At 71.7% G+C, this 112,034-nt stretch carries 105 protein-coding genes, 2 tRNA genes and 3 pseudogenes (1 of these 110 cut by a window edge); 58 read left to right on the top strand and 52 right to left on the bottom strand.

Annotation, left to right across the window (positions count from 1 at the left end; translation table 11 throughout):
- Window positions 1–122 precede the first annotated feature (122 nt).
- Both WBK31_RS02385 and WBK31_RS02380 read right to left on the bottom strand, forming a co-directional pair.
- Window positions 123–196, bottom strand: a tRNA-Arg gene (locus WBK31_RS02385).
- 54 nt (window positions 197–250) lie between these two features.
- A complete protein-coding gene (locus WBK31_RS02380) occupies window positions 251–1,024 on the bottom strand; it encodes a ZIP family metal transporter (protein WP_364058250.1) in 774 nt (257 codons plus the stop codon).
- A gap of 217 nt (window positions 1,025–1,241) precedes the next feature.
- Here WBK31_RS02380 and WBK31_RS02375 point away from each other — a divergent pair, with 217 nt between their 5' ends.
- Together WBK31_RS02375 and WBK31_RS02370 are read left to right on the top strand one after the other, a co-directional pair.
- Window positions 1,242–2,033, top strand: coding sequence for a phosphotransferase (locus tag WBK31_RS02375; protein ID WP_364058253.1), 792 nt, complete (start codon window positions 1,242–1,244; stop codon window positions 2,031–2,033).
- Window positions 2,017–2,955, top strand: a complete 939-nt coding sequence (locus WBK31_RS02370) for a cobalamin biosynthesis protein (RefSeq protein ID WP_364058256.1) — start codon at window positions 2,017–2,019, stop codon at window positions 2,953–2,955. The genes WBK31_RS02375 and WBK31_RS02370 overlap by 17 nt, the downstream gene beginning before the upstream one ends.
- Before the next feature lie 108 nt (window positions 2,956–3,063).
- On the opposite strand, the gene WBK31_RS02365 is transcribed toward WBK31_RS02370, so the two are convergent.
- The 4 genes from WBK31_RS02365 to WBK31_RS02350 form a co-directional block, all read right to left on the bottom strand.
- A complete protein-coding gene (locus tag WBK31_RS02365) occupies window positions 3,064–3,297 on the bottom strand; it encodes a hypothetical protein (RefSeq protein WP_364058258.1) in 234 nt (77 codons plus the stop codon).
- Window positions 3,298–3,388: 91 nt separating this feature from the next.
- Window positions 3,389–4,186 (bottom strand): exodeoxyribonuclease III, encoded by a 798-nt coding sequence (locus WBK31_RS02360; protein WP_378784867.1) that lies wholly within the window; start codon window positions 4,184–4,186, stop codon window positions 3,389–3,391.
- A 27-nt stretch (window positions 4,187–4,213) separates the two neighbouring features.
- Window positions 4,214–4,510, bottom strand: a complete 297-nt coding sequence (locus WBK31_RS02355; protein ID WP_364058264.1) for a hypothetical protein — start codon at window positions 4,508–4,510, stop codon at window positions 4,214–4,216.
- 112 nt (window positions 4,511–4,622) lie between these two features.
- The gene (locus WBK31_RS02350) at window positions 4,623–5,414 is read right to left on the bottom strand and encodes a hypothetical protein (protein WP_364058267.1); all 792 of its coding nucleotides are present in this window, start codon (window positions 5,412–5,414) and stop codon (window positions 4,623–4,625) included.
- Between the two features lie 189 nt (window positions 5,415–5,603).
- Here WBK31_RS02350 and WBK31_RS02345 point away from each other — a divergent pair, with 189 nt between their 5' ends.
- Window positions 5,604–6,332, top strand: a complete 729-nt coding sequence (locus WBK31_RS02345) for a BTAD domain-containing putative transcriptional regulator (RefSeq protein WP_364058270.1) — start codon at window positions 5,604–5,606, stop codon at window positions 6,330–6,332.
- A gap of 105 nt (window positions 6,333–6,437) precedes the next feature.
- Here the strand turns inward: WBK31_RS02345 and WBK31_RS02340 are convergent, their stop codons facing one another.
- The gene (locus WBK31_RS02340) at window positions 6,438–9,425 is read right to left on the bottom strand and encodes a BTAD domain-containing putative transcriptional regulator (protein ID WP_406674255.1); all 2,988 of its coding nucleotides are present in this window, start codon (window positions 9,423–9,425) and stop codon (window positions 6,438–6,440) included.
- Window positions 9,426–9,452: 27 nt separating this feature from the next.
- Window positions 9,453–10,088 carry a hypothetical protein gene (locus tag WBK31_RS02335; RefSeq protein WP_406675439.1) on the bottom strand — a complete coding sequence of 212 codons (636 nt, stop codon included), beginning with the start codon at window positions 10,086–10,088 and terminating at the stop codon, window positions 9,453–9,455.
- Between the two features lie 21 nt (window positions 10,089–10,109).
- Between WBK31_RS02335 and WBK31_RS02330 the strand changes: the two genes are divergently transcribed.
- Window positions 10,110–10,301 carry a hypothetical protein gene (locus WBK31_RS02330; protein ID WP_364059596.1) on the top strand — a complete coding sequence of 64 codons (192 nt, stop codon included), beginning with the start codon at window positions 10,110–10,112 and terminating at the stop codon, window positions 10,299–10,301.
- Here WBK31_RS02330 and WBK31_RS02325 read toward each other — a convergent pair.
- Window positions 10,277–11,836, bottom strand: a complete 1,560-nt coding sequence (locus tag WBK31_RS02325; protein ID WP_378784872.1) for an ABC transporter substrate-binding protein — start codon at window positions 11,834–11,836, stop codon at window positions 10,277–10,279. The genes WBK31_RS02330 and WBK31_RS02325 overlap by 25 nt on opposite strands.
- Window positions 11,837–12,034: 198 nt before the next feature.
- Here WBK31_RS02325 and WBK31_RS02320 point away from each other — a divergent pair, with 198 nt between their 5' ends.
- A complete protein-coding gene (locus tag WBK31_RS02320) occupies window positions 12,035–14,245 on the top strand; it encodes a nitrate- and nitrite sensing domain-containing protein (protein ID WP_406674254.1) in 2,211 nt (736 codons plus the stop codon).
- Window positions 14,246–14,274: 29 nt separating this feature from the next.
- Here the strand turns inward: WBK31_RS02320 and WBK31_RS02315 are convergent, their stop codons facing one another.
- From WBK31_RS02315 to WBK31_RS02285, 7 genes are read right to left on the bottom strand one after another with little or no spacing between them, the layout of a single operon-like run.
- Window positions 14,275–15,168: an ABC transporter ATP-binding protein gene (locus tag WBK31_RS02315; RefSeq protein WP_364058285.1), complete on the bottom strand. Its 894-nt coding sequence runs from the start codon at window positions 15,166–15,168 to the stop codon at window positions 14,275–14,277.
- Window positions 15,165–15,902 carry an ABC transporter ATP-binding protein gene (locus WBK31_RS02310; RefSeq protein ID WP_364058288.1) on the bottom strand — a complete coding sequence of 246 codons (738 nt, stop codon included), beginning with the start codon at window positions 15,900–15,902 and terminating at the stop codon, window positions 15,165–15,167. Before WBK31_RS02310 ends, WBK31_RS02315 begins: the two co-directional genes overlap by 4 nt.
- Window positions 15,899–16,771 (bottom strand): ABC transporter permease, encoded by an 873-nt coding sequence (locus tag WBK31_RS02305; RefSeq protein ID WP_364058291.1) that lies wholly within the window; start codon window positions 16,769–16,771, stop codon window positions 15,899–15,901. Before WBK31_RS02305 ends, WBK31_RS02310 begins: the two co-directional genes overlap by 4 nt.
- Window positions 16,768–17,784 carry an ABC transporter permease gene (locus tag WBK31_RS02300; protein ID WP_364058294.1) on the bottom strand — a complete coding sequence of 339 codons (1,017 nt, stop codon included), beginning with the start codon at window positions 17,782–17,784 and terminating at the stop codon, window positions 16,768–16,770. The genes WBK31_RS02305 and WBK31_RS02300 overlap by 4 nt, the downstream gene beginning before the upstream one ends.
- A 3-nt stretch (window positions 17,785–17,787) precedes the next feature.
- Window positions 17,788–19,389, bottom strand: a complete 1,602-nt coding sequence (locus tag WBK31_RS02295) for an ABC transporter substrate-binding protein (protein WP_364058297.1) — start codon at window positions 19,387–19,389, stop codon at window positions 17,788–17,790.
- 20 nt (window positions 19,390–19,409) lie between these two features.
- Complete coding sequence (locus WBK31_RS02290) at window positions 19,410–20,948, bottom strand: hydantoinase/oxoprolinase family protein (protein ID WP_364058300.1); 1,539 nt, start codon at window positions 20,946–20,948, stop codon at window positions 19,410–19,412.
- Window positions 20,941–22,011 (bottom strand): DUF917 domain-containing protein, encoded by a 1,071-nt coding sequence (locus tag WBK31_RS02285; RefSeq protein WP_378784879.1) that lies wholly within the window; start codon window positions 22,009–22,011, stop codon window positions 20,941–20,943. Before WBK31_RS02285 ends, WBK31_RS02290 begins: the two co-directional genes overlap by 8 nt.
- A 121-nt stretch (window positions 22,012–22,132) precedes the next feature.
- Here WBK31_RS02285 and WBK31_RS02280 point away from each other — a divergent pair, with 121 nt between their 5' ends.
- From WBK31_RS02280 to WBK31_RS02265, 4 genes are all read left to right on the top strand, one after another.
- Window positions 22,133–22,567 carry an RpiB/LacA/LacB family sugar-phosphate isomerase gene (locus WBK31_RS02280; RefSeq protein WP_364058306.1) on the top strand — a complete coding sequence of 145 codons (435 nt, stop codon included), beginning with the start codon at window positions 22,133–22,135 and terminating at the stop codon, window positions 22,565–22,567.
- 77 nt (window positions 22,568–22,644) lie between these two features.
- Window positions 22,645–22,812, top strand: coding sequence for a hypothetical protein (locus WBK31_RS02275; protein WP_406674253.1), 168 nt, complete (start codon window positions 22,645–22,647; stop codon window positions 22,810–22,812).
- 27 nt (window positions 22,813–22,839) lie between these two features.
- The gene (locus tag WBK31_RS02270) at window positions 22,840–25,236 is read left to right on the top strand and encodes a Tex family protein (RefSeq protein WP_364058312.1); all 2,397 of its coding nucleotides are present in this window, start codon (window positions 22,840–22,842) and stop codon (window positions 25,234–25,236) included.
- Window positions 25,237–26,359: 1,123 nt separating this feature from the next.
- Complete coding sequence (locus WBK31_RS02265) at window positions 26,360–27,139, top strand: hypothetical protein (RefSeq protein ID WP_364058315.1); 780 nt, start codon at window positions 26,360–26,362, stop codon at window positions 27,137–27,139.
- Between the two features lie 118 nt (window positions 27,140–27,257).
- Here the strand turns inward: WBK31_RS02265 and WBK31_RS02260 are convergent, their stop codons facing one another.
- The 3 genes from WBK31_RS02260 to WBK31_RS02250 all read right to left on the bottom strand — a co-directional run bounded on the left by WBK31_RS02260 (window position 27,258) and on the right by WBK31_RS02250 (window position 30,105).
- Window positions 27,258–28,307 (bottom strand): spore photoproduct lyase family protein, encoded by a 1,050-nt coding sequence (locus tag WBK31_RS02260; RefSeq protein WP_378784881.1) that lies wholly within the window; start codon window positions 28,305–28,307, stop codon window positions 27,258–27,260.
- A gap of 202 nt (window positions 28,308–28,509) precedes the next feature.
- Window positions 28,510–29,256, bottom strand: a complete 747-nt coding sequence (locus tag WBK31_RS02255; RefSeq protein ID WP_364058321.1) for a DNA-formamidopyrimidine glycosylase family protein — start codon at window positions 29,254–29,256, stop codon at window positions 28,510–28,512.
- A 132-nt stretch (window positions 29,257–29,388) separates the two neighbouring features.
- Window positions 29,389–30,105, bottom strand: coding sequence for a TetR/AcrR family transcriptional regulator (locus tag WBK31_RS02250; RefSeq protein ID WP_364059552.1), 717 nt, complete (start codon window positions 30,103–30,105; stop codon window positions 29,389–29,391).
- 102 nt (window positions 30,106–30,207) lie between these two features.
- Between WBK31_RS02250 and WBK31_RS02245 the strand changes: the two genes are divergently transcribed.
- Together WBK31_RS02245 and ilvD are read left to right on the top strand one after the other, a co-directional pair.
- Window positions 30,208–31,428 carry a saccharopine dehydrogenase family protein gene (locus WBK31_RS02245; RefSeq protein ID WP_406674252.1) on the top strand — a complete coding sequence of 407 codons (1,221 nt, stop codon included), beginning with the start codon at window positions 30,208–30,210 and terminating at the stop codon, window positions 31,426–31,428.
- 76 nt (window positions 31,429–31,504) lie between these two features.
- A complete protein-coding gene (gene ilvD, locus WBK31_RS02240) occupies window positions 31,505–33,154 on the top strand; it encodes a dihydroxy-acid dehydratase (RefSeq protein ID WP_364058327.1) in 1,650 nt (549 codons plus the stop codon).
- Between the two features lie 464 nt (window positions 33,155–33,618).
- On the opposite strand, the gene WBK31_RS02235 is transcribed toward ilvD, so the two are convergent.
- The 9 genes and pseudogenes from WBK31_RS02235 to WBK31_RS02195 all read right to left on the bottom strand — a co-directional run.
- On the bottom strand, window positions 33,619–34,005 hold the full coding sequence (locus WBK31_RS02235) for an STAS domain-containing protein (RefSeq protein WP_364058330.1): 387 nt from the start codon (window positions 34,003–34,005) through the stop codon (window positions 33,619–33,621).
- A gap of 41 nt (window positions 34,006–34,046) precedes the next feature.
- Window positions 34,047–35,024 (bottom strand): phosphotriesterase, encoded by a 978-nt coding sequence (locus WBK31_RS02230; protein WP_406674251.1) that lies wholly within the window; start codon window positions 35,022–35,024, stop codon window positions 34,047–34,049.
- Window positions 35,025–35,084: 60 nt separating this feature from the next.
- Window positions 35,085–36,485 carry a methionine--tRNA ligase gene (locus WBK31_RS02225; RefSeq protein ID WP_364058336.1) on the bottom strand — a complete coding sequence of 467 codons (1,401 nt, stop codon included), beginning with the start codon at window positions 36,483–36,485 and terminating at the stop codon, window positions 35,085–35,087.
- Window positions 36,486–36,670: 185 nt separating this feature from the next.
- Complete coding sequence (locus WBK31_RS02220; protein WP_364058339.1) at window positions 36,671–37,129, bottom strand: universal stress protein; 459 nt, start codon at window positions 37,127–37,129, stop codon at window positions 36,671–36,673.
- 105 nt (window positions 37,130–37,234) lie between these two features.
- Window positions 37,235–37,861: a DUF998 domain-containing protein gene (locus WBK31_RS02215; protein ID WP_364058342.1), complete on the bottom strand. Its 627-nt coding sequence runs from the start codon at window positions 37,859–37,861 to the stop codon at window positions 37,235–37,237.
- A gap of 184 nt (window positions 37,862–38,045) precedes the next feature.
- Window positions 38,046–38,969, bottom strand: a complete 924-nt coding sequence (locus WBK31_RS02210) for an anti-sigma factor RsbA family regulatory protein (protein WP_406675438.1) — start codon at window positions 38,967–38,969, stop codon at window positions 38,046–38,048.
- Window positions 38,970–39,192: 223 nt separating this feature from the next.
- Entirely contained in the window at window positions 39,193–40,287 is a 1,095-nt protein-coding gene (locus WBK31_RS02205) for an aromatic ring-hydroxylating dioxygenase subunit alpha (RefSeq protein WP_364058345.1), read from the bottom strand.
- Between the two features lie 80 nt (window positions 40,288–40,367).
- Entirely contained in the window at window positions 40,368–40,607 is a 240-nt protein-coding gene (locus WBK31_RS02200; protein ID WP_406674250.1) for a hypothetical protein, read from the bottom strand.
- Between the two features lie 362 nt (window positions 40,608–40,969).
- A pseudogene (locus tag WBK31_RS02195) lies at window positions 40,970–41,458 on the bottom strand (FAD-dependent oxidoreductase); the annotation flags it as partial.
- A 234-nt stretch (window positions 41,459–41,692) separates the two neighbouring features.
- Here WBK31_RS02195 and WBK31_RS02190 point away from each other — a divergent pair.
- Window positions 41,693–42,064, top strand: coding sequence for a hypothetical protein (locus WBK31_RS02190; protein WP_406675577.1), 372 nt, complete (start codon window positions 41,693–41,695; stop codon window positions 42,062–42,064).
- 294 nt (window positions 42,065–42,358) lie between these two features.
- Here WBK31_RS02190 and WBK31_RS02185 read toward each other — a convergent pair.
- Window positions 42,359–43,156, bottom strand: a pseudogene (locus WBK31_RS02185) (glycosyltransferase); the annotation flags it as partial.
- Here WBK31_RS02185 and WBK31_RS02180 point away from each other — a divergent pair.
- The 4 genes from WBK31_RS02180 to WBK31_RS02165 all read left to right on the top strand — a co-directional run bounded on the left by WBK31_RS02180 (window position 43,115) and on the right by WBK31_RS02165 (window position 48,747).
- Window positions 43,115–43,264 (top strand): hypothetical protein, encoded by a 150-nt coding sequence (locus WBK31_RS02180; protein WP_406675576.1) that lies wholly within the window; start codon window positions 43,115–43,117, stop codon window positions 43,262–43,264. The pseudogene WBK31_RS02185 and the gene WBK31_RS02180 sit on opposite strands and share 42 nt — an antisense overlap.
- 79 nt (window positions 43,265–43,343) lie before the next feature.
- Window positions 43,344–44,162, top strand: coding sequence for a PIG-L family deacetylase (locus tag WBK31_RS02175; RefSeq protein ID WP_364058357.1), 819 nt, complete (start codon window positions 43,344–43,346; stop codon window positions 44,160–44,162).
- Between the two features lie 49 nt (window positions 44,163–44,211).
- A complete protein-coding gene (locus WBK31_RS02170) occupies window positions 44,212–45,270 on the top strand; it encodes a lysylphosphatidylglycerol synthase domain-containing protein (RefSeq protein ID WP_364058360.1) in 1,059 nt (352 codons plus the stop codon).
- Window positions 45,271–45,351: 81 nt separating this feature from the next.
- Window positions 45,352–48,747 carry a BTAD domain-containing putative transcriptional regulator gene (locus tag WBK31_RS02165; RefSeq protein WP_406674249.1) on the top strand — a complete coding sequence of 1,132 codons (3,396 nt, stop codon included), beginning with the start codon at window positions 45,352–45,354 and terminating at the stop codon, window positions 48,745–48,747.
- Here WBK31_RS02165 and WBK31_RS02160 read toward each other — a convergent pair.
- Window positions 48,716–49,294, bottom strand: a complete 579-nt coding sequence (locus tag WBK31_RS02160; protein ID WP_364058367.1) for a hypothetical protein — start codon at window positions 49,292–49,294, stop codon at window positions 48,716–48,718. The two genes, WBK31_RS02165 and WBK31_RS02160, sit on opposite strands and share 32 nt — an antisense overlap.
- A 157-nt stretch (window positions 49,295–49,451) precedes the next feature.
- Here WBK31_RS02160 and WBK31_RS02155 point away from each other — a divergent pair, with 157 nt between their 5' ends.
- Window positions 49,452–50,000, top strand: coding sequence for a VTT domain-containing protein (locus WBK31_RS02155; RefSeq protein WP_364058374.1), 549 nt, complete (start codon window positions 49,452–49,454; stop codon window positions 49,998–50,000).
- 103 nt (window positions 50,001–50,103) lie between these two features.
- Here WBK31_RS02155 and WBK31_RS02150 read toward each other — a convergent pair whose 3' ends face one another.
- Entirely contained in the window at window positions 50,104–50,328 is a 225-nt protein-coding gene (locus WBK31_RS02150; protein WP_364058377.1) for a DUF1508 domain-containing protein, read from the bottom strand.
- Window positions 50,329–50,439: 111 nt separating this feature from the next.
- Here WBK31_RS02150 and WBK31_RS02145 point away from each other — a divergent pair, with 111 nt between their 5' ends.
- Window positions 50,440–51,339 (top strand): serine hydrolase, encoded by a 900-nt coding sequence (locus WBK31_RS02145; RefSeq protein WP_364058380.1) that lies wholly within the window; start codon window positions 50,440–50,442, stop codon window positions 51,337–51,339.
- A gap of 178 nt (window positions 51,340–51,517) precedes the next feature.
- On the opposite strand, the gene WBK31_RS02140 is transcribed toward WBK31_RS02145, so the two are convergent.
- Window positions 51,518–52,108, bottom strand: coding sequence for a hypothetical protein (locus WBK31_RS02140; protein ID WP_364058383.1), 591 nt, complete (start codon window positions 52,106–52,108; stop codon window positions 51,518–51,520).
- A gap of 195 nt (window positions 52,109–52,303) precedes the next feature.
- On the opposite strand from WBK31_RS02140, the gene WBK31_RS02135 reads away from it, so the two are divergent.
- A complete protein-coding gene (locus WBK31_RS02135) occupies window positions 52,304–52,597 on the top strand; it encodes a hypothetical protein (protein WP_364058386.1) in 294 nt (97 codons plus the stop codon).
- A 12-nt stretch (window positions 52,598–52,609) separates the two neighbouring features.
- On the opposite strand, the gene WBK31_RS02130 is transcribed toward WBK31_RS02135, so the two are convergent.
- Genes WBK31_RS02130 through WBK31_RS02120 form a run of 3 tightly spaced genes read right to left on the bottom strand, consistent with a single transcriptional unit; the run spans window position 52,610 to window position 54,490 of the window.
- Complete coding sequence (locus tag WBK31_RS02130) at window positions 52,610–52,852, bottom strand: DUF4235 domain-containing protein (protein ID WP_364058388.1); 243 nt, start codon at window positions 52,850–52,852, stop codon at window positions 52,610–52,612.
- A gap of 50 nt (window positions 52,853–52,902) precedes the next feature.
- Window positions 52,903–53,724 (bottom strand): RNA methyltransferase, encoded by an 822-nt coding sequence (locus WBK31_RS02125; protein WP_364058391.1) that lies wholly within the window; start codon window positions 53,722–53,724, stop codon window positions 52,903–52,905.
- Complete coding sequence (locus WBK31_RS02120; RefSeq protein WP_364058394.1) at window positions 53,717–54,490, bottom strand: DUF4184 family protein; 774 nt, start codon at window positions 54,488–54,490, stop codon at window positions 53,717–53,719. The genes WBK31_RS02125 and WBK31_RS02120 overlap by 8 nt, the downstream gene beginning before the upstream one ends.
- Before the next feature lie 139 nt (window positions 54,491–54,629).
- Between WBK31_RS02120 and WBK31_RS02115 the strand changes: the two genes are divergently transcribed.
- The 16 genes and pseudogenes from WBK31_RS02115 (at window position 54,630) to WBK31_RS02040 (ending at window position 69,963) form a co-directional block, all read left to right on the top strand.
- A complete protein-coding gene (locus tag WBK31_RS02115; RefSeq protein WP_364058397.1) occupies window positions 54,630–55,268 on the top strand; it encodes a cation transporter in 639 nt (212 codons plus the stop codon).
- Between the two features lie 253 nt (window positions 55,269–55,521).
- Window positions 55,522–55,839, top strand: a pseudogene (locus WBK31_RS02110) (substrate-binding domain-containing protein); the annotation flags it as partial.
- Between the two features lie 94 nt (window positions 55,840–55,933).
- Window positions 55,934–57,175 carry a substrate-binding domain-containing protein gene (locus tag WBK31_RS02105; RefSeq protein ID WP_378784892.1) on the top strand — a complete coding sequence of 414 codons (1,242 nt, stop codon included), beginning with the start codon at window positions 55,934–55,936 and terminating at the stop codon, window positions 57,173–57,175.
- A 112-nt stretch (window positions 57,176–57,287) separates the two neighbouring features.
- A complete protein-coding gene (locus tag WBK31_RS02100) occupies window positions 57,288–58,532 on the top strand; it encodes an RNA polymerase sigma factor (protein WP_406674248.1) in 1,245 nt (414 codons plus the stop codon).
- A gap of 74 nt (window positions 58,533–58,606) precedes the next feature.
- A complete protein-coding gene (locus WBK31_RS02095; RefSeq protein ID WP_406674247.1) occupies window positions 58,607–58,939 on the top strand; it encodes a hypothetical protein in 333 nt (110 codons plus the stop codon).
- Window positions 58,940–59,204: 265 nt separating this feature from the next.
- Window positions 59,205–59,576 carry a hypothetical protein gene (locus WBK31_RS02090; RefSeq protein WP_364058407.1) on the top strand — a complete coding sequence of 124 codons (372 nt, stop codon included), beginning with the start codon at window positions 59,205–59,207 and terminating at the stop codon, window positions 59,574–59,576.
- Window positions 59,573–60,703, top strand: a complete 1,131-nt coding sequence (locus tag WBK31_RS02085; protein ID WP_364058410.1) for a GNAT family N-acetyltransferase — start codon at window positions 59,573–59,575, stop codon at window positions 60,701–60,703. The genes WBK31_RS02090 and WBK31_RS02085 overlap by 4 nt, the downstream gene beginning before the upstream one ends.
- Window positions 60,704–60,853: 150 nt before the next feature.
- Complete coding sequence (locus WBK31_RS02080) at window positions 60,854–61,687, top strand: glycosyltransferase family 2 protein (protein WP_406674246.1); 834 nt, start codon at window positions 60,854–60,856, stop codon at window positions 61,685–61,687.
- 9 nt (window positions 61,688–61,696) lie between these two features.
- Window positions 61,697–62,698: a glycosyltransferase family 2 protein gene (locus WBK31_RS02075; protein WP_364058416.1), complete on the top strand. Its 1,002-nt coding sequence runs from the start codon at window positions 61,697–61,699 to the stop codon at window positions 62,696–62,698.
- Window positions 62,695–63,498 (top strand): polysaccharide deacetylase family protein, encoded by an 804-nt coding sequence (locus tag WBK31_RS02070; RefSeq protein WP_364058419.1) that lies wholly within the window; start codon window positions 62,695–62,697, stop codon window positions 63,496–63,498. The genes WBK31_RS02075 and WBK31_RS02070 overlap by 4 nt, the downstream gene beginning before the upstream one ends.
- Window positions 63,491–64,807 carry a lipopolysaccharide biosynthesis protein gene (locus WBK31_RS02065; RefSeq protein ID WP_406674245.1) on the top strand — a complete coding sequence of 439 codons (1,317 nt, stop codon included), beginning with the start codon at window positions 63,491–63,493 and terminating at the stop codon, window positions 64,805–64,807. Before WBK31_RS02070 ends, WBK31_RS02065 begins: the two co-directional genes overlap by 8 nt.
- Window positions 64,804–65,826, top strand: a complete 1,023-nt coding sequence (locus WBK31_RS02060; protein ID WP_406674244.1) for a hypothetical protein — start codon at window positions 64,804–64,806, stop codon at window positions 65,824–65,826. The genes WBK31_RS02065 and WBK31_RS02060 overlap by 4 nt, the downstream gene beginning before the upstream one ends.
- Window positions 65,784–67,817: a hypothetical protein gene (locus WBK31_RS02055; protein WP_406674243.1), complete on the top strand. Its 2,034-nt coding sequence runs from the start codon at window positions 65,784–65,786 to the stop codon at window positions 67,815–67,817. The genes WBK31_RS02060 and WBK31_RS02055 overlap by 43 nt, the downstream gene beginning before the upstream one ends.
- A gap of 106 nt (window positions 67,818–67,923) precedes the next feature.
- Window positions 67,924–68,820: an alpha/beta hydrolase gene (locus WBK31_RS02050; protein ID WP_364058428.1), complete on the top strand. Its 897-nt coding sequence runs from the start codon at window positions 67,924–67,926 to the stop codon at window positions 68,818–68,820.
- Window positions 68,813–69,742, top strand: a complete 930-nt coding sequence (locus tag WBK31_RS02045; protein WP_406674242.1) for an acyltransferase family protein — start codon at window positions 68,813–68,815, stop codon at window positions 69,740–69,742. Before WBK31_RS02050 ends, WBK31_RS02045 begins: the two co-directional genes overlap by 8 nt.
- Window positions 69,730–69,963 carry a hypothetical protein gene (locus tag WBK31_RS02040; RefSeq protein WP_406674241.1) on the top strand — a complete coding sequence of 78 codons (234 nt, stop codon included), beginning with the start codon at window positions 69,730–69,732 and terminating at the stop codon, window positions 69,961–69,963. Before WBK31_RS02045 ends, WBK31_RS02040 begins: the two co-directional genes overlap by 13 nt.
- A gap of 3 nt (window positions 69,964–69,966) precedes the next feature.
- On the opposite strand, the gene WBK31_RS02035 is transcribed toward WBK31_RS02040, so the two are convergent.
- The 3 genes from WBK31_RS02035 to WBK31_RS02025 all read right to left on the bottom strand — a co-directional run bounded on the left by WBK31_RS02035 (window position 69,967) and on the right by WBK31_RS02025 (window position 73,305).
- Window positions 69,967–71,355: a GH39 family glycosyl hydrolase gene (locus WBK31_RS02035; protein WP_364058434.1), complete on the bottom strand. Its 1,389-nt coding sequence runs from the start codon at window positions 71,353–71,355 to the stop codon at window positions 69,967–69,969.
- A 132-nt stretch (window positions 71,356–71,487) separates the two neighbouring features.
- Window positions 71,488–72,240: an SDR family oxidoreductase gene (locus tag WBK31_RS02030; protein WP_364058437.1), complete on the bottom strand. Its 753-nt coding sequence runs from the start codon at window positions 72,238–72,240 to the stop codon at window positions 71,488–71,490.
- Window positions 72,241–72,267: 27 nt separating this feature from the next.
- Entirely contained in the window at window positions 72,268–73,305 is a 1,038-nt protein-coding gene (locus tag WBK31_RS02025) for a phosphotransferase family protein (protein WP_364058440.1), read from the bottom strand.
- 298 nt (window positions 73,306–73,603) lie between these two features.
- Between WBK31_RS02025 and WBK31_RS02020 the strand changes: the two genes are divergently transcribed.
- Both WBK31_RS02020 and WBK31_RS02015 read left to right on the top strand, forming a co-directional pair.
- Window positions 73,604–74,545: a GNAT family N-acetyltransferase gene (locus WBK31_RS02020; RefSeq protein ID WP_364058443.1), complete on the top strand. Its 942-nt coding sequence runs from the start codon at window positions 73,604–73,606 to the stop codon at window positions 74,543–74,545.
- The gene (locus WBK31_RS02015; RefSeq protein WP_406674240.1) at window positions 74,542–75,666 is read left to right on the top strand and encodes a DegT/DnrJ/EryC1/StrS family aminotransferase; all 1,125 of its coding nucleotides are present in this window, start codon (window positions 74,542–74,544) and stop codon (window positions 75,664–75,666) included. The genes WBK31_RS02020 and WBK31_RS02015 overlap by 4 nt, the downstream gene beginning before the upstream one ends.
- Before the next feature lie 65 nt (window positions 75,667–75,731).
- On the opposite strand, the gene WBK31_RS02010 is transcribed toward WBK31_RS02015, so the two are convergent.
- Window positions 75,732–77,129: a PLP-dependent aminotransferase family protein gene (locus WBK31_RS02010; RefSeq protein ID WP_406674239.1), complete on the bottom strand. Its 1,398-nt coding sequence runs from the start codon at window positions 77,127–77,129 to the stop codon at window positions 75,732–75,734.
- Window positions 77,130–77,200: 71 nt separating this feature from the next.
- Between WBK31_RS02010 and WBK31_RS02005 the strand changes: the two genes are divergently transcribed.
- From WBK31_RS02005 to lat, 10 genes are all read left to right on the top strand, one after another.
- Window positions 77,201–77,839, top strand: coding sequence for a pyridoxamine 5'-phosphate oxidase family protein (locus WBK31_RS02005; protein ID WP_364058452.1), 639 nt, complete (start codon window positions 77,201–77,203; stop codon window positions 77,837–77,839).
- A gap of 86 nt (window positions 77,840–77,925) precedes the next feature.
- Window positions 77,926–80,568 (top strand): protein kinase domain-containing protein, encoded by a 2,643-nt coding sequence (locus WBK31_RS02000; RefSeq protein WP_406674238.1) that lies wholly within the window; start codon window positions 77,926–77,928, stop codon window positions 80,566–80,568.
- 128 nt (window positions 80,569–80,696) lie between these two features.
- On the top strand, window positions 80,697–82,346 hold the full coding sequence (locus tag WBK31_RS01995; RefSeq protein ID WP_406674237.1) for a protein kinase domain-containing protein: 1,650 nt from the start codon (window positions 80,697–80,699) through the stop codon (window positions 82,344–82,346).
- A gap of 110 nt (window positions 82,347–82,456) precedes the next feature.
- Window positions 82,457–83,953, top strand: a complete 1,497-nt coding sequence (locus WBK31_RS01990; RefSeq protein ID WP_364058461.1) for a hypothetical protein — start codon at window positions 82,457–82,459, stop codon at window positions 83,951–83,953.
- Between the two features lie 19 nt (window positions 83,954–83,972).
- Window positions 83,973–85,067, top strand: coding sequence for a DUF2510 domain-containing protein (locus tag WBK31_RS01985; protein WP_364058464.1), 1,095 nt, complete (start codon window positions 83,973–83,975; stop codon window positions 85,065–85,067).
- Window positions 85,068–85,136: 69 nt separating this feature from the next.
- Window positions 85,137–85,730 carry an oligoribonuclease gene (orn, locus tag WBK31_RS01980; protein ID WP_364058467.1) on the top strand — a complete coding sequence of 198 codons (594 nt, stop codon included), beginning with the start codon at window positions 85,137–85,139 and terminating at the stop codon, window positions 85,728–85,730.
- Between the two features lie 68 nt (window positions 85,731–85,798).
- Window positions 85,799–85,874, top strand: a tRNA-His gene (locus WBK31_RS01975).
- A 335-nt stretch (window positions 85,875–86,209) separates the two neighbouring features.
- Window positions 86,210–86,404: a LuxR C-terminal-related transcriptional regulator gene (locus tag WBK31_RS01970; RefSeq protein WP_378784907.1), complete on the top strand. Its 195-nt coding sequence runs from the start codon at window positions 86,210–86,212 to the stop codon at window positions 86,402–86,404.
- Window positions 86,405–86,962: 558 nt separating this feature from the next.
- Entirely contained in the window at window positions 86,963–87,505 is a 543-nt protein-coding gene (locus tag WBK31_RS01965; protein WP_364058470.1) for an HdeD family acid-resistance protein, read from the top strand.
- A gap of 58 nt (window positions 87,506–87,563) precedes the next feature.
- Window positions 87,564–88,832, top strand: a complete 1,269-nt coding sequence (gene lat / locus WBK31_RS01960) for an L-lysine 6-transaminase (protein ID WP_364058473.1) — start codon at window positions 87,564–87,566, stop codon at window positions 88,830–88,832.
- 109 nt (window positions 88,833–88,941) lie between these two features.
- Here the strand turns inward: lat and WBK31_RS01955 are convergent, their stop codons facing one another.
- The 3 genes from WBK31_RS01955 to WBK31_RS01945 all read right to left on the bottom strand — a co-directional run bounded on the left by WBK31_RS01955 (window position 88,942) and on the right by WBK31_RS01945 (window position 92,571).
- A complete protein-coding gene (locus tag WBK31_RS01955) occupies window positions 88,942–90,162 on the bottom strand; it encodes an NAD(P)/FAD-dependent oxidoreductase (protein WP_364058475.1) in 1,221 nt (406 codons plus the stop codon).
- Window positions 90,163–90,279: 117 nt separating this feature from the next.
- Window positions 90,280–90,927 (bottom strand): hemolysin III family protein, encoded by a 648-nt coding sequence (locus tag WBK31_RS01950; RefSeq protein WP_364058477.1) that lies wholly within the window; start codon window positions 90,925–90,927, stop codon window positions 90,280–90,282.
- Between the two features lie 111 nt (window positions 90,928–91,038).
- A complete protein-coding gene (locus tag WBK31_RS01945; protein ID WP_406674236.1) occupies window positions 91,039–92,571 on the bottom strand; it encodes a penicillin-binding transpeptidase domain-containing protein in 1,533 nt (510 codons plus the stop codon).
- 26 nt (window positions 92,572–92,597) lie between these two features.
- Between WBK31_RS01945 and WBK31_RS01940 the strand changes: the two genes are divergently transcribed.
- The 6 genes from WBK31_RS01940 to WBK31_RS01915 all read left to right on the top strand — a co-directional run bounded on the left by WBK31_RS01940 (window position 92,598) and on the right by WBK31_RS01915 (window position 97,409).
- Window positions 92,598–93,443 carry a fused MFS/spermidine synthase gene (locus WBK31_RS01940; protein ID WP_364058481.1) on the top strand — a complete coding sequence of 282 codons (846 nt, stop codon included), beginning with the start codon at window positions 92,598–92,600 and terminating at the stop codon, window positions 93,441–93,443.
- Window positions 93,444–93,532: 89 nt separating this feature from the next.
- Window positions 93,533–94,084: a hypothetical protein gene (locus WBK31_RS01935; RefSeq protein WP_406674235.1), complete on the top strand. Its 552-nt coding sequence runs from the start codon at window positions 93,533–93,535 to the stop codon at window positions 94,082–94,084.
- 298 nt (window positions 94,085–94,382) lie between these two features.
- Complete coding sequence (locus WBK31_RS01930) at window positions 94,383–95,333, top strand: SPFH domain-containing protein (protein ID WP_364058486.1); 951 nt, start codon at window positions 94,383–94,385, stop codon at window positions 95,331–95,333.
- A 3-nt stretch (window positions 95,334–95,336) separates the two neighbouring features.
- A complete protein-coding gene (locus WBK31_RS01925; RefSeq protein ID WP_364058489.1) occupies window positions 95,337–95,585 on the top strand; it encodes a hypothetical protein in 249 nt (82 codons plus the stop codon).
- Window positions 95,563–96,213 carry a GPP34 family phosphoprotein gene (locus tag WBK31_RS01920; protein WP_364058492.1) on the top strand — a complete coding sequence of 217 codons (651 nt, stop codon included), beginning with the start codon at window positions 95,563–95,565 and terminating at the stop codon, window positions 96,211–96,213. Before WBK31_RS01925 ends, WBK31_RS01920 begins: the two co-directional genes overlap by 23 nt.
- 35 nt (window positions 96,214–96,248) lie before the next feature.
- Window positions 96,249–97,409 carry a DUF418 domain-containing protein gene (locus WBK31_RS01915; protein ID WP_364058495.1) on the top strand — a complete coding sequence of 387 codons (1,161 nt, stop codon included), beginning with the start codon at window positions 96,249–96,251 and terminating at the stop codon, window positions 97,407–97,409.
- 10 nt (window positions 97,410–97,419) lie between these two features.
- Here the strand turns inward: WBK31_RS01915 and WBK31_RS01910 are convergent, their stop codons facing one another.
- Both WBK31_RS01910 and WBK31_RS01905 read right to left on the bottom strand, forming a co-directional pair.
- Window positions 97,420–98,100: a response regulator transcription factor gene (locus WBK31_RS01910; protein ID WP_364058498.1), complete on the bottom strand. Its 681-nt coding sequence runs from the start codon at window positions 98,098–98,100 to the stop codon at window positions 97,420–97,422.
- Window positions 98,093–99,844, bottom strand: a complete 1,752-nt coding sequence (locus WBK31_RS01905) for a sensor histidine kinase (protein WP_406674234.1) — start codon at window positions 99,842–99,844, stop codon at window positions 98,093–98,095. Before WBK31_RS01905 ends, WBK31_RS01910 begins: the two co-directional genes overlap by 8 nt.
- A 164-nt stretch (window positions 99,845–100,008) precedes the next feature.
- Between WBK31_RS01905 and WBK31_RS01900 the strand changes: the two genes are divergently transcribed.
- Complete coding sequence (locus WBK31_RS01900; RefSeq protein ID WP_406674233.1) at window positions 100,009–101,352, top strand: serine hydrolase; 1,344 nt, start codon at window positions 100,009–100,011, stop codon at window positions 101,350–101,352.
- A 187-nt stretch (window positions 101,353–101,539) separates the two neighbouring features.
- On the opposite strand, the gene WBK31_RS01895 is transcribed toward WBK31_RS01900, so the two are convergent.
- From WBK31_RS01895 to WBK31_RS01880, 4 genes are all read right to left on the bottom strand, one after another.
- A complete protein-coding gene (locus WBK31_RS01895; RefSeq protein ID WP_364058507.1) occupies window positions 101,540–102,103 on the bottom strand; it encodes a hypothetical protein in 564 nt (187 codons plus the stop codon).
- A 73-nt stretch (window positions 102,104–102,176) separates the two neighbouring features.
- A complete protein-coding gene (locus WBK31_RS01890; protein WP_364058510.1) occupies window positions 102,177–102,461 on the bottom strand; it encodes a 4a-hydroxytetrahydrobiopterin dehydratase in 285 nt (94 codons plus the stop codon).
- A 51-nt stretch (window positions 102,462–102,512) separates the two neighbouring features.
- Window positions 102,513–103,727 (bottom strand): aminotransferase class III-fold pyridoxal phosphate-dependent enzyme, encoded by a 1,215-nt coding sequence (locus WBK31_RS01885; RefSeq protein ID WP_378784915.1) that lies wholly within the window; start codon window positions 103,725–103,727, stop codon window positions 102,513–102,515.
- Between the two features lie 29 nt (window positions 103,728–103,756).
- Complete coding sequence (locus tag WBK31_RS01880) at window positions 103,757–104,689, bottom strand: carbohydrate kinase family protein (protein WP_364058516.1); 933 nt, start codon at window positions 104,687–104,689, stop codon at window positions 103,757–103,759.
- Window positions 104,690–104,735: 46 nt separating this feature from the next.
- Here WBK31_RS01880 and WBK31_RS01875 point away from each other — a divergent pair, with 46 nt between their 5' ends.
- Complete coding sequence (locus tag WBK31_RS01875; protein WP_364058519.1) at window positions 104,736–105,422, top strand: TetR/AcrR family transcriptional regulator; 687 nt, start codon at window positions 104,736–104,738, stop codon at window positions 105,420–105,422.
- A gap of 19 nt (window positions 105,423–105,441) precedes the next feature.
- Window positions 105,442–106,248 (top strand): class II aldolase/adducin family protein, encoded by an 807-nt coding sequence (locus tag WBK31_RS01870; RefSeq protein ID WP_406674232.1) that lies wholly within the window; start codon window positions 105,442–105,444, stop codon window positions 106,246–106,248.
- Here WBK31_RS01870 and WBK31_RS01865 read toward each other — a convergent pair.
- Window positions 106,245–107,813: a DUF885 domain-containing protein gene (locus WBK31_RS01865; protein WP_364058525.1), complete on the bottom strand. Its 1,569-nt coding sequence runs from the start codon at window positions 107,811–107,813 to the stop codon at window positions 106,245–106,247. The genes WBK31_RS01870 and WBK31_RS01865 overlap by 4 nt on opposite strands.
- A 22-nt stretch (window positions 107,814–107,835) precedes the next feature.
- Between WBK31_RS01865 and WBK31_RS01860 the strand changes: the two genes are divergently transcribed.
- Window positions 107,836–109,191, top strand: coding sequence for a DUF4032 domain-containing protein (locus WBK31_RS01860; RefSeq protein ID WP_364058528.1), 1,356 nt, complete (start codon window positions 107,836–107,838; stop codon window positions 109,189–109,191).
- Between the two features lie 192 nt (window positions 109,192–109,383).
- On the opposite strand, the gene WBK31_RS01855 is transcribed toward WBK31_RS01860, so the two are convergent.
- The gene (locus tag WBK31_RS01855) at window positions 109,384–110,001 is read right to left on the bottom strand and encodes an NAD(P)H-binding protein (protein WP_364058531.1); all 618 of its coding nucleotides are present in this window, start codon (window positions 109,999–110,001) and stop codon (window positions 109,384–109,386) included.
- A 54-nt stretch (window positions 110,002–110,055) separates the two neighbouring features.
- Between WBK31_RS01855 and WBK31_RS01850 the strand changes: the two genes are divergently transcribed.
- A complete protein-coding gene (locus WBK31_RS01850) occupies window positions 110,056–110,424 on the top strand; it encodes a helix-turn-helix domain-containing protein (RefSeq protein WP_364058534.1) in 369 nt (122 codons plus the stop codon).
- Window positions 110,425–110,576: 152 nt separating this feature from the next.
- On the opposite strand, the gene WBK31_RS01845 is transcribed toward WBK31_RS01850, so the two are convergent.
- Both WBK31_RS01845 and WBK31_RS01840 read right to left on the bottom strand, forming a co-directional pair.
- Window positions 110,577–111,422: an alpha/beta fold hydrolase gene (locus WBK31_RS01845; RefSeq protein WP_378784922.1), complete on the bottom strand. Its 846-nt coding sequence runs from the start codon at window positions 111,420–111,422 to the stop codon at window positions 110,577–110,579.
- Window positions 111,423–111,659: 237 nt separating this feature from the next.
- Window positions 111,660–112,034, bottom strand: partial view of a hypothetical protein gene (locus tag WBK31_RS01840; RefSeq protein WP_378784923.1) — the 3' portion only. It continues 225 nt past the right edge of the window; 375 of the gene's 600 nt are visible here — the last part of the coding sequence; the start codon falls outside the window, past its right edge — the gene reads right to left on this strand; the stop codon is at window positions 111,660–111,662.

Here is a 112,034-nt window from a genome sequence, read left to right as displayed (position 1 = left end):
AGACGGTCTTGCTGGTGCTCCCACCGGGCCGGCGCACCGGCGATCAGGACGCCGGCATCACTGAGCGAAACTTCTACAACGCGTCCGAATCCGCAAAACCGCAGGTCGGAACCTGGTCAAAGCGCGCCCTGCAGGATTCGAACCTGCGACCGTCGGATTAGAAGTCCGGTGCTCTATCCAGCTGAGCTAAGGGCGCTCCCGCCTTATTGTGCATGATCCGGCGACATGTCACGCACACGTTTTCCTCGTGTCAGTCTGTCAGGCCGATCACACCCCACATGAACAGCGTCCCGAGCACGGTGGCCGTGAGCGTCCAGCCGGTGGCGCGGCGGGGCGTGTGGGCCTCTGGGAGGATATCGGAGGTGGCGAGATAGAGGAGGAAACCGGCGAAAAGGCCGAGGTAGGCGCCGAGGATGCCGTCGGGGATGGCGAGGAGGATGGTGAGGGCGGCGCCGACGACGGGGGCGAGGGCGTCGAGGCCGAGGAGGGTGAGGGCGCGGCGGCGGGAGTTCCCGTACAGGGACGTGATCGTGTACGTGTTGAACCCGTCCGTGAAGTCGTGAGCGATGACGCCTATCGCCACCGCCACCGCCAAGGAGGCGTCGGTCTGGTACGCGGCGCCGATGGCGGCCCCGTCCAGGAGGCTGTGGACGACGAGGGTGGCGCCCGCGGTGAGCCCGACGCCGGGGCGGGAGCGGGTCCCGGCGTTGTGCGGCACGGGCGGGGCGTGGGCGTGGTGGTGGGTGGCGTAGTCGGACTCGTGGGTGGCGTGCATGCCGACCGACCGCTCGACGACGTGGATGGCGAGGAACGCGAGCGCCAGGGCGAGCATCGGCACGGGCACCCCGTGCACGTCGTACGCGTCCAGTGAGAGCGCCTCGGGGAGCAGGTCGAAGGCCACCACGCCGAGCATGACGCCGGCGGCGAATCCGAGTACGAGGTGGCGTTGCCTGCCGACCTGGTGAGCGACGATCCCGCCCAGCAGCGTCATGACGACGGCCGCCAGCGACAGGAGGATGGGCATGAGGACGCAGGGTAACGGGCCGGGGGCGGGTGAGGCCTGGTTCGGCATGTTACGGGCGAGCGTGGGACGAACCGGGCCTCACCGCACGCCGGGGAACGAGCCGCACCACGGCCGGACCGGGCCTCACCGTACGCGCGCACGAGACGGCCCAGGCATGGCGGCGGGGTTGGGAAAAGTCCGGGCGGGTGGCCTCGGTCCGGGTCTAAGCTGTCGTGGCATGGTCGCGACGCTCCTGCACGAGATTCCCCTGCAGGGCGGGGACGTGACAGACGGGGTGGTGCGCGTCGGAGACACCGTGCGCAGACCGGCCGGTACGTCGACGCCCGCCGTGCACGCCCTGCTCAGACACCTTGAGGCGGCCGGGTTCGACGGGGCTCCGAGGGTGCTGGGGTTCGACAGGTTCGGGCGCGAGATCCTCACCTTTCTCCCGGGCAGGACCGGGCTGCGGGTGGAGAGCGCGAGCGATGAGGCGCTGGCCGGGCTCGCGAGGTTGCTGCGGCGGTTTCATGATGCGACCGCCGGTTTCCCGCTCACGATGGACGGCTGGGAAGGGGGCTCGAATGACGACAAAGCCCCAGAAATCATCGGCCACTGCGATTTGACGCCAGAAAACGTCATTTTCCACCAGGACGACCCCTCCACCCCCTACGCCCTCATCGACTTCGACCTCGCCCGCCCCACCACCCGCCTTTTCGACATCGTCACCACCCTGCGCCACTGGGCACCCATCGCCGACCCGGTGGACCGCGCGCCGCTGCTGCGCGCCGTCGACGTCGGTGCCAGGCTCAGGCTGTTCTGCGACGCGTACGGCCTGCGGCCCCGCGACCGGCGGCGGCTGCTGGAGCTGGCCAGGCTGCGTTTCCACCGCTCGTACACCGTGATGCGCACCCGCGCCGCCGCCGGCGGCAACTGGGCGAAGATGTGGGCGAGCGGCGCGGGCGAGCGCATCCGGCGTGCCACGGCATGGCTGGATGTGCACGAAGATGAACTTCATGCGCGTTTGGTGTGATCCTCTCGGCCTCGCCCTCGGCGTGGCTCTCGACCGGCTGCTGGCCGATCCGCAAAGCCCCGCACATCCCGTCGCCGCGTTCGGGCGGGCCGCCGGGCGGTTGGAGGGCGTGCTGTACGCCGACGACCGGGCGCGCGGGGCCGTCCACGTCGCGGCGTGCGTCGGCGGGGCGGCGGCGCTCGGTGTGCTGGCCGTACGGATCGCACCGCATCGCGCCGTACGTACGGGATTGACCGCACTGGCCACCTGGGCGGTGCTCGGCGGCACCACGCTCGCCAGGGAGGGCGAGTACATGGCCGACGCGCTGGAGAGCGGCGACCTCGAAGGCGCCCGCGCCCGCCTTCCGCACCTGTGCGGGCGCGACCCACGGCATCTGGAGGCCGACGAGCTGGCGCGGGCCACGGTGGAGTCGCTGGCCGAGAACACCTCCGACGCCGTCGTGGCGCCGCTGTTCTGGGGCGCGGTCGCGGGGGTGCCGGGGCTGCTGGCGTACCGGGCGATCAACACGCTGGACGCCATGATCGGGCATCGTTCACCCCGGTACGAGCGGTTCGGCTGGGCGGCGGCCCGGCTCGACGACCTGGCCAACTTCGTGCCGGCGCGGCTCACCGGTGTGCTCACCGTGCTGACCGCGCCCGACCCCGGCGGCGCGCGGGCGATGCTGAGCCGGGACGGCCACCGCCACCCGAGCCCGAACGCGGGCCGCTGCGAGGCCGCGTTCGCCGGCGGGCTGGGGGTCACGCTGGGCGGCACGAACGTCTACGAGGGCAGGACCGAGGAGCGGCCGACGATGGGCGACGGGCCGAAGCCGCGGGTCGCGGACATCCGGCGGGCCGTCAAGCTCACCCGCGCGGTGGGCCTGGCCGCCGCGGGGGCGGCCGTGGTCACGGCCTGGGCGTTGCGCCGCCTCGCCCGGCCCTGAGCGGCCCGGGCGATCCGCCGCCTCACGACCCCGAGCGGCCTGGACGGTCCGCCGCCTCACGACCCCGAGCGGCCCGGGCGATCCGCCGCCTCACCCGGCTCTGAGCCGTCACATCGTGCGGTTGAGGTTGACGACCAGCCAGATCACGAAGACGACGAGAAGCGTCACGCCGATCATCGACTTCGTCGCGTTCTGCGCGACGGCTTTCCTGGCCGTGAGCTGCTTGGTGGTCTGCTTCAACGCCTGCCGCGACATGAGCATCGTCTGAAAACGGCGCCCGAGGCTGAACAGGGCGATGGCGACGAGGATGAACAGGATGATCCGGCCGTCTTGAGGTTCCACGGGCTTACCCCCTGTGGTTCAAGAAACTCTTGTGTCCCCCGAGACGTGTGAACGCAAAGACTACTCGCCCGGCCTCATTTCGCGACCGTGATTAATCCTCCAAATCCACCACGATAGGCGCGTGATCGGACGGCCCTTTCCCTTTGCGCGCCTCCCGATCCACGTACGCCGACCGCACCCGCCCCGCCACGTCGGCGCTGGCGTAGACGAGGTCGATCCGCATGCCCTTGTTCTGGTGGAACATCCCGGCCCGGTAGTCCCAGTACGTGTACGGGTGCGGCCCCTTCATCGGCGTCGGCACCACGTCGTGCAGCCCCAGCTCCCGCAGCTCGGCCAGGGCCTGGCGCTCCGGTGGCGTCACGTGGGTCGAGCCCACGAACAGGGCGGGGTCCCAGACGTCGGCGTCGGTCGGTGCGACGTTGTAGTCGCCGCAGGCGACCAGCGGCCCGGCGGGCAGCTCGGCGGCGAGCGCGTCCCCGAGCGCGGCGAACCAGGCCAGCTTGTACGCGTAGTGCGGCGAGTCGACGGCGCGGCCGTTGGGCGCGTACAGGGACCAGACCCGCAGCCCGCTACAGGTGGCGCCGATCGCGCGGGCCTCGGGGCGGGCGGCGCCGACCCCCTCGGACTCGGCGAAGCCCGGCTCGCCGGGGAAGCTCGGCGTCACGTCGTCCAGGCCGATCCTGGACAGCACGGCGACGCCGTTCCAGCGGCCGTCGCCGTGCGCGGCGGCGGCGTAGCCGAGCGCGCCCACCTCCGCCGCGGGGAACGCCTCGGCCGGGCACTTGGTCTCCTGGAGGCAGACGACGTCGGGCTCGACGGCGGCCAGCCAGTCGAGCAGGCGGGGCAGCCGTGCCTTGACCGAGTTCACGTTCCAGGTAGCCAGGCGCATTCTCCCAGCCTGCCACGCGATGCGGCCTCAGGACGGGAGCGCCTTGCGGATCTTCGCGGCGAGGGCCGCGGCCTCTTCGGGGGTGTGCTCGACGACGCCGTTCTCCGCCATGAGCGCGTGGTACTGCTGCCGCTCGTACGGCACGCCGGGCGGCAGGGCGGCGAAGCGGGCGAGGAACGCGATGTGCTCGTCGTCCTCGTAGATGATCTCCTCCGGCTGGCTGGGATCGCGGCTCACGATCCCGCAGATGAAGCACGGCCCTGTACGGGAGCGTCGCTGGTAGCTCTCCACGTCGAACGGCACGCGCTTGATCGGATCGGTCATCCGGCCCCCAGAGAGAATCGTGATCTTCGCTGCAGAAGCATCTCGCGGCGAGGACCGATCCGGAAGAGCCGGGCGGCGGCGCGTACCGCCCGGCGTCGTCACGCGGACGCGATCAGCGGCTGGTCCAGAGGGGCTTGTTGTCCTTGGAGTAGATGATGATCCGCCCGTCGTTGGACACCGCGAGCCACGCGCCGGGGTTGCCGGCGGTCTTGGTGGTCCACAGCGCCTTGTCGTTCTTGTCGACGACGACCCAGTTGCCCTCGCGCTGCATGATCGAGCGCGCGCCCGGGTGCCCGGCCGTGGGCGTGGTGAACAGCGGGCGCTGCCCGTCGTACAGCACGGCGTTGCCCTCGTCCTGCTGGATGAGCTTGTAGCGGCCGTTAGAGGACTGGACGGTCTCGCCGGGGCGCAGCACGTGCCCGGAGGGCAGCTTGCCGATGTACGCCTTCGACGACCACAGCGGCTTGTTGTCCTTGGAGTAGATCACAAGGTTGCCGCTCTCCTTGGGCAGCAGCAGGTACGCGCCGGGGTTGCCGGCGGTCGGCGTGGACCACAGCGGCTTGTTGCCGGCCCCGTAGATGACGAGGTTGCCCTCCTTCTGCATGGTGGTGCGGGCGCCGGGGTTGCCCGAGGTGGGCGAGGTCCACAGCGCCTTGGTGCCCTCGTAGAACACGAGGTTGCCCTGCACCTGCTGGACGAGCCTGAACCGGCCGGAGGTCAGCGACTGGCCGGGCAGCAGCCACTGGCCGGGCAGCAGCCGGTCCTTGGCGGCGGCCTGAACGGTGGCGGCGTTGGTGGCGGCGTTGGTGGCGGCGGCGCCCGGCTGCGCCATGACGGTGACGGCGACCGGCGCCGCGAGCAGGGCGCCCGCCATGGCGGCCATCGCGGCCTTCTTGGTGATCAACGTTCCTCTCTTCCTCTTCGGACGGAGAAGCTTTCAGACGGAAAGGTGAAGCCAAGAAGCTGACACAAGGCGTTGGCGTTCCGTTGGTGCGCGCCGTCCGCCCAGGTGAGCGCGGTTGCGCGATCCGGTACGAACCCCGCCTGAGCGGCGTTTAGCCGGGTTTTAGCGGCATGCCGCATGCTGTCCTGGATGGATCGCATGGAGTTTCGCCTGCTCGGGTCCATTGACGCAGGTGTCGGGGGACGCCGCCTGGATCTCGGGCCGCGTAAGCGTCGTTTCGTCCTGGCCGCGCTGCTGCTGGACCTCAATCGTCCGGTGCCGGTGGAGCGGCTGATCGACGCCGTGTGGGAGGGCGCTCCCCCGGCCAGTGCGCGGGTCACCGTGCAGGGACACGTCTATCGGCTGCGCCGCGCGCTCTTCGGCGCGCGGGTGGAGACCACGCCGTCCGGCTACGTGCTGCTGGCCGACCCTGACGAGGTGGACGCGCTGCGCTTCCGCGGCCTGATCGCCGCCGCGCAGGGGGCCGACGACGTCGAAGGGGCCGAGCTGCTGGAGGAGGCGCTCGGGCTGTGGCGGGGCCCGGCGTTCGGCGGGCCAGGGGGCGGTCAGGCGCTGGAGCTGGCGGCGATCGAGCTGGAGGAGGCGCGGCTCGCCGCCGTCGAGGAGCTGGCCCGTCGGCTGCTGCGGCTGGGCCGTCCGGAACGGGCGATCGCCCCGCTGCGCGCTGTCGTGGCCGCGGAGCCGCACCGGGAGCGGCTGGTGTCGCTGCTGATGACGGCGTTCTCCCGGGTGGGACGGCAGGCCGAGGCGCTGGAGCTGTACGACCGCACCCGCCGCTCGCTGGCCGACGAGCTGGGCGTGGACCCGGGCCCAGAGCTGCGCGACACGTTCGCCGCCCTCCTCAGCCCGCAGCCCTGAGCAGCACCGCCCTCCTCAGCCCGCGGCTCTGAGCAGCGCCGCCCCCTGAAGCAGCCCTGAGCAGCGCCGGCCCCTGAAGCAGCCTTGAGCGCCGCAGCCGCACGGTCACCCGAGCACGTCGGACGCGGCGCTCTCGTCGAGCCGGTGCCCGTACGCGCGATGCAGCTCCACGGCCCTGCGCGCGTCGCCGATCCGCTCGGGGCAGGCCCGCGCCAGCGCGGTCAGCGCCTGGCCTTCGAGCCGCCGCATCCCGTGCCGGACGGCCGCGTCGAGTGCCTCGCGGGCGTGCCCGGCGGCCTGCTCCGCCCGCCCGCCTTCGAGCAGCACCTCGGCCAGCCACAGGCGGGAGCGGGTCTCCAGGTAGGGGTGGGTGCGCTCGCGGTATTCGGCCAGTACCTCGGTGAGCAGCGCGACGCGCTCGTCCAGGCCGAGCGTGCGGTCCACGCGGGCGAGCGTGGCGCGGGCCTCGGCCAGCTCGCCGTTCAGGCCGCGCTCGCGGGCAGCGGTCACGGCCCGGCGGGCGAGTCCGGCGGCGCGCGCGGCGTCTCCCTTGAGGTGGTGCGCCATGGCGGCGCTGGCCAGCGTGCCGGAGACCTGCGCGCCGGGGGCGTGCTCCAGGGCCTGCTCGAAGAAGCGCACGGCGGCGTCGAGGTCGCCCAGCGCGAGGTGGACGTCGCCGAGCACGGAGTACGCCCGCGCCTCCCAGCCGGGCGGCTCCTCCAGCGACCGGCGCAGCGCGATCGAGCGGAGCTGGCGTTCCAGCGCCTCGCGCGGCTGGCCGGCCCACAGCAGCTTGATCGCGTAGTTCTCCAGCGTGGCGGCGAGCTTCAGCGACGGCTCAAGGCGCTCCCACAGCCGGATGACGCGCTCGTGGGCCTCCATGCTGGTGTGCAGGTCGCCGAGCCTGGCGCTGGCGGCGACGATGTTGGTCAGCGCCGCGAGCCTGCCGGTCTGCCAGCCGGCCTCGTCGTAAAGGCGGGCGGCCGCCTCGTAGTGGTGCACGGCCTGGCGGGGCTCGTTCTGCAGGTAGTGGGCGTTGGCCAGGGTGTGGTGCATGCCGGCCCGTCCGGCGACGTCGCCCGCGCGCTCGGCGGCGGCCAGGGCGCGGGCGGCCAGCTTGATGATCACGCCGGTGGGGTGGCCACCGTACATGAAGGCGCGCAGGACCTCGACCAGCCGCCACAGCGTGCGCCCGCGCGCCTGCTCGATCACCGCGAGCAGGTTGTCCTGCTCGGCCAGGAACCAGGCGCGGGCGGCGGCGACGCCGCCGAACTCCTCTGCGGCGGCGCACGGCGGCGGGTCGTCCGCGGCCAGCGGGAACAGCTCCATCGTGGGCGCGACCAGGCGCGCGGCGGCGCGTGCGGTGTGCAGGTAGTACGCGTGCAGGCCCGCGGGGTCGTCGGCGCCGTCGGCGCAGTGCTCGCGGGCGTAGAGCGCGACGAGGTCATGCAGCCGGTAGCGGCCGGGCGCGTGCTCCTCGACGAGGTGGGCGGAGGCGAGCCCGGCGAGCAGCCGGGTGGCGGTGGCCGGGTCGGTGCCGGCGAGCGCGGCGGCCGAGCGCGCGGTGAAGTCGCAGCCTGGTACCAGCCCGAAGCGCCGGAACAGCACCTGGGCGTCGGGCGGCAGCGCCGCGTACGAGCCGGCGAACGCGGCGGCGACCGTGGCCTGCGGGTCGCCTTCGACGGCGAGGGTGTTCAGGCGGTCGGCGTGCAGCTCCTCGATGTAGGAGCGCAGCCCGGCCCTGCCGAGCAGGTTGGCCCCGGCGATGGCCAGGGCGAGTGGCAGGTGGCCGCACAGGTCGGCCAGCTCGGCGGCGGCCTCGGGGTCGGCGGCGATCGGGCCGGAGCCCACGAGGTCGGCGAGCAGGTCGCGGGACTCCTCCGGGCTGAAGGTGCCGAGCCGTACGCTCTGGGCGCCCTGCAGGGCGAGGCCGCGCAGCGCGTCACGGCTGGTGACGATGACGCCGCAGGACGAGCCGCCGGGCAGCAGGGGGCGTACCTGCTCGGCGTCGGCGGCGTTGTCGAGCAGGAGCAGCACGCGGCGGGTGGCGAGCGTGGAGCGGTAGAGGCCGAGCTGGTCGGCCGCGCCGGTGGGCGCGGGCACGCCGAGCGCGCCGAGCAGGCGTGGCAGCACCCGCTCGGGCGGCAGCGGCTCGCCTCTGCCGTGGCCGCCGAGGTCCACGTGCAGCTGGCCGTCGGGGTAGTCGGGGGCGACCTGGTGCCCGACGTGCACGGCGAGCGCCGACTTGCCGACGCCCGCCGCACCGGTCACCACCGCGACCCGGCCGTCGCGCAGCAGCCCGCGCAGCCGCTCGGCCTCCTTGCGCCTGCCGACGAACCCGGCCACGTCGCGCGGGAGCTGGCGCGGCACGACGGGACGGTGGCCCTCGACGATGCGCTGATACAGGTCGCGCAGCCGGGGTCCCGGATCGACGCCGAGCTCGCCCGCCAGCAGCCGCTGCACCTCGTGGAACAGCTCAAGCGCCTCGGCGGGCCTGCCGTCGTGCCAGAGCGCGGTCATGGCCAGCGCGTGCGGCGTCTCCCGCAGCGGCTCCTCGTCGCGCAGCTCCTGCAGCAGGGCGGGCACCTCGCGGTGGCGGCCCAGCTCGATCAGCGCGGCGGCGTGCTCTTCGACGAGGTCCCAGCGCTCGCGTACGAGCGGCGCGCGCACGCGCTGCTCGACCCAGTCGGTGCCGACGCCCTGCAGCGGCCGGCCGCGCCACAGCTTGAGCGCCCGCTCCCAGGCGGCGACGGCGAGGTCGGGCCGGCCCGCCGCGCGGCCCTGCGCGGCCAGCCTGCGGAAGCGGGCGAGGTCGACCTCGTCATCGCGGGCGACCAGCGCGTAGCCGGCGTTGGTGGTGATGATGCGGTCGCCCAGCGCCTTGCGCAGCCGCGACACCTTGAGCTGGACGATGGTCTTCGCGGTCTTGGGCGGCTCGCCCTCCCACAGCGCCTCGATGAGCAGGCCGACCGGCACGTGCGAGCCGTGCCGCGCCGCCAGCACGCCGAGCACGCACTGCTGCTGCGCCCCCTCGACCGGCACCGGAGCCCCGCCGTCGCGCACCTCCACGGGGCCGAGCACGCGGATGTCCATCCCGACCGAGCATAACGGCCGGCCGAATCATCGCTGACGCGTGCGCTCGACCCCCACGGTGATCTCGTTGCCCAGCCGGCGGCCCAGCAACAGCTCCAGGTCGTCGCCGCTCCAGAACTTGCCGGGGTCGTACCAGTTGGGCCGCCGCCCGGCGGGCAGCAGCCCCATCTCCTCGTAGGTGACGGCCACCACCTCGGCGCAGTAGGCGCTCTCCAGGGCCTGCTGCCGGCGGCGGCGCCAGGCGCGGCCGGGCAGACGGCCCCTGGCCCAGCGGGCGGCCAGCCTGGCGGTGGAGGGGAACGGGGTGCCGTCGAGCCTGGCGACCGTGCGCAGGGCGGCGTCCTCCATCTCGGGGGTGGCCTCGGGGTCGAGCTGGCGCAGCCAGACGCGCTGGCCGTAGCGGTCGGCCCAGACGGTGACCGCGTCGCGCAGGTCGTGCAGCTGCACCCCGCGGTGGTGGCTGCCCGACCACAGGTCGAGCAGCGATTTGCCCAGCTCGGCGTGCCACATCATGGGCGGCAGGTCGTCGATGACGATGGCCATGCCCACGTGGTTGACCGGGCTGTTGGTCACGGTCTGGATGGCGCGGTCGGGGACGGAACGCCCGCGGAAGACCCACAGGTCGCTGGTCCGCGTCACGCCGACGGCCTCGTCGAGTGTCAGCACACGGCTAGCCTAGGCACCATGCGCTGGTGGAAGTGGCTGGGTCTGGCCGGAATCATGGGGGTCGCGGCCACCGGGGCGGTGATCGCGCGGGCCGAGCGGCGGCGCCGCGCGTACACGCCGGAGGAGATCAGGGCGCGGCTGCGCGAACGCGTGGAGCAGGCCCAGACGCAGGAGGCACAGGAGGCTCAGGCCGACGGCTTGAGGTCGTAGACGAAGACCACGTCGGGGTAGGCGGGGTTCTCGTCGTATCCCTGCACGCCGCCGACCAGGGCGCGGCGCGACTTGACCACCCACGGCACGGCGGCGGCGGCCCGTTGCTCGATCACCCTGTTCGTGGCGCGCTCGTAGACGCGCTGCGCCGCGAGCCGGTCGGTCACGGTCAGCTCGGGCACGGTGTCGAGCATCGCGTCGAGCTGCTGGTCGTTGAGGTACGACAGGTTGAACACGGGCGGGTCGGCGCTGTGGAAGACCTGCCCGAAGTAGGAGTAACCGTCGGCGTAGTCGGGCCACCAGTACATGACGAAGATGTCCTGCCCGCGTTTCTTGCCCAGCTCCCACTGCGCGTTCCAGTGCAGGCTGCGCGCCCGGAGGGTGATGTTGAGCGGGGCCAGCGCCCTGCGCAGCCGCGTGACCAGCACCTGCCAGTCGGCCTCGCCCTCGGCGTAGGTCATCGTCAGCCGCAGCGGCCGCCCGCCGGGACCGTCGCCGGCCTGCTGCAGCAGCCGGGTGGCGGTCTTCAGGTCCTGCTTCGGCGTCCGGTTCGGCACGTGGCCGAGCAGCCCTTCAGGGACGACGCCGCTGGCGGGCGCGACCGAGGTGCCGAGGGCCTTGATCAGGCCCTGGTAGGGGACGGCCTTCTGCACGGCCTTGCGCACCCTGATGTCCTTCAGCGGCCCCTGGGCGGTGTTGAACAGCATGAGCGCCGTGGTGAACGAGGGCCGGTCGGAGGTGCGCAGGCCGGGCGCGGCCTGAGCCCGCTGGAACAGCTCGGAGTCGAGCCGGTCGACGAAGCTCGCCTCGCCGCGCTGCAGCATCCGGTACGCCCGCTCGGGATCGGGCACGACGCGGAACTTGATCGTGTTGTAGTGGGGCCGCTCCCACCCGCCCCAGTAGCCGTCGTAGGCGGTGAGCGTGAGCTCGTCCTCCTTGCCCTTGTTCCACCGGCTGACCGTGTACGGCCCCGACCCGGCGTCCCTGCCCTGCTGGAACCACCTGGTCAGGTCGGGGGCCGCCTTGGTGTCGTAGATGTAGGCGGCGTAGCCGGCGGAGGCGACCAGGTCGAGCGGCACCGGATATTTCAGCGCGAACGTGACGGTGAGCGGCCCGTCGACCCGGATGGAGGAGACGGCGTCCCAGATGTAGCTCGCGCCGGTCCTGGCCTTCATCGTGCGCTCGATCGACGCCTTGACCGCCTGGGCGTCCATGGTCCTGCCGGTGTGGAAGGTGACGCCGGAGCGCAGCTGGAACGTCCAGGTGCGGCCGTCGGCCGACGAGCGCCACGAGGTCGCCAGGCGGGGCGCCGACTTCTTGGTGACGGGGTTCCAGTAGGTCAGCGTCTCGTAGACGTTCTGGAAGGCGATGATCTCGTTGCTGTAGGAGCGGCTCGGGTCCCACTCGGTGACGATGTCGGTGTTCTTGACATAGACGAACGGGGACTCCCCCGATGGGGCCCGCTGCGGCTCAGGAGGCGGCGAACACGCCGCGAGCATCATCAGTGCGACGGCCGCTGCGAGTCGACGGCGCAACGCATCTCCCTCTGGTGGCCTGGCGTACCGTAGGAACCTACTCCAAGATCAACCTGGAAGGCGCCACGGTGTCCGAAAGTGCCGAAAAATTGGGCATTCCGGTGATCGTATTGCTATCCTCGGGGCTTGTCCCGTCCGGGGTTGCCAGCAAGGGACCGACCGGAGTGAGGTGCGATGGGTCGTAGCCGAACGATCCGCATGAAGATCATCGGCCTCCTGTTGGTGCCGCTGGCGTCCATGGTGGTGTTGTGGGGGGTCATCACCGCCGTCACCGCTACCGAGAGCTTGGAGCTGCGTCAGTACAAGACAGTCTGGACGAACCTGCGCCTTCCCGCGTACAAACTGATCAACGAGATTCAGCGTGAACGTCTCGTCTCGGCCCAGCTCCTGAAGAACGCCGCGACCAAGACCACCCTGGCCACGCAGCGGACGCGTACGGACGCCGCCCGGGAGTCGTTCAAGCAGCTCTCCAGCAACTCCAAGGACAGATCGGAAGAGATCCGCAGACAGGTGGACGCGGTGAACACGGCTATCGACAGGCTCGACGCGATCCGGGGAGAGATCGACACGGGTCTGTCCGACCGTCTGCACACCGTGGAGTCGTACAACGCGATGATCGACACCCTGTTCGGTCTGCACCGGCGGGTCGCGCTGATCGACGACATCCCGATCTACGAGCAGTCGCGCGTGCTCATCGACATGGGCTACGCCAAGGAGCTGCTGACCAGGGAGCAGGCCATCGGGCTCGGCACGGTCGAGCCGGCCGAGCGGCGGCTGTTCACGCAGATCGCCGGCAACCGGCGTTTCCTGCTCGACCAGAGCCTGGGTGAGCTGGATCCGGAGCTGCGCGACCCGCAGGTCGCCCTCATCACCTCGCCCGCCTACCAGCGGATGCGGATGATGGAGGACCAGATCATCGCGGGCGGCACCGCGCGGAACTGGCTCGGCACCACGGAGGTGCTGGCCAGGGCGTTCCACGAGGCGCAGATGCGGGCCAGCACGACGCTCAACAAGCGCGCCGACCCCATCGCGGACCAGGTGCTGTGGCGGGCGCTCGCGCTGGCGGGCACCGCGCTGGTGCTGGTGATCGTGTCGATCGTGTTCTCGCTGCGGATGGGCAACCGGCTGTCGAGGGAGCTCGCCGCGCTGCGCCTGGCCGCGCTCGAGGTGGCCCAGGAGCGGCTGCCGCACGTGGTGGAGAAGCTGCGCAGGGGCGAGAAGGTCGAGATGCCGGAGCTGTCGGTGGCCAGCACCACGGTCGAGATCGACGACGTGGGGCAGGCGTTCTCCACCGTGCAGCAGACAGCGGTCGAGGCCGCGGTCGGGCAGGCGCAGCTCAGCGAGGGCGTCGGCCACGTCTTCCGCAACCTCGCGCGGCGCAGCCAGACGCTGCTGCACCGCCAGCGCATCCAGCTCGCGGACATGCAGCACCGCGCCACCGACCCCGATCAGCTCGACGACCTGTTCAAGCTGGACCACCTGACCACCCGCATGCGGCGGCACGCCGAGGGCCTGATCATCCTGTCGGGCGCCACGCCGGGCCGCGGCTGGAGCCGTCCCGTGCCGCTGCTGGACGTGGCGCGCGGCGCGGCGGCCGAGGTGGAGGACTACCAGCGCGTGGTCATCGAGCCGATGTCCGGCCACCGGCTGGCCGGGCCGGTCGTCGGGGACATGATCCATCTCATCGCCGAACTGATCGAGAACGCCACCGTCTACTCCCCCGCGCACACCTCGGTCGTGGTGCGCGGCGAGGCGACGGCCAGGGGCTTCGCCTTCGAGGTGGAGGACCGCGGGTTCGGGATGGAGCCAGAGGAGCTGGCCGAGTACAACGAGCGGCTGGCCAGCCCACCGGAGTTCGACCTGGCCGACAGCGACCGGCTCGGCCTCTTCGTCGTCTCCCGCCTGGCCGCCAGGCATGACATCCGCGTGACGTTGCGCGGTTCACCATATGGAGGGACCACCGCGATCGTGTTGATCCCGGAAGAGCACGTGGCCGAACCAGAGGCCGAGGCTCCCGAGCAGAGCCGGCCCGCCCGATGCGGGTGGTGCGAAGTGACTGAAGAGCGCTGGCTGGACGAGGAAGCGGGACCGATCGTCCCCGCCTACCTCCTGACCAGGGGCCGGACGGTGCCCGCGAGCGAGGCGATCGACCTCATGGGCATCATCATCACCGCCGGCGGCCTGACGCCGCCGCGCGGCCTCGACCCCGAACATCTGATCATTCTGCAGAAGTGCACGACCCCCACCCGGCTCGTCGACGTCGCCGCAGAGCTGAATCTGCCGATCGGCGTCGTCCGGGTGCTCGTCGGCGACCTGCACGCCCAGAAGCTCGTGCAGGTCGAGCTGCCGCCTCCCGCGCCGGACGCCAAGGTCCTGCTCGAGGTGATCAGCGGCCTGAAAGCGCTGTGACGGCCGCCTGAACCCCCTATCCGGGCTTTTCAGGCGGCCAGGACGTCCTCGGCCCGGTGACAGGCCACCTGGCGGCCTCCCAGATCCCTCAGCTCGGGCGCCCGCTCGCACTCCTTCACCGCCATCGGGCAGCGCAGCCTGAACGGGCAGCCCGTCGCCGCCGGCACCGCCTCCGTACGCCCCCTCGCCTGCGGGGGCTCTCCCCCCAGCTTCGGCACCGCGTCGCGCAGCGCCCTGGTGTACGGGTGTGCCGGGCTCGCCAGCAGCTCCGCGGTGGGCCCCGATTCGACCACGCGGCCCGCGAAGAGCACGTGCGAGGTCTTGCAGAGCCGCTCGACCACGGCCAGGTTGTGGGTGATGAGCAGGCGCTCGGTGTCCAGGGACGCCAGCAGGTCGAGGACCTTGGCCTGGACGGTGACGTCGAGCGCGCTGGTGGGCTCGTCGAGGATGAGCAGGCGGGGGCCGACGGCCAGGGCGCGGGCGATCACCACGCGCTGGCGCTGGCCGCCGGAGAGCTGGTGCGGGCGGCGGCCGGCCAGCTCGGGGGCGAGGCCGACCTGTTCGAGCAGCTCGGGTACGCGGTGGCGCTCGGCGCGCGGGAGCGCTTCGGCGATCGAGCGGCCGATGCGCATGCGGGGGTCGAGCGCCTCGGCCTGGAAGACCGGCTGGACGTCCTTCCGGAACGTCCGCATGTCCACTTTTTTCAGCGTTTGGTCGCCGTACCAGATATTTCCGGACATTGGGGTGAGGAGGCCGAGGAACGCGCGCGCCAGCGTCGTCTTGCCCGACCCGCTCTCCCCGATCAGCCCCACGCCGCCCTCGGTGATCTCCAGGCTGACGTCGTGGACGACCGGGCGGCGGGCGTACCCGAGCGTCACCCGCTCCGCTCTGAGCACGGGTCCTGTCACGGCAGCGCCTGTCATGGGAGGGCCTCCAGCAGCTCGCGGGTGTAGGCATGGGACGGCTCGGCCAGCACCCGGGCGGCCGGCCCCGACTCGACCACCGCGCCGTCCTTCATGACGAGCACCCGGTCGGCGATCGTCGAGACCAGCGCGAGGTCGTGGGAGACCAGCAGCAGCGCGAGGTCGCGCTCCTCGCGCAGCCGCCGCAGCACGCCGACCACCTCGGCCTGCACGGTCACGTCGAGCGCGCTGGTCGGCTCGTCGGCCAGGATCACCTCGGCCCCCAGGGCGATGGCCAGCGCGATGGCGAAGCGCTGCGCCTGGCCGCCGGAGACCTCGTGCGGGTAGCGGCGCAGGATCGCGGGGTCGAGCAGCACCTCCTCGACGGCCCGCGCCATGGCCTGCTCGGAGTCGTCGCGGCCGTGCAGCCGCAGCGCGCGGCGCATCAGCGTGCCGAGCCTGGTGGCGGGGCTGAGCGCGGCCTGGGGCGACTGCATGACCAGGGCCGCCCTGGCGCCCCGCAGTGCGCGCAGCTCGCGCGGAGATGCCGTCAGGACGTCCACGCCGCACACTCTGACCGTGCCCGAGACCTCGGCGTGCTCGGTGAGGCCGAGCAGCGTGAGCAGCGTCGTGGTCTTGCCCGACCCGCTCTCCCCCACGATCGCCACGCACTCGCCGGCGGCGACGTCCAGCTCGGGCACCGCGGCCACCGGCCGCCCGCCGTAGCTCACCCGCAGGTCGCGTACCTCGATCACCTGACCGCCCTCCGCGGGTCGAGCGCGTTGCGCAGCCCCTCGCCCAGCACGTTGAACGCGAACGCCGTCACCAGGATGGCCAGGCCGGGGAAGGTGACGACCCACCAGTCGGTGGTGAACAGCGCCTGGCCCTGCTGCACCATCAGTCCCCACTCCGCGGTCGGCTCCTGCGCGCCGAGCCCCAGGTACGACAGCGCCGCCGAGGTCAGGATCACCCCGCCCGCGTCCAGCGAGATCTGCACCAGGACCGGGGTGAGCGAGTTGGGCAGCACGTGGCGCAGCACGATCAGCGGGGCGGGCACGCCGAGGCAGCGGGCGGCGTCCACGTACGGCCTGGTCGCGATCGACGCGGCCACGGACGCCGACAGGCGCGTGTACCACGGCCACCAGGTCGCCGCGATGGCCAGGATGACGGTGTTCACGCTGGGCTGGAGCACCACCGCCAGCGCGAGCGAGAGCAGCAGCGCGGGAAAGGCGAGGAACACGTCCGTGATCCGCATGATCACGTCCCTGATCCAGCCGCCCGCGTAGCCGGCGACCACGCCGAGCGTGACGCCGACCGCCGCCGAGACGGCCAGCACCGCCACGGCGATGAACAGCGAGGTGCGGCCGCCGTACAGGATCCTGGTGAGCACGTCGCGGCCGACCTGGTCGGTGCCGAACCAGTGCGCGGCGCTCGGCTCGAGCAGGCTCTCCGTCGGGCGCGTCTCGTCCACCGGGTACGGCGCCAGCCACGGCGCGAGCACCGCGGCCAGCACGATGAGCACGATGAGCACGGCGCCGAACGCGGCGAAGCGGTCGGGGATGCGCGGCAGCGTGCGACGCAGCGGCTGCGTGTCCTGGACGCGCTCCGGTTCCGTGGTGCTCATCGGGTCCTCGTTCTGGGGTCGACGAAGCCCTGCAGGATGTCCACGACCAGGTTGGCCAGGACGTAGACCAGGGCGACGAGGAGGGTGACGCCCGCGATGGCCGGGGTGTCCAGCGACCTGATCGACTCGGCGGCGTAGCGGCCCAGACCCGGCCAGTTGAAGACGGCCTCGACGAGGAAGCCGTTGACGATCGCGTACGCGAAGACGAGCGCGATCAGCGACAGCACCGGGTTGAGCGCCGGCCGCAGGGCGAACTTGGTCAGTATGGACGTCTCGCCGAACCCGAGCGCCCGCTCCAGCCTGGCGTGGTCCTGCCCCGACTCCTCGATGAGCGCGGCCCTGGTCATCTGGGCGATGACGCCCGCCGGGTAGGCGGCCACGACCAGCGCGGGCAGCACGAGGTGATGGAGCGTGCTGGTGAGCATCGGCCAGTTGCCGGTGATGAGGGCGTCCACGGCCGTGATGTTCGTCCAGAGCGTGAGCGGGCTCGTGGTGTCGAGCGAGGTGTCGTACTCGCCGGCGACGGGGAACCAGCCGAGGTGGCTGCCGAAGACCGTCTGCAGGGCCAGCGCCAGCCAGAAGACCGGGACGGAGACCGCCAGCATGCTGCCCAGGCGTACCCCGACGTCCGGCGGCTTGCGCTTGTAGCGGGCGGCGAGCACGCCGAGCGGGATGCCGGCCGCGACGGCCAGCAGCAGCGCCGCGCCCACCAGCTCAAGCGAGGCGGGGAAGGCGAGATAGAGGTCGTCGAGCACCGGCTGCCTGGTGCGCAGGCTGGTCCCCCAGTCGCCGCTCAGCAGGTCACGCGCGTAGTTCAGCAGCTGCACCGGCAGCGGGTCGTCGAGCCCGAACCGCTCACGGGCCTCCGCGAGCTGCTCGGGCGTCGCCTTCGGCCCGGCGAACGCGACCGCGGGATCGCCGGGCACCATCCGCATCACGGCGAACGTGAGCACGACCACGCCGGCCACGACCAGGAGTGCCTGGCCGAGCCGGCGGGTCAGGTAGCGGAGCATGGCCTAGCGCTTGAGGTCGTAGAAGAAGACCACGTTCGGATAGGCGGGATTGTCGACGTATCCCTGCACGTCGGAGGTGAGCGCCCGCTGGTACGTCTGCACGTACGGCACGGCCACCGCCGCCTCCTCCTGGATGATCCTCCGCTGCAGCTCCTCGTAGGTGTCCATGGCGGCCGACTTGTCGGTGGCGGTCAGCTCGGGCAGCTTGTCGATGAGCCCGTCGATCTCGTCGTTCTTCAGGTACGACAGGTTGAACTGCGGCTTGTCGTTGCTCCTGAACACGTTGAGGAACCACGAGTAGGCGTCCGGATAGTCCGGATACCAGTACATGACGAAGATGTCCTGGCCGCGCTTCTTGCCGAGGTCCCACTGCGCGCTCCAGTTCATGGGCTTGGCCTGGAGCGTCACGTTGAGGTTCTTCAGCGCCGAGCTGAGCAGCGTGACCAGCAGCTTCTGGTCGTCGTCGCCGATGCCGTAGGTCAGGGTGAGCTTGAGCTCGGGGTTGTCGGGGCCGTACCCGGCCTCCGTCAGCAGCTGCTGCGCCTTGGCGAGGTCCTGCTTGGGCTGCATGTTCTCGGCGTGGCCGAGCAGGCCGGGCGGCACCAGGCCGCTCGCCCGGTGCCCGGAGCCCTCCAGCGCCGCCACGAGGCCGTCGTAGTCGATGGCGAGCTGCAGCGCCTGGCGGATCCTGACGTCCTTCAGCGGGCCCTCCGCGGTGTTGAACAGCACCAGCAGGTTCTGGAACGACTGGGCCTCCGACACCTGCACGCCCCGCGTCTCGCGCGCCTGGTCGAACAGCTGCGGGTTGAGCCGGTCGACGAAGTTCACCTCGCCGCGCTGCAGCAGCTGCCAGGCGGTGGTGACCTCGGGCGTGACGCGGAAGGTCACCTTCTTGTACTGCTCGGGCTTCCAGCCGCCCCAGTAGTCCTCGAACGCCTTGAGCGTGAGCTCGTTCTCCTTGCCCTTCTGCCAGGAGTCGACCGTGTACGGGCCGGTGCCGGCGGTCTTCTTGCCGTCGGTGTCCACCGCGTCCACGTCGTAGATCCAGGCGGCGTAGCCGGAGGCGGCGACGAGGTCGAGCGGGGCGGGGTACTTGAGGATGAACTCGACGGTGTTCGGGTCGGGCGTCTCGATCTTCTTGACCGGGTCCCAGATGTAGGCCGCGCCGCCCTTTTTGTCGATGTTGCGCTGGACGGCCTTCTTGACGGCCTCGGAGTCCATCGTGGCGCCCGAGTGGAACTTGACGCCCTGCCGCAGCGTGAACGTCCACTTCTTGCCGCCGTCCGACGACTCCCATGAGGTGGCGAGCAGCGGCCTTGCCTGCTTGGTCTTCGAGTCGTACCTGGTCAGGCCCTCGTAGATGTTGGACAGCGCGATGATCTCGTTGGAGTACGAGGTCGCCGGGTCCCAGTCGGTGACCACGTCGTGGTTGGGGGCGTAGACGAACGTGCTGTCGTTGACCTGCCCGCCGGCCGGGGCGCCGGTGCTCGCGCGGGGCTGGGGCGTGCCGCCGGCGCCGCGCACCTGGCCGCCCGCGCACGCCGACGCGGTCAGAGCCAGGACACCGGCCACCCCGGCGACGAACAGTCGCTTGTGCCAGCGCATGGGGGGATCCTTTCGCTATGTCACCGGGCGAGGGGTCCGGCTGCTTTGACGTGCACCCGCACGGCGGGCTCGGAGAGATAGCTCAGCGGCACCTCCAGGAGGTCCACGATCTCCACCGTGGAGGGGTCGGCCCCTGCCGCCACGGCCCGCGCCTGCGCTTCCTCTTTAGCGCTTTCGATGGCCTGTGCCCGGCTTTCTCCCGCAGGCAAGATCGTATCGACTCTGCCGCTCGCGAGCGCGATGGCCGCCCCCACCGCGTTGGCCACCTCGGCGTGCTCGGGCCTGATCACCCGGCTCGCCCCGGGAACCTCCTGAGGCAGCAGGAACGCCCCGCCGCCCACCGCGACCAGGGGGCGGTCGGTACGGCCGAGCGTCATCCTGTCCACGGCGTCGGCGACCATCTCGTCCGCTTTCGTGACCGCGTCGCGGAGCATCGTGCTCTCGTGAGCGCTTGGCAGGCGCTGCGGCCAGTCCTCGCCGCCTGGAGGCACCCGGCCGGCCGCGACGGCGGCGTCCGTCATCGTCGCGGTCGTCCCGCCGAACACCAGCGCCTCCGTGGCGATCCGGTAGCCGACCGAGCCGGGGCCGACGCCGCCGGGGCGCACCACGGTGCCGCCGCCGAGCGCGATGGCCAGGATGTCCGGCATGCGGAAGTTGGTGAGCACGCCGCCGATCTCCGTGGCCGCCGCCGACTCCCTCGGGAACCCGCCGGCCAGCACGCCCAGGTCGGTCGAGGTGCCGCCGACGTCCACCACGATCGCGTCCTGCACCCCCGACAGGTACGCCGCACCGCGCAGCGAGTTCGCCGGGCCCGAGCCGATCGTGGAGACCGGCAGGCGGGCGGCGTGCTCCAGGGTCATCAGCGTGCCGTCGTTCTGCGCCAGGTAGGGCCGTGCGCTCAGCCCGCGCTCGGCGAGAGCCGTGGTCAGGGCGTCGGTGACGTGGGCGGCGACGCCGTACAGCGCGGCGTTCAGCACGGTCGCGTTCTCGCGTTCGAGCAGGCCGAGCGAGCCGATCTCGTGGCTGACCGACACCGGCAGGCCGTACTCGGCGGCGACCAGCTCCGCCACCCGCCGCTCGTGCCCGTCGTCGGCGGGGCTGAAGACGCCGGTGACCGCCACGGCGTCGGCCTCCGCACCGTCCAGGAAGCGGCGCACCGCGTCCAGGTCGAGTGGGCCGATCTCGCGGCCGTCCACGTAATGGCCGCCGGGCACGATCGCCTCGCCGGCCGAGACGGTTGTGCGCAGGTCGTCCGGCCAGTCGGACAGCGGCGGCACCGCCGTGGTGGCCGGCGCGCCCAGCCGCAGCACCGCGACCCTGCCGAGCCCGCGCCGCTCCAGGATCGCGTTCGTGGCGTGCGTGGTGCCCAGCATGACGCGGGTCACCTGGGAACGGTCCTCGACCTGGGCGAGCACGGCGTCCAGCGCGGCGCGCAGGCCGCCGGTCACCTCCGGCGTGGTCGGCCGCTTGGCCTTGGCGATCACCCGGCCGCCCGCGTCAAGCACCACGGCGTCGGTGTTGGTGCCGCCGACGTCGATCCCGATGCGCAGGTCAGCCACGCGCCATCAGCTCCTCCACGGGGACGTAGTCCAGGTCGTATCCGAAGGCGCGCGGTCCCGCCGTCTCCAGGCCCTTGCCCGTACGCCAGAGGGGATCGCAGGGCCAGGCGAGCACGGTCACGCGCTGGCCGTACCTGAGGGCCTCGGTCTGGATCGCGGCGGCCGTCTCGGTGTCCACGACCGTGATGAGGTCAGGCACCATGGCGCGCACCCGGCCCTCCTCGATCGCGACCAGGTTCTCGTTCTGCAGCTCCACGCTCAGGCGGCGGCCGCGGTCGTCGCCGGTGCCCTCGATCGTGGCGGTGCCGCGTACGAACCCGCCCGTCGTGCGCCGCTCCACGTCGGTCAGCTTGCCGGTGATCAGCCGGACCGCGCCCAGGCTCTCGCGCAGCGCCTCCAGCGGGTCGGCGGCGCCCTGCGTGGCCCTGCCGACCTCCAAGGCCCTGGTCACCGAGCCCTCGATGACCGCGCCCCTGGCCGTGGCGGCGGTCAGCACGTAGTCGGCCATCAGCGCGTGCGAGCCCACGGCCACGCAGACGGCGCGCGCGATGCGCTCCGACCACAGGCCGTCGAGCGGGCGGATGGTGACGACGTTGCCCGCGACGTCCGACATGATCACCAGATCGGCGGGAAGCCCGGCCACGTACATCGAGACCATCTGGACCTCGGGGAAGGCCCGTCCCATGCCGTCGGCGTCGAGCAGCGGCACGCCGAGCTGCGCGGCCCAGGCGACCGGCGCGACGCCGTTCGCGCCGCCGATCTCCGACGACATGATCGCGCTCGGCGGGCGGCCGAAGATCCGCTCCACCTCCTCGGCGATGCGCTTCGGCTCGTCCTCGCCGTGGATCATCTCGTGGCTCACGGTCGGGGCGCCGATGCCGGACAGCGGCACCACGAGGGCGTCGTCGGGCAGGTCGCCCAGTTTCACCAGCGGGACCGGCCCGTACTCGCGGATGGCCCTCACCGCCGCCAGCGATCCCGTACGGACGTCTCCCCCGCCGCCGGTGCCGAGCACGGCACAGCCACGGGCGAGCGCCTGGATGTCATTCGCATCAATCCTCATTGGCGACTCAACCAACCACATGGGCGCATATTTCGCCAGTCCAGCGCGTTTCGCGCGGGTGAAAACGTTCACTCGGGACCGTTTCCGTTGGTAAGTGTGGGAGGCGAGGAGAGGAGGTCGCATGCGGATATCGGTGGCCGCCGACAGCAAGGACGGCGTGGCCGAACGGGTCGTGACGGAGCTGCGCAAGCGCGGGCACGACGTCGTCACCCACGGGGCGCTCAACGACGGCGAGCGCGACGACTGGGCGTGGGCCTGCGAGCTGACCGCCCGCGACGTCGCGGAGGGCCGCGCCGAGCAGGGCGTGGTGTGCTGCTGGACGGGCACGGGCGCGTCGATCGCGGCCAACAAGGTGCCCGGGGTGCGCGCCGCGCTGTGCGTGGACGCGTACACCGCCGACGGGGCGCGCAAGTGGAACGACGCCAACGTGCTCGCGCTGAGCCTGCGGCTGACCTCGGAGGTGGTGCTGGACGAGATCCTGGACGCCTGGTTCGAGGGGCGGCCGAGCGACGACCCGGCCGACCGCGCCAACATCGACCACGTGAACGAGATCTGACCCGCCGCTGAGCACCGGACCTCGCGACCCCGGCGGACGCCGGGAAATCGTCGGTCCCGGCCTTTAGGGTGCTGGGCATGACCCTCGTCCTGCACCGCGGCGGGCTCCCCCGGCACCCCCGCCGGACGACCACCGGAGAGTCGGCCGGCCTGGTCGTGGTGCCGTGCGGCGGCGCGGCGGAGGCGGTCGTCGTTCACCCTGCGCGCACTCTGGTCATGAAGGACGGCGTCGTCCTGCACAATTGACCGGCGGGACCATCGAAAGGCAGGCAAGTGCTCTCTATTCACCAGCGGATCGCCGCCGAGCTCGGCGTGCGCGAAGGCCAGGTGCAGGCGGCCGTCGAGTTGCTCGACGGCGGTGCGACCGTGCCGTTCATCGCGCGATACCGCAAAGAGGCCACCGGCGCTCTCGACGACGCTCAGCTGCGCACGCTGGAAGAGCGGCTGCGCTACCTGCGGGAGCTGGAGGAACGCAGGACGGCGATCCTGGAGTCCATCGAGTCCCAGGGCAAGCTCGACGACGAGCTGCGCGCCCAGATCATGGCCGCGGAGACCAAGGCCAGGCTCGAGGACATCTACCTGCCCTACAAGCCCAAGCGGCGCACCAAGGCGCAGATCGCCCGCGAGCTGGGCCTGGAGCCGCTGGCCGACCAGCTGCTCGCCGACCCCACGCTCGACCCGGTCGCCACCGCCGAGAGTTTCGTCACCGAGGGCGTCGCCGACGCCTCGGCGGCACTCGAAGGCGCGCGGGCCATCCTCATCGAGCGCTTCGCCGAAGACGCCGACCTCATCGGCGGCCTGCGCGAGCAGCTCTGGCAGCGCGGCCGGCTGGTGTCGAAGGTGCGCGAGGGCAAGGAGGAGGCGGGGGCCAAGTTCGCCGACTATTTCGACTTCGGCGAGCCGTTCACCAAGCTGCCCTCCCACCGCATCCTCGCCCTGTTCAGGGGCGAGAAGGAGGAGATCCTCTCCGTCACGCTCGAGCCCGACGACAGCCCCGACTACGAGATGCGCATCGCCGCCCGGTTCGGCATCTCCGACCAGGGCAGGCCGGCCGACAAGTGGCTGAATGAGACCGTGCGCTGGGCCTGGCGCACCCGCATCCTCGTCCACCTCGGCATCGACCTGCGCATGCGGCTGTGGCAGGCGGCGGAGGACGAGGCGGTGCGGGTCTTCGCCGCCAACCTGCGCGACCTGCTGCTCGCCGCACCGGCGGGCGCGCGGCCGACCATGGGCCTCGACCCGGGTCTGCGCACAGGCGTCAAGGTCGCCGTCGTCGACGGCACCGGCAAGGTCGTCGACACCGCCACCATCTACCCCCACGAGCCCAAGCGGCAGTGGGACGAGTCGCTCGCCGTGCTCGGCGCGCTGGCCCAGCGCCACAAGGTCGAGCTGATCGCCATCGGCAACGGCACCGCCTCCCGCGAGACCGACAAGCTCGCCGGCGAGCTGGTCAAGCACATGCCGTCGCTCACCAAGGTCGTCGTCTCCGAGGCCGGGGCGTCCGTCTACTCCGCCTCCCCCTACGCCTCGCAGGAGCTGCCCGACCTCGACGTGTCGCTGCGCGGCGCCGTCTCCATCGCCCGGCGGCTGCAGGACCCGCTGGCCGAGCTGGTCAAGATCGACCCCAAGTCCATCGGCGTCGGCCAATACCAGCACGACCTCGCCGAGTCCAAGCTGTCGCGCACGCTCGACGCCGTCGTCGAAGACTGCGTCAACGCGGTCGGCGTCGACGTCAACACCGCCTCGGCCCCGCTGCTCACCCGCGTGTCCGGCATCGGCGCCACGCTGGCCGAGAGCATCGTCCGCCACCGCGACGCCAACGGCCCGTTCCGCACGCGCGCCGCGCTCAAAAACGTGCCCAGGCTGGGCCCCAAGGCGTTCGAGCAGTGCGCGGGCTTCCTGCGCATCAGGGGCGGCGACGACCCGCTCGACGTCTCCGCCGTGCACCCCGAGTCCTACCCGGTCGTGCGCCGCATCCTGACCACCGCCAAGACCGACCTGAAGTCCTTGATCGGCAACACGGCGGTGCTGCGCTCCCTCGACCCGCGCGACTTCACCGACGACACCTTCGGCCTGCCGACCGTCACCGACATCCTGCGCGAGCTGGAGAAGCCCGGCCGTGACCCGCGGCCCGCGTTCAAGACCGCCACTTTCAAGGAGGGCGTCGAAAAGCTGTCCGACCTGTCGCCCGGCATGATCTTGGAGGGCGTGGTCACCAACGTGGCGGCGTTCGGGGCGTTCGTCGACATCGGCGTCCACCAGGACGGCCTCGTCCACGTGTCGGCCATGTCGCGCACGTTCGTCTCCGACCCGCGTGACGTGGTCAAGCCCGGCGACATCGTCCGCGTCAAGGTCCTCGGCGTCGACATCCCGCGCAAGCGGATCTCGCTGACGCTGCGCCTGGACGACGACATCACGACGGAGCAGGGCGCCGAGGGCTCCCGCCGCGGTGCGGGCCGTGGGGCGGGCCGCGCCGACGGGGGCCGTGACGGGGCCCGGGATGGCGGGCGCGGCGGCCGTGGTGACGGCGGCCGAGACGGGCGCGGCGGAGGCGGCCAGCGCGGCCGCGAGGGTGGCCGCGGCGGAGGCCGCCGCCAGGACCGCCCCGCCCCGACGGGCGCCATGGCCGAGGCCCTCAGAAAGGCCGGCCTCGGCGGCGACCTCCGCTGAAAACCGGTCCCCGGTTCCGGCCCGCCCCCGACGGGCCGGAACCGCACACGACCAACCCCATGGAGAGACCGCCCCAACCGGGGCGCCGCCGACACGGGACCTCCACCACCGACCCGCACCACCACCAGCCCGAAACCACACACCACCAACCCCACGAAAAACCGCACCGGCCGAGGGCCGCGCCGACACGGGACCTCCACCAGCCCGAAACCACACACCACCAACCCCACGAAAAACCGCACCGGCCGAGGGCCGCGCCGACACGGGACCTCCACCACCGGCCCGCCCCACCACCTGGCCGGGGAACCAGCACGGCCCACGCCTGCGAAGAGCCGATGGCCTTGAAGGCTCCTCCCCCTCCCCGGTGCCGCTGACGCGGGATTCGCCTTGCCCCCCCACACGACACTGCGGCCCGGCAGAGCCGTGCGAGGCTCCGGCACCGTCCCTCACGTCCAGGAGCCGGTGGGGCAGGGGGCCGGGGCTGGGGCGATACGGTGCAAGGGTGAGCACCTCTGCGTTCGACACGGCGATCACCCAGGCTCGCGACCTGCTCAGGTGGCGTTCACCGCTGCGGACCGAGCTCTGGGCGGCCAGGCTCACGGCCGAGCTCGAGGGCTCGGGCCAGGTGGAGGAGTTCCTGCGGCGGGCCACTGAGGACGGCGGGATGGAGGCCCGGCTCGCTTTGGCCGCCCTCGCCGCGGTCAACCGCCCCGCTACTGCGCCCGGTGTGACGCCCGCCCCTGCCCCCGGTGAGACACCCCTCCCTGCCCCCGGTGAAACACCCGCCCCTGCCGCCGGTGAAACACCCGGTGAGACACCCGCCCCTGCGCCGGGTGAAGGTTCCGCCCTTGCCCCGGGTGCAGATTCCGCCTCTGGTCCGGGTGAGCATTCCGCTCCTGGCTCGGTCGTCGGTGACGAGGGCGGAGCCGCGTCCCTGTCAGGCGGCGCATCCGAGGACTCGCCCCCTTCCGAAGGCGCAACCGAAGGTCCGGCCGCTCCGGGTGAGACGGCCGAGGGCACGGGCGCGGCAGGCGGCGGGCACGACGAGGCTGCGCCGGGGAGTGCGGACGAGCGGCCGGCGGAGGCGGACGGAGGAGCCGAGGGCGCCCGGGCTGCGGGGAGCGTGTACGCAGCAGCCGGGGACGGCGTGCTGGACAGCCTGGCCGGGTGGGTGCGGCGGATGGGGCGGGTACGCTGCGACGGCGGCTGGTACGGCAAGGCCGACCCCTACGGCGAGCAGGTCCTGGCGGTGCTGTCGTTCCGGTACGAGAACGGCAAGGAGCCGCACATCCTCGTCGTCGGCATCGACCAGCCGAGCGGCGGCCTGGCGGTGGACGCGCTGGTGGAGGAGGCGAAGTTCCTCGACGAGCTGGATCTGCGGCCGACGCCTCCCGAGAGCGTGGCGAAGCGTGTCCTTGACGCGTTCGAGCTGACCGACCGCGTTATGGGGGCTCGGGTCGCCGACACCTTGCCGGGGGTTCGGCCGTTCGCGATCACCCGGGCTCGTACCGTACTGGCCCGGACCTCTCACGACACCGGTCCGGCGGGCTCGCAACAGGAGCCATCCGCTGAGGCTCGGCTTGAGGGGCTGGACGTGTCGGGGCCTGGGGTGCGCGAGGCGTTCGACGTGCTGATGGAGTTCGTGGGCGAGCGGACGCTGTGGTGGAGCCCGGCGCGGGTGTCGCAGTTCCTGACGCAGTGGCTGCCACGGGAGGCCATCCTGTCGGAGGCGGCGATCGAGGCGATGCCCGAGGTGGTGCGGGCCTGGACGATGCGTCAGGGCGGCCATCCTGACGTGTTGCGGCAGATCGACCGCGATGCGCCGCGCCTGCCCGGCCTTATGGCGGACGACTCGCTGGCCTCGCTCAACAAGCGCCTGTCGATGGCCGCCAAGGACCGCTGATCGGCCACCCACCGCTCCCGGATCCGCCACTTCGGGCTGTTCATCCGGGCCGCGCCATCCGCTTCGTCGGTGCCGTTCAAGCGGTCTGTCCGCCGTACGGCGGGTGAGCGAGGCGGTCCTAGAAGGCGTAGCGGATGCGGCAGTACGGCAGGCGGGTGCCGATGAGGTCGGTGAGTGCGGCGACGTAGCGGCCCTTGTGGCCGGTGCGGTAGCGGACGTTCCAGCCGCCGGTCTGCGACCGCTTGGCCTGCTGCAGCTCCGGCCGCCACAGCACCTCTTCCGCCTTGGGGTGCCAGCCGAGGTTGACCTCGTGCAGCCGGTCGTTGTGGGTCAGGAAGATCACCTCGGCGGCGAGCTGCGCGCGGGCCTCGGGGCTGAGGGCGTCGTCGAGCTGGGCGAGCAGTTCGGCCCAGTCGTCGAGCCATCCGTCGCGTACGACGACGGGGCTGAAGTTGACGTGCACCTCGTAACCGGCGGCCACGAAGTCGTTGATGGCCTCCATTCTGGCGGCGACCGGCGAGGTGCGGATGTCGAGCAGCTTGGAGTCGGCCATCGGCATGAGGCTGAAGCGGATCCTGGTACCGCCGCGCGGGTCCCAATCGAGCAGGTCGCGGTTGACGTACTTGGTGGCGAAGCTGGCCTTGGCGTTGGGGAGGCGGCCGAACAGATCCACCAGGTCGCGTACGTTCTCGGAGATCGTGGCGTCGACCGAGCAGTCGGAGTTCTCGCCGATGTCGTAGACCCAGTCGCGCGGATCGACCTGGTCGGGCTCGGGTTTGACGCCCTGCCGCCCGGCGTGGCGTTCGAGGTAGCCGAGGATCTTGTCGATGTTGGCGAAGACGGTGATGGGGTTGCTGTAGCCCTTGCGGCGCGGCACGTAGCAGTAGGCGCAGGCCATCGCGCAGCCGTTGGCGGTGGACGGCGCGATGAAGTCGGACGAGCGGCCGTTGGGCCGGGCGGTGAGCGACTTCTTGATGCCGAGCACGAGCGACTCGGTCTTGATGCGGACCCAGCGGCTGACGTTGGTCTCGTCGCCGTACAGCTCGGGGATGCGGTGATGGCTTTCGACCTCGATCAGTTCGGCTCCGGGGAAGCGGGCGAGGATCTCCTGCCCGCGCGGTAGCTCGGCTGCGGCCGGTTCGAGGTAAATGCGCCGGATATCCAGCAAAGAGTTACTGATCGTGATTGCCATATCACGTCCAGGCTACCGGCCGGTCCCCGATGGACGGGCACGTGGCTCTCAGGTGTTCTGCCAGGTCACGGCAGGGATGTGAGAGCGGGCGGCGGCCACACGGGCGCGGCGGGCGGTCGCGGCCGACAAGGCACGGCGGGCGGTCGCGGCCGACAAGGCGCGGCGGGCGGTCGCGGTGCTAGGCGGGCTGGTCGGCGGGGCAGACGTAGGCGGTTCTGGAGGCGATCTGGCAGGTCGCCACGGAGGTGCCGCAGCGGCGGCAGTGCTCGCGCTTGTAGACCCAGCGCTCGTCGGGCGCGTCGGGATCGCTCACCACCTGCCCCGCATCGCGCCCCAGCACCATGTACGACCGCGCCGCCTCCCACAGCCGCCCGGCCGTGGCGGCGTCCACGTCGCGGGCGCCCGGATGCAGGCCGATGAGGAACAGCAGCTCGGCCCGCCAGGCGTTGCCGACGCCCGCCCACACCTTCTGGTCGAGCACGGCCGCCCCCACCGGCCCGCGGAACCCGGTCAGCCGCCGCACCGCCTCCTCCGGCGAGGCGTCGTCGCGCAGCGGGTCGGGGCCGAGCGAGGCGCGCAGCGCGTCCACGCCGTCCGGGTCGAGCTGCTCGCACAGGGAGGGAGCGATGAGGTCGTACGCGACGTCGTCCGTGGCCAGCCGCAGCCGGGTGCCCGCCTTGGGCGGGGTGGCGGGGTCGGCGTAGCGCAGGAAGATGCCGCGCATGCCGAGGTGCACGTGGACGGCGGGCGCGTCGTCGAAGTGGTAGAGCAGGTGCTTGCCCAGCGCCTCGACCGAGCGCAGCGCGCGACCGTCGTACGGCCTGGCGTCGAAGCGCCCCTGCGGCCCGGCCGCGCGCAGGACACGCCCGCCCAGGTCGGCGTGCTGCTCCCGCGCGTGGCGGTGGATCAGGTGTCCTTCCGGCATGCAGAGCCCCTACCCCGATGCCGCCCCGCCGCGCCGCACGAGCACGCCGCCGGAAGCGAGTACGCCGCCGGAAGCGGGCACGCAACCAGAGGCGGGGAAGCGGCCAGAGGCAGGCGAGCGGCCGGAAGCGGGCTAAGGCTCAGCGCTCGATGCGCGGGCGAGCTGGGCCTCGGCGCTGGCGAGCAGCATGTCGAGCGCGATCGGGTACGCGCTGTCGTTCATCCTCGCCACCAGCAGCGGCGCGGTGGCGGCGATGTGGGGGTGGGTCTCGGCGGGCAGCCGCGCGTACGTCTCCCGCCAGACCTCCTCGTCGGCCTCGCGGGCGGCAGGAGGCAGGGCGAGGGTGGCGGCGTCGAGGATGGAGAACGCCAGGCTCTGGTCGATGAAGGCGTGATAAATCCGGACAGCGTCCTCATCCGGAAAGCCCCCGTTCCGCAGGATCCCGAGGATCATCTCGTCACCCGCCACCTCGTTGGGCCGCCCGGTCACCCGGCTCGCGGTCAGCAGCGCCGCCTGGGGGTGCGCCAGGTACGAGTGGTGGATGCGCAGGCCCAGCTCGCGCAGGTCGGCCCGCCAGTCGCCGGTGGGCGCAAAGCCGCTCATGGCGTGCCCGAACAGCTCGTCGGCGATGGCGAGCACCAGGTCGTCCATGCCACGGAAGTACCGGTAGATGGTGCTCGCGTCAGCGCCGAGCGCCAGCCCGAGGCGGCGCGCGGTGAGCCCGGCGGCGCCGTGCTCGCGCAGCATGCGCAGCGCGGTCTCGACGATGAGCCCGTGCGTGAGCACCTGCCCCTGCTTGGTGGGACGCCGCCGTCGTCGCGCGCTCTCGGACACCACCCGCTTGGCCATCGCGGTCACGCTCCTTATGCCAACGCCATTGACGTTGTCCAGCGTACGGGCATTGGATAGCGACACAACCCCCAAAACACTGCTAAAAGGGGACTTATCGCCATGCGTATCCTTCTCGTGGGCGCCGGCGGTGTGGGCACCGCCATCACCCGGATCGCCGCCCGCCGCCCGTTCTTCGACCACATGGTGGTCGCCGACTACGACCTCCCCCGCGCCAAGGCCGCCGTCGCCGCGCTCGGCGACCGCGCCGGGAGGTTCACCCCGGTCAGGGTGGACGCCGCCGACACCCGCGCCGTCACCGCGCTGCTCACCGAGCACCGCTGCGACGTGCTGCTCAACGCCACCGACCCGCGTTACGTGCTGCCCCTGTTCGACGCCGCGCTCGCCGCCGGTGCCGATTACCTCGACATGGCCATGTCGATGTCCAAGCCGCACCCGGAGCGCCCGTACGAGGAGGTGGGCGTCAAGCTGGGCGACGAGCAGTTCGCCAGGGCGGCGGAGTGGGCCGAGCGCGGCAGGCTGGCGCTGGTGGGCATGGGGGTGGAGCCCGGCCTCGCCGACGTGTTCGCTCGTTACGCGGCCGATGAGCTGTTCGACGAGATCGAGGAGATCGGCGTCAGGGACGGCGGCAACCTGACCGTCGAGGGCTACGAGTTCGCGCCCTCGTTCTCGATCTGGACCACGATCGAGGAGTGCCTGAACCCGCCGCTGATCTATGAGAAGGACCGCGGCTGGTACACCACGGAGCCGTTCAGCGAGCCCGAGATCTTCGACTTCCCCGACGGGATCGGCCCCGTGGAGTGCGTGAACGTCGAGCACGAGGAGGTCGTGCTGGTGCCGCGGTGGATCCCGGCGCGGCGGGTGACGTTCAAGTACGGCCTGGGCGAGGAGTTCATCGGCGCGCTGAAGACGCTGCACGCGATCGGCGTGGACCGCACGGAGCCGGTGGCGGTGCGGACCGGCCGGGGCACGGTCGAGGTGTCGCCCCGCGACGTGGTCGCCGCCGTACTGCCCGACCCGGCCGAGCTGGGCGATCGCATGCACGGCAAGACCTGCGCGGGCACGTGGGTGAAGGGCGTCAAGGACGGGCGGCCCCGCGAGGTGTACCTGTACCACGTGGTGGACAACCAGTGGTCGATGCGCGAGTACGGCTCGCAGGCGGTCGTCTGGCAGACCGCGGTCAACCCGGTGATCGCCCTGGAGCTGCTGGCCGAGCGGGTCTGGAAGGGCACGGGCGTGCTGGGGCCCGAGGCGTTCGACGCGCGGCCGTTCCTGGATCTGCTGGTCGCGTACGGCTCACCGTGGGGCATGCGCGAGCAGTGAGGGGGTCGGAGGAGAGCACCCGAACAGGACGTTGGATCATAAAGGTGCCTCGACCCGTACCTGGGAGGAAGACCTCTTGAGCATCGCCGACGACCCCGATCGCGCACCTGCCCGCTCCCACCTGTACGCCATGGGCCTGTCGGAGGAGGAGATGCGCCGCCCTGTGGTCGGCATCGCCTCCACCTGGACCGGCACCATGCCCTGCAACCTGAACCACCGCGACCTCGCCGCCCACGTGGCCGAGGGCGTGCGGGCGGCGGGCGGGCTGCCCATGGAGTTCAACACGATCGCCGTCTCCGACAACCTCACCATGCACACCCCCGGCATGCGCACGTCGCTGATCAGCCGCGAGGTGATCGCCGACTCGATCGAGCTGATGGGCCGGGCGCACCAGTTCGACGCGCTGGTGGCCATCGTGGGCTGTGACAAGACCGTGCCGGCCGCGATCATGGCGCTGGCCCGGCTGGACGTGCCGTCAGTGGTCCTCTACAGCGGCAGCATGATGCCGGGCCGCTGGCGGGGCAAGGATGTGACGATCCAGGACATGTGGGAGGCGCTCGGCGAGCGCGAGGTGGGCCGCCTCGACCAGTCCGAGCTCGACGACCTGGCCAAGCACGCCTGCCCCGGCGCGGGCACCTGCGCCGCCCAGTACACCGCCAACACCATGGGCGCGGTCGCCGACTTCCTCGGCCTCGCGCCGTTCGGGGTGGGCGACATCCCGGCGGTGGCGGAGGAGAAGAACGCGGCGGCCCGCCGGATCGGCGAGATCGCCATGGACGCGCTGGCCCGCGACGCCCGCCCCTCGAAGGTGCTCACCGCCGACGCGCTGCACAACGCGATCGTCTCGGTGGCGGCCATGGGCGGCTCCACGAACGCGGTGCTGCACCTGCTGGCCATCGCCCGCGAGGCGGGGCTGCCGCTGGAGATCGACCGCATCGGCGAGGTCTGCCGCGAGGTGCCGATCATCACCGGGCTCAAGCCGAGCGGCGGCGACCACACGGCGCTCGACCTGTGGCGGGCGGGCGGCACGTCGCTGGTGGTGCGCCGGCTGCTGGAGGCCGGGCTGCTGCGCGAGAACGTCACGCTGGTGGACGGCCGCACGCTGGCCGAGGTGGCGGCATCCGCCGAGGAGACGCCGGGCCAGCAGGTGGTGGCGAGCGCGGACAAGCCGTTCAAGAAGCGCGGCGCGCTGGCCATCCTGCGCGGCTCGCTCGCGCCGGACGGGGCCGTGCTCAAGCTGGGCGGCAAGGACGACTTCCGGCACGAGGGCCCGGCCAAGGTGTTCGACTCGGAGAACGACTGCTACGTCGCCATCCAGGAGGGCCGCATCGTGCCTGGCGACGTCATCGTGGTCAGGTACGAGGGCCCGGCTGGCGGCCCGGGCATGCGCGAGATGCTGTCGATCACCGGGCCGCTGGTCGGCCGGGGGCTCGGCAACTCCGTGGCGCTGGTGACCGACGGCCGCTTCAGCGGCGTCTCGCACGGCCTGGTGATCGGGCACGTGGCGCCGGAGGCGTACCACGGCGGGCCCATCGCGCTGGTGCGCGACGGCGACACGGTGGTGATCGACAGCGCGGCCGGCACGCTCGACCTGCTGGTGCCCGAGGACGAGCTGGCCCGCCGCCGCGCCGAGTGGCGACGTCCCGAGCGTGAGGTCGAGCGCGGCGTGCTCGCGAAGTACGTCGCCACGGTCCACTCGGCCTCCGACGGCGCGGTCACCGTCTGAGCTCGGTCCGCCCGGCCTCCGACGGCGCGGTCACCGTCTGAGCTCAGGGTTCGATCGAAGGGGCACGCGGACGCCCCTGTGACCGGGCAGCGGCCGGGGACGGCTATGCTGCGCAGTGACGTTTCGCGTGCCCTCACCTGAATGGAGACCTGCTCGATGATGAAGGAATTCGCCGTCGAGGTCGTGATGTGGCTTGTCCCGGTCGTGGTGCTGATCGGCGTGGCGCTCCTCGTCACCACCTGAAAAACGGGCGAGTCCCTGAAAGACGCCTGAGGCGTCAGGCCCGGATGCGCGGCTTCCTCGATGCGACTCTGGGCCTGCCCGCCGCTCGGCGCGAACCTCGAAACGCCGCACTGTGCGCACCTGGAGAAGCCGCACTGCGCGCACCTGAGAACGCCGCTCTGCGGGACCTTCAGAACCGCTCGACCGGCCGCCCGGCCTGAGCCCTCAGGGCCCGGCAGGGGTCAGTCCGTGAACGGCGGCGAGTCCGCCGCTTCGCTGAGCTCGGCGATGGCCAGCTCGGCCGTGCTGCGGATGTCGAAGAACTTGTCCAGCGCCGTGATGGCGAACAGGTGCTTGCACCGGCCGTTGAGCCCCGACAGCAGCAGCCGCCCGCCGGAGGCGGTGACGGCTTTGTGCAGGTAGACCAGCACCGACAGGCCGGAGGAGTCACAGACGCTCACGGCCTGCATGTCGATGACGAGCAGCGGCGGCTGGGTGAGATCGAGGGCCTTGGTCACGCGGTCGCGGACCTCGGCGGCAGAACCGAAGTCGAAGTCCCCTGTCAACCGCGCGATGACGCAGGGTCCTTGGAGTCCGAGGCTTATCGACAAGGCCTGCTCCGAAGTCACCCAGTTCCACCTACCCGCGTCGCTCTCCCGATCCAACCACTCTATGAGAAGTAGCGCTTCGGGTTGAACACCAGCATCTGCTCAATCTGGTCGTCGGTCACACCAGAGTCCCGCAGTGCGGCCAAGACATCGTCGTGAATGTGATCGTAGCGCCAGTTCGGCGCCACCGCGTCGCGGGTCTCTTCCCATGAGCCGCCGAAATAGTCCATGAAGCAGGCCGTGTCGTGGCTGAGGACCATGCGGTCGGCGTAGCCGCGGGCGGCGAGCGCCGCGATCGTGGCCACGCGTTGCGCGGTCGGGTTGTACAGGTCGAGGCCGAAGCGGTCGATCCCGAGGGTGGCGCCGGTGTCGGCCAGGCGCATGAGGTAGTCGAGGTCGTTGCTGTCGCCGGCGTGCCCGACGACCACCTTGCTCAGGTCCACGCCCTCCTTGGCGAACAGGTCGAGCGCGAGCAGCCCGCTGCGGGCGCCCGCGTTGGTGTGCACGGTGATCGGCGCCCCCGTACGCAGGTGCGCCTGTGCCACGGCCCGGCAGATGCGCTCGACGCCGGGCGTGAGCCCCTTGGCCTCGACCACGCACTTGAGGAAGGCCGCCTTCACCCCGGTGCCGGCGATGCCCTCGGTGAGGTCGCGCACGAAGTCGTCGATCATGGGGTCGGGGCAGTCGATGAGCAGGCCGGGTCCACGGTGCTCGTACTGGTGCGGCACCTCGTCGTAGAAGTAGAGGCCCGTGGCGGCGATGATGTTGAGCTCCGGCACCTGATCGGCGACGCGCTTGACGCGCGGGATGTTCCTGCCGAGGCCCCACACGGTCGGGTCGGCGAGCGTGCGCACGCCTTTGGCCGCCAGCGCGCGCAGCTTGGCGACCGCGTCCGCCACCCGGGCCTCCTCGTCCCACCACGCTCCCTTGCCGTAGTTGTCCACGTGTTCTGCGGCGAGCACGAACACGTGCTCGTGCATCAGGGTCTGTCCGAGTGAATCGACGTCGACGGGGCCGCGAAGCGTCTCGACGGTGGGCACGGAGCACCTCCATACCGGTTGGTCGGCCGGCCGCCAACGTAAGCCCGGCGATGAAGATCGTCAAACCCCTCGGCGCGGGAACAGCGGGCGCGGCTTGGCCAGCCGGTCGCCGCCGACCGCCGCCGCCACCCGCCGCGCCGCCGTCGGCAGGAACGGCTCGAGCTGCACGGCCAGCTCCCGGCACGCGCCGACCAGCCGGCCCAGCGACACCTCCTGCGCGGCGCGCGGCTGCGCCCAGGGGCGGGCGCTCTCGACGTACCGGTTGGCCTCCTCGACGATGCGCCACACCTCAAGGGCCGCCCTGCGGAAGTCGAAGTCGGCGAGCGCCTCGTCGACCGAGACCTCGACCAGCGGCTCGTCCTGCGGCGGCACGTGGCCGTCGAGGAAGCGGTGCACCATGGTCGCGACCCTGCTGACCAGGTTGCCGAGGCCGTTGGCGAGGTCCTCGTCCGCTCTGGCGCGCAGCCGTTCCTCGGTGAAGTCCGCGTCGCCGACGCGCGGCACCTCGCGCAGCAGCCACCAGCGCACGGCGTCGGTCCCGTACGCCTCCACCAGCGCCACCGGATCGGCCCCGTTGCCCGCCGATTTGCTGATCTTCCGGCCGCCGGCCGTGATGTAGTCGTGCACGAAGATGGCGGTGGGCAGCGGCCGCCCCGCCGACAGCAGCATGGCCGGCCAGTAGACCGCGTGGAAGCGGATCACGCCTTTGCCCACGATGTGCACCTTGTCCTTCTCGTGCACCCACCACCGCTCGTACGCGCCGGGCTCGTCCAGCGCCGTCACGTAGTTGGCGAGGGCGTCCCACCAGACGTAGATGACCTGGCCGGGGTCGCCGGGCACGGGGATGCCCCAGCCGCGGGCGCGGGCGGCCGAGCGGGAGACGCTGATGTCGGCCAGCCCCGCCGAGACGAACGCGAGCACCTCGTTGCGCCGGGCTGCGGGCTCGATGCGCAGCCGGCCGCTGGTGATGAGGTCGAGCAGCGCGTCCTGGTAGCGGGAGAGCCGGAAGAACCAGTTCTGTTCCGACACCTTCTGCAGTGGCTCTGCGTGCCCGTCGGGACAGGGGCCCTCCTGGTAGAACTGCTCGCAGCCCACGCAGTAGAGCCCCTCGTAGTGCCGCCGGTAGAGGTCGTGCTCGGTGGCCCGCCAGATCTCCTCGACGCCCGCGCGGTGCGCGGGGTGCGCGCTGGTCCTGATGAAGGAGTCGAACGACACGTCGAGCGGCCCGCGCAGCGCCTCGAACGCGGCGGCGTTGCGATCGACCAGCTCGCGCACCGGCACGCCTTCCGCCTCGGCGGCCAGCACGTTCTTCAGCGAGTTGTCGTCGGTGCCGGTCTGGAACCGCACGGGCTCGCCGCGCCGCCTGTGGTGCCTGGCCAGCACGTCGGCCTGGACGAGCTCCAGCGCGTGCCCGAGGTGCGGGCGGGCGTTGACGTAGGGGATGGTGGTCGTGACGTACATCGGATGCCTCCGGAAAGCGGGGCCCCGGACACGACGAGAGGCCCCGGATAGCAGGGCCTCAACGTGGACGTGCCTATGGAAGCCCCCTAAGGGGCCATCATTCGGCGGCACGTCGTGATCATGTGGATAGCTTACGCCATGGGCGCGTCCGCTTTCACGCGTCTTTCCGGGGACCCGGGACGATTTCACGCGTCTTTCCGGGGACCCGGGACGACCAGCACGGGCCGGTGCGCGTGGTGCAGCACCCGGTCGGACGTGCTGCCGAGCAGCAGCGAGCGCACCCCGCCCAGCCCTCTGGTGCCGGTCACGATGAGGGAGGCGTCCAGTTCGTCCGCCACGTCCACGATGGTCGACCAGACCGCCACGGAGTCCACGTCGCATCTGGGGGTGGCCTCGAGCCCGGCCTCGCGGGCCAGCTCGGCCCCCTGCCTGGCCAGGTCGCTCATCGCCTCCCCGATCGCCTCGTCCTCGGCGCCCGACTGGTCGATCGTCACCATGAGACCGGCCGACGCCCTGGCCGAGGTCATCGCCAGCCGCTCCCACACGGTCAGCACCACGGCGTGCTCGCCGGGGAACATCCGCCCCGTGAACTGGATGGCGGCCTTGGCGTCGTCGGACCCGTCGTACGCGATCAGAATCGTCATCTCGTCAGCTCCTCGGGAGGTAGGTCAGGGCCTCCCTCTTTCCGGGAGCGCGGCGTTCACGCCTGCCGATTCGATCTTTCTACGCGAGCCGCCCCCGAGAGCTTTCTACGCGAGCTTCCCCGCGAGGGCCGGCACCCGGCGGGCCGACGGCTTGAGCATCGTCAGCCCGGCCAGCGCCAGCACCCCGAGCTCCGTGACGACCACGACGCGCTGGGTCAGCCCGGCGGGGATGTCGTCGTTGGACAGCGGGATGCCGAACATGCGCACCACGTACGGGACGACGACCAGGACCAGCGCGCCCACGGCGATCATGCTGAGCGCCCGCAGCGCCTTGGCGTAGCGGACCTTCGCCCTGGCCAGCAGCAGCCCGGCGAGCGGCATCATGACGAACGCGGCGAAAGCGGCGTAGCGGTGGATGCCGCCCGACAGCGACAGCGGCACGCCGGGCCGGTCGGTCGGGAACGCGCCCACCAGGAACATGCTCGCCGCCCACCCCAGCAGCAGGACGACGACCCAGCGGTTCGCCCCCGCCCGGCGCAGCGCCTCCGCGATCAGCAGGGCGCCCACGGTGAACAGGGTCAGCGACGTGGGCAGCAGCCAGCCGGCGGACTGCCACACGTACTCGCTGATCACGGCGTGCATCGGGTCGAGGTTCGAGCCGGCGTGCAGGGTGAGCATCGCGCCGCTGCCGGCGCCGATGGCCGCTAATCCGCTGACAAGCAATCCCTTCATGCCTCCAAGCTCGCGGAACGCGGGCTCGGCGAACATCGGAGATGGGCCCGAAACCGCCCTGAAGGATCCCTTAACACCTTGGGCTGACACGACTCTGGATGTGGGCTCTGACCTGCGGTTTCCCGACCCTGGGTAGGGTCATCCCCCTCAGGGTGCCGGGGGCGTCCCGACCCCTGTCGGGGGCTCAGGTGGTGAGGTCGAAGTAGGCGCGGACGGTGGTGGCGCCTGGGCGGGTGTGGATGCGGACGAGGTCGCTCAGCAGGTTGACGATCAGCAGGCCGCGCGAGCCCGCCTGGCGCGGATCGACCGGGCGGCGGCCCGCCAGCGGGTCGGTGATGTGGCCGCTGTCGCTGACCTCGCACACCAGCCGGCCGTCCGCCTGCCAGACGCGCAGCAGCCCGGAGCCGCCGCCGTGGTCGAGGCTGTTGGCGCCGAGCTCGGCCACGGTGAGCCGGATGTCGTCGAGCCGGTCGCCCGCGATCCCCCGCGCCGCGGCCTCGTCGGCGGCCAGGGCCCGCGCGGCGGACAGGTTGCCGCGGTCGAAGCGCAGCGAGACGCAGCTCTCGGGCTCGTCGAGCGGCCGGTTGTGGCCCTCGACGACCTGCTCGGGCGCGTAGCCGGCGCTGGCTCGCTCCCCGGAGGCGTCGCGCAGCACGGGGTGGGTGCGCGCGACCTCGCCGATGACCTCGTCGCCGAGCGCTTCCACGTCGTACGGGCACATGATCGTCGCCGGCCGCCCCGCGAACGCCAGGTTGATCAGCGCCTCGTGCTGCGCGCAGGCCGGATATTCGGCGGGCGTGCGGCCCGGCCAGACCGGCTCGCCGATGATCCGCACGTGGCGGCCGGGATGCGCGTCGGCGAAGCCGTGCAGCACGGCGGGGATGATGCGGCCGGGATTGCGGCCCGCCTCGGTCATGTCGAGCATGAGCACGTCGCGGGCGGCGGAGCCGAGCGCGTCCCGGATCAGCGCGAGACGCGCGCCGGGCACGGCCACCGCGACGGGGTCGCCGGCGGCCAGGCCCTCGGTCACGAAGGCCGTGGTGGCAGCCGCGTATTCCCGGTCACTTCGATACAGGAGTGCGGGATGGTGGAACGGGTCTGCCGGCATCAAGCCATCAGGCTACCGAAGGTTGGTGTCATCACCGCACTTCGTTGGGTACCTCATGGGTGTGAAGAGAGTTCAGATCGTTCAGCGCCCCCGTCCGGCGAACCGTCCCTTGCCCCTCGATCTCCGCACCCCTTCCGGCCGGAAACTCCCCTTCTGAAGCGAATTCATGCTCGGGACATGCCGGATTCGCGCATGCGCGCATGTACGGCGGGCTCACCGTGAGCTATCCGCGCAAGCGCCGGTTCACCCACTGATGGAAGAGCGAGATGTGGTGCTCGCTCGGCACGAGCACCCCGCCGTCGCGGTAGGCCCGTGACGACATGCCGGGCTGGGTGCGCTCGCACGCCTCGAAGTCCTGCTCGTTGACCCGGTGGAACAGCTCGACCGACAGTGAGACGTCGGCGCCGGACTCGATCACCTCGGGGTGGTAGAGCCAGTCGCACTCGACCACCGTCCGGTCCACGGCCAGCGGGAACATGCGGTGCAGGATCACGTGGTCGGGCACCAGGTTGATGAACACCTGCGGCTTGACGGTGATCGCGTAGTAGCGGCGGTCCTGCTCGGGCGTCACATCGGGCAGCTTGCCGAAGCCGGGGCTGCCGTCCACGGTGAACCCCTCGACCCGCTCGGCGAACTCGGCGCCGTGGCCGACGTAGTACTGCGCCGCGTAGCCGCCGGCGAACTCCGGGAGGACGGCGGTCAGCTCCGGGTGGATGGTGGCGCAGTGGTAGCACTCCATGAAGTTCTCGACGAGGAGCTTCCAGTTGGCCTTGACGTCGTAGACGATGCGGCGGCCGAGCGCGAGGTCCTCGACGTGGTAGTGCTCGATGGCGGCGGGGTCTCCGAGGCGTTCCGTGGCGGCGTGGGTGACGGTGTCCTCGAAGGAGGGCGGCTCGGCGGCCAGGCAGACCCAGGCGTATCCGAGCCATTCGCGCAGGTGGACGGGGATCATGCCGTACGCGACCCGGTCGATGTCCGGCATCTTGACCAGGTTGGGCGCGGCGGCGAGCCGGCCGTCCAGGTCGTAGGACCAGGCGTGGTAGGCGCACCTGATCGTCCTTTTGACCTCGCCGGCGTCCTCAAGGCATAAGCGCGCGCCGCGGTGCCGGCAGACGTTGAGGAAGGCGCGCAGGCGGTCGTCGCGGCCGCGTACCACGATGACGCTCTCGCGGCCGACCTGGACGGTCCTGAACGCGCCCGGCTTGGCCAGATCGGCGGATCTGACCGCGCAGAACCAGAGGCTCTCGAAGATCTTCTCCTGCTCCTCGGCGAACGCCTCGGGGTCGGTGTAGGCGCTTCCTGGAAGCGTGGGGATCAAACTCGACGTGGTGGTCAACCGGCACCCCTTGTTGCGTATTACGCACCGAGTTGCTCTATATGCGACATAGTCAGGCGGGCTCAGAGGGCTGTCAAGAGGTAGCTGCTGTAGCGGCGCAGCAACGCGGTGTAGACGCGCGTCATGAGCCCGTCGGGCAGCAGTCCGGCGATCGGCCGCTGCATGTCGGTGGCCTCGGTGGCGGCCAGCCTGGCGGGCCTGCGCACCACCTTCGACCTGGCCCGCTCGTACGCCCGCAGGTCCCCGATCGACCGGGTGAGCAGCCAGGCGTCCTCGAGCGCCTGATTGGCCCCCTGCGCCATGGTGGGCGGCATGGTGTGGGCCGCGTCGCCGGCCAGCGTGGCCGGCCCCTCCCCCACACGCTGGGGATCGGCTGGCGGTAATGCGGGAAGAAGCCGGCGTCCTCGATCGTCGCCAGCACGGCCGGCACCGGCTCGGCCCAGCCGCCGAACCGCTCCCGCAGCCGCCCGACCACATCCGGGTCATCGGCCCAGAACGGCCGCCCCGGCGCCGACCTGACGTCGAACCACCACAGCAGGCGGCCCCTGCCCGCCGGGATCAGTCCGCACAGCCCGTTCCGCCCGGCGATCATCACCGCCCTGCGCGACTCGGTCAGCGGGGTCGGCGCGGTGGTGAACCCCTGCCAGGTGACCCACGGGCTCAGCGTGGCCCTGTCGGCCCCCCACAGCGCCGCGCGCACCACGGAACGGCGGCCGTCGGCGCCCACCAGCACGTCACCGCGTACGGTCCGGCCGTCCGACAGGCGCACCTCGGCCCGCTCGGGCACCACGTGCTCGGCGCGCGCGCCGTACGTCACCGGCACGCCGTCGGACAGCAGCTCCACCAGCTCGCCGCGGGCGACGTGGACGACCGGGTGACCGAAGCGGCGCTCGGGCACGGTCAGGTCGAGGGTGAGCAGGCGCCGGCCGTCGGCGGCCCACGACTCCAGCGTCTCCAGGCGGCGGCCGACACCCGTCCAGTCGGCCTTCAGCTCCTCCAGGATGGCCGTGCTGCCGGGCCAGAGGGTGACGGACCCGCCGTCCGTGCGGGGCTCGGGCGACTCCTCGTACACCTCGACGTCGTGGCCCGCGCGCAGCAGGCCGCGTGCGGTGGCGAGCCCGGCGACGCCGGCCCCGATGACGATCACCTTCATCCCGACCCCCCGCTGCCGCGCTGGCGCTGTCTCACGGTCGACACCGGCACCTCACTCTCGGGGGTTCGGGGGCTGTGTCGTTGTTGCCGCTACCCCGTCGAGACGAGATCGTACGGGGCGGGCACCATGCCTTTACGCTCGCCTGATACGCGTGGTGTTAGTGGGGTGCAAGTGACAGTTAAGTGATCGCCCATATCGTGCTTTTCGTAAGTTGAACCAACGGAAGGCACATACATGACTCCCCCTCGTCGCATCGCCACTGTGGCCGCGACGCTCACTCTTGCCGCGATGACCACCGCTTGTGGCGTCCTCGGCCAGGCCGTCGACTGCAACGCCGTGGCCAGCGAGGCCCAGCAGATCGCCACCGAGTGGAGCAACGTGATCAGCTCCAACGCCACGGACCAGGAGGCGGTCGCCGCCGCTTCCAAGTCGGCGGCCGATAAGGCCAGGGAACTCGCCGGCAAGTACGACGGCGAGATCGCCGCCGCTCTGACCGACCTGGCCGACGGCTTCGCCTCGTTCGAGAGCGGCAACGTGACCTCCGCCTCGGGCTTCATGACCAAGCTGAACGGGTTCCAGAGCAAGATCACGTCTGCCTGCTCTTAAAGGGGAACGCGCGGTCGCCGTGACCACCTGTGGGGGACGGGTGAGACGGCGGCCGTGGCCGGCCCGGCCTGGGAGGGCCGGTGTGGCGCGGCAGGGGGCGAGCGCCACGCCGGCCCTGCCGGGAGCCGGCATCGCGAAGGGTCTACGCGGGGCGGGCGCGGCGGGCGGCGATGGCCTGCTCGTACGCGCGGTCGAAGCCGTCGAGCACGGCGTCCCACGAGCCGGCCGCAGGGGCGTCGCGCGATTGTGCGCGGCGATGGCGGCCCGCAGCTCGGGGTCCCGGCACAGCCGGGCGACCGCCCTGGCCAGATCGCCGAGCGAGCGGCCGAGCAGGCCCTCGACGCCGTCCTCGACGAAGTCGGCCACCCCGCTCTGCGCCCGCGCGACCACGGGGAGCCCGGCCGCGCGCGCTTCGAGCGCGGCGATGCCGAACGACTCGCGCGGCGCCGGCGCGACGAACACGTCGGCCGACTCCAGCACCTTGGCGATCTGCTCGCGGGTGTAGCGGCCCGGCAGCGAGACCCAGCCGGTCATGCCGTGGCGGGCCAGGAAGCGCTCCATCTGGCTCCTGGCCGGCCCGTCGCCGACGATCGTGGCCCGCATGGGGATGTGGGCCGGCACCTGCGCGCGGGCGGCCAGCAGCAGTTTCAGCAGGCGTACGGGCTGCTTGCGCGGGGCCAGGCGGCCGACCGCGACCAGATGCACACCTGTCCGGGGGTCGGGCGTCCCCGGGGGCGGCGCCCAGCCGGACAGGTCGAGGCCGTTGGAGACGACGCGGACCGGCACCAGGGGCCCCGCCACGGCGCGGATCGGGGCGGCGGCGGCGTTGCTGACGGTGGTGGCCACCAGCCGCCACCGCTGCCACCCGTACGCCAGCCGCAGCAGGCGGTAGAGCGCCCGCGTCAGCGGATCCCACATGCTGTGGACGGTCACCACGCACGGAACGCCGGCGCGGTGCGCGGCGCGCACGCCCATCCACGCGAACGGCGAGACCGCCCCCGCGTGGACGTGGACCACGTCGGGACGCGCCGAGGTGATGCGGCGCGTGAGATGACCCACTCCGAACGGGTGGACGGGCAGGTCGAACGGCATGGGAGCGACGATCCTGTGGACGCCGGGCAGCGGCTCCCCCTGGTCGCCGTGGCCACCGACACCTCGTGCCCGGCCTCCCGCTGCACGCGCACGAGATCGGCGACCTGAACCTCGATCCCCCCGAGTCGCGGCAGGTAACAGTCACTCACGTGAAAGATCCGCACCCCTCCCAGACTAATCTGGGCCTGTGCCTCCACGTACCGCTGTGTTCTTCCATGCCCACCCTGACGACGAGGCCCTGCTGACGGCGGGCACCATGGCGAAGCTCGCGGCCGAGGGACACCGCGTGGTGCTCGTGGTGGCCACCGCGGGCGAGCGCGGCCTGGCCGACATGGAGCCGGGTGAGGCGCTGGGCGAGACCAGGCTCAGGGAGCTGTACGAGTCGGCCGCGCTGCTGGGCTGCGCCCGCGTCGAGTGCCTCGGCTACGGCGACTCCGGCCTGAGCCCGCAGGGCGGCGTCGCCGACGAACGGCCCGACAACGCGTTCATCGACGCCGACACGGAAGAGGCCGCCAAGGCGCTGGCCGCCATCCTCCAGGAGGAGCGCGCCGACCTGCTCACCATCTACGACCCGGCGGGCGGCTACGGCCACCCCGACCACGTCCAGGTCCACCGGGTGGGCAGGCGGGCGGCGAAGATCGCGGGCACGAAGATCGTCCTGGAGGCGACGGTCAACCGCGACCCGCTGCTGCGGCTGCTGCGGCTGGCGGGGAAGTTCTACCGGTTCCCTCCCGAGTTCGACATACGCACGTTCGAGAGCGCGTACTCACCGGGCGAGGTCATCACCCACCGGGTCAACGTCCGCAGGTACGCCAAACAGAAACGCGCCTCCATGGCCGCGCACGCCTCGCAGGCCACCGGCGGCGACACCGACCGCACGCTCGCCGTCATGCTCAAGGTCCCCCGCCTGCTCTACCGCTACGTCTTCGGCACCGAGTGGTACGTCCGCCGCGACCTGCCGCCCGGCACTCGACTGCGTCATCCTTTCGACGGGTGGCCCACCTGATACTCATGGGGGACGCGCGGGGCCCGGCCTACCGGCAGACTGGACCCCGATGAAGAACAAGTGGCTCCAGATCAGCCTTTCCGTGCTCTCGCTCGGCCTGGCCGTGCTGCTCGTGGTCTACCTGCCGCAGATCGTGCGGACGCTGACCGGCAAGCCGGTCTCGTGGAGCGAGATCGGCGCGCAGTTCGCCGCGCTCGGCGGCGGCGAGATCGCGCTGATGACGGCGCTGTGGCTGCTGAGCCTGCTCTCCTACACGTTCGTGCTGACCAACTCGCTGCCCGGGCTCAACAACCTCCAGGGCCTGACGCTCAACGCGGCGGGCAGCGCGGTGAGCAACCTGCTGCCGTTCGGCGGGGCCGTGGGCGTGGCGCTGTCGTTCGCCATGACCAAGGGCTGGGGCTTCACCAGCCGCGCGTTCGTGGTGATGACGCTGGTCAGCGGCATCTGGAACACGTTGTTCAGGTTCATTCTGCCCGCCGTCGGCATCATCGCGCTGCTGGCCGCGGGCAAGGCGCCCAACCCCACCGTCGCCAACGCGGGCTGGACGGGCGCGATCTCCATCATCGCGCTCTGCCTCGTCGTGGCCGCCGCGCTCTACTGGGACCGCGCCGCGCAGGTGCTCGGCAGGGCGCTGGACGGCATCACCCGGCTGCTGCGGCTGAAGAAGGTGCACGCCTCCGAGGCGTTCCACCGGCTGCGCGCCGACACCGCCGGCGTCGTACGCACCCGGTGGCCGGGCCTCTCGCTCGGCATGATCTTCTTCCTCGGCTTCCAGTGGGCCATCATGGCGGCCTGCATGTCGGCCACCGGTGCCTGGCCCGGCCTCGCCGAGTCGATCGCCGTCTTCGCGCTGTCGCGGGTGCTGACCAGCGCCCTCATCACGCCGAGCGGCGCGGGGATCATGGAGAGCGGGGTGGCCGCGCTGCTCATCGCCTTCGGTGTGGCGGGCACTCCGGCCATCGCCACCGCACTGCTTTTCGGCTTCTGGACTTACACTATCGAGATCCCGTTCGGCGGTCTGGCACTCGGCGCCTGGGCACTGCTGCGCAGGCGGGGCGGCCGGAACGCCGACGCAGAGCCCCCGTCCGCGATCTCGAAGGCCACCTAGTGACAATCCCCATCCCAACGAGTGCTATTCGACCACGGCCCTTGTGCGTGATTCGCAGGCCCGCATAGCGTGGCGGCTGACATGGTGGCGTTCCGAGTTCTGGGGCCAGTCGAGGCGTACGCGCAAGACGACGAACTCGACCTCGGCGGGTTGCGACAGCGGGCCGTCCTGGCCCGCCTGCTCGTGGCCCGCGGTCAGGTCGTGCCCGTTGACACCCTTCTCTACGACTTGTGGGACGACGACGCGGCCAAGGGCGCGCAGTCGGGCCTGCAGGTCTACATCTCACGCCTGCGCAGGGTGCTGGAGCCGGGCCGTCCCCGCGGGGGGCCCAACCGGCTGCTGGTGACGGTCGCGTCCGGCTATGCCCTGCGCGTCGCCCCCGACCAGGTCGACGCGCTCAGGTTCGAGCAGCTCGTCCGCGCCGCGGGCGAGCACCTCGAAGAGGGCGACCCGCAGGCCGCGCGCAGCCGCCTGGAGAAGGCCCTCGGCATGTGGCGCGGCACCCCCTACTCCGACTTCGCCGACCAGGCGTGGGCCGAGGCCGAGGTCAACCGCCTGACCGAGCTGCGCCTGGTCTCGCGCGAGCGGCACGCCGACACGGGGCTGCGGCTCGGCCTGCACGCCGAGACCGTTCCAGACCTGGAGGCGCTGACCACCGAGCATCCGCTGCGCGAGGAGGGCTGGCGGCTGCTGGCGCTCGGTCTCTACCGCTGCGGCCGGCAGGGCGACGCGCTGGCCGCGCTGCGGCGCGCCCGCAACATCCTGGCCGACGAGCTGGGCATCGACCCCGGCCCCGCGCTGCGCAAGCTGGAGTCCGACATCCTGGCCCAGTCGCCCGAGCTGGACCTCGCGCTGCCCGCGCGCGCCGCCAGGCCCGCACCGCCGGTCACCGACACCTGGCCGCCGCGGCCCGCCGCCCACGTCGAGCCGCCGCCGCTGGAGCCCGAGCCGTTCGTCGGCCGCGACGCCGAGCTGTCCAGGCTCACCACGGCCGCCCAGCGCACCGGCAGGTTCCAGGTCGCGATCGTGACCGGCGTGGCCGGTGCCGGTAAGACGACGCTGCTGCGCCAGCTCGAAAGCAGGCTCGCCACCGACGGCTGGACCACCGCGTCCGGCGCCTGTCCCGACTCCAGCGCCACCCCGCCCGGCTGGGCGTGGGTGGAGATCCTGCGCACGCTCATCGAGCGGTTCGGCGCGGGCGAGTACGCGCAGCTCCTCGCGCCGCTGCTGGACGACACCGCGCCCGACCCCGACGAGGACGAGGCGTCGGGCGGGTTCCGGCTGCACCGCGCGGTGGGCGGCTACCTCGCCGGCGTGGCCCGGCGTGGCCCCGTGCTGCTGACCGTCGAAGACCTCCACTGGGCCGACGACCAGACGCTCGCGCTGCTGCGCGCACTGCCCAGCCTGCTCGCCACCAGCAGGGTGCTGCTGGTCGTGACCTGCAGGGAGGGCGAGCTGGACGACCGGCAGTCCGACGTGCTCGCCGCCCTGGCCAGGCTCGGCCCGGTGCGCGTGGGGCTGTCGGGGCTCGACCCGGCGGCGGTCGCCGAGCTGGTCAAGGCCACCTGCGTACGCGAGATCGACGAGGACGCCGTCGAGTCGATCGTCGAGCGCACCGGCGGCAACCCGTTCTTCGTCCGCGAGACCGTGCGCCTACTCGACGCCGAGGGCGCGGCCGACCGCGCCAGCGCCACCGAGGTGCTCTCGCAGGTGCCGTCCGGCGTGCGCGACGTGCTGCGGCGGCGCATCTCCCGGCTGCCCGCGGGCGCGCAGCAGATCCTGCTGCAGGCCGCCGTGATCGGCCGCGACGTCGACCTCGACGTGCTCATCGCGGTGGCCGGCGACGAGGACGCGGTCATCGAGGCCGTCGAGGCGGCGCTGCTGGCCGGCCTGGTGACCGAGCCCGGCCCCGGGCTGCTGCGCTTCGACCACGACCTCGTACGCGACACGATCTACTCCGACGCCTCCCGGCTGCGCCGCACCCGCCTGCACGCGGCGGTCGCGGCGGCGATCGAGCGGCACACGCCGTCCGACGTGGCGGCGCTCGCCCACCACTACTTCCTCGCCGACGCGGCCGACAAGGCGGTCCACTACTCGGGCCTCGCGGCCGAGCAGGCCGAGCGGCGCTTCGCCCACCGCGAGGCGGCCACGCTGTGGGAGCAGGCGATCGCCGCGTTCGACCGTTCCCGTGCCGACGAGCAGGGCGACCAGGCGCGCGAGCGCGCCAAGGAGCGGCTGCAGCTGATGCTGCGGCAGATCAGGGCGCTCGCGCTCTGCGGCGACATGCACGCCGCGCGGCTGCTGCGCCGCCAGGCCATGGACGCCGCGCTGCCGCTCGGCGACCTTGAGATCACCGCGAAGGTGGCGGCGTCGCTGGCCGTGCCGCACAAGGGCATGGCGCGCGACTTCACCCGTACGGCGTGGGAGATCGTCGACGTCACCGAGAAGGCGCTCATGGAGCTGCCGGAGGGCGAGCAGCGGCTGCGCGCGAGCCTGCTGACCACGCTGGCCCTGGAGCTGGAGGGCTCCTCCTCGCCCGAGCGGGGCAGGCAGGCCTCGCTGGAGGCGCTGGAGCTGGCCCGGCAGAGCGGCGACCCGGCGCTGATCGCGGCGGCGCTGAGCGGGCGGCTGCGGCAGTCGTACGACATCCCCGCCGTCGACTTGCGCGAGAGCATCGGGCGCGAGCTGCTCGAAGTGGCCCAGCGCTCGGGGCAGATGGCCACGCAGGCCCTCGCCCACCTGGTGCTGCTGGAGTGCGCGGCGGCCAGGGGTGAGTTCGCGGTGGCCGACGAGCACGCGGCGGCGGCCGACCAGCTCGCCAAGCAGTACGACCTGTCCGCGCCCGCCGCGGTCGTGGTCTGGTACTCCGGGCAGCGGCTGATGATCTCCGGCGACTACGAGGGCGCCGAGCGCGCCTACCGCGAGGCGGCCAGGATGACCGCGCGGGCCGGCATGCTGGAGGGCCGCCAGGACCTGCCGCTGATCACCACGTTCTGCCTGCACCTGGTCGCCGGGCGGGCGGCCGAGATGGTCGCGCCGCTGGCCGAGGCGCACCAGCGCGGCGCCAAGTGGACGCTCGACGCGTACGCGCTGGCGCTGGCCTCCGCCGGGCACCTCGACGACGCCAGGGCGGTGGCCGCGACCCGGCCGCCGGTGCGGCCCGACTTCCTCTACGAGCTGGCCATGACCTGGCGGGCGCTGGCCGGCATGCTGCTCGACGACCGCGAGCGCATGGTCGACTGCTACGACAAGCTCAAGCCGTTCGCCGACCGGGTGGCCGGCGCCGGCACCGGCGTGGTGGCGCTGTGGCCGGTGGCGCTGACCCTCGGCGACCTGGCCATCCGCCTGGGCCAGCCCGACGCGGCCCGGCAGCACTACGAGAAGGCGCTGGAGGTCGCCGAGCGGATCGGCGTGCAGCGCTGGGTCGAGGCGGCCAGGCAAGCGGTCAGCAGCTCACTCGGAAACGGCGGCTCTTGACGGTCTCGCCGCCCTCGGCCGTCAGCTCCACCCGGTACCACCCCGGGCTGCCGGACAGCTCCGCGCGCCACTCGACGGCCCGGCCGGCGGCGGCGAACCCGTCGTAGTGCGACAGGTACGTGCGCCAGGTTTCGGTGGCCGGGCTCCAGCGGGTCAGCTTCCAGCGGTAGATGACGGTGCCGTCGGGGTCGGGGTTGGCCAGGAACGTGCGGGCCACGTACGAGCGGGCGCAGCCGGGGCCGCCGGCCCGCACGGGGCTCACGGTGAGCACGCCGGGGATCGCCGCGGTCCGCCCGTTGAGCTGCCCGCCCGCCTGGCTCACGGCCGGGTCCGCGGCGGGAAGCGTGCTCGCGGCCGAGGGCGTGCTCGCGGCCGGGAGCACGGTCGCGGTCATCGCGGTCTTGGCCGGCTTGGCGGTGGACGGGGTCTCGGCGGTGCCGCAGGCGGAGAAGGCGACGTACGCGCCGGTGACGACGAGGGCCGCCGCGAAGAGCTTCGCGGCGTTCGAGGCTCCGCTGATCAGAACGTTCGCGCTTTTCACCGGCATCGTCACCACCCCTTCTCGCTCGCCTCTAGAGTGAGACGGGGTGCTTGAGCACCGGTTGTCGGTGAGTTGCACCCTTTGCGGGTGGCTTGCACCCCGGTCTGGCAGCGGGGGATAGCCTGAATTAAGGTAAGGCTGTCCTAAGGCTCTGGGAGGGGTGGTGGGCCCGTTCATGTGGCACGCGACGATGGCCGTCCCCGCCCCCACCGACTCGTCCTGGTTCAACCTGCCGTACTGGCTGGTCGGGGTCATCCTCATCGTGGCCCTGTTCGGCGCGTTCCAGGTGTACTACTGGGTCGGCCGCAAGCTCGGCGAGAGGCTGTACGAGTCGCGCGTCGGCGTCAAGATCGGCCGTGATCGCATCACCAGGATCGAGAGCGTGGTCGAGCGCTGGGGCGCGCTCGCCGTCTACGGCTGCTTCTGGGTGCCGATGCTGCGCCACACGCTGCCCTGGGTGGCCGGTGCGCTGCGCGTCTCCTACCCCTGGTACGTCGTGGCCAGCGCGCTCGGCTGCCTGACCTGGGCGCCCCTGTGGTGGTTCGGGCTCACCGCGCTCGTGTGGGGCTGGCTGGAGCTGGCCGCGCGCTCGCCGATCACGGCCGCCGTCGCGGCCGTGCTGGCCGTGGCGGCGGTGGCCTGGTTCACGGTACGCCGCCGCCGCAAGCGCCGCGCCGCCGCAGACCAGCCCCTGGTGCCCCAGGACTCGTAACCGGTCCCGTCTGCTCTGCCTCAGCCGCGCGGCCCGCCCCCACTCCATGGCCCCGGGCGACCCCCGCAGCCCCGGCCCGCGCATATTCGCCTGCCTCCTGGGCTCAGCCCTGGCCGGCCGGCTCGGTCTGGACGACGACCGGGGCGGGCGTGCTGTGATCCTCGATCACCGCCCCGGGCGCGTTCCTGCGCACGGTTTCGATACCGTTCACGCATGCCACTTTGGTGGGGTAACCCTCCCCCACCGCCAGCGTCTGCCCGTTGCCGGCGACGAGTGCGAACCGGTATCCGCCCTGCTCATCACCGCTGATGACGAACTTTCCCGCCATGGCCAACCGCCCCCCGCCATATCGGATCTATGAAGGATTTACCCCCATCTGAGCGCGACGCATGGCCCAGTTAGGCAAACGAACCCTTGATCTCCTGTCACCATGATTGGCATGCGTATTGGGGGTTTGATTAGCTCTGCGGCGGTCGCGCTGGTTGTCGGGTTCGCTACGCCGGTCGTCGGATTCAGCACGCCGGCGCAGGCCGCGAACGCTCCCGCCGTCAAGGCGAAAGAGGCGTACGTCGTCGACTCCGCAGGAACGGTCCACCTCGGCAAGCGAGAGACGAAGCGGGTGCCGGTCGCCAGCCTCGTGAAGATCATGACGGCGTACGTGGTGCTGCGCGAGGCCGACCTCAGCGACGTGGTCACGATCAGCGCCGCCGACGTCAAGTACGCCGCCAAGGGCGGCGCCGCCACCGCGGGCCTGCGCAAGGGCGAGCGCTTCACGGTCAGGGACCTGCTGTACGCGCTCCTGCTGCCCTCCGGCGCCGACGCCGCGAACGCCCTGGCCCGCCACTACGGGCCCGGCAAGGCGGCCTTCGTCGCCAAGATGAACCGCACCGCCCGCCAGCTCGGACTCAAGAACACCCGCTACACCAACGCCGACGGCATGCCCACGCCGTCGAACGGCGGCTACTCCACGGCCGCCGACCAGGCCAAGCTGGCGCAGTACGCGCTGCGGAGCAGCGTCTTCACGCAGGTGGTCGGCAGCAAGGTGCACAAGGTGTCCAAGACCCGCGTGCATCAGGCGCACACCTGGCGCAACACCAACAAGCTGCTGTCGCGGGCCGACGGCGTGCTGGGCGTCAAGACCGGGTTCACGAACGCGGCCGGCTACTGCCTGCTCTTCGCAGGTGAGCGCAACGGCGTGCAGATCGTGGGCGTGCTGCTCGGCGACCAGAACGAGCGCCGGTTCAGCACCGCGGAGAAGCTGCTCGACTACGCGGGCGAGCAGGCGGCCATGAACGACCGATCCCTCGGCTACGCAGGCGGCCGGGCAGTGCTCCGCTGACCGCCCATCCGGCTGCGCGGGCAGCAGGCGCCGCCCAGCCGACCACCTCTTCGGCCGCACGTGCGGCAGACGGCGCTCAGCCGACCACCCCTTCGGCCGCGCGTGCCGGGGACGGCGCTCAGCCGACCGGCGGAGCCGGCCTGCCAGGCCGCGCAGGCCCGCCGGCCGTGTGAGCCGGTCAGCCGAAGGTGATGGTGCCGTGGCCGGGGTAGGCGTGCAGGCCGCTCGCGGCGCAGCCGAGGATGGCCGTGGGCGGCGCGATGCCCCCACTGACCCGCTTCCCGGCCAGCCACCCCGTGCGGACGGTGCCGGTGAGCAGGGTGTCGGCCGGGTGCCTGGCCACCAGGCGGTCGGCCTTGATGCCCAGCTTCGAGGTTCCCGCGGGCCGTCCCGTGGCGCCGAACCAGGTGATCACCGCGGTGCCGCGCACCCGGCGGGCGGTGGCGCAGGACGCCTGGGCGGTGGCTTTGACGTTCACCCAGCCCGACCGCAGGAAGCGGGCCGAGCGGTCGGGCGAGGTGCACCCGGTGAACTCCAGGTAGCCGCGCGCGGAGATGCGCCGCGTCGTCAGGCCGACCCGGGGCGTGAACGTCAGCGGACGCTCGGACGGCGTGGACACGGCACAGGTCAGCGCATCCTTGCCCGACCTCTTCGGCGCCGCGGCGAGCCGCTCAGGAACGGCCCTCTGCGGACCGTCTGCGGCAAGCGGGTGGGGCGGGACCAGCAGCCCCGTCGCGGCGGTGAGCGTGATGATCCAAGCCCCGTTCATGGACCCTCCGGCAGGTGCGCGCGTGCGCACGTTCGGTGATCGGACCATGACAGTGTGCCGCATCGTCCGTGCCGTCCGCCCCCGTCCGGCGTCCCGGCGGCCCGACACGACACACCTGTACGTTTTCCGATGGATTCGGCCCGCCGTCCGTTCCCGAGTAGGGTGAGCCCCACACCCCTCCCAAAGGACATCCTGATGGCGGAATTCGTCGAGGTCCGCACTCTGATCGAGGGCCACGAGGCGGCGGCCGAGCTGGCGCACGGCATCCTGCTCTCCGGGCTCGCCACGTCGATCGACATCGCCGAGGTCTCGCACCCGTCCGCCGCCGACGCGACGGCCTGGCAGCTCACCCTCGTCACGACCGAGCAGCAGATGCCCGCGCTCGAGCGCCACGTGCGCCGCACCGGCGGAGACCGGCCCATCGACCGCGTGCCGATCGCCCACCACTTCGACGGCTACCCCGACTGGCTCACCGGCGACGGCCGATGATGCGGGCCCCGCTCAGTGCCGCCGCTGAGCGGCCTTCGCGCCCGCCCGCTGCACGGCGGCCCTGACCACGCTGAAGACGGCCCCCTGCACGGCGGCCGCGACCAGCACCTCCGCGAGCCCTCGCTCCAGGTCCTCGGCGTCGGGCGCCTCGTCCTGGCCCGAGACCAGCGTCCAGGCCCGCCTGAAGAGCGCGGCGGCCAGCACGCCGCTCAGCAGGCTCACCCCCAGCGATGCGGCTTTCTCGACGGGCTGCATTCCTGCTCCTTACGTTCACGTGGTGCATGCCCGTGCCCGAGGCCAGGTTCTTAAACGTCCCGCTGGTCAGCCCGCATGAGCCCGTGGCAGGCGATGGCGGCGGCGGCCACGACGTTGAGCGAGTCGACGCCGGCGGCCATGGCGTCGGGGCTCATCGGGATGCAGACCGCCTCGTCGGCCTCCTCCAGCCAGTGCGAGGACAGGCCGTCGCCCTCCGAGCCGAGCAGCAGGGCCACGCGGTCGGTGAGGCGGACGCGGTCGATGGGGGTGGCGCTCTGGTCGGGGGTCAGGGCGAGGGTGCGGTAGCCGGCCTCGCGGAGCCGGGCCAGGCCGTCGAACCAGTCGTCCATGCGGGCGTACGGGATGGAGAAGACCGCGCCCATCGAGACCTTGACCGCGCGCCGGTAGAGCGGGTCGGCGCAGCGGGGCGAGAGCAGGACACCGCCCACGCCGAGCGCGGCGGCGGAGCGGAAGATCGCGCCGACGTTGGAGTGGTCGACCAGGTCCTCGAGGACGAGCAGGCGGCGGGCCGGGCCCTTGAGCAGGGTGTCCATGGAGGGCAGGGGCAGGCGTTCCATGGAGGCGAGCGCGCCCCTGTGGACCTGGAAGCCCGCGATGCCGGACATGATCTCGTCGCTGACGACGTAGACGAGGGCGTCGCCGAGCACGTCTTCGAGCGGGGTCAGCCAGCGGCGGGTGGTCAGGACCGACCGGATGGGGTACCCGGCGCCGATGGCCCGCCTGATGACCTTCTCCCCCTCGGCGAGGAACAGGCCGCGCTCGGCCTCCAGGCTCTTGCGCAGCTCGACGTCGCGCAGCCGGGTGTAGTCGGACAGCCGGGGGTCGTCGATGTCGGTGACGTACTCAAGCACCTTCCGATACTGCCATGCGCCGCCTGACCTGCCAGACCAGCGCATGGCATGCGAGGACCGCGCAGAGGCCGATCACGGTGCCCACGCCGGTCTTGGTGATCAGGCTCGCGATGCCGAAGCGGGGGCTGGGCTCGTCGACGAGCGGCCAGAGCAGGGCGCCGGCCACGACGCCGAGCCCGGCCGCGGTCAGCACGGCGGCGCGGGCGCGCGAGGTCATGCGCAGCCGCTCGGGTACGGGCGCCGCCGGCATCCGGGACAGCCCCCGCCATGCCCACCACACGACCGCGGCGAGGCCGGCGGCGGACGAGACGTACTGGAGGAGGCGGAAGAGGGGGATCACCCCGAAGACGTTCACCGACAGCCAGGCGCCCCACTCGATGACGCCTCGGGAGTGGGTGAAGGAGTCCCATACGACGTGGGTGACGACTCCTGACACGGCCCCCGCGGCCATGGGGAGCGGGCGCAGGCGTTCGGGGGCGAGGAGCGCGGCCCGGCCGGCGAGCGCGGGTGGCAACAGCGCGATCAGCGGGTCGCGCAGCACGAGGTGGAAGAGCGGCAGCAGGACCAGGACGGCGAGCGGGTCGATGGTGACGATCCCCGGCCAGGAGTGCCAGACCCGGTATTCGGGCAGGAACGGCAGGAACAGCGGCAGGTCGGGCGCCATCGCGCCGAAGGCCAGCGCCCACGGGTCGAGCACGCGGCGGATCCGGGCCGACGGCCCGATCAGCGGCAGCACGGCTGCGATGTGGCTGGGCGTGAACGGCACCGGACCCTCCCCTTGATCGGGTTTCATTATGCGGGCGAAGCTTGATCGGGTTTTACCGCGATCATTCTTCGTCGCGCTTCGTAGTGGGTACGCTACTTATCGCTGTCGACGGCCGGATCAGCCGGGAGTTCGGGGGTTCATGGTGCCTGATCAGCGGATTCATGAGCATCCGGCCGCGTCAGCCGATTGGCTGCGGGCGGCGCGCGCCGCTCGTACGCTCTCGCTGATCACGCTGGTGTGGCTGGGCGTGGAGAGCGTGCTCGGCCTGGCCGCGGGCCTCACCGCGCACTCGGTCGCGCTGATCGGCTGGGGGCTGTCGGCCCTGGTGGAGGCGGCGGCCAGCCTGATCGTGGTGTGGCGGTTCACAGGCGCGCGTACGCTGTCGCCGCACGCGGAGAGCACGGCCCGCCGGGCGGTGGCGGTGAGCTTCTGGCTGCTCGCCCCCTATCTGATCGTGCACGTGGCCCACGACCTCGACGCGGGGCACCGTGCCGCGCCGAGCGCGCTGGGCATCGTGGTGACGGCGGTCAGCCTGGCCGGCATGCCGGTGCTGGGGCTGGCCAAGCGGCGGCTGGGCAGGCGGCTGGCGTCGGCGGCCACGTCAGGCGAGGGCACGCAGAACCTCATGTGCGCGGCCATGGCGGCCGGAGTGCTGGCCGGTCTGTACCTGAACACGCTGGGCCTGTGGTGGGTGGATCCCGCCGTGGCGGTGCTGCTGGCGGCCGTCGCCGCACGCGAGGGGCTACGCGCCTGGGCCGGTCACGCTTGCTGCCATTGACCGCACCGTACGTAATCGTCGCACCAAAGTGGTGTTTTCCCACAGAGACCACACCGAGTATCGTTCCCGGAGTATTGCGGAGCATCTCCCGCTAGGGTCTCCGAACGGTCTCTAGAACACCTAAGAGGACATCGTGGGGCGACACCGCACAGACGATCTCGACGGAGATTACAGAGCCGGCGAACCCCTCCCGCGCAAGCGACCGAGGAACAGCCGGGGCAAAGTGCTCGTACCGCTGGCCGGTGCCGTCGCGATGGCCGTCCTGCTGGGTGTCGCGGCGTACGTCATCATCACCCGCGACCATGACTGCACCGGCGGCAGGATGCCGCTGCGCGTGGTCGCGGCCCCCGACATCCAGCCCGCGCTCAACAAGATCGCCGGCCGGTACAACAAGGCGATGCACACGGTCGACGGCAAGTGCGTCGAGGTGACGGTCGCCAAGGAGGACTCCGCCAGGACCGCGAACAAGGTCGCGGCCGGCAAGGTCAACGCCGACCTGTGGGTGGCCGACTCCAGCCTGCTCATGGAGAGCATGCGCCAGGCTCCGGGCGGCGAGGCGCTGCCGCAGGTGGAGGGGTCGATCGCGACGTCGCCCGTGGTGCTGGCGGCGGCCAAGTCCGCGGCCTGGCAAGCTGACCGGCGCGCTCCAGCCGAGCTGGATCTCGGTGATCTCCGCGGCCAACGTGGCCAACGTGGACGGCCCCGGCAAGAAGGTCAGGGTGCTCGCCCTCGACCCGCAGAAGAACTCCGCGGGCCTCGCGGCCCTGCTCGCCGCGGCCGGCACGGCCAAGGAGGCCGGGCAGGACAAGGCGCTGGTGGGCGCGCTCAAGGAGCTGTCGGATCAGCTCGTGTCCGACTCGACGGCGCTGCTCGCCAGCCTGACCGTCAAGCCGGGCAGCAAGGTGCCCGTGGGCGTCACCTCCGAGCAGGCCATCTTCGCGCACAACAACAAGAAGCCCGAGTCGCCGGTCGTCGCCCTCTACCCGAAGGAGGGCACGCTCAGCCTCGACTACCCGGTGACGACCCTCGCCAAGGACCCGCAGGTGCTGAAGGCCGCCGCGGACTTCAAGCAGGAACTGTCGTCCGAGGCGTCCGGGAAGACGCTGCGCGACGCGGGCTTTCGCGGCGTGGACGGCAAGGCGGGCAAGGCGCTGACCGAGGCCGACGGCTTCGACGAGGACACGCCGGCCCCGCTCGACCCGCCGGACGGCCCCACCGTCGCGCGCGTGGTGCAGACCTGGACCCGGCTGAACCTCGGCACCCGCCTGCTCACGCTGCTCGACGTCTCCGGCACGATGGCGCTGCCCGTGCCCGGCACCGGCATGACCCGCATGCAGGCCATCAACAAGATCGCCACCGAGGGTCTCGCGCTGTTCCCGCCGGGCTCCGAGATGGGCCTGTGGACGTTCTCCACGCACATGGACGGCAAGGGCAAGGACTGGAAGGAGGTCGTCCCGCTCGGCCCGCTCACCGAGTCGGTCAACGGCACGCTGCGCAAGGAGATGCTGGTCAGGACGTTCGCCCAGCTCAAGGCCAAGGAGACGGGCGACACCGGGCTGAACGACACCGTCAAGGCGGCCTACACGCAGCTCACCAAGACCTACAAGCAGGACAAGGTCAACACCCTGCTCATCCTCACCGACGGCGCGGGCAACGACGACCCGGACGGCGGCGTCGAGAACGCCGAGCTGCTGCGGTTCCTCAAGCAGACCTACAACCCGAAGCGGCCGATCAGCATCCTGCTGATCGCCTTCGGCCCCGACGCCAAGAAGGGCAAGCGGCAGATGGAGGCGCTGGCCAAGGCGACGGGCGGCGAGGCGTACATCGCGGAGGACATCCTCCAGGTCCGCGACTTCTTCCTGCGGGGCATGGAACGCCGCCTCTGCACCCCGAATTGCGACGACTGATGGGAAACCCGCCCTCCATGCCCATTCGGTATGGGGGGCGAACCCGTACGAACCAGGCCGCGTCCTCCTTGCGCGTGGGGCTCCGAAGCCCGGTCCACCCGCGGGGAGGGGAATGTCCGTGCCTGGATGGCCGACCGTCGATCGCGCCGACGAGCAGGAACTGATCGAGGCGCTGCGGCGCGCGGACACCGAGGCTCCCGCCAGGCTCTACGACTTCTACGGCGAGCGGCTGCACGACTACGCCTACGCGCTGTCGGGCGATCGCGACCTGGCCGCCGACTCGGTGCACGACGCGCTGGTGACCGCGCACGGCTGCGCCGAGCGCCTGAAGGAGCCGGCCAAGCTGCGGGCCTGGCTGTACGCGCTGACCAGGTTCCAGGTGCGCGCCCGCCTTGCGCACCGCCCCGGCACCCCGCCCGCCGGGCGCCCGCTGCCCGACCCGGCCGAGCACGACGATCCCGAGCTGGCCGACCTGGTCCACGAGACGCTGGGCGAGCTGCGCAGGGGCGAGCGCGAGGTGCTGGAGCTGTCGCTGCGCCACGGCCTGACCCCGGCGGAGATCGGCGCGGTGCTCGGGCTGACCGGCCGGCAGTCGGCGGCCAGGCTGAGCCGGGCCCGCGACCATCTGGAGATCGCGGCCGCGGCCGTGGTGCTGGCCAGGACGGGACGGGCGCACTGCCCCGACCTGTCGGCCATGGTGGACTCGTGGGAGGGGCCGCTGACCCCGCTGCTGCGGCGGCGGCTGTCGGGGCACATCGGCGGGTGCGAGGTGTGCACCGAGCGGCGGCACCGGCAGGTCTCGGCGGCGCGGCTGCTCGACATGGTGCCGGTGGCGTACCCGGGACTCTCGCTGCGCCGCCGGGTGATCGACACGTGTGTCAGCCCAGAGCTGGACGAGACCCGCGAGCTGATCACCGACCGCGGCGACAGCTTCGACCGCAGCGGGTTCCCCGTGGCGCACGACGAGCGCCCGCGCCGCCACAGGTCGCGCCGCCTGGGTCCGCTCATGCTGGCCGGCGCCTGCCTGCTGGCCGCGACGGGCGCGGTGGTGGTGATCAACGGCTCGGACGCCGCCGAGGTGGGCACGCTCCGCTCCCGCCCGGCGCCGGCCACGACGCCGCCGCCCGCGGAACCCGCCGAGGAGCCGCAGTTCACCGAGGACACCCAAGACACCGAGGACACCGAGGACACCGGGGGACGGAGCCGGAAGAGGAGCCGAGCCCGTCCCCGTCGGCCGGCCGTACGCGCTCGGCCACCCCTCCCCCGGCCTCGCGCCCGGCCGCGGCGCGGCCCAGGAGCCGCCCCGCCGCCCGGCCGACCGCCACCCGTCGCAGGCCCGCGCCGGCCGCCAAGCTGATCGCAACCTGCCCGCGGTCGATCGCCGGCACGGGCGAGATCGGGCTGCGCGCACGCAACGCGGCGGTCTCCTGGGTGGCGACCGCCTCGCAGGGCCTGGAGGTGTCTCCGGAGAGCGGCTCGATCAGGGCGGGCACCACCGTGAAGGTCCGGGTGACGGCCGCGGATCCGTTCGAGCCGGGCACCGGCAGGATCGCCTTCACCTCGAACGCGGGCACCGCCACCTGCACGGTGTCGTGGCAGGGTGAGGAGATCCCGGAGCCGCCGACCGGCCTGCCGACGGAGGACGACGAGCCGTCAGCGGCGCCCACGTCCGGGGTGGCCACGTCGCCGGCGGACGCGTCCGGCTCCGCGCTGGAAGCGACGGATGCGGAGGCTCTGCGTAAAAGCGATGCAAACAGACAGTAGATCGCCCAAACCGAACGACAAATAGGTATATATCGGACCCTGGCTCGAAGATCCTAGGTCACATAGGGCATTCTGGTGTGCTTGGGGACCGCTTCGGGGCCGGCGATCACTTGACCGTGTGTTGAAGGTCACACGAATTTCTTGCGCCTGCCAGTAAACCGGCGCGCGTCGCCAAGCGTCGGCATTGACGTGTTGAGGCGCCGATTGATCCCATGAATTGCGATCGATCGGCGTTCTCACCAGCAAGGCAGGAGAAAGACAGGAGATGCTCAAGCAGCACCGCAGAGCGCTGGCCTGGCTGGTCGCGCTCGCCTGCATCGCAGGGGCGGTCATCGCGCTGTTCGATATCGAGACACCCCTGCGCCCGTTCCTGATCTCCTTGTTCCTTCTGGTCGTTCCAGGGGCGGCAGTGGTGGGACTGTTGCGCGATCGTGACCCCCTTGCCGCACTCTCCGTGGGAGCAGCCGCGAGCCTGGTGCTCAACGTGTTGCTCGCCGAGGCCATGCTGCTCTTCGACGCGTGGTCGCCCCGGGCCGGTGTCGCGACGGTCGCTGTGCTCGGCGGGTTCATGTACGTGCTTCGGGTGTTGTACCGGGGGAACCGCATGCAGACCGAACAGGGGGCCAGGGCAAGGTGAACATCCAGGTAGTCCGGCCCAGAGAACTCGGCGAGTCCGAGCGGGCGCGATGGCGCGAGCTGCAGAAGGCCGATCCGAGTCTGGACAACCCGTTCCTGTCGGTCGAATTCGCCGTGGCGATGGACCGTTTGCGCGACTACGTGAGGGTGGCGGTCATCTCCGACGGGGGGCGCATCGTCGGGTTCTTCCCGTACGAGCGGCACAGTTTCGGCATCGGCAAGCCGCTCGGCGGCTTCCTCACCACGTGCCACGGCCTGATCTCCGAGCCCGGGCTGAAGCTCGACGCCAAGGCTCTGCTTCGTGCCTGCAAGCTCAGCGTCTACGACTTCGACCACCTCGTGGCCGGCCAGCCGACGTTCGCTCCGTACGAGTCGGACGTCAGGCCCGCGCCCGTGATGGACTTCACCTCGGGCTTCGACGCCTGGCTCGAGCAGGTCAAGGCCAATTCCCCCAAGAACCTCAAGACCGTCAGGTACAAGGAACGCAAGCTCGGCAGGGAGCACGGCGAGCTGCGCCTGGAGTGGGCTTCGGCCGACCCCGAGGTGCTGCGCACCCTGCTGGCGTGGAAGTCCGACCAGTATCGGCGGACCGGCCGGGTGGACAGGTTCGCCCAGCCGTGGATCGTCGAGCTGACGGACATGATGCATGCCGAGAACTCAGCGGACTTCGCGGGCGTGCTGACCATGCTCTATGCGGGTGACGTGCCGGTGGCCGGGCATTTCGGCCTCCGTACGGCCACCACGCTCGTAGGGTGGTTCCCCGCTTACGACACCGAGTTCGGCCGCTACTCGCCCGGAATGGTGCACCATATGCGGATGGCCGAGGCCGCCGCGAAGGCGGGGCTGCACATGGTGGACATGGGCAAGGGCGGCAAGGAGTACAAGGACTGGCTCAAGAGCGGTGTCCTCTATGTCTCCGAGGGCCGCGTCTCGCGGCCGTCGGCGACGGCGGCGGTGCACTGGATGGGCCGAACTCCTTTCAACAAGGCCCGAACAATTGTCATGGATCGGCCGTCTCTCTATAGAGCGGCCGACCGTGTGCTCAAGGGCTTCGGTCGGGTGCGCACCTCGATGCAACATCAGGAGTCACCCAATGCGGTAAGTCAGGAACCAACGGGAGCACGTTAGACCGCTCCCGAGCAAGACCCGGCACAGCACCAACACCCTCACTCCACTGGACCGTCGAAAGCACCGTCCGCCGGTTTCGCCGTTGCCGCAGCACCCGGGAACGGTTCACAAGCCGGTGGGCGGTGCCGGTCCCGGAAGGAATCCCTCGCTATGAGTCCCGAGATAACCAAGCACAACGGCAAGGTCCATTCCGCACCGCTGCGGTCGATGCCGCCGCCTTCCGGCTTCACGCCGGTGACGCCCCACCTGGCCATCTCCCCGACCGTCAGCGTGGTCGTACCGGCGATGAACGAGGCGGAGAACCTCCCCCACGTCTTCGCCACCATCCCGCAGTGGGTGGACGAGATCGTGCTCGTGGACGGCAACTCCGTCGACGACACGGTGGCCGTGGCCAAGCGGCTGCGGCCGAACGTCAAGGTAGTGACGCAGAAGGGGAAGGGCAAGGGCGACGCCCTGGCCGCCGGCTTCGCCGCCTGCACCAGCGACATCATCGTGATGATCGACGCCGACGGCTCGACCGACGGCCGCGAGATCATCAACTTCGTGGGGGCGCTGGTGACCGGCGCCGACTTCGTCAAGGGCTCGCGTTACGCCGCCGGCGGCGGCAGCGACGACCTGACGCTGAACCGGCGTCTGGGCAACAAGATCCTCACGGGGATCGTCAACATCATGTACCGGACCCAGTACACCGACCTCTGCTATGGCTACAACGCGTTCTGGGCGCGTCATCTGGACGTGCTCGACCTCGACTGCGACGGCTTCGAGGTGGAGACCCTGATGAACGTGCGTGCCGCCAAGGCGGGGCTGAAGGTGCAGGAGGTGCCGAGCCACGAGCGCAACCGCATTCACGGCGAGAGCAACCTGCACGTCATCCGGGACGGCTTCCGCGTGCTCAAGACCATCCTGAAGGAGTGGCGCCGCCAGCCCACTCCGCCCCGACCCGAGCCCGCCACCACCCCGACCGCCGACCGAGGCGTCGCGTAAAGGATCTCTGTGAACACGTCTGTTGTCATCTGCGTCTACACCGAGGAGCGGTGGGAGGACATCAGGCAGGCAGTCGAGTCGGTCGAGAACCAGACGCGCCCGGCACACGAGCTGATCCTGGTGGTCGATCACAACCCCGACCTGCATCTCAAGCTCAAGCGCGAGTACCCGCAGGCGATCGTGGTCGAGAACACGCACGAGAAGGGGTTGTCCGGCGGCAAGAACACCGGAGTGGCCACGGCCAACGGAGAGATCGTCGCGTTCCTCGACGATGACGCCGTAGCCGACCCCGGGTGGCTGGAGGCTTTGGAGGAGGGCTTCCAGGAACCTGGTGTCGTGGGCGTGGGCGGCCGCACCGACCCCCTGTGGGCGTCGGGGCGGCGGCCCTCGTGGTTCCCGCACGAGTTCGACTGGACGGTCGGCTGCACCTACCGCGGCATGCCCACGGTCAGGGCGCCGATCCGCAACGTCATGGGCGGCAACGCCGCCTTCCTGCGCGACGCGGTCACCGAGGTGGGCGGCTTCCACAGCGGCATCGGCCGCAGCGTGCAGGGACGCAAGTCCCGCCCGCTGGGCTGCGAGGAGACCGAGTTCTGCATCAGGCTCTCGCAGCGCAAGCCGGGCTCGATCATGCTGTACGAGCCGCGCGCGGTGATCGGGCACAAGGTGTCCGAGCAGCGCGAGCGGTTCTCGTACTTCAGGTCCAGGTGTTACGCGGAAGGGCTGTCCAAGGCGCTGGTGACGCGCGAGGTCGGCACCCAGGACGGGCTGTCGAGCGAGCGGGCCCACGCCATGAAGACCCTGCCGCTCGGCGCGCTCCGCGGGGTCGGTGACGCCCTGCGGGGCGACCTGAGCGGGCTCGGCCGGGCCGCCGCCATCGTCATCGGGCTGGCCTGGACGACCTGGGGTTACGTCGTCGGCTCCGTACGGTTGAAGGTGGCCCAGAAGGGGGCGCAGAAAGGGACGCAGAAGGGGGCACAGGAGGGGGCGCAGGAGGGGGCACGGTCATGACCCGCGTACCGATCCTGATGTACCACTCGGTCACCGACACGCCCAACGCCGACACCAGACCGCACGCGGTGCGGCCGTCGGACCTGGAAGAGCAGCTGGCGTACCTGAAGGAGAGCGGCTTCACCCCGCTCACCCTGGGCGACCTGGTGGCCGCGCTGAACAAGAACAACGGCCGCTCGTTGCCCGACAAGCCGATCGTGGTGACGTTCGACGACGGGTACGCCGACTTCCACAGCCACGCGCTGCCGCTGCTCGAACGCTACAACTTCCCGGCCACGGTCTTCCTGACCAGCGGCTGGGTCGCCGACGCCGGCAAGGACGCCGCTGGCCGGCCCCTGGACAGGATGCTGTCCTGGGGCCAGGCCCGCGAGGCCGCGCAGACCGGCATCGAGATCGGCGGTCACAGCCACAGCCATCCGCAGCTCGACCAGCTCCGCATGGAGGACCTGCGTCAGGAGCTGCGCAAGAACAAGGGCCTGCTGGAGGAGAAGATCGGCACCCCTGTCGCCACCATGGCCTACCCGTACGGGTACTCCAGCGCCCGCGTGCGCCGTGAAGTGCGTAAAGCCGGATACTTCGCCGCTTGCGCCGTGAGCAACACGATCGCCGCAGATCGTCACGACATGCTCGCCATCCCCCGGTTGACGGTCGGCAAGCACACGACCATCAACATGTTCAAGCGCGCCGTCGAAGGCACCGCCGTACCTCTCATCTACCTGCGCGAACGCATCCTCACCAAGGGGTACGCGGTCGTCCGCAGGACGCGGTACGGGCTGCAGCGGGTGCGCGGAAATGTCTAGGGTCTGGGCGAGAGTCGTCACCGACCTGCGCAACCCGCTGTTCCGCCAGGGCTACGCGCTGATGGCCAACACGGTCATCACGGGCGTGCTCGGCATGGGCTACTGGCTGCTCGCGGCCCATTACTACACGCCGGAGGAGTTCGGCCGCGGGCAGGCCGTCATCACGGCGATGCGGCTGTTCGCCTCGCTGACGGCGCTGGGTTTCGTGGGGGCGCTCGCGCGCTTCCTGCCGATCGCCGGCCGCCGCACCGCCGAGCTGATCCTGCGCGGGTACGGCCTGGCCGCCGCCACCGGCGGGGTGGCCGCGCTCGGCTTCCTGCTGACGCTGCCGCTGTGGGGCAAGACGTACTCCGTGCTCGCCGGGTTCGGGCCCGGCCTGTTCTTCCTGGCGTCCGTGGTGGTGTGGGCGGTCTTCACGCTCCAGGACGTCGTGCTGACCGGGCTGCGCCGCGCGCCGTTCGTGCCGCTGAACAACCTGATCTTCGGCCTGGTCAAGATTGGCCTGCTGGTGGCGCTGGCCGGGGCGCTGCCCAGCGGCGGCATCTTCGTCTCGTGGGTCATCCCGACCGCGCTCGCGCTCATCCCGGTGCAGTGGCTGATCTTCGGCGTCGTCGTACGCCGGCACGTGCGCGAGTCCGACCCGGTGCGGGAGCCGCCCAGGCTGCGTGACGTCGGCCGCTTCCTGGCCGGCGACTTCCCCGGCACGCTGTCGATCCTGGCCATCGTCTACCTGGTGCCGGTGGTGATCGCCACTCAGGTCGGCGAGGCCACGTTCGGCCGCTTCTCGATGGCGCACACCCTGGCCAGCATGATCGAATTGCTGGCCATGAACATGGCGGTGTCGCTGACCGTCGAGGGCTCCTTCGACCGGGCCGCGCTGGCCGAGAACTGCCGCCGGGCGCTGCGGCGGGCGTTCATGATCGTGGTTCCGATCATCGCGGTCGCGGTGCTCGGAGCGCCGCTGATCCTGCGCATCTTCGGGTCGGAGTTCGCCGAGGAGGGCACGCTGCTGCTGCGGCTGATGGCGGTGGCGGTGCTGCCCAGGGTGCTGATCGAGGTCTATTTGAGCGCTTTGCGAGCGCAGAGCAAGGCGCGGGCGCTGGCGGCCGTGCAGATCGGGCTCGCCGTGCTGGTGCTCGTCTCCACGATGGCGCTCTTCCCGTACTTCGGGGTCAATGCGGTCGGGTATGGTCTGCTCTTCAGTGAGCTGCTCGTCGCAGTTGTGATCTTCGGAAATCTTCGCAAAATCCTCAGAGTGGACGAAACTGGTCGGTCGCCTGTCACCCAGGGGTCGTCCGGGGCCGCATGATGGTCAACGTGAGGCAACGGGACGGCGATGGCAAGACCACGGGGACCAACGACTCCCCGGACGTTCGTGGTGACAAGGAGGAGTCGGACGTGCCCTTCGATCCGGACGCTACCGGGGTCATCCCGAAGCTGACGTTCGAGCCTTCTGCCGAGGAGGGCTCGAAGGCGGCCGGGGAACCCCCGAAGAGCGGCGACGAGGGCGCGGCCGACGCGGAAGAGACCACGGCCATCCGCCTGCCGATTCCCCTCACGTCCGATGCCGAGCCAGGTGCCGAGGACGGGAAGGCCGCCGCCTCCGGTGCCTCCAGCGCGGACGAGGAGGTTGCGGGCACGCAACCCATGAAGATCGCCGCGGCGCCGAAGATCGCCGACGCGCCCGAGACGGCAGACGCCAAGACGCAGAAGGCACCCACCGGCCAGGCACCGGCCGGCGGCGGGGCCGCCGCAAGCGCGACCGCTCCGGGCAGCGCCGCCCCCGGCGCAGCCACCGCGAGCACGACCGCTCCGGGCACCGCCGCCCCCAGCGCAGCCACCGCGAGCACGACCGCTCCGGGCACCGCCGCCCCTGACGCAGCCGCCGCGAGTCCGGCTGCCTCGGGCGGCGCGGGCCACGCCACCAGCGCCGGTGGTGCGAGCCCCGCCCAAGCCGGGCCGACCGGAGCCGGAGGTGGCCCCGGGAGTGCGGCCGGAGCCGGTGGGGCGCGGAGTCTGGCGGAGCTCGTGCAGCCGATGACCGCTCCCGGGCAGGCGCCGGGTGGGGTGGCGGTGCAGAGTCCGCCGATGAGCCCGCCCATGGGTCAGCCGGGCCGGCCCTTCCAGCAGCAGGCCGCCCCCGCACAGCAAGGGCAGCGAAAGCCGAGCGGGCTCAAGGCCAGGATCGGTGCGCTGATCGCCAGTGCGCCCAAGTGGCTCCCCGTGGTGCTGGTCCTTGAGGGCCTGGTCATGTACATCCTGGCGCTCAAGGTTCCCCGGGCCCGATGCGCGGCGTGGACCCGGCCGACATCGACGGCCTCGGCCTGATCTCGGCCCTGCCGGCGACGGCGTTCATCGCCATCCTGATCATGATCGTGTCGTTCTTCGTCACGGTCTCCCAGAGCACGGACCGCAAGTTCCTGCTGCTGTTCCAGATCGCCGCGATCACGTTCGCCCTGCACGGGGCGGGCGCGCTGGTGGCGGAGCAGCCGCGCTTCCCGACGGCTTACATCCATGCCGGTTTCGTGGAGTTCATCGGCAGGACCGGCGATACGGCGATCAACATCGACGCCCGCATGGGCTGGCCGGGCTTCTTCGCGTTGTTCGCGTTCGTCACGAAGGCGGCGGGCATCAGCGACATGACGCCGATCCTGCAGTGGACGCCGCTGCTGTCGAACCTGCTCTACTTGCTGCCGTTCGTGCTCATCCTGCGCCAGGTGGTGGCGACGACGCGGGCCCGGTGGTTCGCGGCGCTGCTGTTCATCCTGGTGCAGTGGATCGGCCAGGACTACTTCTCGCCGCAGGGCTTCACGTTCGCGCTGTATCTGGCGTTCGTGGCGATCCTGCTGCGCTGGTTCGGCCGGGTGGAGCCGCGCACGAAGCCGATCCCGCCGAAGGGCCTGCGCAAGTGGATCGGCAAGCTGGACGCGATGACGCCGGGCGAGCTGGCCAACACCGGCACGTTCCGCGCCGACAAGCTGCTGATGCTGCTGATGCTCATCGCGCTGTTCCTGGCGTCGGTGGCCTCGCATCAGATCACGCCGTTCATGATGCTGGGCGTGCTGACGGCGTTCCTGCTGTTCAAGCGGACGACGCTGACGTGGGCGCTGCCGTTCTTCCTCGGCCTGATGGTGCTGGCCTGGATCAGCTACATGACGGTGGGCTTCTGGGCCAGCCAGATCGACACGATCTTCGGCGGCCTGGGCAACATCGTGCAGAACCTGCGCAGCAACACCGGCGACAGGATCGAGGGCACGGACCCCGCGCACGCGATCGTGCTGCAGGCCCGGCTGGGCATCCTCGCGGTCATCCTGGGCTGCGCGGCGGCGGGGTTGTTCCGCCGGCTGCGGCGCGGGGTGTTCGACCGCTCGGCGCTGATCCTGCTGTGCGTACCGGTGCTGGCGCTGGCGCTGCAGAGCTACGGCGGCGAGATCGGGCTGCGCATCTACATGTTCGCGCTGCCGGGCGCGTGCCTGCTGGCCGCGTACGCGTTCTTCCCGAACCTGCCGGCCGACAGCGCCGACGTGCGCGACGAGACGGTGCCGCTGCGCAAGCGCAACGTGCGCTTCAACCCGCAGCTCACCAGGAAGATCTCGCTGGTGCTCGCGGCCTGCTTCGCGGTGATGTTCGCGATGGCGTTCCTGGTGGCGAGGTACGGCAACGAGAAGTTCGAACGGGTCACCACCGGCGAGGTGGCGGCCCTGCACTACGTCTACGAACACGACAAGCCGAGCGCCCGCGTGATCTACCTGGTGCCGAAGGAGGGCCCCGAGGTCACGCCGTCGATGCCGTGGGGTGAGCGGGACATCGAGCGGGTGAGCTTCGCCGAGCAGGCGCTGGTGTTCAAGGACCCGACGCGGATCGACAAGGCGGTCGCGAAGCTGAAGAGCCAGCCGCGCAACTCGTACTTGATGGTGAGCCGCGCCCAGGTCAGCTACCTGCAGCTCAACGAGGGCTTCCCGGACGACTGGGGCGAGCGGTTCCGCGCCGCGCTGGACAAGTCGCCGGACATCAAGCGGGTGTTCGCCAACGAGGACGCGGCGCTGTACACCTGGAAGAAGTTCGTGCGCGGCACGGAGATCCCCGAACCGCTGCCGTACGAGGGCCGGGGCGACCCGACCTCCCCGTGGACGCCGGTGGGCATCGCCGCGCTGGCCGTGACGTGGGTGGCGCTGTTCAGCTACGAGATCATCCGGCTGAACGGCCCGAACCGGGCGCCGCGCGCCCGCAAGCGGCTGCTCTTCCTGGCGATACCGTCGTTCGTGATCGCGTTCGGCGTGATCATCGAGCGGTTCATCTACATCGCGGCGAACAACTGACGCGCGTCACCGGGGAGGGTGATCGGCGTAGTACTTCAGGGGTACGCGGCCGATCCCCTCCCCGGCGTGACGACGATGACGCAGGCCGCTCCGTAGCGTCGCAGGCATGCGTCTCCCCTTACCTCGCAGCCTGCTGAACCTGATCGTGGCGGCCTCCACGGCGGCTCTCGTGGCGGCTCCGCTGTCGGGCACGGAGATCCCGGCCCCCGCGCCCGTCAAGCCGCCTCCGGGGCTGTCAGAGGCCCGCTACGCCGCCGTACGGCAGGGCATCGTGGCGGCGGAGCGGATGGCGGCCGAGCACGGCCACCGGCGCCGCGCCGAGGCGCTGCGGGCGATGGCGGACCCGGCGCGCCGCTTCCTGTTCTTCGACGGCCGCGACGGCGGCCGGTCGGCGGAGGTCTTCGGCGACCTCGCCACGGCCGAGCGGGTCGCGGTGCTGGTGCCCGGCTCGGACACGAGCCTCGAACGCTACGACAAGCTGCTGTCCGGCGCGCTGGCCTTACAGGCGGAACTTGGCGAGCGGGCGGCGGTGGTGGCCTGGCTCGGCTACCGGACGCCCACCACGTACGACGCCGCGCTGCTGACCCCTGACCGGGCCGACGCGGCGGTCCCGGCACTGCGGGCCTTCGTGGACGAGCTGGGGCAGGCCAGGGTGACGCTGCTGTGCCACTCGTACGGCGCCGTCGTCTGCGGCCGGGCCGCGCCCGTGCTGCCGGAGGTGGCGAACATCGTCCTGTTCGGCGCCCCCGGCACCGGCACCGCCGCCCCGCTGCGCACCCAGGCCCGGGTGTGGGCGGCGAGGACCGCGGGCGACTGGATCTCCCTGGTGCCGCACGCCCAGTTCGGCCTGCCGTTCGTCACGCTGGGCCTCGGCCTGGACCCGGTCGCCCCCGAGGCGGGCGCGCGCGTCTTCCCGGCCGGGGACGGCGGCCACAGCGACTATCTGCGGCCCGGCGCCCCGGCGCTGCACACCATCGCGCGGATCGTCTCCGGCGATGCGTGACCGCGTTCAGACGGCGAGGGCCAGGCCGGCGGCGGGCGGACCTTCGGCGCTGCGCGAGCTGCTCGAACGGGTCGAGCGGGCCACCCCCGCAGGCCGTGACCGCGCCATCGACGGGCTGCGCGCCCTGGCCATCGCCGGCGTGGTGCTCGGTCACTGGCTGGTGACGGCGCTGGTCGCCGACAGCGGCACCCTGCGCGGGGCCAGCCCGTTGCGCGAGCTCCCGGCGTTCACCCCGGCGTCCTGGCTGTTCCAGACGCTGGCGGTGTTCTTCCTGGTGGGCGGGCTGGTCGCGGCACGCGGGCGGGCCCGCGCCGAGCAGGGGTTCCGGGCGTGGCTGCGCAGGCGGCTGGCCCGGCTGTTCGCGCCGGTCATGGCCGTGGCCGCGGTGTGGTCGGTGATCGCGGTGACCATGCTGGCGCGCGGGGTGGCGGTGGACACCGTGCTCGCGCTGGCCGCGCTGGTGTGGTCGCCGCTGTGGTTCCTGCTGGTGTTCGGGGCGCTGACGGCGCTGACCCCGGTGGCGGCGAGGATCGGCCCCGCGTGGCCGGTGGCGGTGGTGGCGCTGGTCGATCTGGTGCGCTTCTGGCTCGGCGGTCCCGGCTGGCTCGGCTGGGTGAACGTGATCGCGGGGTGGCTGGTGCCGTACTGCCTCGGAGCCTCGTGGGCGGGCGGCCTGCCGAGCCGGCGTACGGGGTGGGCGCTGCTGCTGGGCGGCGCCGCCGCCACGGCCGTGCTGGTGCTGTGGGCCGGTTACCCGGCCTCGATGGTGGGCGTGCCGGGCGCGGCGGTCTCGAACCTCGACCCTCCCACGCTGGCCGCCGTCACTTTCGGCCTGGCGCAGTGCGGGGCGGCGCGGCTGCTGGCCGGCCCTTGCGCCGGGCCCTGCGCCGCCCTCTGGCCTGGGCCGCCGTGGCCGTGGTGAACGTCCACGCGATCACGATCTTCCTCTGGCACCAGACCGCGATGATCGCCGTGACCGCCCTCGGCCTGCTGACCGGCGGCATCCTGCCGGGCCTGCACACCGCCCCTGACTCGGCGGCGTGGGTGGCGGCCCGGCTGGCCTGGCTGCCGGTGTTCGGGGCGGCACTGGTGGCGTGCTGCGCACTCGCCGGTGTCAAGAGACCCGGGAGAGCCGGGGGCTGAGGATCAGGCGCCGCCGCGTCCCGACCACTTGATCTCGTACGGCCGGAGCGTGACCTGCCGCCCGTCCACGGTGGCCGTGACGTCCTGGTCGCTGGTGTTGACCATGACGAGCTGCTGCTCCTGCCCGATCGCCCTGATCCTCGGGTCGGAGCTGCCGACCTCCTCGACGCGCACCCCGGCGGGGAACCATCGGGTGAAGCCGCTCAGCAGCCCCGCCATCGGCATCTCGCCGCCGACCTTGGGCCGCCACAGACAGCCGGGGCACTCGCCTTCGCCGTCCTGCTGCGGGTTCCAGTAGAGGGCGGTGGTGACGCCGCTCTTGACGAACTCCATCAGGGCGGCCGCCTGCACGGCCGTGCGCTTCTCCTCGCTCCAGCCGGAGTTCTCCGGCTCGACGTACCACTCGGCCCACCACACGGGCATGTCGCCGCTCTTCTGCCGCAGCCAGTTGGTGATCGCGCTGAACTTGCCGAGCGCGCCGAAGTCGTCGGGCACGTTGCCCTGGTCGGTGGTCATGGTGGCGCCGTCCACCACGATGAAGTCGGCGCCCTTCTTGTGCTCGATCCAGTATTCGATGGCGTCCAGCGCCCGCTGGTCGACGGTGCCCCAGGGCCCGCTCAGCTCCGACGCGCCGCCCGCCGCGGTGGTCCCGATCGACATGTAGGGGCCGCCGACCTTGATCTCCGGATCCACCCGCTTCAGGGCGTCGTAGACCTTGTTGTACATCTCGGTGTAGCCCTCGGCGTCCCACCGGTTGGTGTCGGCGTTCCAGAAGCCCTTGAACTCGTTCCACACCATGTAGTGCTTGACCGTCGGGTACTGCTCGGCCACCCGCGCGGCCAGCTTGGCGAAGTCGTCGAAGTGCTCCTTCTCGGGTGCGACCGTGTGGTTCTTGCTCCAGTCGGTACGCCCGGCCTGCCCGCCCTTCATCCAGTCGGGGGCGCAGCAGAGCGTGATGACCGGGATCGCTCGCGAGGACGCCATGAACGTCAGCCGCCGGTCGAGGTCGCGGAAGTTGAACTGCCCGGGGCTGGGCTCGGGGTTGCCCACGCCCCAGCCCATGATGTGCTGGTTCTGCAGCATCGGCACCCGGCCGAGCATGCCCCTGGCCTGGTCGGCGACGTGTTCGGGCTCGTTGTCCGCGCTGAACTGGGTGTGGGTGACGCCCCAGCGCGGCCAGTTGTCGAGCGCGGGCGGCGGCTCGAGCGTGGGAGCCGGCTGGGTGGGCATGGCGGTGGCGACCTCGCCGCCACTGAACTCGCCGCGGGCCTTGGTGCGGATGGAGGCGTAGATCATGATGCCTGCCACCAGCACCACCGCGAGCACGCCCGCCCCGAGCGCGAGCGGCCACGGCGATCGTCTGCGCGCGTGCCGGCCGTCGGTCGGAATCACTGAACGCTCCTCATCCTCGCAAGGTTGTAAAGCGGGAGAATCCTGAACCTACAAGGTCTGAAGACCGACGAGGGCCGGGTAGCGATACCCGGCCCTCTCAAAGTAGTGCGCCGACCCGTGCGGATCAGGTCATCACCCGACATTCGGCGGCCGCTGGCCGCTCGCGGGGCCCGGCACGCCCGCGTACCGGTACGGCACGGGCTGCCGGCCCGGCTGCACGACGAGGAGCGTGCCCGGGGTGTCGGTGTAGAAGGCGCTCTCAACGGCGGCGGCCACGTCGTCGGCGGTGAGCAGCGGGAAGCCGGCGTCGGCGAACACCTTGCGCGCCTCGGCCACGAGCGGCGTGTCGGTGAAGCCGGGGCAGACGGCGGCGATGCGGATGTTCTGTGCCGCGAGCGGCTCGGCCAGCGCCCGCACCAGGCCCACCACGGCGTGCTTGGTCATCGTGTAGACGGGGTCGGCGGAGTAGCCGACGAGCCCGGCGAGCGACGCGGTGGCCACGATGGCGCCGCCGCCGGAGCGGCGCAGCAGCGGCACGCTGGCCGCCACGCCGAACGCCACGCCGTCCACGTTGACCCCGACCACCTTGCGGTAGCGCGCGGCGTCGAAGTCCGCGAAGTCCACCCGGCCGGTGATGCCGGCGTTGAGGTGCACGAGGTCGAGCCGGCCGAAGCGGCGCTCGGCCAGCGCGACGGCCTCACGCGACGCCTCCTCCCGGCTGACGTCGGCGGCCAGCCAGGCGCCGTCCACCTCCTTGGCCACGCGCTCCACGCCCTGGGCGTCGACGTCGACGAGGACGCATCGGACGCCGCCCGACGCCAGGCGCCGCGCGACCGCGGCTCCGATGCCGCTCGCCGCTCCGGTGATCAGTGCAACAGTGCTCATGACGCTCCTTGCCGGACTTCGAGGCGGTCAGTGCTGGTCGAGCATGCGGTGCGCGCGGGCGATCAGCGTGGGCACGGCCGCACCGATGCGGTCGAATCCCTCACCCACGGTCTTACCCTGGCGGAAGCGGGCGTGGATACCCTCCACGATCACGGCGAGCTTGAAGTTGCCGAACGCCACGTAGAAGCCGAGGTCGGAGATCTCGCGTCCGGACACCTTGGCGTAGTGCGCGGCGAACTCGGCCGCGCTCAGGAAACCCGGCGCGGCCGTCACGTCTCCGGCCACCGGGATGCGCGCCCGCTCCTCGTCGTCCCTGTCGTACCAGTACGTCAGCGTGAGCCCCAGGTCGGCCAGCGGGTCGCCGAGCGTGGACATCTCCCAGTCGACCACCGCCGCGATCCGCAGGTCGTCGAGCCGCAGCAGGGTGTTGTCCAGCCGGTAGTCGCCGTGCACGAGCGTGCCGGGCGCCTCGGCGGGCAGCCGTTCGCGCAGCCGCTCGACCAGGCGGTAGTAGTCGGGCAGGTCGGCGGTCTTCGAGCGCTCCCACTGCTGGCACCAGCGGTCGAGCTGCCTGGCGAGGTAGCCCTCCGGCCGGCCGAAGTCGCCGAGCCCCACCTCGCGGTAGTCCACGGCGTGGATGGCGGCGAGCACCTCGGCCAGCCGCTCCGACAGCCGCCGCGCGCGCTCGGGCGACGGGTCGCCGAGCTCCTCGCGGGTGCGTACGGCGGCGCCCTCGACGTACCCCATGAGGTAGAACGGCGCGCCGATGACGTCCTCGTCGGCGCAGAACGCGACCGGCTCCGGCACCGGGACGGGCGTCGGCGCGAGCGCCGAGATGACCCGCCACTCGCGGCGCATGTCGTGAGCGGTCGGAAGCACGTGACCGAGCGGTGGCCTGCGCAGCACCAGCCGGCGGCCCTCGGCCTCGACCAGGTAGGTGAGGTTGGACTTCCCACCCGAGATCAGCGAGACGGCGCCGGGCTCACCGGCGTCGGGCACGTGTCGGCCCATCCAGGCGACCAGACGGGGGTGGTCGATGCCGGGCACGCTCCCAGATTCGGTCATGACCCCACATTAGAACGTCATTCGGTCCTGAGCGCTAGCTGGGAATCTTGTAACGTTCCGGACCTGCGGCGATGTCGGGGTGGCGAGATCCTTTACTCTGGGTATACACCCCTGGCCACAAGCTGGATAGCGAGTGCATGTCCGACAGTAGGAGCCCATGCGCGTCACCCTTGCTCTGCCTCGTGAACTGGGTCAGCCGGAAGTGAGCCGATGGCGTGCTCTGCAGGAAGCGGACGCCGCCTTCGACAACCCGTTCCTCTCCCCCGAATTCACGCTCACTGTGGGTGAGCTTCGGGATGTGGTCCGTGTCGCCGTCATCTACGACGGCCAGGAGATCGTGGGGTTCTTCCCGTTCGAACGACATCCGCTCGGCATCGGCAAACCGGTGGCGGCGGGCCTGACCGACGCCCAGGGCCTCGTGTACGCCAAGGACGTCGAGATCGACCCGCTGCGCCTGATCAGGGAGTGCGGCCTTTCCGTCTACGAGTTCGACCACCTGGTCTCCAGCCAGCCGCTGGTCAACGCGCGGGCCGAGCGGCATCCCTCGCCGATCATCGATCTGCGCGACGGCTGGGAGCCGTACACGGAGACGCTGCGCAAGAACTCCGGCAAGACGTACAAGTCGACTTTGGCCAAGTCGCGCAAGCTGCAACGCGAGGTGGGGCCGCTGCGCCACGAGTACGCCACCACCGACCTGGCGCCGCTGCGCACGCTGCTCGGCTGGAAGACCGACCAGTACCGCCGCACCGGGCGCACCGACAGGTTCGCGCACAAGTGGATCGTGGAGCTGGTCGAGCGGCTGCTGGCCACGCAGACCGAGAGCTTCGCCGGGGTGCTCGACATGGTCTATGTCGACGACCGGCCGATGGCCGGGCATTTCGGGGTGCGCACGCGTACGACGCTGGCCGGCTGGTTCCCCGCCTACGACCCGGCGTTCGCGAAGTTCTCGCCCGGCCTCATCCACCACCTGGCGATGGCCGAGCGGGCCGCCGCCGACGGCATCCAGATCATCGACATGGGCAGGGGCCAGAAGGAGTACAAGGACAAGCTCAAGAACGGCGAGCTGGAGGTCGCCGAGGGCCGGGTGGCCAAGGCCGGTGTGGCGGCGGGCGTCCACTGGCTGATGCGGGTGCCGGTGCGCAAGACCCGGGCGACCGTGCTGGCCAACCCGATACTGCTCAAAACCGCCGACAAAGCGTTGAAAACGTACGGGAGACTGCGTACTGTCCTACAAGGGTGAAACGCATCGCAGAGCGTACAGACCGTTACTGTCTGTCGCTTCCGTCCAACCGGCTGGGGCTTTATCTCGCACTCCGCCATTGGTGCGCGCCCGGCCAGCGGCTGCTGATGTCACCCATCTCGGCGGACGAGATCCTGTTCCTCGTGCTCGCGGCCGGCCTGCGCCCGGTGATCGCGCCGCTGTCGCCCCGTGACGGCAACATCGACGCCTCGCGGGCCGACCTCGCCTCGGTGGACGCCGTACTGACGACCAACCTGTACGGCCTGCCCGACGACGCGCCCGCCCTCGCCGGGAAGATCCTCATCGAGGACGTCGCCCACGCCATGGAGACCGACGTCGGGGGCCGCCCGGTCGGCACGTTCGGGCAGGCCGCGGTCTTCAGCCTGTCGAAGCACCCGGGCGCGGGCTCGGGCGGCGTGCTGGCCGTCGAGCACGAGTCCGATCTCAAGGCGCTCGCCCGCGCCCGCGACGCGCTGCTCACCCGCGGCTCCCTGCGCGCCGACCTGATGAGCGTGGCCACCTCCATGGCCCGCCAGGCGGCGCTCAGGCTCGATCTCGTACGCCCCGCGCTCATGCTCGCCCGCCGCCTCGGCATGGAGGAGCCACGCGAGGGATACCGCATCCCGCTGGCCGCCGCCGAGCTGAAACAGGCGCTCGAGCAGGTGCCGCTGCTGCCGCCCTTCGACCCGTGGGTCCGCGCCGACCAGCACGCCTACCGGATGCGCCGCGGCCCCGTGGTGCGCTGGTACCAGGCCAGGCGGCTGGAGAAGGTACGCCGTGAGCGTGCGCGCCGGGTGGCGGGCGTCGCACGCCTGGCCGAGCTGCCCACGGTCGCGCCCGCCGTGCTCGACGACCTGTCCAGGCCGCTGTTCCGGGTGCCGCTGCTGGTGGAGGATCGTGACGCGGCGATCGCCGAGCTGGAGCGGCACGGCGTGCCGACCGGCTACCTGTACGACCCGCCGTACGACGACTACGCCCCCGGCTTCGTCGATCCCTCGCCCGACCCGGGCCCGGCGCGCTGGTGGGCCCGCCACGTACTGCCCGTGGACCCGCTGTACGCGCACCGCTCCCTGCCCGTCCTGCGCCGGTTGCGGCCGCCCGCGCGCGGCCCGCACGACTGACCCGCTCGGCCGCCCGGACGCTAGCAGATCAGGCCGGCCGCGCGCGGCCCGTACGACTGACCCGCTCAGCCGCCGAGACCCTCGCGGATCAGGCCGGCCAGGATGCGGCAGCCGCGCCGCACGTCGGACAGCGACGCCGAGCCGTACCCGATGACCAGGCCGTGCACGCGCGGCTCGCCGTGGTGGTGCCGGGCGGTGGAGTCGAGCAGCACCCCGCGCCGCGCCGCCCGCTCGATCACCTCGGGCACCAGGCCGGGCGGCAGCTCGGCGACCACGTGCAGGCCGGCCGTGTCGCCGCGCAGGCGGCTGACCGGGCCGAGCAGCTCGACCACGGCGGCGCGGCGGCGCGCGTACTCCAGGCGCATCCTGCGCAGGTGGCGGTCGAGGTCACCGCGCTCGATCAGGGTCGCCACGGCCTGCTGCACGGGGCCGCTGGTGCGGTCGGCCACCGCCTCGCGCAGTGCGGCGACCTCGGCGAGCAGCTCCGGCGTGCCGACCAGCCAGCCGACGCCGACGTCGGGCGCGAGCGTCTTCGACAGCGTGCCGAGCAGCACCACGCGGGCCGGGTCGAGGCCGTACAGCGCGGGCAGCGGGGCCACGTCGTAGCGGAACTCGGCGTCGTAGTCGTCCTCCACGATCGTCGCGCCCGTGCTCCGTGCCCAGGCGAGCAGCCGTTCCCTGCGCGGGATCGGCAGCCGGCCGCCGAGCGGGTACTGGTGCGCCGGTGTGGTGTAGAGCAGGCGCAGGTCGCCGGGCAGGCCGTCGACGATCACGCCGTCCTCGTCCACCCGGCACGGGACCACCGCCGCGCCCCGGGAGGCGAAGATCGTCCGCGCGGTCGGGTAGCCGGGGTCCTCGACTCCCGCCTTCGTGCCGGGGCCGAGCAGGGCGCGGGCGACCAGGTCGAGCCCGTTGCCGGTGCCCCTGGTGACCAGGACGTTCTCCGGACCGGCGACCACGCCCCTGGCCCGCCTGAGGTGCTCGGCGAGCAGCTCGCGCAGGCGCGGCAGGCCGTACGGGTCCGGCGACGCGCCGGGCGGCAGGTCGGCGGCCCTGCGCCAGGCGCGCTTCCATGCCGCGTGGTCGTAGTCGCGCACCCAGGGCTCGCCCGCCCTGAGGTCGATCGCGCCGGGTGGCGGCTGCGGCGGGGCGGGCGCGCGGGGGCGCTCCCGCTTCGGTTCCTGCCGCGCGCTCGCGCCGCCGGGGGTGAGGTCGGCCACGAAGGTGCCGGAGCCGTGCCTGCCCTCCAGCCAGCCTTCGGCGTAGAGCTGCTGGTACGCCTCCGTCACCACCGTCCTGCTCACCCCGAGCTGCGCGGCCAGCGCCCGGGTGGACGGCAGCCGCTCCCCCGGGGCCAGCGCGCCGTCGAGCATGGCGCGGCGCAGCCGCCCGGCGAGCTGGGCGGTGAGCGGCTCGGCCGACTCGCGGGAGAGGGAGAGTGGCAGGTCAACGGGCGTGCGCATGAAAGTGGTCTCTGCGAAGGGGTCGATAGTGGCCCTACAGCGTAGGTCCACTTCGTCGTTACGGTCGAATCATGCTCTCCACCACAGCGCGTACCACGCTCGGACGCTCGAAGGAGCGCGGCAGCACCGACAGGAACGACCTGTACGAGGTACTCGACACCGGCATGATCTGCCATCTCGGCGTGATCGTGAACGGACATCCGATGGTGATCCCCACCGGCTACGGGCGCGCCGGTGAGACCCTCTACCTGCACGGCTCCACCGGGGCGACCTCGCTGCGCGCGGCCGACGGCAACGAGGTGTGCGTCACCGTCACCCACCTCGACGGCATCGTGCTGGCGCGCTCGATCTTCAACCACTCCGTCAACTACCGCTCGGCGATCATCTACGGGCGGGCGCGGCTGGTGGCGGATCACGACGAGCGCATGGAGGGCCTGCGCGTGCTGTCGGAGCGGCTGGCCCCCGGCCAGTGGGACTACGCCCGCCGCCCCTCGCGCAAGGAGCTGGCCGCCACGGCCGTGCTGGCGCTGTCGCTGGAGGAGGCGTCGGTGAAGATGCGCAGCGGCGGGCCGAAGGACGAGGAGGAGGACTACGAGCTGCCGGTCTGGGCCGGGGTGCTGCCGCTGGTCACGTCGTGGGGCGAGCCCGAGCCGGATCCGCTGCTCCCAGAAGGTATCGCCACGCCTGTTCACATCCTCCACCGGGAGTAGTTCCATAAATTCCGGAACCACCTGGAAAACCCGACTCCTTGATCACGCGTCTCATCAGGTGGGCCGGCTCCTGATGGGAGAGGCATATGGAGTGGAGCGCTCCGGGTTACACGGAGATCAGGCAGCTCGGGGCGGGTGCGAGCGGGCGCGTCGCGCTGGCGGTGCACGACGCCACCGGGGTCGAGGTCGCGATCAAATACCTGTCCGGCAAGCTGCTGCGCGATCCGGCCGCGCTGGCCAGGTTCCAGTCGGAGGCGCGGCTGCTCACCACGCTGCGCGACCCGCACATCGCCACGATGCTGGAGTACATCCAGGACGCCCGCGGCGCCGCCATCGTGATGGAGCTGGTCAACGGCGTCTCCCTGCGCGCCCTGCTGCGCGAGAACGGCACCACCGGGCCTGAGGCCGCGCTCGTCGTGCTGAAGGGCTCGCTGCTCGGGCTGGCCAGGGCGCACGCGATGGGGCTCGTGCACCGCGACTACAAGCCGGAGAACGTGATCGTCCGCGACGACGGGCTCAGCAAGCTCGTCGACTTCGGCATCGCGGTCCGGCAGGGCAGCGCCTCCCGTCCTGAGGGGACGCCGCCGTACATGGCGCCGGAGCTGTGGGAGGGGCGGCCCTCCTCGCCCGCCACCGACGTGTACGCCGCCACCGCCGTCTTCTTCGAATGCCTGACCGGGCACCGGCCCTACCGCTCGACCGAGCCGGTCGTCCTGGGCTACCAGCACCTCCACGCCCCCGTGCCGGTCCAGGACGCCCCCGAGCCGGTGCGCGGGCTGATCAGAGCCGGCCTGGCCAAGGACCCGGCGCTGCGGCCGGCGAGCGCGCTGGAGTTCGTGGCCGAGCTCGAGGCCACGGCGCGGGCGGCGTACGGGGAGGACTGGGAGGAACGCGGCAGGCGGCGGCTGGCCGCGCTCGTCGCCCTGCTCGCGCTGCTGCTGCCCAAGCCGCAGACGCCCGGCGCCGAGGTGACCACGTCGCTGGCCAGGACCGTCTTCCGCGGCATGCGGGCGAACGCGCGCAAGCTGGCGATGGGCGGGGCGGTCGCCGCCGCGGCGGCCGTGGCGGTGGTCGTGCTGATCAACCGGCCGACGCCGGTCGAGGAGGCGGCGGCGGTGGCCGCACCGCCGAGCGAGATCGCGGCGCCGCCCGCCGTACCCTCCGGGGCCGGGGAGACGCCTGAGGCCGCGTCGAGCCCCGAGCCCGACGAGCCCGAGCCGTCCGGCTCCGACATCACCGTGCCCGAGCCCGGCACGCGCTCCACCGCGCCCGAGCCCGAGTCTGGCACCCCATCCACTGTGCCCGAGTCCGGCACCCCATCCACCGTGCCCGAGTCCGGCACCCCATCCACCGTGCCCGAGTCCGCCACCGTATCCGCCGTGCCGGAGCCCGCACGCCCCGAGCCGTCCGGCGGGGAGCCGGAGGGCACGCCGCAGGCCGAGCCGCAGACCCCGCCGGGCACGCGCCCGTCGCAGCGGCCGCGCCCCGAGGAGAGCGCCACCGGCCCAGGCCCGGCCACCTTGCGCCCCGCCGAGCCGCGCACCACCACCCCGGCACCCGGCGGCGACAGGACACCGGACGCTCCCACCGACCGGCCCACGGCCACCGGTGATCCCGCGCCGCCCGCCACCTCCGTGCTCGGCCTGACGCTCGGCCGCATCACGGTGGGCTCCGACGGGGTGGCCCGCAGCACGCTCACCCTCCGGACGAGCGGCACGGGCCCCGTCACCGCCACCGCCGTCTGGTCGGCCTCGGGCGCGGACGGCCGGACCGAGCGCGTGCGCCTCAGCGGCGCCAGGTTCTACGCCCGCACGCTGGCCTGGCGGATGGGCGAGCAGCCGTGCGGCACGACCGTCTCGCTGGCCGCCACCACCTCGCCCGCCGCCTTCGGCGGCCCGAGGACGGCCAGGGTTTCCGTGCCGCCCTGCCCGGCCCGGGTGACCGCGCTGAACGTCTCGCTCGGCCTGCCCGCCGCGCCCGCCCGCACCGCCACGGCCCGGATCAAGGTCACGGCGAGCGGCAGGGGGGCGATCCCGGTGCGGGCCGGGTTCGCGGTGGACGGCGAGCCGGCCGGCACGCGTACCGCCCAGTTGTCCGGGCGTACCTCCTACAGCCGGGCCTTCACCCTCGCGCTGCGCTCGCGCCCGTGCGGCTCCACGCTGTCGGTGCAGGTGACCGCGGGCGGCAGGACGGCCACCGCACGCGCCTCGGTGCCCTGCCCCGCGCAGGTGCGGCGGGTCGCCATCGTGGAGGCGGGCGTGTACGGCGGCGTGCAGGCGCAGGTCCGCGTGACCACGGCGAGCACGCAGCCGGTGCGGCTGACGGTCAGGTTCGCCGCCGGGGCAAGCCGCGACTCGCGGACGGTCACCCTATCGGGCGGCACCTCCTACAGCCGGGCCTTCCGCTTCCCGGCCAGGATGCCCTGCGGCACCAGGTGGTCGATCACCGCTCTCACCGACCCGGCCGCGGCGGGCGGCGCCGACACCCGTACGGGCACCACCCCGGCCTGCCCGCGGGACGACGAGCCCGATCCTCAGGGCTCCCCCTCCCCGGCACGCCGGCGAAAATCCTCCGATCGTGAAGACCCCGTCCGAGGAGCCGCCTCCGGTGGCGAAGACCCCCGCGGAGCAGACCGCTTCCGAGGCGCCTCGTCCCAGGTGAACGGGCCTATGGGCGGCGGCGCGCGGCGCCGTCGCCCGCTGCGTGCGCGACGGCACGCACGGCGATAACCGCAGCACAATCCCTATGAATTTTCGTCACATGTCGTGATTTCGGTAGCGGAACAGTGCTCGCATCTGGTTAAGCTACGGACCTGTTGATGCAGGTGGGGGCCCAGAGACTCCAGAGGAGACCGCGAATGTACGGCGATGGGCCTTGGGGGGTCCCTGGATACACCGAGGTGCGCGAGCTCGGCTCGGGCGCCGGCGGCCGGGTGGTCCTCGCCAGGCGCGATTACGACGGCGTCGACGTGGCGATCAAGTACCTCAGCGACGAGCTGAGGTCGGATGTCTCGTTCGTCGCCAGGTTCCGGCATGAGGCGCGGCTGCTCGCGACGGTGCAGAGCGCGTACCACGCCAGGCTGTACGACTACGTCGAGACCGGCCAGGGCGCGGCGATCGTCATGGAGCTGATCGACGGCGTCTCGCTGCGCGAGCTGATCAGGGCCGAGGGCCCGACCGGGCCCGAGGCGGCGCTGGCCGTGCTCAAGAGCTCGCTGCGCGGCCTGGCGGCGGCGCACTCGATCGGCGTCGTGCACCGCGACTTCAAGCCCGAGAACGTCATGGTGCTGCGCGACGGCACCAGCAAGCTCGTCGACTTCGGCATCGCGGTCAGGGTCGGCGAGGAGGCGAACGCCGCGGGGACACCGCCGTACATGGCGCCCGAGCTGTGGTCGGGCGCGCCGGCCGGGCCCGCGACCGACATGTACGCCGCGACCGTCGCCTTCTACGAGTGCCTGACCGGGCACCGGCCCTTCATGGCCCAGGACATCGCCCCCCTGGTCCGCCAGCACCAGAGCACTGCACCGCCGCTCGAGCAGGTGCCCCAGCCGCTGCGCGGCCTCGTCGAGCGCGGCCTGGCCAAGCACGCGGCCGACCGGCCGCCGTCGGCGCAGGCGTACCTCGCGGCGCTGGAGGAGATCGCGGCGGTCTCGTACGGGCCCGACTGGGAGGAGCGCGGGCGGCACCGCCTGGCCGCGCTGGCCGACGCCCATGCGCCGGTCTACGCCGCCGCGCCCCAGGAGGATCCGGACGTCGAGTCGACCGTCTCGTTCGCGCAGACGCACTACCCCGAGCAGCGGCCCCAGCAGCAGAAGCCGCAGAAGCGCCTGCTCGGCAAGCTGCCCGTCAAGTTCGCGATCGCGGGTGCCGCGCTGGTGGCCGTGCTGGTGAGCGCCGTGGTGTTCATGATCAGCAGCCAGCCCGAGGCCGTGCTCCAGGCCCAGACCACCGAGGTCACGCCGACCTCGGCGGAGCCCGGCACGCCCGACCCGGTGGAGTCCGTACCGGAGGAGACGGACCTGCCGGAGGAGACGGACGAGCCGGTCGAGGAGGAGTCCCCCACGGTCTCGGAGACGCCGACGCCGACGCCCACCCCGGCGGTGACGAGGCGGCCGGTGCGGCCCACCGTACGGCCGGCCAGGACGCCGACGGCGACCCCGACAAGGACGCGGCAGCGGCGGCCGATCAGGACCAGGACGCCGGTCCACAGCCCCACCGCGACCCGCACGCAGGACGAGGAGCCGGATCCGGAGATCACCGGCGACGTCGACCCGCCCAGGGCCGACAAGCCCGACCCGACGCCCACGCGGCCGACCCAGCCCGCGCCGACGTTCACCCCGCCGCGCGAGCCTGACCCGCCCACCGAGCGGCCGACGCCGACCGGCGGGACGTCTCCCGAGTCGCCGCCGACCGGCGGGACGTCCCCCGAATCGCCGCCGACCGCCGGGACGTCCCCTGAATCGCCGCCTCCCGCCGAGACGCCGGCCAGGAGCGGCACCCCGCGCTGACGCAGATCGGGCTTCCCCCGTGACGGCGCGCGCGTCAACCGTCACACTTGCGGTGAAGGGCCGCAGGGCGGGACGGATGCGTGGAACGGCACCGGGGGGCACGAACGGCGATGAACAACCCTGGGAACGGTATCGCCGGGTTCCGATTCACCGAGCACACGTGGGTGACCGAGCTCGGCAACTGGATCGACGCCATCTCACCCGACGGCCGCAGGGCGGGGGCGCTGCTGTTCGACCCGAAGATCATCGGCCTGCCCGGGGTGCGCGACCGCGTGGTGCAGGCCGTCATGACCGACCAGCGGCTCGTGATGGCCGGGGTGAACGGGCTCATCCCCGTGGCCGACGTGGTGGCCGCGGGCGAACAGGTGTGGCTGCTCACCGCGCAGGCGGTCAGCCCCACGCTGGCCGACCTGCTCGCCGCCGGGCCCATCGACCCGAACGGGGCCGCGTCCCTGCTGATCGAGACCGCGCAGACACTGCAGGCGCTGCACGCGGCCGGGGTCACGCACGGCTCCGTGCACCCCGGCACGGTGGTGATCACCGCCGAGGGCGTGTCGCTGTTGTCGGAGCGCGGGCTGTCCGACGCGATCCGCGCCCGGATCTCCCCGCCCGAGCGGGACGCGGCCGGGTGGGCGTCGCTCGCCCGCGGACTCGCGGCCTCCCTCGGTCCCGGCGCGCCGGGACCTGCCGAGCTGTTCGAACGGGCCGCTGCCACCGCGACCACACTGGGCATCGGACCCGCCAGGGACCTGCTGGTCAACGAGCGGCGCACGCTGCCCGGCGGGCGGATCAGCAGGGACGGGCTGGCGCGGGCGGCGCGCGGGCGGTCGGCGTTCGCGCAGGCGTCGCCGCAGGCGGGCGCGCCCGTACCGGCGCCTCGTGACGAGGGCGACATCGTCACGCTGCTGCACGTGCCGGGACGGTCTCCGCAGCCGCCCGTCCACTTCGGCCCCGGGATCGGGGCCGCGCAGGCTCCGGGGAGCGGCGGCCAGGCTGTGGCTGCCGGTGCCGGCGCCGGTCCCGGTATGGGTTCCGGCCTGGCCTCCGGTACGGGTTCCGGTGCGGGCTCTGGCGCGGGTTCCGGTGCGGGCTCTGGTGTGGGCACGCGGGCGCAGCGGCCTGAGACGCCGGTGGAGCGCATCTGGCGGTCGGGCCGCGACGAGGCGTCCACCGTGCGCACCCAGCGCCGGGGGCGGGCCGCGCGGGCCAGGCGGTGGCGCACGATGGCGGCCGGCGCGGTCTTCGCGATCATCATGTCGGGGGCGGTGCTGGCCTGGCTCCGGCTGGGCAACGTACCCGACCTGGCCGTCAAGTCCGTGGACGTGACGGCGCCGAAGAAGACGCAGGGCTGCGACAGCTCCGTGCTCATCACGGGCACGGTCGTCACCAACGGGGCGCCGGGCGAGATCACGTACGAGTGGCTCAAGAACCTGGACGAAGAGGTCGTCACGGGCACGCTGCGCACCGAGTCGGACAGGACCTCGTACGAGCTGCCGCTGCGGTGGACGCTGCAGGGCAAGAGCAACGTCAAGGCCACGGCCACGCTGCGCATCCTCAGCCCCGGCCCGGTTCGCAGCGACAAGGCCAGCTTCACGTACAAGTGCTGATCTCACTAATCTGACGACCATGACCACGCAGACCCCCGCGGGCTGGTACCCGGACCCCTACGGAGAGCCGCAGCTTCGCTGGTGGGACGGCACCCAATGGACGGACGCCACGCACGCCCACGAGCCCGGTCCGGCCCAGCAGCCCTCCGGCCCCCAGTCGCCCGCGCAGCCTCCGACGCAGGGACAGTCCCAGACCGGCCCCGGGTGGACGGTGACGCCGGCCAATCCGACGATGCGGTTCGGCCAGCCCACGTACGGGCAGTCCGCCTACGGCGCGCCGGGGCAGCAGCAGCCGCCGGGCACCGCGCCGTGGGGCGGCGCGCCGCTGCCGGGCCCCGGCTACGGGCCGCCGCCCAAGCAGCGCAATCCGATGCCGTGGATCTTCGGCGGGCTCGCCGCCGTGGTGGTGCTCGCGCTGATCGTGGTCGCCGCCGTCTTCCTCATCAACCGCGACCCCTCCACACAGACCGCCGCGCCGACACCGAGGCCGACGACCGACTCGCGGCCGACCGAGGAGCCTCCGACCCAGGAACCGCCCACGCAGGAGCCGCCAGGGCAGGCCGAGTTCCCGCAGCCGTCCGACGGGCGCATCATCGACGCGCGCGCCGGCGTCTCGTTCGAGGTGCCCGACGGCTGGACGGTGCCGCAGTGGAATCACGTCAACAGCGGCAACCCGACGGAGCAGCAGTTCTCCGCGGCGGTACAGAAGACCTCACAGGAGAACTACCAGGGCGGGTCCGACTGGGTGGGCAACGTCTACACGGGCGTGCTCAACCAGCTCTACCCCTACAGCGGCGTCTCCGGCATGAGCGACACCGCCAAGGCCGTCTTCGTCCACTTCACGACCCAGTACTACTCGCCCGCCCACGAGAGCAAGGTCGTCTCCGACAAGGCCATGAAGATCGGCGACAAGCAGGCGTGGGTGCTGAAGTTCCAGCTCGACTTCACGAAGGTCGCCGAGGACAACGGCTACAAGTGGAAGAAGGAGAACGGCGCGATCGTGCTGATGGACCGGGGTACGGGCCAGAGCCCGGCCCTCATCTACGTCTCCGTCCCCGACAATCTCGGCACCGACGTGGTCGACGAGGTTCTCGACTCGCTCAGGCCCGCATGACCGGTGGCACTAGGCTGGTGCTTGTAACAAGCGGGCGGATTGCTCCGAGCCGCTGGGCGAGGAGAACGAATGAGTGACTTGCTGGTCTGGATCGACTGCGAGATGACCGGGCTCGACCTGAGCCGCGACGCGCTCGTCGAGGTGGCGTGCGTCATCACCGACAGCGAGCTGAACCAACTGGACGAGGGCGTCGACGTGGTCATCAAGCCGCCGCCGGAGTCACTGGAGCAGATGTCGGACGTCGTACGCGAGATGCACACGGCCTCGGGCCTGCTGCCCGAGCTGGCGGGCGGCGTGACGTTGTCCGAGGCGGAGTCGCTGGTGCTCGACTACATCCGCCGCCACGTGCCCGAGCCGAAGAAGGCTCCGCTGTGCGGCAACTCGATCGGCACCGACCGTACGTTCATCGCCCGCGACATGCCCGGGGTCGATGCGTATTTGCACTACCGGATGGTGGACGTCTCCTCCATCAAGGAACTGGTGCGCCGGTGGTACCCCCGGGTCTACTTCGCCGCGCCCGAAAAGCAGGGCGGACACCGTGCTCTGGCGGACATCACGGAGAGCATCAGGGAGCTGCGCTACTACCGCGCGGCGGTGTTCGTCGGCCAGCCGGGACCCGACTCGGCGACCGCCAGAGCACTCGCCGAGCGTGTCACGGGCTAAAGGAGTGGCGTAAAGACTCCCGAACACCGCTACACTTTTCCTGTGCCGCTTCACCGGGAGCGGCCGTGGTGGGTGTAGCTCAGTTGGCAGAGCGCCAGGTTGTGGTCCTGGATGTCGAGGGTTCAAGTCCCTTCACTCACCCCAGGCGGGCGAGGTTCCGACCACGCGGCCTGAGGCAGCGCCTCGGGTTGGCGTACGGGCCTCGCCCTTCTTCTTTTCCAGGCTTCCGGCTTCCCCGGCCCCTCGATGAGGTCCGCATCCGGCGGTTCGGTCGCTGTGATCCGCGTCTCACCTTCGCCGCTTCGCGCCAGGACGTGAAGAGCCCGGCCGATTTTTCCGGCAACACCCCCAAATCGTGACAATGCGGGTTATGCTCGCTGTCTACTGCCAACGCCGTGAGCACGGGGGTTATCGGCGATCTACCGTCCGCGCGCGCCCTCGGAGGCCGGATGAGAGTCGACGACGCAGCGTTTGAAAGCGTGTTCACGTCCCTGAGCAAACGCGAGGCCGAGGTCATGGACCTGATCGCGACGGGGCAGTCCAACGGGGAGATCGCCCAGAGGCTGTTCCTCAGCGAGAAAACGGTCAAGAACCACGTCAACCGCATCTACGCCAAACTCGGCGTCGACTCAAGGGTGTCGGCCATCGGGTTGTGGCTGTCCCGCAAGAAGTAACGCCGGACCTCACCCCTCCCCCGCCCTGCCCCGGGCAGGCGGGCGCGACCCCAAGGGGTCGCGCCCGGAACCCAGGACGGCCGCTCCCGCACGCCCTGAAGCAGGGACAGGCGGGATACGACCGCCCGGAACCGGCCCGTGCCCTCTACGCCCCGAAACAGACGACCACGCCCCGCTGTGGGAGGGGCGCACGCACCTCGCCCCGGCCAGGGTGAGCGCACACGCGCCTCTCTGCTTGCGGAGTGGCGAACGCACAGGCGCGCCCGTCCGTTTCCGGGGTGAGCGACCAGGCGCCCGCTCAGGTGCGGTGCGCCCCTCCCGCAGCGGGGCGTGGGTCACCTGCGGCCAGAGGCGCCGGGACACGCGCCGTCCCCTGCCGGAACGGGGCGAGCCGCGTGCCGCGCCTCCCGCCGGGCGCTCATCGGGGGCCGCAGAAGGAGGACGGGCGCACGGCCGCGCGTGCGGGGAAAGGCGCCCTCGGCGGGCGAACTGGGTGGGTCAGTGAGTTTTGACCGGTCACTGGTCTGTTTGCGGGCGTATGGCGGATAGCAGACCAGCATGGTGGATATCGCGCGGTCGTGGTGGCTGATTCTGGTGCGGGGGCTCGCGGCCGTCGTGTTCGGCATCCTGGCGCTCGCCTGGCCCGGCCTCACGCTGCTCGTCCTGGTCATCTTCTTCGGCGCGTACGCCCTCGTCGGCGGCATCTCCGAGCTGTTCGCCGGGTTCCGCCACGGCGCGCAGTCACGGGCGTGGCTGATCATCTCCGGGATCCTCAGCATCCTGGCGGGCATCATCGCGCTGGTCTGGCCCGGCATCACCTCGCTCGCCCTGCTGCTCATCATCGGCGTCTGGGCGATCGTGTCCGGCATCTCCGAGATCGTGGCCGGCATCCACCTGCGCAAGCAGATCGACAACGAGTGGCTGCTCATCATCGGCGGCGCCCTGTCCGTGATCTTCGGCGTGCTGCTGCTCGCCCGCCCGGGTCCGGGTCTGCTGAGCCTGGCGTGGCTGATCGGCGCCTTCGCCATCCTGTACGGCATCGCCATGATCGCCCTCTCATTCCGCGTGAAGAACTTCACTTCTGGCGCCCGAGTGCCGTAAATTTTGTTTACGTAGCGGCGTTCCTCAAGAGGAATGTCAGACCCGCTGTGGAGGCGCCATGGACGTACACACCCGCCTTGCCCGCCACCTGCTCGTCGACGGCTACCGTCTCGTGCTCGACCTGGAGCTCAGCCGCGGTTCCTGGCTGGTAGACGCCCGCGACGGACGCCGATATCTGGACTTCTACACGTTCTTCGCCTCGGCCCCGCTGGGCGTGAACCCCCCGTTCGACCCCGACTTCGCGCAGCTCCTCGGCCAGGTCGCGCGGAACAAGCCGGCGAACCCCGACATCTACACCGAGCACCTGGCCGACTTCGTCGACACCTTCACCCGCGTGCTGGGCGACCCCGCGCTGCCGCACCTGTTCTTCGTCGAGGGCGGCGCACTCGCCGTGGAGAACGCGCTCAAGACGGCCTTCGACTGGAAGAGCCGCCGCAACGAGGCCGCAGGGCGCTCTCGCGACCTCGGCACCAAGGTCATGCACCTGACCAAGGCGTTCCACGGCCGCAGCGGCTACACGCTGAGCCTGACCAACACCGAGCCCGGCAAGACCGACCGCTTCCCCACGTTCGACTGGCCGCGCATCGACGTGCCCGCCATCCACTTCGGCGACGTCGAGGCCGCCGAGGAGCGGGCGCTGGCGCAGGCGCGGGAGGCGTTCGAGCGCCACCCCCACGACATCGCGTGTTTCATAGCCGAGCCCATTCAGGGCGAAGGCGGAGACAACCACATGCGGCCGGAGTTCCTGCGCGCGATGCAGGACCTGTGCCACCAGTACGACGCGCTGTTCATCCTGGACGAGGTGCAGACCGGCGGCGGCACCACCGGTACGCCGTGGGCCTACCAGCAGCTCGGCCTTGAGCCCGACATCGTGGCCTTCGCCAAGAAGGTGCAGGTCGGCGGCATCATGGCGGGCCGCAGGGTGGACGAGGTGCCCGACAACGTGTTCCAGGTGAGCGGCCGCATCAACTCCACCTGGGGCGGCGGGCTCGTGGACATGGTGCGCAGCCGCGGCCTGCTGGAGATCATCGAGCGGGACAACCTGATCGAGCGCGCCGGGACTTTGGGCGCCACCATCCTCGAACGCCTCACGAAGCTGGAGGCCGAGCACCCTGAGACCGTCTCGAACGTCCGGGGCCGCGGTCTCATGCTCGCCTTCGACCTGCCCGACGCGGCGGCCCGCGACGATCTGGTGACGCGGCTCAGGGAGGAGCACGGCGTGCTGGTGCTGCCGTGCGGGCCCAGGTCCGTACGCCTGCGTCCGGCGCTCAACATCCCCGAGTCCGATGTGGACTTCGGTCTCGCCGCGCTCTCCGAGGCCCTGTAAGCCCTCTTCACACCCTGTGCCCTCGTCACTCCTCTAGCGGCACCCAAGGGCCCACAGGTCCTGCGAGCGGCCTCCACGCGCGTCTCCCGAGCGCGAGCGGAGGCCGCTGCTATTGGGTGACGCTGGCCCTGCTGCGGTGCGGCCCGGCGTACCGCCAGAAGAAGTTGAGCAGCACGGCGGCGCGGTTGCGGTCGCCCAGCAGGTACGCCACGTGCACGAAGATCCACACCAGCCAGGCGGGCAGGCCGCGCATGGTGAACCCGTTGGTGAGCTGGAGCACGGCCTCCGCCTTGCCGACGGTCGCCATGATGCCCGGGTCGCGGTAGGAGAACGGCCGCAGGGGCCGTCCCCGCCAGGCCGCCGCGATCTGCTTGCCGACGTGCTTGCCCATCTGAATGGCGGGCTGGGCGAGCTGGGGAAGCGCGTCGGGCGGCGCGGCCAGGTCGCCGGCCACGAAGATCTCCGGGTGGTCGGGCAGGTTGAGCGCCTCGGTGAGCGTGACCCGCCCGCCCTTGCCCTGCGGCAGCCCCCACGAGCCGACCTCGGGCGGCGCGGTGACGCCGAGCGCCCAGACGGTGACGTCGCTGGGCAGGCGGGTGCCGTCGGCCAGCACCACCGCGTCGGGCTCGACGGAGGCCACGGTGGCACCGAGCCGCAGACGCACGCCGCGCCTGCGCAGCGCCTCGGCCGCCGCGTCGCGCAGGCGCGGCTTGTACGGCGCGAGCACGTACTCGAACCGCTCGACCAGCGTCACGCTGGTCTGGTCGGCCCGCACCTCGGGATGGGTCAGCGGGATCGTGTGGCGGCGCAGCTCGGCGAGCGTGCCGGCCATCTCGACGCCGGTCGCGCCCGCGCCCACCACCACGACGTGCATGCTCTCGCGGCGGCCCGTGGCGGTGTCCTCAAGCTGGTGCTGGAGCCTGCGGCGCAGCACGGCCGCGTCGCCGAGCGAGTAGATCGGCAGCGCGTTCTCCTTGGCGCCGGGCACGCCGAGCCAGTTGGTGGTCACGCCGGTGGCCAGCACCAGGAAGTCGTAGTCGAGCGAGGTGCCGTCCTCGAACTCGACCCGCCGCTCGTCGGCCAGGATCTTGCTGAGCGAGGCGCGCCTGGCCCGCACGTTCGGCCAGCGGGCGGCGTACGTGCGGGTCGGGTAGGACACATCCGACGTGCTCATCCCGGCGGTGGCCACCTGGTAGAGCAGCGGCTGGAAGGTCGCGTACGGGTTGCGGTCGACGAGCGTCACCAGCGCGCCGCTCTTGGCCAGCTCGCGTGTCGCGGCCAGCCCGGCGAAGCCCGCGCCCACGACGACGACCCGTGCTCTCTTGCCCATGACAGGTCCTTCCCCCTGAGAAGTGTCATGGATGCCTATGGGCGCGCCAGCTTCTCTTAAACCGCGCGAACGCGGCAGGACGGACAAAGCACAGATCAGGGCGGGGAAACCGGAAGGCTAGGCGTGCGAGTAGACCACGATCGACACCGCGATGTACTGCACGAGGTACGCCGCGATCGTGAACGCGTGGAAGACCTCGTGGAAGCCGAACCAGCGGGGCGAGGGGTCGGGGCGGCGCAGGCCGTACACGATGGCGCCGGCGGAGTAGAAGACGCCGCCGATGGCGACCAGCACGACGGCGGCCACGCCCGCGCCGTCGAGAAGCTGGGGCATGACGAACACGGCCGTCCAGCCGAGCGCCAGGTAGAGGAGCGTGTAGAGCCAGCGGGGCGCGTTCATCCACAGGATCCGGAACAGCACGCCGGCCAGCGCGCCGCCCCAGATCACCGACAGCACGGCCACCTGGGGCGTGCCTTCGAGTGCGAGCAGCGCGAACGGGGTGTAGGTACCGGCGATGATCAGGTAGATGTTCGCGTGGTCCACGCGGCGCAGGAACTCGGCCAGGCGGGGGCCGAGCGTGCCGCGGTGGTAGGTGGCGGAGATGCCGAACAGCAACGCCGAGGTGATCGCGTAGATGGCGGAGGCCAGCCTGGCCTGGAGTGTCGGGCCGAGCGCCACGAGCACGAACCCGGCGACCAGCGTCACGGGCAGCGCTCCGGTGTGCAACCAGCCTCGCAGCCTGGGCTTGGCGGTGATGGTCGTCATGAAACCTACGGTAGCGTAGGTTACTGGTCAGAAACATCCCCGAACCCGGCGAATCGGGCGTGATGTCGATCTCGCGCCACGGGCCGGTGAACGCTCCTGCCCCGGCGAACGCTAGAGGCCCTTGAAGAAGCGGGCCGCGATGGGGACGGCGGCGTTCCTGCCCGAGCCGCCGTGCCGTACGAAGACGCAGAAGGCCAGGTCATCGCGGAACCCGATGAACCAGGCGTGCGAGGGCCCGTCGGGCACCTCGGCGGTGCCGGTCTTGCCCGAGACGTCCGCGGGGAGTCCCATGCCGCTGGCCGTCCCGTGGTCCACGACGGCGGCCATCATGTCGCGCAGCGCCGCCACCACGCGGGGGTCCATCACGACGTCGCCGTGCGGGATGCCGTCGATGCGGCGTACCTGCTCCTTCGACAGCAGGCGCGGCGAGCGCCAGGTGCCGCTCTCGACGGCGGCGGCGAGCGCGGCCATGCAGAGCGGGGTGGTGACGACCTCGCCCTGGCCGATGGCGTCGGCGGCCAGCATGTCGAGGTCGCCGGTCTCGGGCACCGCGCCGCAGCTTCCGCCGATGCCGGTGGCGATGGAGCGGCCGAAGCCCCACTCCTCGGCCGTCGCGCGCAGGTCGGCGCTCTTCAGCCGGGTCGTGGTCTGCTCGACGAACGTGGTGTTGCAGGAGTACGCGAACGCGTCGGTGAAGGTGACGACGCCGCGGTCCACCGCGCCGTCGTTGCGGAAGGAGCTGTGGAAGGGGATCTGGTACGTGCCGGGGCAGGGCACCTGGGCGGCCGGGTCGAGCCCGCTCTTGAGCAGGGCCGCCGCGGTGATGGTCTTGAACACCGAGCCGGGCGGGAAGACGTCGCGCACGGCGCTATAGTCGTCCTCCAGCCGGTCGGCCAGCGCCAGGATCTCACCGGTGCTGGGCCGGATCACGATCATGGTGGAGTCGTCCACGCCGTCCAGCGCCCGCGCGGCCGCCGCCTGCACGGGACGGGAGAGCGTGGTGCGTTCGACCTCGGCCTTGGGCGCGCGGGTCAGCAGCCGCACGTCGGGGCGTCCTGGAGTCTTGGCGACCAGCGCCCACCCGTGGTTGACCTGCTCGAACTCGGGTCTGAGCGGTTCGAGGTACGCCTCGGCGTAGCTGTCGACGGGGATCTTGTCGCCCTCGCTGGTGACCAGCTCGGCCGGGGTGGGGTCGATCTCGGTCAGCTCCAGCGTGACGCCGTCCTTGAGCATGGGGTGCAGGGTCTCGGGGGTCCATAAGACCTTCCACGCGCGGTCGCGTACGGCCAGGTGTAAGACCCCGTCGAACGGCCACGCGCCCAGCTCCGCAAGCTGCCGCACCCCCGTGAACGGCACCTCGGCGCTCTCCTCCCCAGTGCCGCGCAGCGGGCCCGGGGTGAGCTGGAGCGACTCGACATGTAACTCCTCGCTGAGCTGCCGATGCCGTACGGCGAAGTCCTCGGGAGGCTTGTAGACCAGCCGCGCCATGGCCGCGAGGTCGCCTTCGCGCCAGGCCGCGAAGTACGCGGCGGCCGTCTCATCAGCGCTTCCCTTGATCCGGTTCGACGCGATGACGGCGAAGGCGCCGGCCCCAACTACCGCGACAACGGCGATAACGAGCACAATCAGCCTTCGTCGTCGCATACGGTGCTCCCAGGAGGCGATGAGACGTGGCACGTGGACAGCGGGAACCGACGCCCGGCCGGTACCCGGTGACGTTCGGGGAGATCGAGCTTCTCCGAGATCTGGACCGGCAGGACGGCTGGGTGCTGTCCAAGGATGGCGTACCGCAGTCGTATGTGGATCTACAAGACCCGACATTCCTCGAATTCGAGTATGTACGGCTGATGGCGGATGTGATCGACCTTCTGGCGGACGGGCCGCTGAGCTGCGTCCACGTCGGCGGCGGCGCCTGCACGATCCCCCGCTACGTCTCCGCCACCCGGCCGGGCTCTCGCCACATCGTGATCGAGCCCGACGGCCTGCTGGTCAACCTCGTACGCGAGCAGCTCAACCTGCGATCCGTGCCGAAGCTGAAGGTGATCGTGGCGGGCGGGCGTGAGGGCACGGGCAAGGTGTGGGACACCACGGCCGACCTGGTGGTGCTCGACGCGTTCAGCGGGGCGACGATGCCCGTCGAGCTGGCCACCGTGGAGTACATGGGCGACATCGCGCGCATCATGCGGCCCGGCGGCACGCTGCTGATCAACATGGCCGACGGCAAGGGGCTCGCCTTCGCCAAGCGGCTGCTCGCCACCGTGTCCGGCACGTTCCCGCATGTGGCGCTGCTGGCCGAGCCCGGCGTGATGCGCGGGCGGCGGTTCGGGAACCTCATCGTGGCCGCCTCGCGTACCGAGCTGCCGACCGACCTGCTCACCCGGCGCGCGGCGGGCGGCCTGACGCAGGCGCGCTGCGTGTACGGCGAGGCGCTGACGAACTTCATCGCCGGCGCCGCCGTCATCAAGGACGGCGACCCCGTGCTCGCCCCGGTGCCCCCGCCCGCCGTCTTCGGCTGACGCCACCGGCGCACCGCGGGCGGGCCTGGACCGGCCGCCCCGGGAAAACCGCTATCGCACGTACGGCGGCCGGACCCGGACTGGCCGCCATGACGACTCAGGAAGTGCTGCTCATCGGCGGCCGGGCCGGTTCCGGCAAGAGCACCGCCGGCTACGAGGTGTCCCGGCTGCTGCGCGCGGCGGGCGTGGCCCACTGCCTCATCGAGGGCGACAACCTCTGCGAGGCCCATCCCATGCCCGCGGACGACCCGCACGGGACCGCGATGACCGAGGCCAACCTGGCCGCGCTGCGGGCCAACTACCGCGGGCTCGGCTACCGGCGGCTCATGTACACCAACACCGTGAGCGTGCTGGAGCGCGACCTCGTGACGCGGGCGATGGGCGGCGGGCCGATGCGTGTCGTCGGGGTGCTGCTGACGGCGGGCGACGACACCGTACGGCGGCGGCTGGCGGGGCGCGAGCGCGGCTCCGGTTTCGAGGAGGAGCTGCGGCGCAGCACCCGCGGCGCCCGGGTGCTTGAGCGGGAGTCGGGCGACTGGGTGGTGCGCGTGCCGACGGACGGCCGCACCGTGACCGAGGTCGCCACCGAGGTGGTGGCGGCGACCGGCTGGCTCCAGGACACCGCCGCCTCGACGACCTGATCCCTCCCTGACGCCCCGGCCTCTGCCGACCCGATGCCGGGCAACCCGATCCCGCCGATGCCGGGCAACCCGGCCCCGGACGACCCGATGCCGGGCAACCCGACCCCGGCCGACCCGACCCTGGGCAACCCGGCCTCGGATGGGCTCGCATCCGGCCGCTTCGCCCCTGGCCGACCTGCCCCTGAGCGGCCTCACCACCCGGCCGCCGCGATTCCCTGCCGAACCAGAGGGTTTCCCGTTCGCCAAAAAAGTGATATCACATTGCTAGCAAGATGAAGTCACTTGGAAGGAGGAGAGGATGGCGGAGACGTCGGGCGGGGCCGCGCTTGAGGGCACCGTCGTGGAGATGCCGGCCCCGCGCACGAAGGAGCGCCCGGTCAAGGCGGCCAACGGGTTCGTGATGCTGGCGGTGGCGACGCTGCTGCTCCTGGCCGGGCTGGCGCTGCTCGTGGTGGGGATCGGCCTGCTCGCCTCCGGGGCCGGGCAGGGCGGGCTGTTGCTGCTGATCGGCGGCGGCCTGGCGGCGCTGATCGGGTTCGTGATGTACTTCGGGCTCACCCCCGTGGCGCCGGGCGAGGCCCGGGTGGTGCAGCTCCTCGGCCGGTACGTCGGCACGCTGCGCACCCCCGGCTTCCAGTGGGTCAACCCGATCACCGCCCGCCGCCGGGTGTCCACGAGGATCCGCAACCACGAGACGGACGTGACGAAGGTCAACGACGCCGACGGCAACCCGATCCAGATCGCGACCGTGGTGGTGTGGCAGGTGGAGGACACCGCGCAGGCGGTGTTCGAGGTGGACGACTTCGTGGAGTTCGTGGCCATCCAGGCCGAGACGGCGGTGCGCCACATCGCGAGCACCTACCCGTACGACTCGCACGGCGAGCCGCGACTGTCGCTGCGCGACAACGCCGACGAGATCAACGAGCGGCTCTCGGCGGAGATCGCGGTGCGGGTGGCCCCGGCCGGCGTGAAGATCATCGAGTCGCGCATCATCCACCTGGCCTACGCGCCCGAGATCGCCAGCGCGATGCTCCGCCGCCAGCAGGCGGGCGCGATCGTGGCGGCCCGGCAGCGCATCGTGGACGGCGCGGTCGGCATGGTCGAGATGGCGCTGGCCAAGCTGGCCGAGCACGAGGTGGTGGAGCTCGACGAGGAGCGCAAGGCGGCGATGGTGAGCAACCTGCTCGTGGTGCTGGTCGGCGACCGCGACACCCAGCCCGTCGTCAACACCGGCACGCTCTACCAGTAACCCGTGGAACGCAAGAAGATCCTGCTCCGGCTCGACCCGGTGGTGCACGACGCGCTCGCCAAGTGGGCCGCCGACGAGCTGCGCAGCACGAACTCCCAGATCGAGTTCCTGTTGCGCAGGGCGCTGGCCGAGGCCGGGCGCCTGCCGGAGGGGGTGGGGCGGATGCGCCCGCGCGGCCGGCCGCGCAAGACACCGGAAGGCGACAGCCGCGACGAGGAGGAACCACCCGATGCAGACGGTGCGGCACCGTGAACCGCTCACCCGCTCGGCCTTCCTGCTGGCCTTCGACCTGCGCAAGGACCGCCTAGTGCAGCGCATGGAGCTGGGTCACCTGCTGCGGGCGGCGGCGCTGGCGGAGCTGCTGCTCCAGGGCTGCCTGACCGACGAGGACGGCAAGGCCAAGGCCGTGCACCCGCCCGAGGGCGCCGGCTCCGGCTCGCTGCCGGCGATCGTCTGGGAACAGATCTCGGCGTCGCCGCCGCGCTCCTGGCGGCGCTGGATCCGCAAGGATCACGCCAAGGCCGTCGAGGTGGTCCGCGACGAGCTGGCCGCCGAGCGCCTGATCCGCGTCGAGCGGCGCCGGGTGCTGCTGTTCCCGGTGGAGCGGATCGTGCCGCGCAAGCCGTATCTCTCCCGGCGGCTCGCCGAGCGGGCCGGCAGGGCCGTGCAGGGCGGCCGGCCGGTCGGGCGCGTGGAGCCGGACATCCGGGTGCTGGCCGCGCTGGCGGTGGCGGCCAGATTGAAGGCGGTCGCCGGTCGCAGGGATCGGGCCGCACGCGACCGCCTCGATCAGCTCGGGCAGCCCGTCGAACCGATCGTCACCGCCCTGCGCAAGGCCATCGACGCGGTCAAGAAATCGGGCCCGTCGGGCGAGGGCTAGCGACCACCGACACGACGACCAACCCAGGGGGACCCATGACCACGTCTCAGCAGGCAGCGGCCACGCCTGCGGGCACCGCCCCGCGGGCTCTGGCCCCCGACCTGGCCAGGGGCGCGATGCTGCTGGCCATCGCCTTCGCGCACGCGCCGCTGTTCGTCGCCGACGTCGCCAAGAGCCCGGCCTGGGCAGGTGCGCTCACCGACGTCTTCCTGTTCCTCTTCGTCAACAACCACGCCAGGCCGCTGTTCGCGTTCCTGTTCGGCTACTCGCTGGTCCAGCTCCTCGATCGGCGGCTCGCGCGGGGCTCCGACTGGGTGAGCGTCCGCAAGCTGCTGCGCCGCCGCGGCTGGTGGCTGGTGGTGTTCGGGCTGGCGCACACGGTGCTGCTCGTCCCCATCGACATCCTGGCCGGTTACGGCGTGACCGCCCTCATCTTCGTCCCCTTGCTGCGCCGCTCCGACAAGGCCGTGCTGTGGGCGGCGGGCCTGGCGATGGTGCCCGCCACGGTGATGTCCACGATCGGCCTGTGGCTGCCGATGTCGCAGGGGCGGCGCACGTACGAGGCGGGCAGCGTGGTCACCGGGCAGGGCGCCTCCTACCTGACCGGGCTCGCCGAACGGGCCGGCTCCTGGCCGTTCGCCCTGGTCGTCGAGCTGCTGATCGTGATCCCCGGCGTGCTGTTCGGCATGTGGGCGGCCCGCCGCCGCTTCCTCGACCAGCCGGAGGCGCACCGCCCGTTCCTGGTGCGCGTGGCCGTGCTCACCACGATCGTGTCGATCGTCGGCTCGCTGCCCGCCGCGCTCATGCACGCCGGCGTGTGGACCGGCGCGCCCGCGGGGGTTCTGTGGATCGCGGTGCTGCTCCAGCCGCTCACCGGCTACGCCGGCGGCATCGGCATGGCGGCGATCGTCGCCCTGGTGGCCACCACGGCGGCGGCCCAGCGGCGCGGCCGGCTCACCACGATGGTCGAGGCGCTCGGCCAGCGGTCGATGACCTTCTACCTCTTCCAGTCGGTCGCGTTCATCCTGATCTTCGCCCCGTTCGGGCTGGGCCTGCAGGACGACTTCGGCCTGGCGGGCGCCACGGTGATCGCGGCGCTCACCTGGGTGCTGTCGCTGGTGCTCGCCGACCTCATGCGGCGGGCCCGGTACCGTGGCCCGTTCGAGAACCTGCTGCGCCGCCTGGCCTACCGCTGAGCGGCGCCCGTCACGGCTGCGGTCCGAGGTAGGCCAGGACCGCGGCCACCCTCCTGTGGACGTCGCCGCTGTTCTCCAGGCCGAGCTTGGTGAAGATCGAGTTGACGTTCTTCTCCACCGACGAGATCGACAGGTGCAGGGCGCGGGCGATGGCGGCGTTCGTCCGGCCGTGCGCCATCTCGCGCAGCACGTCGCGTTCCCGCGCGGTCAGCGCCTCCTGCTGGCCGCGCACGTCGCGCCTGGCCAGCAGGCCCTCCACCACCTTGGGGTCGATGACCGAGCCGCCGGCGGCCACCGCCCTGATCGCGCCGAGCAGCTCGTCCAGGTCGCCGACGCGATCCTTGAGCAGGTACGCGTACCCCTCGGTGCCGTGCTTGAACAGCTCGAAGGCGAACAGCGCGTCCGAGAACTGCGACAGCACCACCACGCCCACGTGGGGGTGCGCGGCGCGGATGCGGTGGGCGGCGTCGATGCCCTCGAAGCCCTGCCGCCACTCCCCTCCCGGCATCCTGATGTCGGTGACGACGACGTCGGGGGCGAGCCTGCGTACGGCGTCGAGCAGCTCGTCGGCGTTGCCGACCGCGCCGACGACGCTCACCTCACCCGACAGTTCGAGCAGCCGCCTGGTGCCCTCGCGTACGAGGTAGTGGTCGTCGGCCACCACCGTACGGATCCGCCCATGCTCAGTCATCGACCGGCACCCATGCGTCCATCCGAGTCCCCTTTCCCGGTTCGCTGTCCACGGTCAGGCCGCCGCCGAGCGCGCCGAGGCGGTCGGCGAGCGTGGCGAGCCCTCTGCGGGCCGCCGTACGCGGGTCGAAGCCCGTGCCGTCGTCGGTCACGGTGGCGCGCAGACGGCCGCCGTCCTGCGACAGCCGCACGTCGATGTGGGCGGGCGCGGCGTGTTTGAGCGCGTTCGTCACGGCCTCGCTGACCGTGAAGTACATGGCGCCCTCGATCTCGTCGGCGAAGCGCCGGGTGCGCAGCGGCGCGGGCGCGCTCACCGTCGTCTTGACGGGCAGGCGCGAGCAGCGCTCCTCCACGGCCTCCACCAGGCCGCCCTGGCTGAGCGTGGACGGGTGGATGCCGGCGGCCAGCTCGCGCAGGTCGTCGAGGGTCTGGCGGGCCTGCTCGCGCAGGTGGGCCAGCATGTCGGGACCCGCGCCCGTGGCCCTGGCGAGTTCGAGCCCGGCGATGAGGGCGACGAGCTGCTGCTGCACGCCGTCGTGGATGTTGCGCTCGATGCGGCGGCGCTCGGCCTCCTGGGCGTTGACCAGGCGGGCGACCAGGCGGGCGTTCTGGATGGCGAGGCCGGCGGGCACGGCCAGCGCTTCGAGCAGGCGGCGGTCGGTGCGGGTGAGCGGGCCGCCGTCCCTGGGGCCGGCGCTGATGCGGCCGAGGTCGCCGGGCACGGGCAGCTCCAGCGCGGGCGGTCGGTCCTCGTCGCCGGCGACCACGCGGGTGCCGTCGGAGAGCGTGACGGCGGCCCAGCGCAGGTCGAGCCCGGCGCGGATGGCGGCGGCGAGCCGGTCGAGCTGCTCGGCGGGCTCGGAGGTGCCGGCGAGCGCGGTGCCGAGGTCGGACAGCACCTCGTCCACGGTCGGCCGCAGGTCGAACACGAGGTGCAGGCGCGAGCCCCTGATGCCGATACGGACGTCGAGCAGCCGGTGCCGGACGATCGCCACGGTGATCGCGGCGGGCAGCGCCCCGAGCACCAGCAGCATCCCGAACGTGAGGATGCCCCAGTCCGGCTCGCGACCGGCGTAGGAGCCGCCCAGGATCACCGTCATCACCGCCGCGCCGGTCAAGGTGGCGGCGGTACCGGCGACCATGCACGCGTACTGGCCGCGCTCGTCCCGTCCGCTGCGCCGCCAGCGCACTACGAGCCCGCAGAACACGACCACCGCCGTGACCATCACGACGAGCTGCCCGATCCCCGAGGCGAGCGCGCCGATGAGCCCGCGCACCCCCATCGGGCCGGTGAACGGCCGGTAGGGGGTCACCCACATCAGCAGGGAGCCGATGGTGTGCAGGGCGAGCGCGACGGCGGCGATCCACGCCACCGGCCGCCAGCGGGGCGACGGCAGCCGCCCGTCGGGGAACAGCAGCGGCACGAAGATCCAGGTCAGGCCGTAGAAGGGAGCGAAGAGGACCGACAGCGGGACGACGATCGGCTCGGGGGCGCCGCGCGCGGACAGCCCGACGCCGAGCGTGCCGAGACCGAACGTCAGCGCGGCGGCCAGCAGCAGCGGGCCGTAGCGCAGCTCGGGCCTGCGTACGGTCAGCAGCCAGCCCAGCGCGGGCGTGGGCAGGGAGAGCACGACGAACGCCCACTGCGTCGCCGGGGCGGGCAGCCCGCTCTCCAGGAGAGCGCCCGCGGTGGCGCTCGCGGCCGCGGTCAACGCCACCGGCCCGGCCAGCGGCCTGGAACTCATAGGCCCCCATCGTGACGAGCGTGCGGTCGGGCGTCTATGAGGTTATCCGCATATTTCGTACGGCCGTCCGCACCTGCGAGAACGGCGGCTCACACGGTGGCCCCAGGCAGCGTGCGCGCGATCGACTGGAGGCCACGCAGTCGATCCTGTGAGGAGCCTCGACCATGATCACCCCATCGAAGCCCGCCCGGTTCCTGGCCGCCGCGACGATCGCGGTGACGGCCGGGGTTGCGGCCGGAGTGCCCGTGCACGCCGAGACCATCCGATCCGGCGTCACCGCCGTGGCCGCTCCGGAGATTCCGGACACGCCGGCGGGGCGGCAGCTCGGCTGGGTCCTGCAGGCGGTGTCCCGCGCGCCGCTGCCCGAGCGGGAGCTGCGCGCGCACTTCGCCGCCGGGTTCCTCGGAGACTTCCCGCCCGCGTCGATCAACCAGGCCTTCGCCGAGTACGAGGGCATCACGCTCGAACGGGTGACGGTCTCCCAGGAGCGGCAGCTCGTGGCCCGCGTGCTGCTCGGCCGTACCCCGATCGAGCTGATCGTCGCCGTGGACGGCGCCGGCTTGATCGACGGGCTGCTGTTCCGCGCGCCTGAGGCGCGGAGCTGGCGCGAGGTGGACGAACGGCTGCGCGCGATCGCGCCGCAGACGAGCTTCCTGGCCGCCGAGCTGACCGCCGGAGGCGAGTGCCGCCCCGTGCGCGCGATCGCCGCGGGCAAGCGCCGCCCGCTCGGTTCCATGATCAAGCTGTACGTGCTCGGCACGATCCACCAGCAGATCAAGAGCGGCGCGTACGGCTGGGACACCGAGCTGACGATCGAGGACGAGCTGAAGAGCCTGCCCGGCGGCGAGCTGTACGACCGCCCGGACGGCAGCAAGGTCACCGTGCTCGAAGCCGCCAAGCTGATGATCTCGATCAGCGACAACACGGCCACCGACCTGCTGATCCACAAAGCGGGCCGCGAAGCGGTCGAGCGGACGATGCGCGCCTGGGGCGTGCACGACAAGCGCAACGTGCCGCTGCTGACGACGCGGGACCTGTTCGTGCTCAAGGGCGTGAAGTATCCGCGCCTGGCGAAGAAGTACCTCTCGCTGAGCGACCGCGCCCAGCGCGCCTACCTGAAGAAGGTGGTGGCCGGGCAGACGCCGGCGGACTTCAAGCTCTACACCGAGCCCCGCGAGCTGGACACGCTGGAGTGGTTCGCCACGCCGCGCGACATCTGCCGCGCCTACACCGAACTGCTCAAGCTGGACGACGGGCACATCGGGCAGGTTCTGTCGATCAATGACGGCGGTATCGGGCTGGACAGGGCGAAATGGCCGACGGTGTGGTTCAAGGGCGGCTCGGAGCCCGGCCTGTCGGACGTGGGCTATCTCGCGCGTACGGCAGGTGGCAGGACGTACGTGGTGACCGCGATGGCCGTGGACCACAAGACCCCGCTCGGCAACGTGGCAACGCTGGAGCAGGTCGCGCTGGCCCGCAGCGCCTTCACCCTCGCGGACGGCTCGTGACAGGTCGCGCCGGCCCGCACCGCCTTCACCTGCGCGGGCGACTCGTGACGGCGAGCGCGGACGGCTCGTGACCGCGAGCGCGGACGGCTCGTGACCGCGAGCGCGGACGGCTCGTGACCGCGAGCGCGGACGGCTCGTGACCGCGAACGCGGCGCGCCGGAGCAGGCGCGCCCCACCTGCTGCGGCGTCAGTCCTGTTCGAGCGTGAGGCAGGCCACGCGGTCACCGGCGGTGCCGACCTTGGGGCCCGACTTCACGGTGGCCTTGGAGTGGATGACCAGCGAGCCGGGCAGCTTGGCGGCATCGAGGTTCCACGCGTTGCGCGAGCTGGAGGTGCCCTTGCCCTCGCTGTCGGTGGTGAAGTCGAGCCAGACCTCGCTCACCGGGTCGATCTTCCCGGGCTGGTGCTGGTAGTGCGGGCCGGAGTCGTCGGGCTTCGTGCCGCACGGCTTGGTGTGCAGGTGGGCGCCGTACGCGCGGTCGGGCAGCAGGCCCTCGACCGTGAGCGAGGTGCGGGTCTCGCCGCCGGACGACTCGACGGTGACGCTGGCCTGCGCCCCCTCGGGTGCGAGCTTGCGGTCGTAGGCGATGGCCGCGGTGTCGTCGGTGGTGAACTCGCCCGCCGCGCTCAGGTTGATCGTGTCGTCGGGCGCGGTCTTGGCGTTCTGGACCGGCGCGGACGGCCCCGCGCAGGCCGTCGCCGAGGCCGCCAGGATGAGCAGGAACGCGGGCACGCGCATGAGACCCCCCATGATCCGAGCCCTTCCGGCATACGGGCTCCGAGAGGGCACCCACTCTAACGAGTGACGGACCCGTCACGCTGGGTTATTGGTCCACCGCGCCATGTTTTGCCACGATCTCGTCAATCACAGCAGCGAGCGTGACGTCCTTGCCGGTCAGGCGGCCCGCAGAGTGGGTGGTGAGCGCGAAGTGCAGCGTGCGCCAGCGGATGTCGATGTCGGGGTGGTGGTCGAGCTCCTCGGCCTTGACCGCGATCTCGTCCACGATGCGGATCGCGGCCGGGAAGTCGGGCGCGGTGACAGAGCGCTTGATCACCTCGCCCTCGCGCCGCCAGGCCGGCACGGAGGCGAGCTTGCCGTCGATGTCCATGGCACCACCGTACGGCGACGCCCCCGGGCCGGCCGGGAAGCGCCGCCGGTCTCAGCCGAAGTGGGCCTTGGTCTCCGCGAACGCCTGGTCGGTGCCTTCGAGCGCCTTCGCCACGTCCTCCTCGGTGTGGGCGGCCGACATGAACCAGTTGTGCCAGGGGTGGAGGTAGACGCCGTGCCGCAGGCAGGCGTCGGTCCAGTACATGGCCACCGACAGGTCGGCGTCGCCGTCGAAGCTCAGCCACGGGATCGTGACCGGGCCGGTCTGGTTGATGGTGAACCCGTAGGACTTGGCCTGGGCGTACAGGCCCTCCCTGAGCTGGGTGCCGGCCCGCTCCATGGCGGCGATGCCGTCGGTGTCGCGCAGGGTCTCGATCGTGGCCTTGGCCGCGGCCATCGCCACCGCCGAGAACCAGAACGAGCCGGTCGAGTAGAGCTGCTGCGCGGCGCCGCGCAGCGCGTCGGTGCCGGTGACGGCGGCGATCGGGTAGCCGTTGGCCATCGCCTTCGACCAGGCGGTCAGGTCGGGACGCACGCCGTACGGCTCCCACGAACCGCGCAGGTCGATGCGGAACCCGGCGCGCACGTCGTCGATCACCAGCGCCGCGCCGAGCCGGTCGGCCAGGGCCCGCGCGCCGCGCGCGAACTCGGGCTCGACCAGCTCCTGGTCCTCGAACGAGTCGTGCTTGAACGGCGTGACGATGATCGCGGCCACGTCGCCCTCCACGGTGGCCGCCGCGGCCTCCAGCGACTCCAGCGAGTTGTAGGTGAACTCGACGAGGTCGGCCCGCTCGTTGGGGGTGGTGCCGGCGGGCGACGGCGTGCACCAGGGGTCGGCGCCGTGGTACGCGCCGTGCGCCATCAGCACCTTCGTCCTGCCGGTCGCGGCCCTGGCGACCATGAGGGCCTGGGTGGTGGCGTCGGTGCCGTTCTTGGAGAACATCGCCCAGTCGGCGCTGGGGACGGTGTCCACCAGCAGCTCGGCCAGCTCCACCATGATCGCGCCGGGGCCGTTGAGGCAGTCGCCGAGCCTGGCCTGCCGGGCGGCGGCCTCCTCGACGCGCGGGTGGTGGTGACCCAGCACGACCGGCCCCCAGCTGCACATGAAGTCGATGTACTCGCGGCCGTCCACGTCCCACTGGCGGCAGCCCTGGCCGCGCTCGAAGAACTGCGGGAAGCCGGGTGCGAACAGGGCCGCGTTGAGGTGGCCGTACATGCCGCCCGGGACGACCTTGAGTGCGCGCTGACGAAGCTCTGCGTCGGTCATGGGAGAGGTCCTTGAGGGGGATGGGAGATCTATGAGCGGGCCGGGTCTTGCAGCAGGGCGAGTGTCGAGTCGAGGTCGGTCAGCCCGGCGTCGGAGCCGAGGCCGGTGGCGACGCGGGCGGCCGCCGCGGCGCCCCAGCGGGCGGCGGTCGGCACGTCGCGGTCGTGGAGCAGGCCGGTCAGGAACCCGGCGCAGTACGCGTCACCGCATCCGGTGGTGTCGGCCACCTCCGTCTTGAGCGCGGGCACTCGCTCCTCGCCGTCGGCGGTGACGACGAGACTGCCCGCCTCCCCCTGCGTGACGAGCACGCCGCGGGGGCCGTCCGCGAGCAGCGCCCGCGCGGCGGAGGCGGCGTCGGCCTCGCCGGTCATGAGCAGCGCCTGCGACTCGTTGGGCAGCACGTAGTCCACATGCGGCAGGAACGCCCTGGCCGTCTTCAGCAGGTCGGCCATCTCGGACAGCAGGTCCATCGTGACGATGGTGCCGGCCGCGCGCAGCTCGTCGAGGAGGGCGAAGAAGGCGGGGTCGCCGAGCCCGAACGTGACGTCCATGCCGCCCAGGTGGACGGCCCTGGCGCGGCGCAGCACGGCCACGTCGAGGTCGGCGTAGGTGACGGTGAGGTTGGCGCCGGGCACGTGGAAGCTGGGACGGCCGCCGTCCGGCCTGATCGGCAGGATCGAGGCCGCGGTGCGCTCTCCTGCCCTGCGTACCAGGGCGGAGGTGTCCACCCCGCGCTTGGCCAGCACCATGAGCAGGAAGTCGGCTAATTCGTCGTCGCCGACCGCGCCCATGGTGACCACGTCGTTGCCCAGCTTGACCAGATCGACCGCGGTGCCCGCCGCCGCGCCCGCGGCGGTGATGCGGATCTGGTCGACCAGCACGGTGTCCTGGCCCTCGGGGATGTGATCGACGGGCCTGGCGAGAATGTCGACGATATGGACGCCGACTGTGACGACGGTCATAGTCTAAATAGACAGACGTCCGAATAAAAAGTCAACGGAGGGGCCGATGCCGAAGATCGTCGATCACGACGAGCGCAGGCGTGAGGTCATGTCGGCGGCGCGCCGGGTGATCGTCAGGGACGGCATCGACGCCGCGACCACCCGCGCCATCGCCAAGGAGGCGGGCTACTCGAACGGGGTGCTCGCGCACTACTTCGCCGATAAGGACGAGATCCTGCTCTCCGCGCTGCGGCAGTCGCACGAACGGATCCGCGCCCGGCTCACGGCCAAGGTCGAGAGCGCGCCGACGGCGCTGGCCGCGCTGCGCGAGCTGCTGCTGGACAACCTGCCGCTGGACGCCGACCGCGCCCAGGAGACCCGCCTGGAGGTCAGCTTCTGGAGCCGCAGCCTGGCCGCCGAGCGGCTGGCCGAGGTGCAGCGGGCGGAGGCGGGCGAGCTGCGGGCCGCCGTACGCGAACTGCTCGGCCGCGCCCGCGAGGCCGGCGAGCTGCGCGGGCGCGGCCGCCCGACCGGCGAGACGCCCGGAGACGCCCGCGAGGCCGGCGAGACGCGAGAGGGCCCCGGCACGGTCGGCGAGCCGCGCGGCGACGGCGATCTTGAGGATCTCGACGATCTCGCTGAGGAGCTGCTGGCGCTGGTCGACGGGCTGAGCCTGCACCTGCTGCTCTACCCGGACCGGCTGAGCCGGGAGCGGGCCAGGCGGATCATGCTCGCCGCCGTCGAGCGCCTGTGATGCACTACATTCCCGGCTTATGACCTTTCGCGAGCAATTGTGCGAGTACGGCCGCCGCGCGGTCGAGCTGGGCCTGGTCATCGGCACGTCGGGCAACCTCAGCGTGCGCGACGGCGACCGCATCGCGGTGACCCCCTCGGGCGTCGCGCTCGACAAGCTGACCCCCGAGATGTGCCCGATCGTCGACATGGCGGGCCGGCTCGTCGAAGGCGACCTGCGGCCGTCCAGCGAGACGCCCATGCACCTGGCCGTCTACGAGAGCACGGACGCGCAGGCCGTGGTGCACACGCACTCGGTCTTCGGCACGGTCGTGGCCACGACGATGACCGAGCTGCCGCCCGTGCACTACAACACGCTGCTGCTCGGCGGAGTGGTCAGGGTGGCGCCCTACGCCACGTACGGCACGCCCGAGCTGGCCGAGAACGTGCGCGCCGCCCTGGAGGGCAGGCGGGCCGCCCTGATGGCCAACCACGGCGGGGTGACCATCGGGGCGACGCTGGAGGAGGCGTTCGAGGCCACCCGGGTGCTGGAGTGGCTGTGCGAGGTGTACGTGCGCGCGGCCGGCATCGGCAAGCCCACCGTGCTGACCGACGCGCAGCTCGCCGCCGTGGTCGAGCGCACGCTCAACCCACCGGAGTTCCCCGGGCATGAGGCCGGGCTCGGCAGGAGGACTCCGCGCGGCCTCAGACCGACCCGGCCGGATGGCTCCGCGCGGCCTCAGACCGACCCGGCCGGATGGCTCCGCGCGGCCTCAGACCGACCCGGCAGGAGGACTCCCCCGGCCGGAGCACCGCCTGTGGCCAGGCCGGGCGGGCGCCGTCGCTAGGCCAGCGCGACCTTCTCGGCCAGGCCGAGCGGCAGGCCGCCGGAGCCCGCGATGCGGTCGTGGAACTCCTTCAGCCCGCCGGTGAACGACTCGCGGATGCGGTCGATCTCGATGGCGCCCGTCAGGTAGGAGGGGGCCTGCGTCGGCCAGGCGCAGTAGCGGTTGACCTCGCCCTGCGCGGTGCCGGGCGACAGCGACGCCTTGGTCGACATGAACGTCTCCGCCTCCTCGATCGACATGTCCTCGCAGTGCAGCGCGGTGTCGACGATGATGCGGGCGGCGCGGAAGATCCGGAAGTCGAGGTGCGCGAGCTCGGTGGCCGGGGTGTCGAAGTAGCCGTGCTCGTGCAGCAGCTTCTCGACGTAGAGCGCCCAGCCCTCGACGAAGTACGGCGTCCTGAAGACCTTCCTGACCGTACGCGGGTTCTCCGCGATGTACGACAGGTGCCAGTGGTGGCCCGGGTAGGCCTCGTGCACCGCGATCGACGGCATCTGGGCCCGCGCGTTGGTGCGCAGGCGCTGGCGTACCTGCTCGGGGGTGAAGTCGTCCGGGGTGTAGGGGACGAAGAAGACGCCACGGCGGGAGGCGCTGAGCGGCGGCGGGGCCAGGTAGTGTGCCACGGCCAGCACCGGGCGGTTGTACTCGGCCGACGGCAGCACCAGGCACTCCTCGCCCTCGGCGAAGGTGACCAGGTCGTGCTCGCGGACGAACTCCCTGGCACGGCGCGTCTCGGCCTCGTACTCGGCGCGCATGTCGTCGAGGGTAGGCGCGTGGTCGTCCATGACGACTTCCATGGCGGCCCGCCAGTCACGCGAGCCGTTGACCTTGACCGCCACCTCCTGCATGCGGGCGTCCAGCTCGGCCCAGGCGGCCTTGCCCTTCTCGTGCAGCTCGGCGGCGCCGTAGCCGAGCATCTCGCGCTCGCGCAGCAGCGTGGAGTAGAGCCGCTCCCCCATCCGCCAGGTGCCGCCGCACTCGAAGCCCTCGAGGAAGGTGACGATGTCGTCGAAGGCCTGCGCGGCGGGCTCGGCGGCCTCGGCCAGCTTGGCGCGCAGCTCAGGGTCCTCGACCATCGACGGGATGGTGCGGGTGAGGAAGTTGCGTCCCGTACGCGCCTGGCCGAGCCCGCGCTTGACCAGCAGCGGGGCGGCCAGGTCCGGGTCCAGGTTGGCGCGGCAGGCGGCCAGCACGCCGGGCACCTCGGCCAGACGGGATATCGCGGCGCTCACCAGCTCCGGCTCGGGCTTGAGCCGGTTCTGGAAGGGGTTGTACATGGCCGTGAAGATCGAGCCGAGGTAGACGCTCGGGTCGCGGCGCCACACCGGCCAGGACGCCATGGCGATGTTGCCTCTTAGCTGCGATACGACGAGATCTCTGTCGATCGCGTCGTCCAGCGTGGGCGCTTCGGCCTTCGACAGCCGCTCCAGCCAGCGGACCTGCTCGCGCTCGCGGTTCTGCCAGGCCTCCGCGGTGAAGTCGCCGAGCGTGTGATCGTAGCCATCGGCCCCCAGCATGGCGGCGATGACCGGACGGTCGGAAAAGTACCACTTGAGAAACTCGTCCACCGACGCACAATATCCTGAGGAAATGCCCCTCCAGATCACTGGCGCGCTAGGTGACCCTGACCTGATCCGCCTCCCCTGGGAACTTCCGCTGCAGGACTGGCCGCAGCACCACCTGGTCGATCTGCCGCGCGGCATCTCGCGGCACGTGGTCCGCTTCGCGCGGCTCTCCGGCAAGGTGTACGCGATCAAGGAGATCAGCGAGCGGTACGCCAAGCGCGAATACCAGCTCCTATGGGACCTCGCCAGGCTGGACGCGCCCGCCGTCGAGCCCGTCGCGTACGTCACCGGCCGCGAGAACGGCCTCGACGCCGCGCTCATCACCCGGCACCTGCAGTTCTCGCTGCCCTACCGCGCCGTCATGTCGGGCACCCTGCGCCCCGACACGCTCACCCGCCTGCTCGACGCGCTGGTCGTGCTGCTGGTGCGGCTGCATCTCAACGGCTTCTACTGGGGCGACTGCTCGCTGTCGAACACCCTCTTCAGGAGGGACGCGGGCGCGTTCGCGGCGTACCTGGTGGACGCCGAGACCGGCGAGATGCACCCGATGATCAGCGAGGGGCAGCGGCTCGGCGACATCGACACCGCGCACACGAACATCTTCGGCGAGATGCTCGACCTGGAGGCCGGCGGGCTGCTGCACCCGTCGATCGACCCCATGGAGACCGCCGACGACATCGTCACCCGCTACCACCGCCTCTGGAACGAGCTCAACGAGAGCGAGATCATCGAGGAGGTCGACTGGCACCGCGTCGAGCAGCGCATCCGGCGGCTCAACCTGCTGGGCTTCGACGTCGCCGAGATGATGGTGCGGCGCAAGGTCGGCACCGGACGGCTCATCGTCCGTCCCAAGGTCGTGGACGCCGGACACCACCAGCGGCGGCTGCTCAGGCTGACCGGGCTCGACGTCGAGGAGAACCAGGCCAGGCGGCTGCTCAACGACCTCGACGGCTTCCGCGTCGCCAAGGGGCTGCGCCACGAGGACGAGGCCATCGTGGCGCACCGGTGGCTGGCCGAGGTGTTCCAGCCGACGGTCGAAGCCATCCCGGTGGAGCTGCGCGGCAAGCTGGAGCCCGCGCAGATCTTCCACGAGATCCTCGACCACCGGTGGTACCTGTCGGAGCAGGAGGGCGCCGACGTCGGGCTCGCCAAGGCGGTGGAGTCGTACGTGGAGAACGTCCTCGTGCACAAGCCCGACGAGCAGGCGCTGCTGCCGGACGACGCCGGAGCGCCCGGTGCGACCGGAGCGCTCGACCCCCTCGACGCCACCGATGCGCCCGACACGCCCGACGCCACCGATGCGCCGGACGCGGCCGACACGCCTCACACCGCCGATGCGCCCGACACGGCAGAAGCACCCGACGCATCGGCCGGCAAGTAACCACGAGCCCCGCCGCCGACCGGCCGACCGGCGCGCATGCGAGGTCCGCACTGACCGGCGGCGCGGGCGCAGGGCGCGGCGCGGTCCGGCCGGCGGCACGGGCGCAGGGCGCGCCGCGGTCCGATCGGCGGCACGGGCGCAGGGCGCGCCGCGGTCCGGCCGGTGGCGCGGGCGTGGGCGCGTGGGGCGGGGTCAGTAGGCGACGCCGATGCGCTTGCGCACGTTCTCGTTCTTCTCCAGCTCGTCGGCCACCGCGACCGCGTAGTCCTCGGCGCTGATGAAGCTGCGGCCCTGCTCGTCGCTGAGCAGCGTGTCGCCGCCGACCCTGAACACCCCGGTGCGCTCCCCCGGCGCGATCTCCGCGGCCGGGGAGACGAACGTCCAGTCAAGGTCGTCGATCCCACGGTAGAGGCGCAGCAGGGCGCGCCCGGCCAGCGCCTCCTTCTTGTAGATCTCGGGGAACTCGGGCGTGTCCACCAGGTCCTGGCCCGGAGCGACCTGGAGGCTGCCCGCGCCGCCCACGACGATCAGCCTGCGCACCCCCGCGGTGCGCAGGCCCTCGATGAGCGCCTTGTTGGCCTCCAGGAACGGCCCCTCGGGCTCGGTGCCGTCGCGCGGCGGCGCGATGGCGGTGACCACGGCGTCGTGGCCGGGAGCCAGGCTCGCGGCGTCGTGGATGTCGCCCTTGATGTCACCCTCGGCGGTGCCGCCGCGGCGGCTGACACCGGTCACCTCGTGGCCACGGTTGCGGAGCTCGGCGGCGATGCGCTGACCGATCATGCCGGTCGAGCCAAAGACCAGGATCTTCATGCCGCCAAGAGTATGCATCAGATACTGGTTACTTCATCGTGCTATAAGTACCTCGTGGATACTAAAGGCGACGTCTTCGACCCGAACTGCCCGACCAGGGTGGTTCTCGACCGGATCGGCGACAAGTGGTCGGCCTTGGTGCTGCTCTGTCTCGTCTCGGGGCCGATGCGGTTCACGCAGCTCAGGGAGCGGATCGGCGGTGTCACGCCCAAGGTGCTGACGCAGACGTTGCGTGCGATGGAGCAGGACGGGCTGCTGACCCGCCAGGTGTTCGCGGAGGTGCCGCCGCGCGTGGAGTACACGCTGACCGACCTCGGGCGCTCGCTGCACGGGCCGATCTCGGTGGTGGCGGATTGGGCGGAGCGCAACGTCAACGAGATCATGCGCTGCCGCGAGAAGTACGCGTCGAGCACCGGCAAGTGAAGCCTCAGGGCGACGCGGGCAGGCGTGGAGCGGCGAGTGACGCGGGTGAGCTTGAAACGGCGGCACGGCCGGGCGGGGAGCGGCGGGCGGCGCGGGCAGGCGGGGAGCGGCCGGCGGCCCGGGGCGCAGGGTTGCGGGCCGCCGGCCGGTGGTCAGGCCGAGGTCAGCTTGGTGATCTCGGCGACGATGCCGGGCCAGAGGGCCTTCGGCAGGTCGTGCCCCATCCCCGGGTACGTCACCAGCCGCGCCCCCGGCACCGCCTCCGCCGTGGCGCGGCCGCCGGCCACCGGGATCAGCGGGTCGGCCTCGCCGTGGATCACCAGCGTGGGGACGCGGACGTTCGCCAGCGCCTCCGTACGGTCGCCCGACGCCCTGATCGCCGCGAACTGCCGGGCCGTGCCCGCGGGGTCGAAGCAGCGGTCGTAGGCCAGCCCGGCCCGCTCCCTGACGGCCTCTTCGTCCATCTCGTAGCCCGGCGAGCCGATCGTCGACCAGGTCGCCACCGACTGGTCGATCACCCCGGCGCGGTCCTTCGGCGGCGGGGTGATCAGCGCCGTGATCGCCTCGGGGGTGGGCGGGGCGACGTCGGGTCCCGGCGTGGACATGATCGAGGTGAGCGTCCGCACCCGCTCGGGGTGCCTGATCGCCAGCGTCTGGGCGATCATGCCGCCCATCGAGGCGCCCACGACGTGCGCGGACGGCCAGCCGATGGCGTCCATGAGCGCGGCGGTGTCGTCGGCCATGTCCTCCAGCCGGTACGGCGCGGGCTCCCCCGGCCGGGGCACGCCCGCGTCGTGGAAGTGCGTGGACAGGCCCACGTCGCGGTTGTCGAACCGTACGACGTGGTGTCCCTGCTCCGCGAGGAGCCGGCAGAGCCCTTCGTCCCACTGGATGAGCTGGGCGCCGAGCCCCATGATCAGGAGGAGCGGCCGCCCTGTGGGTGAGCCGAAGCTGTCGTAGGCGATCTCAATGCCGTTTGCGGCTACACGGGTCGTCACGCCGATCAGAATGTCATTCTGGTTGCGGTCCGTAAAGCGGGCATTCGTCCGCCAATAGCGCGCGAAACGCGCGCAGCACGCCGGCGAGCCGCCATGACAGGCCCGCGCCGGATCCGTTGCCGCGAATCGCCGCGCCGGCGCGCGGAGGGGAAGGCACGCCGGCGCGGCGATCGCGCACATCCGCGACGCCGCACGGGGACGGGGACGTGCGCGTCAGCGGACGGCGTGGACGCCGGGTCAGCGCGCGGCGGGTACCGAGCGGCCGCCGGCCTGCTGGTCCTGCTCGTCCTGTTCGGGCGGGGGCGCGGGGTTCCTGTCGCGCCTGGACCAGGCGCCGGTCGAGAACGGCACCGGGTGGTTCTTCTTGCCCACGCCGGGGCCCCACTTGGTGATGACGTACTCGACCTTGATGTGGCCCTGGCCGCCGATGCCGTCGACGTGCAGCGTGTTCGGGTTGAACGTGCCGCCGGTCAGCTCGGCGAACGTCTTGGCGTCGAGGTCGAGCATGATGCCGCGATTGGAGGGCTCGCCGGGACCACGGTCGCCGACGAAGAAGGGCGCCTTCTTGCCCTTGTAGACCACGTATCCCTCGGTCATCAGCGGCCAGCTCGG

This window comes from Nonomuraea sp. N2-4H (assembly GCF_045291505.1).
Taxonomy (GTDB): domain Bacteria; phylum Actinomycetota; class Actinomycetes; order Streptosporangiales; family Streptosporangiaceae; genus Nonomuraea; species Nonomuraea fastidiosa.
This window is presented reverse-complemented; position numbering and strand designations above follow the sequence as displayed.

Bases quoted from the DNA above. Each gene is read 5' to 3' on its own strand.
- WBK31_RS01950 (WP_364058477.1), bottom strand. From the start codon at position 90,927: ATGACGACCATCACCGCCAAGCCCAGGCTGCGAGGCTGGTTGCACACC.
- orn (WP_364058467.1), top strand. From the start codon at position 85,137: ATGAGTGACTTGCTGGTCTGGATCGACTGCGAGATGACCGGGCTCGAC.
- WBK31_RS01965 (WP_364058470.1), top strand. From the start codon at position 86,963: ATGGTGGATATCGCGCGGTCGTGGTGGCTGATTCTGGTGCGGGGGCTC.
- WBK31_RS02280 (WP_364058306.1), top strand. From the start codon at position 22,133: ATGCGGATATCGGTGGCCGCCGACAGCAAGGACGGCGTGGCCGAACGG.
- WBK31_RS02300 (WP_364058294.1), bottom strand. From the start codon at position 17,784: ATGCTCCGCTACCTGACCCGCCGGCTCGGCCAGGCACTCCTGGTCGTG.
- WBK31_RS02245 (WP_406674252.1), top strand. From the start codon at position 30,208: ATGCGTATCCTTCTCGTGGGCGCCGGCGGTGTGGGCACCGCCATCACC.
- WBK31_RS02030 (WP_364058437.1), bottom strand. From the start codon at position 72,240: ATGAGCACTGTTGCACTGATCACCGGAGCGGCGAGCGGCATCGGAGCC.
- WBK31_RS02060 (WP_406674244.1), top strand. From the start codon at position 64,804: ATGATGGTCAACGTGAGGCAACGGGACGGCGATGGCAAGACCACGGGG.
- WBK31_RS02070 (WP_364058419.1), top strand. From the start codon at position 62,695: ATGACCCGCGTACCGATCCTGATGTACCACTCGGTCACCGACACGCCC.
- WBK31_RS01915 (WP_364058495.1), top strand. From the start codon at position 96,249: ATGACCACGTCTCAGCAGGCAGCGGCCACGCCTGCGGGCACCGCCCCG.
- WBK31_RS02320 (WP_406674254.1), top strand. From the start codon at position 12,035: ATGAAGATCATCGGCCTCCTGTTGGTGCCGCTGGCGTCCATGGTGGTG.
- WBK31_RS02100 (WP_406674248.1), top strand. From the start codon at position 57,288: ATGTCCGTGCCTGGATGGCCGACCGTCGATCGCGCCGACGAGCAGGAA.
- WBK31_RS01885 (WP_378784915.1), bottom strand. From the start codon at position 103,727: ATGACCGACGCAGAGCTTCGTCAGCGCGCACTCAAGGTCGTCCCGGGC.
- WBK31_RS02165 (WP_406674249.1), top strand. From the start codon at position 45,352: ATGGTGGCGTTCCGAGTTCTGGGGCCAGTCGAGGCGTACGCGCAAGAC.
- WBK31_RS01955 (WP_364058475.1), bottom strand. From the start codon at position 90,162: ATGGGCAAGAGAGCACGGGTCGTCGTCGTGGGCGCGGGCTTCGCCGGG.
- WBK31_RS02090 (WP_364058407.1), top strand. From the start codon at position 59,205: ATGCTCAAGCAGCACCGCAGAGCGCTGGCCTGGCTGGTCGCGCTCGCC.
- WBK31_RS01990 (WP_364058461.1), top strand. From the start codon at position 82,457: ATGAACAACCCTGGGAACGGTATCGCCGGGTTCCGATTCACCGAGCAC.
- WBK31_RS02305 (WP_364058291.1), bottom strand. From the start codon at position 16,771: ATGAGCACCACGGAACCGGAGCGCGTCCAGGACACGCAGCCGCTGCGT.
- WBK31_RS02130 (WP_364058388.1), bottom strand. From the start codon at position 52,852: ATGCAGCCCGTCGAGAAAGCCGCATCGCTGGGGGTGAGCCTGCTGAGC.
- WBK31_RS01880 (WP_364058516.1), bottom strand. From the start codon at position 104,689: ATGACCGTCGTCACAGTCGGCGTCCATATCGTCGACATTCTCGCCAGG.
- WBK31_RS02055 (WP_406674243.1), top strand. From the start codon at position 65,784: ATGCGCGGCGTGGACCCGGCCGACATCGACGGCCTCGGCCTGATCTCG.
- WBK31_RS02180 (WP_406675576.1), top strand. From the start codon at position 43,115: ATGACCCACTCCGAACGGGTGGACGGGCAGGTCGAACGGCATGGGAGC.
- WBK31_RS02005 (WP_364058452.1), top strand. From the start codon at position 77,201: ATGCTCTCCACCACAGCGCGTACCACGCTCGGACGCTCGAAGGAGCGC.
- WBK31_RS02295 (WP_364058297.1), bottom strand. From the start codon at position 19,389: ATGCGCTGGCACAAGCGACTGTTCGTCGCCGGGGTGGCCGGTGTCCTG.
- WBK31_RS02160 (WP_364058367.1), bottom strand. From the start codon at position 49,294: ATGCCGGTGAAAAGCGCGAACGTTCTGATCAGCGGAGCCTCGAACGCC.
- WBK31_RS01860 (WP_364058528.1), top strand. From the start codon at position 107,836: ATGCCCCTCCAGATCACTGGCGCGCTAGGTGACCCTGACCTGATCCGC.
- WBK31_RS02135 (WP_364058386.1), top strand. From the start codon at position 52,304: ATGGCGGAATTCGTCGAGGTCCGCACTCTGATCGAGGGCCACGAGGCG.
- WBK31_RS02010 (WP_406674239.1), bottom strand. From the start codon at position 77,129: ATGCGCACGCCCGTTGACCTGCCACTCTCCCTCTCCCGCGAGTCGGCC.
- WBK31_RS02140 (WP_364058383.1), bottom strand. From the start codon at position 52,108: ATGAACGGGGCTTGGATCATCACGCTCACCGCCGCGACGGGGCTGCTG.
- WBK31_RS02355 (WP_364058264.1), bottom strand. From the start codon at position 4,510: ATGACCGATCCGATCAAGCGCGTGCCGTTCGACGTGGAGAGCTACCAG.
- WBK31_RS02380 (WP_364058250.1), bottom strand. From the start codon at position 1,024: ATGCCCATCCTCCTGTCGCTGGCGGCCGTCGTCATGACGCTGCTGGGC.
- lat (WP_364058473.1), top strand. From the start codon at position 87,564: ATGGACGTACACACCCGCCTTGCCCGCCACCTGCTCGTCGACGGCTAC.
- WBK31_RS02215 (WP_364058342.1), bottom strand. From the start codon at position 37,861: ATGAAGGGATTGCTTGTCAGCGGATTAGCGGCCATCGGCGCCGGCAGC.
- WBK31_RS02275 (WP_406674253.1), top strand. From the start codon at position 22,645: ATGACCCTCGTCCTGCACCGCGGCGGGCTCCCCCGGCACCCCCGCCGG.
- WBK31_RS01875 (WP_364058519.1), top strand. From the start codon at position 104,736: ATGCCGAAGATCGTCGATCACGACGAGCGCAGGCGTGAGGTCATGTCG.
- WBK31_RS01945 (WP_406674236.1), bottom strand. From the start codon at position 92,571: ATGCGACGACGAAGGCTGATTGTGCTCGTTATCGCCGTTGTCGCGGTA.
- WBK31_RS02065 (WP_406674245.1), top strand. From the start codon at position 63,491: ATGTCTAGGGTCTGGGCGAGAGTCGTCACCGACCTGCGCAACCCGCTG.
- WBK31_RS01890 (WP_364058510.1), bottom strand. From the start codon at position 102,461: ATGGACATCGACGGCAAGCTCGCCTCCGTGCCGGCCTGGCGGCGCGAG.
- WBK31_RS01895 (WP_364058507.1), bottom strand. From the start codon at position 102,103: ATGGGGGGTCTCATGCGCGTGCCCGCGTTCCTGCTCATCCTGGCGGCC.
- WBK31_RS02210 (WP_406675438.1), bottom strand. From the start codon at position 38,969: ATGCCGGCAGACCCGTTCCACCATCCCGCACTCCTGTATCGAAGTGAC.
- WBK31_RS02315 (WP_364058285.1), bottom strand. From the start codon at position 15,168: ATGACAGGCGCTGCCGTGACAGGACCCGTGCTCAGAGCGGAGCGGGTG.
- WBK31_RS02000 (WP_406674238.1), top strand. From the start codon at position 77,926: ATGGAGTGGAGCGCTCCGGGTTACACGGAGATCAGGCAGCTCGGGGCG.
- WBK31_RS02360 (WP_378784867.1), bottom strand. From the start codon at position 4,186: ATGCGCCTGGCTACCTGGAACGTGAACTCGGTCAAGGCACGGCTGCCC.
- WBK31_RS01920 (WP_364058492.1), top strand. From the start codon at position 95,563: ATGCAGACGGTGCGGCACCGTGAACCGCTCACCCGCTCGGCCTTCCTG.
- WBK31_RS01870 (WP_406674232.1), top strand. From the start codon at position 105,442: ATGACCTTTCGCGAGCAATTGTGCGAGTACGGCCGCCGCGCGGTCGAG.
- WBK31_RS01935 (WP_406674235.1), top strand. From the start codon at position 93,533: ATGACGACTCAGGAAGTGCTGCTCATCGGCGGCCGGGCCGGTTCCGGC.
- WBK31_RS02170 (WP_364058360.1), top strand. From the start codon at position 44,212: ATGAAGAACAAGTGGCTCCAGATCAGCCTTTCCGTGCTCTCGCTCGGC.
- WBK31_RS02330 (WP_364059596.1), top strand. From the start codon at position 10,110: ATGCGCTGGTGGAAGTGGCTGGGTCTGGCCGGAATCATGGGGGTCGCG.
- WBK31_RS02285 (WP_378784879.1), bottom strand. From the start codon at position 22,011: ATGAGGATTGATGCGAATGACATCCAGGCGCTCGCCCGTGGCTGTGCC.
- WBK31_RS02225 (WP_364058336.1), bottom strand. From the start codon at position 36,485: ATGTACGTCACGACCACCATCCCCTACGTCAACGCCCGCCCGCACCTC.
- WBK31_RS02045 (WP_406674242.1), top strand. From the start codon at position 68,813: ATGCGTGACCGCGTTCAGACGGCGAGGGCCAGGCCGGCGGCGGGCGGA.
- WBK31_RS01985 (WP_364058464.1), top strand. From the start codon at position 83,973: ATGACCACGCAGACCCCCGCGGGCTGGTACCCGGACCCCTACGGAGAG.
- WBK31_RS02145 (WP_364058380.1), top strand. From the start codon at position 50,440: ATGCGTATTGGGGGTTTGATTAGCTCTGCGGCGGTCGCGCTGGTTGTC.
- WBK31_RS02375 (WP_364058253.1), top strand. From the start codon at position 1,242: ATGGTCGCGACGCTCCTGCACGAGATTCCCCTGCAGGGCGGGGACGTG.
- WBK31_RS02025 (WP_364058440.1), bottom strand. From the start codon at position 73,305: ATGACCGAATCTGGGAGCGTGCCCGGCATCGACCACCCCCGTCTGGTC.
- WBK31_RS02050 (WP_364058428.1), top strand. From the start codon at position 67,924: ATGCGTCTCCCCTTACCTCGCAGCCTGCTGAACCTGATCGTGGCGGCC.
- WBK31_RS02370 (WP_364058256.1), top strand. From the start codon at position 2,017: ATGCGCGTTTGGTGTGATCCTCTCGGCCTCGCCCTCGGCGTGGCTCTC.
- WBK31_RS02115 (WP_364058397.1), top strand. From the start codon at position 54,630: ATGGTGCCTGATCAGCGGATTCATGAGCATCCGGCCGCGTCAGCCGAT.
- WBK31_RS01995 (WP_406674237.1), top strand. From the start codon at position 80,697: ATGTACGGCGATGGGCCTTGGGGGGTCCCTGGATACACCGAGGTGCGC.
- WBK31_RS02080 (WP_406674246.1), top strand. From the start codon at position 60,854: ATGAGTCCCGAGATAACCAAGCACAACGGCAAGGTCCATTCCGCACCG.
- WBK31_RS02255 (WP_364058321.1), bottom strand. From the start codon at position 29,256: ATGCCGGAAGGACACCTGATCCACCGCCACGCGCGGGAGCAGCACGCC.
- WBK31_RS02345 (WP_364058270.1), top strand. From the start codon at position 5,604: ATGGATCGCATGGAGTTTCGCCTGCTCGGGTCCATTGACGCAGGTGTC.
- WBK31_RS01930 (WP_364058486.1), top strand. From the start codon at position 94,383: ATGGCGGAGACGTCGGGCGGGGCCGCGCTTGAGGGCACCGTCGTGGAG.
- WBK31_RS02220 (WP_364058339.1), bottom strand. From the start codon at position 37,129: ATGACGATTCTGATCGCGTACGACGGGTCCGACGACGCCAAGGCCGCC.
- WBK31_RS02340 (WP_406674255.1), bottom strand. From the start codon at position 9,425: ATGGACATCCGCGTGCTCGGCCCCGTGGAGGTGCGCGACGGCGGGGCT.
- WBK31_RS01900 (WP_406674233.1), top strand. From the start codon at position 100,009: ATGATCACCCCATCGAAGCCCGCCCGGTTCCTGGCCGCCGCGACGATC.
- WBK31_RS02250 (WP_364059552.1), bottom strand. From the start codon at position 30,105: ATGGCCAAGCGGGTGGTGTCCGAGAGCGCGCGACGACGGCGGCGTCCC.
- WBK31_RS01905 (WP_406674234.1), bottom strand. From the start codon at position 99,844: ATGAGTTCCAGGCCGCTGGCCGGGCCGGTGGCGTTGACCGCGGCCGCG.
- WBK31_RS01910 (WP_364058498.1), bottom strand. From the start codon at position 98,100: ATGACTGAGCATGGGCGGATCCGTACGGTGGTGGCCGACGACCACTAC.
- WBK31_RS02150 (WP_364058377.1), bottom strand. From the start codon at position 50,328: ATGGCGGGAAAGTTCGTCATCAGCGGTGATGAGCAGGGCGGATACCGG.
- WBK31_RS01855 (WP_364058531.1), bottom strand. From the start codon at position 110,001: ATGAAGATCCTGGTCTTTGGCTCGACCGGCATGATCGGTCAGCGCATC.
- WBK31_RS02190 (WP_406675577.1), top strand. From the start codon at position 41,693: ATGACTCCCCCTCGTCGCATCGCCACTGTGGCCGCGACGCTCACTCTT.
- WBK31_RS02200 (WP_406674250.1), bottom strand. From the start codon at position 40,607: ATGGCGCAGGGGGCCAATCAGGCGCTCGAGGACGCCTGGCTGCTCACC.